86 protein-coding genes (1 of these 86 running past the window's edge) are annotated in these 105,445 nt (G+C 48.8%); 35 read left to right on the top strand and 51 right to left on the bottom strand.

The features are described from left to right. Nucleotides 1–406: 406 nt before the first annotated feature. The 4 genes from JXQ28_02855 to ggt all read left to right on the top strand — a co-directional run bounded on the left by JXQ28_02855 (nt 407) and on the right by ggt (nt 8,455). Nucleotides 407–2,836, top strand: coding sequence for a S8 family serine peptidase (locus JXQ28_02855; GenBank protein ID MBN2276666.1), 2,430 nt, complete (start codon nt 407–409; stop codon nt 2,834–2,836). A 376-nt stretch (nt 2,837–3,212) separates the two neighbouring features. Further along, nucleotides 3,213–4,160 carry a T9SS type A sorting domain-containing protein gene (locus JXQ28_02850; protein MBN2276665.1) on the top strand — a complete coding sequence of 316 codons (948 nt, stop codon included), beginning with the start codon at nt 3,213–3,215 and terminating at the stop codon, nt 4,158–4,160. 365 nt (nt 4,161–4,525) lie between these two features. Continuing rightward, nucleotides 4,526–6,712 carry a beta-galactosidase gene (locus tag JXQ28_02845; protein ID MBN2276664.1) on the top strand — a complete coding sequence of 729 codons (2,187 nt, stop codon included), beginning with the start codon at nt 4,526–4,528 and terminating at the stop codon, nt 6,710–6,712. 33 nt (nt 6,713–6,745) lie between these two features. Next, complete coding sequence (gene ggt / locus JXQ28_02840) at nt 6,746–8,455, top strand: gamma-glutamyltransferase (protein MBN2276663.1); 1,710 nt, start codon at nt 6,746–6,748, stop codon at nt 8,453–8,455. Nucleotides 8,456–8,470: 15 nt separating this feature from the next. Here the strand turns inward: ggt and JXQ28_02835 are convergent, their stop codons facing one another. After that, nucleotides 8,471–9,667: a polymer-forming cytoskeletal protein gene (locus tag JXQ28_02835; GenBank protein ID MBN2276662.1), complete on the bottom strand. Its 1,197-nt coding sequence runs from the start codon at nt 9,665–9,667 to the stop codon at nt 8,471–8,473. Between the two features lie 134 nt (nt 9,668–9,801). Between JXQ28_02835 and JXQ28_02830 the strand changes: the two genes are divergently transcribed. The 6 genes from JXQ28_02830 to JXQ28_02805 all read left to right on the top strand — a co-directional run bounded on the left by JXQ28_02830 (nt 9,802) and on the right by JXQ28_02805 (nt 18,017). Continuing rightward, nucleotides 9,802–11,553, top strand: coding sequence for a carbon starvation protein A (locus tag JXQ28_02830; protein ID MBN2276661.1), 1,752 nt, complete (start codon nt 9,802–9,804; stop codon nt 11,551–11,553). Between the two features lie 81 nt (nt 11,554–11,634). Next, a complete protein-coding gene (locus JXQ28_02825; GenBank protein MBN2276660.1) occupies nt 11,635–13,197 on the top strand; it encodes a sensor domain-containing diguanylate cyclase in 1,563 nt (520 codons plus the stop codon). Then, nucleotides 13,198–14,184: a hypothetical protein gene (locus JXQ28_02820; GenBank protein MBN2276659.1), complete on the top strand. Its 987-nt coding sequence runs from the start codon at nt 13,198–13,200 to the stop codon at nt 14,182–14,184. 2 nt (nt 14,185–14,186) lie between these two features. Then, nucleotides 14,187–15,374 (top strand): anhydro-N-acetylmuramic acid kinase, encoded by a 1,188-nt coding sequence (locus JXQ28_02815; protein ID MBN2276658.1) that lies wholly within the window; start codon nt 14,187–14,189, stop codon nt 15,372–15,374. Between the two features lie 6 nt (nt 15,375–15,380). Further along, the gene (locus JXQ28_02810) at nt 15,381–16,661 is read left to right on the top strand and encodes a SpoIID/LytB domain-containing protein (protein ID MBN2276657.1); all 1,281 of its coding nucleotides are present in this window, start codon (nt 15,381–15,383) and stop codon (nt 16,659–16,661) included. Between the two features lie 255 nt (nt 16,662–16,916). Then, nucleotides 16,917–18,017, top strand: coding sequence for a hypothetical protein (locus tag JXQ28_02805; protein ID MBN2276656.1), 1,101 nt, complete (start codon nt 16,917–16,919; stop codon nt 18,015–18,017). A gap of 73 nt (nt 18,018–18,090) precedes the next feature. On the opposite strand, the gene JXQ28_02800 is transcribed toward JXQ28_02805, so the two are convergent. Then, complete coding sequence (locus JXQ28_02800) at nt 18,091–19,311, bottom strand: glycosyltransferase family 4 protein (GenBank protein ID MBN2276655.1); 1,221 nt, start codon at nt 19,309–19,311, stop codon at nt 18,091–18,093. A 345-nt stretch (nt 19,312–19,656) separates the two neighbouring features. Continuing rightward, the gene (locus JXQ28_02795) at nt 19,657–21,051 is read right to left on the bottom strand and encodes an OmpA family protein (GenBank protein ID MBN2276654.1); all 1,395 of its coding nucleotides are present in this window, start codon (nt 21,049–21,051) and stop codon (nt 19,657–19,659) included. Between the two features lie 263 nt (nt 21,052–21,314). Here JXQ28_02795 and JXQ28_02790 point away from each other — a divergent pair, with 263 nt between their 5' ends. From JXQ28_02790 to JXQ28_02740, 11 genes are all read left to right on the top strand, one after another. Continuing rightward, nucleotides 21,315–22,025 carry an endonuclease V gene (locus JXQ28_02790; protein MBN2276653.1) on the top strand — a complete coding sequence of 237 codons (711 nt, stop codon included), beginning with the start codon at nt 21,315–21,317 and terminating at the stop codon, nt 22,023–22,025. A gap of 9 nt (nt 22,026–22,034) precedes the next feature. Then, a complete protein-coding gene (locus tag JXQ28_02785; protein MBN2276652.1) occupies nt 22,035–23,264 on the top strand; it encodes an amidohydrolase in 1,230 nt (409 codons plus the stop codon). 1 nt (nt 23,265) lies between these two features. Next, complete coding sequence (locus JXQ28_02780; protein MBN2276651.1) at nt 23,266–24,726, top strand: hypothetical protein; 1,461 nt, start codon at nt 23,266–23,268, stop codon at nt 24,724–24,726. An 88-nt stretch (nt 24,727–24,814) separates the two neighbouring features. Further along, a complete protein-coding gene (locus tag JXQ28_02775; GenBank protein MBN2276650.1) occupies nt 24,815–26,323 on the top strand; it encodes a VCBS repeat-containing protein in 1,509 nt (502 codons plus the stop codon). A gap of 214 nt (nt 26,324–26,537) precedes the next feature. Beyond that, nucleotides 26,538–27,455: a hypothetical protein gene (locus JXQ28_02770; GenBank protein ID MBN2276649.1), complete on the top strand. Its 918-nt coding sequence runs from the start codon at nt 26,538–26,540 to the stop codon at nt 27,453–27,455. Next, nucleotides 27,452–28,456 carry a tRNA (adenosine(37)-N6)-threonylcarbamoyltransferase complex transferase subunit TsaD gene (gene tsaD, locus JXQ28_02765; protein MBN2276648.1) on the top strand — a complete coding sequence of 335 codons (1,005 nt, stop codon included), beginning with the start codon at nt 27,452–27,454 and terminating at the stop codon, nt 28,454–28,456. Before JXQ28_02770 ends, tsaD begins: the two co-directional genes overlap by 4 nt. Before the next feature lie 100 nt (nt 28,457–28,556). Then, on the top strand, nt 28,557–29,531 hold the full coding sequence (gene gmd / locus JXQ28_02760) for a GDP-mannose 4,6-dehydratase (GenBank protein MBN2276647.1): 975 nt from the start codon (nt 28,557–28,559) through the stop codon (nt 29,529–29,531). Beyond that, a complete protein-coding gene (locus JXQ28_02755) occupies nt 29,531–30,499 on the top strand; it encodes a GDP-mannose 4,6-dehydratase (GenBank protein ID MBN2276646.1) in 969 nt (322 codons plus the stop codon). The genes gmd and JXQ28_02755 overlap by 1 nt, the downstream gene beginning before the upstream one ends. A 19-nt stretch (nt 30,500–30,518) precedes the next feature. Further along, nucleotides 30,519–31,826 (top strand): nucleotide sugar dehydrogenase, encoded by a 1,308-nt coding sequence (locus JXQ28_02750; protein MBN2276645.1) that lies wholly within the window; start codon nt 30,519–30,521, stop codon nt 31,824–31,826. A gap of 158 nt (nt 31,827–31,984) precedes the next feature. Beyond that, nucleotides 31,985–33,808 (top strand): HEAT repeat domain-containing protein, encoded by a 1,824-nt coding sequence (locus JXQ28_02745; protein ID MBN2276644.1) that lies wholly within the window; start codon nt 31,985–31,987, stop codon nt 33,806–33,808. Next, nucleotides 33,805–35,247 carry an HD domain-containing protein gene (locus tag JXQ28_02740; protein MBN2276643.1) on the top strand — a complete coding sequence of 481 codons (1,443 nt, stop codon included), beginning with the start codon at nt 33,805–33,807 and terminating at the stop codon, nt 35,245–35,247. The genes JXQ28_02745 and JXQ28_02740 overlap by 4 nt, the downstream gene beginning before the upstream one ends. Nucleotides 35,248–35,256: 9 nt before the next feature. Here JXQ28_02740 and JXQ28_02735 read toward each other — a convergent pair whose 3' ends face one another. From JXQ28_02735 to JXQ28_02655, 17 genes are all read right to left on the bottom strand, one after another. After that, nucleotides 35,257–35,841 (bottom strand): hypothetical protein, encoded by a 585-nt coding sequence (locus JXQ28_02735; protein ID MBN2276642.1) that lies wholly within the window; start codon nt 35,839–35,841, stop codon nt 35,257–35,259. A gap of 5 nt (nt 35,842–35,846) precedes the next feature. Further along, on the bottom strand, nt 35,847–36,773 hold the full coding sequence (locus tag JXQ28_02730; GenBank protein ID MBN2276641.1) for a hypothetical protein: 927 nt from the start codon (nt 36,771–36,773) through the stop codon (nt 35,847–35,849). A 47-nt stretch (nt 36,774–36,820) separates the two neighbouring features. Then, nucleotides 36,821–37,567 carry a hypothetical protein gene (locus JXQ28_02725; protein MBN2276640.1) on the bottom strand — a complete coding sequence of 249 codons (747 nt, stop codon included), beginning with the start codon at nt 37,565–37,567 and terminating at the stop codon, nt 36,821–36,823. A gap of 52 nt (nt 37,568–37,619) precedes the next feature. Further along, nucleotides 37,620–38,519, bottom strand: a complete 900-nt coding sequence (locus JXQ28_02720; GenBank protein ID MBN2276639.1) for a hypothetical protein — start codon at nt 38,517–38,519, stop codon at nt 37,620–37,622. A 6-nt stretch (nt 38,520–38,525) separates the two neighbouring features. Continuing rightward, nucleotides 38,526–40,211: a 4Fe-4S dicluster domain-containing protein gene (locus JXQ28_02715; protein ID MBN2276638.1), complete on the bottom strand. Its 1,686-nt coding sequence runs from the start codon at nt 40,209–40,211 to the stop codon at nt 38,526–38,528. Continuing rightward, nucleotides 40,211–41,164 (bottom strand): DUF362 domain-containing protein, encoded by a 954-nt coding sequence (locus JXQ28_02710; protein MBN2276637.1) that lies wholly within the window; start codon nt 41,162–41,164, stop codon nt 40,211–40,213. Before JXQ28_02710 ends, JXQ28_02715 begins: the two co-directional genes overlap by 1 nt. Nucleotides 41,165–41,189: 25 nt before the next feature. After that, nucleotides 41,190–42,062: a decaprenyl-phosphate phosphoribosyltransferase gene (locus tag JXQ28_02705; protein ID MBN2276636.1), complete on the bottom strand. Its 873-nt coding sequence runs from the start codon at nt 42,060–42,062 to the stop codon at nt 41,190–41,192. Between the two features lie 60 nt (nt 42,063–42,122). Then, nucleotides 42,123–42,758, bottom strand: a complete 636-nt coding sequence (locus tag JXQ28_02700; GenBank protein ID MBN2276635.1) for an EpsI family protein — start codon at nt 42,756–42,758, stop codon at nt 42,123–42,125. Further along, entirely contained in the window at nt 42,755–43,603 is an 849-nt protein-coding gene (gene xrt, locus JXQ28_02695; GenBank protein ID MBN2276634.1) for an exosortase, read from the bottom strand. Before xrt ends, JXQ28_02700 begins: the two co-directional genes overlap by 4 nt. Before the next feature lie 79 nt (nt 43,604–43,682). Then, entirely contained in the window at nt 43,683–44,450 is a 768-nt protein-coding gene (locus JXQ28_02690) for a hypothetical protein (protein ID MBN2276633.1), read from the bottom strand. Between the two features lie 114 nt (nt 44,451–44,564). After that, nucleotides 44,565–45,770, bottom strand: a complete 1,206-nt coding sequence (locus tag JXQ28_02685) for a 4Fe-4S binding protein (GenBank protein MBN2276632.1) — start codon at nt 45,768–45,770, stop codon at nt 44,565–44,567. Nucleotides 45,771–45,772: 2 nt separating this feature from the next. Next, nucleotides 45,773–46,582, bottom strand: a complete 810-nt coding sequence (locus JXQ28_02680) for an SDR family oxidoreductase (protein ID MBN2276631.1) — start codon at nt 46,580–46,582, stop codon at nt 45,773–45,775. A gap of 3 nt (nt 46,583–46,585) precedes the next feature. Continuing rightward, nucleotides 46,586–47,296 (bottom strand): DNA alkylation repair protein, encoded by a 711-nt coding sequence (locus tag JXQ28_02675; protein MBN2276630.1) that lies wholly within the window; start codon nt 47,294–47,296, stop codon nt 46,586–46,588. A 46-nt stretch (nt 47,297–47,342) separates the two neighbouring features. Further along, the gene (locus tag JXQ28_02670) at nt 47,343–47,669 is read right to left on the bottom strand and encodes a heavy metal-binding domain-containing protein (GenBank protein MBN2276629.1); all 327 of its coding nucleotides are present in this window, start codon (nt 47,667–47,669) and stop codon (nt 47,343–47,345) included. Between the two features lie 196 nt (nt 47,670–47,865). Beyond that, a complete protein-coding gene (locus tag JXQ28_02665; GenBank protein ID MBN2276628.1) occupies nt 47,866–48,084 on the bottom strand; it encodes a heavy-metal-associated domain-containing protein in 219 nt (72 codons plus the stop codon). A gap of 45 nt (nt 48,085–48,129) precedes the next feature. Further along, nucleotides 48,130–48,669, bottom strand: coding sequence for a redoxin domain-containing protein (locus JXQ28_02660; GenBank protein ID MBN2276627.1), 540 nt, complete (start codon nt 48,667–48,669; stop codon nt 48,130–48,132). Between the two features lie 160 nt (nt 48,670–48,829). Continuing rightward, complete coding sequence (locus JXQ28_02655) at nt 48,830–49,642, bottom strand: DMT family transporter (GenBank protein ID MBN2276626.1); 813 nt, start codon at nt 49,640–49,642, stop codon at nt 48,830–48,832. 197 nt (nt 49,643–49,839) lie between these two features. On the opposite strand from JXQ28_02655, the gene JXQ28_02650 reads away from it, so the two are divergent. Next, nucleotides 49,840–51,048: a hypothetical protein gene (locus tag JXQ28_02650; GenBank protein MBN2276625.1), complete on the top strand. Its 1,209-nt coding sequence runs from the start codon at nt 49,840–49,842 to the stop codon at nt 51,046–51,048. A gap of 268 nt (nt 51,049–51,316) precedes the next feature. Here JXQ28_02650 and JXQ28_02645 read toward each other — a convergent pair whose 3' ends face one another. From JXQ28_02645 to JXQ28_02610, 8 genes are all read right to left on the bottom strand, one after another. Then, the gene (locus JXQ28_02645; GenBank protein MBN2276624.1) at nt 51,317–51,733 is read right to left on the bottom strand and encodes a GNAT family N-acetyltransferase; all 417 of its coding nucleotides are present in this window, start codon (nt 51,731–51,733) and stop codon (nt 51,317–51,319) included. Between the two features lie 10 nt (nt 51,734–51,743). After that, complete coding sequence (locus JXQ28_02640; GenBank protein MBN2276623.1) at nt 51,744–52,283, bottom strand: hydrolase; 540 nt, start codon at nt 52,281–52,283, stop codon at nt 51,744–51,746. 102 nt (nt 52,284–52,385) lie between these two features. After that, nucleotides 52,386–52,958, bottom strand: a complete 573-nt coding sequence (locus tag JXQ28_02635) for a hypothetical protein (protein MBN2276622.1) — start codon at nt 52,956–52,958, stop codon at nt 52,386–52,388. Nucleotides 52,959–53,106: 148 nt separating this feature from the next. Further along, a complete protein-coding gene (locus JXQ28_02630) occupies nt 53,107–54,180 on the bottom strand; it encodes a bifunctional transcriptional activator/DNA repair protein Ada (GenBank protein ID MBN2276621.1) in 1,074 nt (357 codons plus the stop codon). Nucleotides 54,181–54,358: 178 nt separating this feature from the next. Beyond that, nucleotides 54,359–55,015, bottom strand: a complete 657-nt coding sequence (locus JXQ28_02625) for a cysteine hydrolase (GenBank protein MBN2276620.1) — start codon at nt 55,013–55,015, stop codon at nt 54,359–54,361. A gap of 148 nt (nt 55,016–55,163) precedes the next feature. Beyond that, nucleotides 55,164–55,319, bottom strand: a complete 156-nt coding sequence (locus JXQ28_02620; protein MBN2276619.1) for a hypothetical protein — start codon at nt 55,317–55,319, stop codon at nt 55,164–55,166. A 194-nt stretch (nt 55,320–55,513) separates the two neighbouring features. After that, complete coding sequence (locus JXQ28_02615) at nt 55,514–55,951, bottom strand: PilZ domain-containing protein (GenBank protein ID MBN2276618.1); 438 nt, start codon at nt 55,949–55,951, stop codon at nt 55,514–55,516. Nucleotides 55,952–56,186: 235 nt separating this feature from the next. Further along, nucleotides 56,187–56,681: a hypothetical protein gene (locus tag JXQ28_02610; GenBank protein MBN2276617.1), complete on the bottom strand. Its 495-nt coding sequence runs from the start codon at nt 56,679–56,681 to the stop codon at nt 56,187–56,189. Nucleotides 56,682–57,269: 588 nt separating this feature from the next. Here JXQ28_02610 and JXQ28_02605 point away from each other — a divergent pair. From JXQ28_02605 to JXQ28_02590, 4 genes are read left to right on the top strand one after another with little or no spacing between them, the layout of a single operon-like run. Continuing rightward, nucleotides 57,270–58,820 carry an acyl-CoA carboxylase subunit beta gene (locus tag JXQ28_02605; GenBank protein MBN2276616.1) on the top strand — a complete coding sequence of 517 codons (1,551 nt, stop codon included), beginning with the start codon at nt 57,270–57,272 and terminating at the stop codon, nt 58,818–58,820. 14 nt (nt 58,821–58,834) lie between these two features. Continuing rightward, nucleotides 58,835–59,182 carry an OadG family protein gene (locus tag JXQ28_02600; protein ID MBN2276615.1) on the top strand — a complete coding sequence of 116 codons (348 nt, stop codon included), beginning with the start codon at nt 58,835–58,837 and terminating at the stop codon, nt 59,180–59,182. Nucleotides 59,183–59,227: 45 nt separating this feature from the next. After that, nucleotides 59,228–59,620: a biotin/lipoyl-binding protein gene (locus JXQ28_02595; protein ID MBN2276614.1), complete on the top strand. Its 393-nt coding sequence runs from the start codon at nt 59,228–59,230 to the stop codon at nt 59,618–59,620. A 25-nt stretch (nt 59,621–59,645) separates the two neighbouring features. Then, nucleotides 59,646–60,788, top strand: coding sequence for a sodium ion-translocating decarboxylase subunit beta (locus JXQ28_02590; protein MBN2276613.1), 1,143 nt, complete (start codon nt 59,646–59,648; stop codon nt 60,786–60,788). A gap of 81 nt (nt 60,789–60,869) precedes the next feature. On the opposite strand, the gene JXQ28_02585 is transcribed toward JXQ28_02590, so the two are convergent. Then, nucleotides 60,870–62,372 (bottom strand): glucose-6-phosphate isomerase, encoded by a 1,503-nt coding sequence (locus JXQ28_02585; protein MBN2276612.1) that lies wholly within the window; start codon nt 62,370–62,372, stop codon nt 60,870–60,872. A gap of 183 nt (nt 62,373–62,555) precedes the next feature. Beyond that, the gene (locus JXQ28_02580) at nt 62,556–64,259 is read right to left on the bottom strand and encodes a T9SS type A sorting domain-containing protein (GenBank protein MBN2276611.1); all 1,704 of its coding nucleotides are present in this window, start codon (nt 64,257–64,259) and stop codon (nt 62,556–62,558) included. Nucleotides 64,260–64,578: 319 nt separating this feature from the next. Here JXQ28_02580 and JXQ28_02575 point away from each other — a divergent pair, with 319 nt between their 5' ends. Both JXQ28_02575 and JXQ28_02570 read left to right on the top strand, forming a co-directional pair. Next, nucleotides 64,579–66,228 (top strand): SpoIIE family protein phosphatase, encoded by a 1,650-nt coding sequence (locus JXQ28_02575; protein ID MBN2276610.1) that lies wholly within the window; start codon nt 64,579–64,581, stop codon nt 66,226–66,228. Continuing rightward, a complete protein-coding gene (locus JXQ28_02570; GenBank protein MBN2276609.1) occupies nt 66,228–69,209 on the top strand; it encodes a protein kinase in 2,982 nt (993 codons plus the stop codon). The genes JXQ28_02575 and JXQ28_02570 overlap by 1 nt, the downstream gene beginning before the upstream one ends. Before the next feature lie 5 nt (nt 69,210–69,214). Here JXQ28_02570 and pbpC read toward each other — a convergent pair whose 3' ends face one another. After that, entirely contained in the window at nt 69,215–71,557 is a 2,343-nt protein-coding gene (pbpC, locus tag JXQ28_02565) for a penicillin-binding protein 1C (protein MBN2276608.1), read from the bottom strand. A 6-nt stretch (nt 71,558–71,563) separates the two neighbouring features. After that, the gene (locus JXQ28_02560) at nt 71,564–77,050 is read right to left on the bottom strand and encodes an alpha-2-macroglobulin family protein (GenBank protein MBN2276607.1); all 5,487 of its coding nucleotides are present in this window, start codon (nt 77,048–77,050) and stop codon (nt 71,564–71,566) included. Nucleotides 77,051–77,475: 425 nt separating this feature from the next. Between JXQ28_02560 and JXQ28_02555 the strand changes: the two genes are divergently transcribed. Next, nucleotides 77,476–77,820 (top strand): hypothetical protein, encoded by a 345-nt coding sequence (locus JXQ28_02555; protein ID MBN2276606.1) that lies wholly within the window; start codon nt 77,476–77,478, stop codon nt 77,818–77,820. Nucleotides 77,821–77,853: 33 nt separating this feature from the next. On the opposite strand, the gene JXQ28_02550 is transcribed toward JXQ28_02555, so the two are convergent. The 9 genes from JXQ28_02550 to JXQ28_02510 form a co-directional block, all read right to left on the bottom strand. Further along, nucleotides 77,854–78,696 (bottom strand): GTP cyclohydrolase I FolE2, encoded by an 843-nt coding sequence (locus JXQ28_02550; GenBank protein MBN2276605.1) that lies wholly within the window; start codon nt 78,694–78,696, stop codon nt 77,854–77,856. Between the two features lie 14 nt (nt 78,697–78,710). Beyond that, a complete protein-coding gene (locus tag JXQ28_02545; GenBank protein MBN2276604.1) occupies nt 78,711–79,118 on the bottom strand; it encodes a 6-carboxytetrahydropterin synthase in 408 nt (135 codons plus the stop codon). 27 nt (nt 79,119–79,145) lie between these two features. Continuing rightward, on the bottom strand, nt 79,146–80,027 hold the full coding sequence (locus JXQ28_02540) for a CDP-alcohol phosphatidyltransferase family protein (protein MBN2276603.1): 882 nt from the start codon (nt 80,025–80,027) through the stop codon (nt 79,146–79,148). Continuing rightward, on the bottom strand, nt 80,024–80,752 hold the full coding sequence (locus tag JXQ28_02535) for an SDR family oxidoreductase (GenBank protein ID MBN2276602.1): 729 nt from the start codon (nt 80,750–80,752) through the stop codon (nt 80,024–80,026). Before JXQ28_02535 ends, JXQ28_02540 begins: the two co-directional genes overlap by 4 nt. 91 nt (nt 80,753–80,843) lie before the next feature. Then, nucleotides 80,844–81,224, bottom strand: coding sequence for a 4a-hydroxytetrahydrobiopterin dehydratase (locus tag JXQ28_02530; protein ID MBN2276601.1), 381 nt, complete (start codon nt 81,222–81,224; stop codon nt 80,844–80,846). A 174-nt stretch (nt 81,225–81,398) separates the two neighbouring features. Continuing rightward, nucleotides 81,399–82,106 (bottom strand): hypothetical protein, encoded by a 708-nt coding sequence (locus JXQ28_02525; protein MBN2276600.1) that lies wholly within the window; start codon nt 82,104–82,106, stop codon nt 81,399–81,401. After that, nucleotides 82,081–82,959, bottom strand: a complete 879-nt coding sequence (locus JXQ28_02520; protein MBN2276599.1) for a hypothetical protein — start codon at nt 82,957–82,959, stop codon at nt 82,081–82,083. The genes JXQ28_02525 and JXQ28_02520 overlap by 26 nt, the downstream gene beginning before the upstream one ends. Nucleotides 82,960–83,069: 110 nt before the next feature. Continuing rightward, the gene (locus JXQ28_02515; protein MBN2276598.1) at nt 83,070–84,584 is read right to left on the bottom strand and encodes a NapC/NirT family cytochrome c; all 1,515 of its coding nucleotides are present in this window, start codon (nt 84,582–84,584) and stop codon (nt 83,070–83,072) included. Further along, complete coding sequence (locus JXQ28_02510; GenBank protein MBN2276597.1) at nt 84,584–85,921, bottom strand: hydroxylamine oxidoreductase; 1,338 nt, start codon at nt 85,919–85,921, stop codon at nt 84,584–84,586. The genes JXQ28_02515 and JXQ28_02510 overlap by 1 nt, the downstream gene beginning before the upstream one ends. A gap of 189 nt (nt 85,922–86,110) precedes the next feature. Here JXQ28_02510 and JXQ28_02505 point away from each other — a divergent pair, with 189 nt between their 5' ends. Together JXQ28_02505 and JXQ28_02500 are read left to right on the top strand one after the other, a co-directional pair. Then, nucleotides 86,111–86,587, top strand: a complete 477-nt coding sequence (locus tag JXQ28_02505) for a small multi-drug export protein (protein MBN2276596.1) — start codon at nt 86,111–86,113, stop codon at nt 86,585–86,587. Nucleotides 86,588–86,829: 242 nt separating this feature from the next. Beyond that, nucleotides 86,830–88,899: a S9 family peptidase gene (locus JXQ28_02500; protein MBN2276595.1), complete on the top strand. Its 2,070-nt coding sequence runs from the start codon at nt 86,830–86,832 to the stop codon at nt 88,897–88,899. A 56-nt stretch (nt 88,900–88,955) separates the two neighbouring features. On the opposite strand, the gene JXQ28_02495 is transcribed toward JXQ28_02500, so the two are convergent. The 8 genes from JXQ28_02495 to aspA form a co-directional block, all read right to left on the bottom strand. Beyond that, nucleotides 88,956–90,263 carry an alanine racemase gene (locus JXQ28_02495; protein ID MBN2276594.1) on the bottom strand — a complete coding sequence of 436 codons (1,308 nt, stop codon included), beginning with the start codon at nt 90,261–90,263 and terminating at the stop codon, nt 88,956–88,958. Further along, complete coding sequence (locus tag JXQ28_02490; GenBank protein MBN2276593.1) at nt 90,242–91,552, bottom strand: ATP-grasp domain-containing protein; 1,311 nt, start codon at nt 91,550–91,552, stop codon at nt 90,242–90,244. The genes JXQ28_02495 and JXQ28_02490 overlap by 22 nt, the downstream gene beginning before the upstream one ends. Beyond that, nucleotides 91,545–92,546, bottom strand: a complete 1,002-nt coding sequence (locus JXQ28_02485; GenBank protein ID MBN2276592.1) for a GNAT family N-acetyltransferase — start codon at nt 92,544–92,546, stop codon at nt 91,545–91,547. Before JXQ28_02485 ends, JXQ28_02490 begins: the two co-directional genes overlap by 8 nt. Nucleotide 92,547: 1 nt before the next feature. Then, nucleotides 92,548–92,937 carry an S-adenosylmethionine decarboxylase gene (locus tag JXQ28_02480; protein MBN2276591.1) on the bottom strand — a complete coding sequence of 130 codons (390 nt, stop codon included), beginning with the start codon at nt 92,935–92,937 and terminating at the stop codon, nt 92,548–92,550. 65 nt (nt 92,938–93,002) lie between these two features. Next, complete coding sequence (locus JXQ28_02475) at nt 93,003–93,689, bottom strand: TetR/AcrR family transcriptional regulator (protein MBN2276590.1); 687 nt, start codon at nt 93,687–93,689, stop codon at nt 93,003–93,005. Nucleotides 93,690–93,901: 212 nt separating this feature from the next. Then, nucleotides 93,902–94,153 carry a hypothetical protein gene (locus JXQ28_02470; GenBank protein ID MBN2276589.1) on the bottom strand — a complete coding sequence of 84 codons (252 nt, stop codon included), beginning with the start codon at nt 94,151–94,153 and terminating at the stop codon, nt 93,902–93,904. A 123-nt stretch (nt 94,154–94,276) separates the two neighbouring features. Next, nucleotides 94,277–95,386, bottom strand: coding sequence for a chemotaxis-specific protein-glutamate methyltransferase CheB (gene cheB, locus JXQ28_02465; GenBank protein MBN2276588.1), 1,110 nt, complete (start codon nt 95,384–95,386; stop codon nt 94,277–94,279). An 88-nt stretch (nt 95,387–95,474) separates the two neighbouring features. After that, nucleotides 95,475–97,361, bottom strand: coding sequence for an aspartate ammonia-lyase (aspA, locus tag JXQ28_02460; protein MBN2276587.1), 1,887 nt, complete (start codon nt 97,359–97,361; stop codon nt 95,475–95,477). Nucleotides 97,362–97,633: 272 nt separating this feature from the next. Between aspA and JXQ28_02455 the strand changes: the two genes are divergently transcribed. Together JXQ28_02455 and JXQ28_02450 are read left to right on the top strand one after the other, a co-directional pair. Next, nucleotides 97,634–98,524, top strand: coding sequence for an ABC transporter ATP-binding protein (locus tag JXQ28_02455; protein ID MBN2276586.1), 891 nt, complete (start codon nt 97,634–97,636; stop codon nt 98,522–98,524). Further along, nucleotides 98,524–99,816 carry an ABC transporter permease gene (locus JXQ28_02450; GenBank protein ID MBN2276585.1) on the top strand — a complete coding sequence of 431 codons (1,293 nt, stop codon included), beginning with the start codon at nt 98,524–98,526 and terminating at the stop codon, nt 99,814–99,816. Before JXQ28_02455 ends, JXQ28_02450 begins: the two co-directional genes overlap by 1 nt. A gap of 61 nt (nt 99,817–99,877) precedes the next feature. Here the strand turns inward: JXQ28_02450 and JXQ28_02445 are convergent, their stop codons facing one another. Continuing rightward, nucleotides 99,878–100,864 carry an HD domain-containing protein gene (locus JXQ28_02445; protein MBN2276584.1) on the bottom strand — a complete coding sequence of 329 codons (987 nt, stop codon included), beginning with the start codon at nt 100,862–100,864 and terminating at the stop codon, nt 99,878–99,880. A gap of 188 nt (nt 100,865–101,052) precedes the next feature. Here JXQ28_02445 and JXQ28_02440 point away from each other — a divergent pair, with 188 nt between their 5' ends. Beyond that, nucleotides 101,053–102,450 (top strand): MBL fold metallo-hydrolase, encoded by a 1,398-nt coding sequence (locus tag JXQ28_02440; protein MBN2276583.1) that lies wholly within the window; start codon nt 101,053–101,055, stop codon nt 102,448–102,450. Between the two features lie 33 nt (nt 102,451–102,483). Here the strand turns inward: JXQ28_02440 and JXQ28_02435 are convergent, their stop codons facing one another. Continuing rightward, nucleotides 102,484–103,749 (bottom strand): DUF4388 domain-containing protein, encoded by a 1,266-nt coding sequence (locus tag JXQ28_02435; GenBank protein MBN2276582.1) that lies wholly within the window; start codon nt 103,747–103,749, stop codon nt 102,484–102,486. A gap of 327 nt (nt 103,750–104,076) precedes the next feature. Here JXQ28_02435 and JXQ28_02430 point away from each other — a divergent pair, with 327 nt between their 5' ends. After that, nucleotides 104,077–105,445: the 5' portion of a DegT/DnrJ/EryC1/StrS family aminotransferase gene (locus JXQ28_02430; GenBank protein ID MBN2276581.1), read on the top strand. Its footprint extends 44 nt past the window's final position; the window shows 1,369 of its 1,413 coding nt (coding positions 1–1,369); it begins with the start codon at nt 104,077–104,079; the stop codon falls past the right edge of the window.

Here is a 105,445-nt window from a genome sequence, read left to right as displayed (position 1 = left end):
CAACGGTAACAACGCTATCAACATTCTTGATGCGACGTACCTGATCAACTACCTGTACAAGAGTGGTCCGGCGCCGAAATGCGGCACAACGGGAACCTGATAGGTTTATAGCAGGTTATACATAGGGAGCCGTTTATAAAACGGCTCCCCCATAAAAGAGAGGAAAATACTTATCGCTGTTATGAGGGGGCAAAAAATCTCTATAAATGATAAAGATTGTTTGAATTGGCGTTAGTTTGTCCGATAAGGAAAGTAAGATATTCAACAATGAATTATGGGTGGAAGGGTCCAATAGTTGCCGGATAAAAAATCAATCTATCTATGGAAATTGGAAATAAACGATTCAATATAAATTATGAAAGAATTCATTTGGTGGCTTCTAATATAAGTGTTTTGTGGGGTGTTTATGCTTAAAAGCAGGCTTGTTATGTTCTTCGGTTTCCTGATTACCTGTGTGTTCATACTCGGCGTAATTCCTGGTAATGCCGTTTATTACGAGGGAAAAGGCCAGTCAAAACCGGTACTTATGCCGGGACGCCTGCAGGTCCAGTTTGAATCCGATGTCAATATCAATAAACTGGCGACTTCATTTGATCGGGTCAGTTTCGGGATCAGTACTCTGGATCAGGCTCTGGAGAAAATTGGCGCTCGCGAGGCCAATCAGATATTTCCATGGCGGCAGGGCGCCGATGCCATTGTCGGCGATAATGACATGTCAAAATTTTTTGAGGTAATTTTCTCTGAGGATCTGGATATAAATCAGGTCATGGAGGAACTGCTTCAAAATCCTTATGTCCGTTCCGTCGACCCGGTTTATGCCCTGCCTCTGGCAGGCATCCAGCCGGATGATCCGGAGTTTTACCGCCAGTGGGGTATCAAAAAAATCAATGATACCACCGCCTGGCTGTATGAGAAGGGTTCCGATACGGCCAAGATCGCTATTGTGGATAGCGGCGTTCGCTTTAAGCACCCCGATCTTGAAAGCCATATCTGGGTAAATCCGGGTGAGGACAATGACAACGATCTGGTTGTTTATGACGACAGCCCGGCCGATTCCAATGGTGTCGACGATGATCTGAATGGCCGGGTCGACGATCTGATCGGCTATGACTTCTTCTCAGGTTTCAGCGGCCTGACCTGCTGGGAGGGAGAAGACTGCAATACTCCGGATAACAATCCCGATGATTTTAATGGACACGGCACCCACTGCGCCGGGATTGCGGCGGCCATTACTAACAATGCCTATGGCGTGGCCGGCGTTGCCGGAGGATGGGGCGGCGGCCTGGGAGCCTATACCGGACCGCGAATCATGTGTCTGCGGGCCGGAGGTTCAGCCGTTGATCCCGATTTCGGTTATGAGGCCGGCTATATCAATACCGCCAATGCCGCTTCGGCCATCGACTATGCCGCCCGTATGGGCGCCGATGTTATCAATTGCAGTTTCGGTTTCCCGAGTTATTCGGATGCCACCTTTACCGCCGCTCTCCAGAAGGCCGACAGCGCCGGGGCGGTCGTCATTCATGCCGCCGGTAATGAGAACTCGACCACGGGAGATTATTACGATACTCACACCATCGGAGGGAAAAAACTGGTGGTTTCGGTGGCCTGGACCAATTCCGATGATCGCAAAAACTCATCGTCGAATTACGGCAACTGGATTGATGTCTGTGCGCCGGGAACCAATATCTATTCGACCTATTCCGATCATTATGTATCCACCCTGGCCTACGCCAGCGGCACCTCGATGTCCGCTCCGCATGTGGCCGGTTTGGTCGCCCTGATTCGCTCCCACGATCCCGAATACCCGCGCGATGACATCATCGACCTGATTAAAGATAACTGCGACTCCATGCCCAACGAACCGCTCTGGGTTACCGGTTTTCTCGGCTTCGGCCGAATCAATGCCTACAATTGTCTCGACAGCATGGCTACCGCCGCTTTCAGCGCCGGACCGACTCTGATAGGCGAAGAGGGATTGACGGTTGATTTTACCGATGAATCACCCTATTCGCCCACTTCCTGGCTCTGGGATTTCGGCGATGGTAGCCCGACTTCATCTTTGCAGAATCCCAGCCATACCTATGATGATTATGGATTTTATACTGCCAGCCTGACTGTCGAGGATCAATTCGGAACCAATACCGAGGTTTTGAAAAACCTGGTTATGATTACCGCCGACACCATCAAGTTCGGATCGGCTTTTTCATCGGCAACCATCGGCAATCAATTTGTTATTCCGGTTTATATGAGTAATAAATTCCAGGCCAAAAACATCTATCTGCCCTTCCGGGTCCGCGAATCCAATGGTAATATCCCCAGCTACCTGACTCTTGATTCCATCTCCTGGGTTGGACTGAGAACCGAGTATTTTGAGCAGATTAAAAAACAATACTGGGATCAAACCGGAAAACGTTTTGTCGTCACCCTGAGATCCAATCTGACCGGGGGCTCGGAATATCTGGCTCCGGATACCGGCCTGATTTTAAATCTTCATTTCCAGATTACCGGCTCGGTGCCGACCAATGCCTCGATTTTTATCGAGGATACGACCTTATCCAGCTACAATCTCGAAATTCAGTCGATTATTAATAATTATAAACCGGTGATGGTTCCCGGTCATATCGAAATTGCCATCTGCGATCGCGGCGATGCCAACTGGGATACGATGATTAATATTCTCGATGTCACTTTTCTGATAAACTACCTCTATAAAGGCGGTCTGCCGCCGGTGGCGACCTATTGCGGCGATGCCAACGGCTCGGGGAATATTAATATTCTCGATGCCACTTACCTGATTGCCTATCTCTATACCGGAGGTCCGCCGCCGCCCTTATGAGATTGACAAAAAAAGCAGACTTTGCGGCCGGTTTGAATTTACTCAAATCGGCCGTTTTTTTTGTTGACTCGGGATTGTTCAAATAGTATAATCATATTCTAAATATATGGGGCAGTTGTGCCCACGGATAAAGCAGGTTACCGGGGAGGTGAGAGAAAGGATTCAAAAACAAATATTCGGCACCGGTTACCTGGGTTGGAAAATGAGACAGGAAAATTCCGCAGGGAAGCCATTGGAAGATAATTAAATTGTATCCGAAAGCATCATTTCTTTAAAAAAATATTGATCTTATTCGTCATTTGTATTGTTATAATAAATAAGGTAGATTGACTAAAATCGGAAAATAAACTTTATAATTAAAGAATAGGAGTTATCAATGAAACGTAGTTGGTTAACGCTCTTAGTAACCTCACTGTTTGTCCTTGCTTCCGTGCCGGCCTTTGCGGATGCACACTATAAGTTTGTCATTCCGGATACAACTGATGACGGCTATTTACTGGCCGGAAGTGATATCTCGGTGGATGTCTATGGTCTTAACGATGCTGCAGATCCCATTATTACCACAAGCTGGGATTTTCGGTTTCGGGGAACCGGCGATTTGACTACGATTACATACAGAGGTGTGGGAGCTGTGGATTTGCAGGACGCGCGAACCCTGGATGATCTGGGTCTGAATATGATCGATCTTTACAATGATTGGGCTGGCACTACAATCTGGGCCTTAATCAATCAATTCTTCGGTGTTAGCGTGGATGGATCTCTACCGGACACAATTAATTATACTACTACGGGTCTCTCTGGATGGGCCACCAATGCCGAACCGGTTCACTACATTTCTTTCGCTCTTTCTCTACCGGCAAATGATACCGGAACCTTTTGCATAGATTCGGTAACGACTATTCCGGATGTGGATCCGCCGGGAAAATTCGACTGGCTGTTCGAAGTTAATGCTCATTTCAGGCTGGAAGAAACCGATCCGGTTAGCTACTGCTGGACAGTGGTCAAGCCGACCGATGTCAAGGAAGTTGAATCAAGCCTGCTCCCGACCGAATTCGAACTGGGCCAGAATTATCCCAACCCGTTTAACCCGAATACCAATATCCAGTTTGCCGTACCGAAAAAATCCCATGTGAATATTTCGATCTATAATATCCTCGGACAAAAAATCGCCGGTCTGGTTGACGATGAATACGCTCCGGGTTACTATGTCACCGATTGGAACGGTACTTCCGAAAATGGAACCGCGGTAGCCTCGGGTATCTATTTCTACAAAATCGAAGCCGATAATTTTAAAAGCACCAAGAAGCTGATGCTTCTACGCTAAAAAATTCGGATAAATATAACCCCCTGTCAACCGGCAGGGGGTTTTTTTATGTCATTGATATTCTGATTCATTCCCGGAACACTTTTAGTTATTTCCCGTGTTGGTGTAAGTTACTGTCTAATAATATCTTATTGATCGTAAAAGATTTTTTGTTGGACAACTCAGTCCCGGATAATTACACAATATAAATAACCTATTGAATAACTTTGTCTTATACGGTATTAATTTTATTTTTACGTATTGCCGACAGGAATCAGAGGAATTGAAAAGAAATCTTGTTGACTTGTTGCTCTATTTTACTTAAGATTCATACTGTGAAAGCATTGGGCTGTATTTCCGTAATTCTTTGAATAATAAGGTGTTATATGCTTGGAGTCGCTGACAACAAATTTACCATCGGAAAGGAAGTCTATTATCCGTTCTCGGTTGAGATGCATTATTTCCGCGTTAATAAGCGTTACTGGTCGATTTGTTTCGAAAGGATTAAAAAAGCCGGTTTCCGGATATTATCAACTTCTGTTCCATGGAATTTGCATCAGGACAATAACAAGGACATTGATTTCACCGGTTATAACGATTCCCGTAAAGACCTGGTTGTTTTTTTGGAATTAGTCCGTGAATTCGGCTTCAAGGTCATTCTTCGTCCCGGACCATGGATTAATGCCCAGTGGCCTAATGGCGGTTTTCCGCAGTTTTTATACAGCGATCTTAAAATCTTTGCCCGCGACTCCAGGGGGCAGGAACTGAAGCTCAAAAATGATGCCGGGGTTGAAGGTGGGTATTTGCCGAGCTATTTACACCCCCATTATCATCATTTTCTGAGGAATTATTTCAAAACCTTCATTGAGACCACCAAGAATTATATCCATCCTCGTGGCCCGATTTTCATGGTGGAACTGGATTATGAAACATCATTTGGCCGCTATCTGGATCCCGCCTCGGCCGATTATAATATCGATGTGGTGGCCAAATTTTACCCCGGTTTTCTGGCCTCCCGCTATGAAGACATAAAAAAGTTAAACCAGATCTACCGGATGAAGGCTGAGAATTTTGAGCAGGTTGAGCCGCCGCGAGAATTCAGCGAAATCGACATCCGCGACTTACCGCGCATATTCGACTGGTTCCGTTTCCGGGAATTCATGCTGAAATCATACTTATCTATTCTCGAAGATATCTTCAAGTCATACACGGTGGAACCGCTCTTTTTCCGGTCTTTGTATTTTCGACCGGGTGATTTTTTGCCGGCCTTTAATTTACGTTCACCCGACCGGGATCTGCTTCTGGGTGCCAATATTATGCCCGAGGGAACCTATTTTGATCTGGTTCAGAAAGGCCGTTACCTGCGCGGGGAGTATAATTTCGGCTGGGCCTCATCGTTTATTTCCGGGAAATCGGCAACCGAACAAGAACTGAGACTCACCAAACCGGCCTACCCGGACGGTTTGCGGCGGTTTTATATGGTGGCCGGTTTGATCGGCGGTCTCAATGGTTTCAACCATTACATGTTTGTCGATCGGGATCACTGGTATGGTGCTCCGCTGGCCAATGACGGTACCATTACCAACGGCTACGAAGTTATTCGCCGGTTTAACGGGGCAATAATGGATCTCAAGCTCAGTGAACTGGAACGATACTGCAAAATATGCATCATCGGTAACCGTCATTACCAGTGGATCCGGCTCCTGGATCGTCCCAAACAGTTTACCTATATCGAGTCGTTGCTCCGCGATTCCATCAGCGGTGTCTGTCGCGATTTGATGAAATTGAAACTGGACTATGATATCCGGGAGAGTCTTGATATTGACCAGTTGAAAAATTATAACCTGGTAATTATTCCCACTGCCGAATTCATGCCTGCGGCTCAGCAGGAAGCCATTGTCGAGCTTCTCAAGAAAGGCATCAATGTGGTTTTATGCGGCTTGATGCCGAAGTATGACGAGGAATTCCGGGACTGCCAGATTCTCAGCCGGCATTTGCGTATCAAAACTGCGCTCGGAGGCGGAATCGATCTGGTCAAGCTTTCCAAAAATTCCGCGAATCAGTTTACCACCGGATATTATGGGCATATTCTATCGACCGACAACAAGGTCAAGAAACTGGCCCGGATAAGCAAAAAAACCATTGGCGCCGCTTCATCGAAATACAAGGGAACCCTGTATCTCTTTACCTATAATCTCGGATCCAGCAGTGATCATAACAAAATGATCTTTCTGGAAGGCCTTCTGGCGGAATGCGGAATTGTCCCTTTCATGTATTGCTCCGATCCATCGGTCGATATGGCCGTTCTCAAGGCCGGCAAGAAGGCCATTCTATACCTGGTAACACCGCCCGCCGGTGAACTCTCATCCATGGCCGACACCTCCAGCCGGCAAGTCATAATCCGGATGGATTTGCGGAAGATCGGTATATCCTCGGCCAAATTGAAAATGACCGATTTGATGGTCGGCGAAGAGGGGCAGGCGACCGTGCTCACTTCGGACAATCTCCGGAAGGGTTTTGAAATAAACGTTGATTTCCCCGATGGCAAGATTTTCCTGATAGAAAAGAAATAATCCAATCACCCCAATTTCAGGGTATTTTCCGCCATGTACGAATATTTAAAAAAATCCATAGCTGTGGCCGGATTGATCTTTCTTCCGGCCTTATTGCTGTTCAATTGCGGTTCTGTCAAAGTTGAGACGCTCTACGAAAACGGGGGAGTGGCGTCTACCTCACCGATCGCCGCCGAAATCGGTCTGAAAATCCTTGAGGATGGGGGCAATGCCGTCGATGCGGCGGTGGCGGTCGGATTTGCTCTGGCTGTATGCTATCCCGAAGCCGGCAATATCGGCGGCGGCGGTTTTGCTCTGGTATATTCCGAGGATGATAAAACTGTCGAGGCCCTTGATTTTCGCGAGAAAGCCCCCTCGGCCGCCGGACGGGATATGTATCTTGACGATAGCGGCCTGGTGATACCCGGAAGTTCGTTGCTCGGGGCAAAAGCCGCCGGGGTTCCGGGGACGGTCGCCGGAATGTTTGAACTCTGGCGTCGCTATGGTACACGTGATTGGTATGAATTGCTTCAACCCGCTATCGTTCTGGCGGATACCGGATTCATAGTAAGCGATTATATTGCCCGCTCGATGGCCGAGCAAAAAGACTCGCTGGCCATTTTTCACGAAACCGGGATGATATTTCATCCGGACGGTCGTAAGCTGTTATCAGGCGACAGATTCATTCAAAAGGACCTGTCGGAGACTCTCGAACGAATTGCCCTCGATACATTAGACGGCTTTTATTCAGGCCGGACGGCCGAATTAATAGCCGCCTCCATGACCAAAAACGGCGGCCTGATCAGTCTTGAAGACCTGCAAAGTTATAATCCCGCCTGGAGGACCCCGATTCATTTTACTTTTGATTCACTGGATATTTATTCCATGCCGCCGCCATCCTCCGGCGGAGTCATCCTGGGCGAGATTCTGAAAATTCTGGAGCCGTTTGACCTGGCTCTCTATGGAGTCGGCTCGGCCGAATATATTCATCTGACCGCCGAAGCCTGCCGTCTGGCCTATGCCGATCGGGCAGTCCATTTGTGTGACCCCGAATTCACCGAAAACCCGATCACCGAATTACTTGATTCGGCTTATCTGGAATCACGGTGCAGGCTGATTGATCCTCATCTGGCCGGGAATTCCTCCAAGATCGGTTCCGGTTTACCTGAGAAGGCCGCCGAATCGGAATCGACCACCCATTACTGCATCGCCGACAGATTCGGCAATGTGGTCAGTTTGACCTACACGCTTAATACTTCCTTCGGCTCAAAGCTGGTAGTTGAAGGAGCGGGTTTTCTTTTAAACAATGAGATGGATGATTTTTCCATCAAACCGGGAGTAGCCAATGTCTATGGGCTGGTCGGGGGGCGAAGCAATGAAATAGCGCCCGGGAAACGCATGTTGTCGTCCATGACTCCTACCATCGTATTATACCGGGGAAAACCATGTTTGGCATTGGGGTCCCCGGGCGGTTCGAAAATAATAACCACCGTGGCTCAGGCCCTGATTGATTTTGACCGCTTCGGTATGAATCTGCAAGATATTGTCACCCAACCGCGTTTTCACCACCAGTGGCTTCCCGATACCCTGTTTCTGGAAACCGGGGGGTTCGATATCAATATCAAACAGGACCTCATTTCCCGCGGCCATATGATTTATGAAAGAAGCCGTTACGGCGATTTGCAGATAATCAGTATTAACAACGATAGGTTGATCACCGGAGCTTCCGATCCCCGGCATGAAGGCGTTTTCAGGGGTTATTGATTTATTTTAAGCCATTTAAACCTTTTGCGGTTTGTCGGAAGTGATCCCGGCCATGGCCACCCGGCATTTCCGGTTGAGAGATAGATGGCCCGCTACCGCGGCGCCGGTCCCTGCTATAAAAGTCAGAACATAGATAACAGTGCCGATCATCGGGATCTGGAAGACGATTGTCATCAGAAGCAGTCCGATTAATAATTCCCATCCCATCGCAATTTTCCGGCCTCTGGCCAGCAAACGAAAAACCAGCCGCCCAATCACAATGCTGACATAAATCTTGCCGACATAGAAGAGAAACACCCCCATCGCCATCAGGATGATTGCCAGCGGTATCCCGATTACCAGGACCATAAGTATTAGCGCCCCTACAGTAAATATCAGAAAAGCGAGAATACCGACAGCCAGCGAATACCAGAAACGCTTCTCGATGAATTCCGATGATTCGCGGGTATGATTATTGAACATGAGAATCAGCCCGAATCCGGTTATCAGTGCCATGAAAAATAATATAAACCGACTCAGTCTTGACAGAATATTCAGTCCATTTTCCGAATCCGGCTTGCGCTCTTTTTCTTCCCAGTAAATCTTTCCCTCAATAACGGCTTCCGGCGAGATATCGGCTTCAAGCGTTGATGTATAATCAAGATTTCCCTTTATAACTGCTGAAGAAAGAATGATTACATCCTGAGCCTCAATATGAACATCGCCCTCTATTACCCCGGATATTCTGACTGCATCGGCATTGATGTCGACATTTCCCTTAATATTGCCGTCGATTCGAATGTTTTCCCCGGCGAAATTAAGATCGCGCATAATAACGGCTTTATCCCCGATAATCAAATCCTTGCAGAAAGCCACGACATTGGATCCTGCCTGGCCTAAAATTTCACCCTCATAGGCAAACAACCGAACCGTTCTTTCGGTTTTACCTCCGATATAGGACCGGTAAGCAAACACATTGACATTTCCATTAATTTCACCGTCGGTATCGATTTCGTAGCAAAAAGCTGACAGGTCGCCGTTCACCACCCCGTAGATTTCGACGAAATCTCCGACGGAATAAGCATCATCGTCAATCATCTCGTTTTTTGAAACCAGATTGCCGCTGCTGGAAAGAAACCTGGAAGCCAACGTCAGGGAAGGAAGACCGACAAACAGAATTAAAAAAAGAAATATCGAACAGGCCCTGATATGCCTTTTTCTAAAGCTTTTCAAACCGGTTTTCATACTTAAAGATACGTTAAACCTAAGGCGATGTTCCATTATCCGAACTGCTGAAAAATGTTGCTAAATCTTATAATGATAATTATTATGTGTTATTATTGATAGCGATGCAATAAAAAACTGCCGTGAATATACTTACACTATTTCTTATTGCTCTTGTCTGTTTTATAATCGGTTATCGTTTCTATGCCCGTTTTATTGCCTCGCGGATGGGTGAGGATATTTCCCGCATTACTCCGGCCGTGGAAAAAAATGATGGCGTCGATTTCGTCCCAACCCGGACCCCGGTTCTTTTTGCCCATCACTATGCCACTATCGCCGGAGCGGGGCCGATTATCGGACCGACCATGGGAATTCTATATGGTATCGGACCGGTCTGGCTCTGGATCGTAATCGGCGGAATATTTTTCGGGGCGGTCCATGATTTTTCCGCCCTTTTTGCCTCAATTCGCGAAAAAGGCAGTTCAATGGCCGAAATTGCCCGTAAGGCACTGGGAGAAAAAGGCTTTGTTCTGTTTATCGCATTTACCGCCATCATGCTGATCCTGGTCACCTCCGCCTTTCTTTCACTAACCGCCATATCCCTGACGTCGGTCTGGCCAATTGACAAACTTGGTCTGGAATCCGGGCAAACACTTTTACATACCAGGGTTGTCGATGGTCATCAAATGGGCGTGATTGGCGGTATTGCATCGACATCCGTTATTATAATTACTTGTTTCTCTCCATTTCTGGGATTTTTGATTTTCAAAAAGTCCCTTAACACCTTGCTATCCTTTGTCCTGGCTATCTTTGTTTGCTTTATTTCAATCTATATTGGTTTTAAGATCCCGGTCAGTATGTCCGGTTTGACCTGGATGATTATACTTTCCATCTATGTCACCATCGCGTCCGGACTGCCGGTCTGGATGGTTTTGCAACCCCGCGATTTTATCAATGTCCAGATTCTTTATGCCGGTCTGGGAATAATTATGCTGTCGGTCATAATCGGAGGCTTGAGCGGCATCTCGACTGCCATGCCGATATTTAATCTGGCCCAGGGAAACCAACATATGGGCCCGGTCTGGCCGATGCTGATGATTATTATCGCCTGCGGGGCAATATCCGGCTTTCATGCCCTTGTGGCCGGGGGAACGTCGTCGAAACAACTGGCCCGGGAGGGCGACGCCAAAATGGTCGGATACGGCGGCATGATTCTGGAATCAGTCCTGGCCATCCTGGTTATCCTGACTATCGCTTCCTCCCTGAGTTCAACCGATTACCTTGCCATAACCTGGCCGATTGAGGGGAAAGGCAACCCGATTCTGGCCTACGCCCTCGGAGTTGGTCATTTGATGAATAATTCCCTGGGTGTCCCAACTGCCTATGGGTCTATTATCGGAATCCTTATGGTTGAAGGCTTTGTCGTTACCACGCTTGATTCCGCCGTCAGGCTTAATCGCTATATTTTCGAGGAAATGTGGCGACGGATGTTTAATCCCGTCCCGCCAATTCTTCGGCATTACTGGTTTAATTCCGGACTCGCCGTGGTCTTTATGTTTGTCCTGGCGGTATCCAACGGCTATCAACTAATCTGGCCGGTTTTCGGAGCCAGCAATCAGCTCCTCGCCGCCCTGACCCTGATTGCGGTTACGGTCTGGCTGAACATGGCCGGAAGGAAAAGCTGGTTTACGCTGATTCCCGCGGTTATTATGGTAGTAACTACCATCGCCGCCCTGATTTATTATCTCTTTGCCGAATATATTCCCGGTGTTAATGTTATTCTCATTATCACTGATATTGTTTTATTGATTCTTTCGTTCGGGGTTATTACCCAGTCAATTAAAAAGGTTCTCCGGCTTTCACACGATCGCAGAACCCCGGCCATTTCTTCATAATCTATTTGGCGGCAATAAATAAACCTGATAATCTGCCGATAATTCCAGAGAGCATCGGTAATAGGGCTCTTTATAAGAATTATGCGGATATTTCAGGACAAAGGGCGGACCATTCTCCCCAGCGTGGATTTTATTTTTCTAATTTCACGTCTTTTGACCATTTTTGGTTCGACCTGGTTTGTCATCAGTTCCGGACACAGTATCGAAGAATACACCTCGGTCAGCATCCTGGCTTTAGCCTATCTGATAACGCTCTATATTTTCTGGCGCCTGATTCGTCTTGGAAATCATGATATGCAAAAGCCTTATCTGGCTATTATGGTTTTTGAGATTGTCTTTATATCGATGATGATAAAAATTACCGGTGGGATACAATCCGATTTTTACCTTCTATACTACCTGACAGCCACCTTTACCGCTTACCTGATGACTATGCGGGCGACCCTGGTTTTGGCGGGGATTCTGTCAATTACATATCTGGTCGTGATCCAACGGGATATAACGATTGATAACGGTGTTGATCTATTCCTGAGAATTGGTTTAATCTGGTCTTTCCCGCTGGCCGTAGCATATGTTTCTGCCCATGTCCACCGCTCGGAGCAGCGTTTGCTCAAGCTGTTCGATACCTTGAACCAGAGGACCTCGGAACTCGAAAAATCACAGGCCAACCTGGAAATGATCTACGAAAACTCGAGAATTCTAGCCGGGATTCTTGATGTTGACGAAGTTATCGAAAATGTCATGAATATCACCGGTAAATTGCTGGCTTACCCGGCCAGCGGCTTGATCCTGATGGGTCATGGCGATAACCTGATATATCGAGGACGAAATATCAGTGGTCAGAATAATTTCCATCTTAAAGCCGTTGATGACCAGAAAGCCCAGCTGATCAATCGGGTGGCCAAACAGCCCGAACCACTGATAGTCATGAATATTGCCGGTCGCACCGATTATCCACCCTTGCGGATGAATACCTGTTCGGTAATGCTGGTTCCCATGGTGACGCACGGGAACATCAACGGGGTCCTGCTGGCGGAATCTCCACAGGAAGGTGCTTTCACCGAAAAAGATCTAAAAATCCTTTCGGTCGTCGCCCGGTCGGCCGGGATGGCTCTCGAAAATGCCACCCTCCATCGAAGGATGGAGGAACTGACTATTACCGATGAATTAACCGGTATCTATAACTATCGCTACTTCACCATGAAACTCAAAGAAGAACAGCGGCGAGCCTCGCGTTACGGATTGCCGCTCTCGATGATTATGCTGGACATTGACTGGTTTAAGAATTTTAATGATAATTACGGCCATGAAGTCGGCAATATCGTTCTGAAGGGTATTACCGGCGTCGTTAAAAAATGTATAAGAGATGTTGATGTGTTTGCCCGTTATGGTGGAGAGGAATTCGTAATTATATTGCCGCAGACGCCACAGGATGAGGTGGTAAAAATCGGGGAACGTATCCGGCAGCAGATTGAAACCACCGTTTTTGGGGGTGGAGATATTCCCGAACTGAAGGTTACGATCTCGGCCGGTGTCAGTTCGTTCCCGGAAAACGGCAAACCCAACGAGGAACTTCTGTCGCTGGTGGACCAGGCCCTGTATCGGGCCAAAGGCTCCGGCAAAAATACAGTGTGCGTGATTTAAATGATTGAACGGATCGGACAGCTTTTCATTACCGGTTTCGAAGGTATTACGCCCTCGGAAGAATTTCTGAAGAAACTCGCTTCGGAAAATATAGGCGGTATTATCCTTTTTGAAGAGCAGTGCAATCCTCATAAAAGCGCCGAAGAAAGTATCAAGAAAATCGCCTCGATTTCCAATGAAATACCGTTTGTAGCGGTTGATCAGGAAGGCGGTCGGGTTTGCCGCTTCCGGGGTGCTCCGGCTGAGTTCAAATCTCCGGCCGAATTCGGCCGCAAAAACGACCGCAGGCTCTACGAAGAGCAATTGAGCCGGTCGGTCTATTATATTCGATCCCTGGGTGTCAATCTCCTTCTGGCCCCGGTGGCCGATATCGGCCTGAAACAGGAAAACCAGTGTCTTAAAGGCCGCACTTTCGGCAAAACCCCGGCCCGGGTGATGCCATTTGTGGAATTGGCCGTAAGAATTATTCATAAAGCTGGACTCCTGACATGCCTGAAGCATTTCCCCGGTTTCGGCGCGGCGATCGATGATCCCCATAAGATGGTATCGCAAGCCGACTATGATCTCCAGATCTTTCTTAACCGGGAAGCCCTGCCCTTTAAGGCCGGGATCGACAGCGGGGCCGATATGGTTATGACGACTCATCTGCTTCTCCCCCGGCTGGATCATCGGATCGCGACCGAGTCCGAAATTATCTTGAATTTGCTCCTTCGGGAAAAATTGAATTTCGATGGAATTGCCATAACCGATGATTTGCTGATGGCGGGAGCTGACAGTATAGGAAACTTCGGCGAGCGAGCCCTGCGGGCCTTCAATGCCGGACATGATATTCTCCTTTTCGGCCGAAATCATCGGGCGGCCTTCGAAGCTGTGGCCTATTTCAAGGAGGAATACAAAAAAGGTAACATTGATGATGATCGGTTGAGTATCTCATTGGACAGGATATCCGGAATCAAGTCGAAACTGACCGCTTCCGTGATATTGTAATTATGCTGGATAAAGTATTCAGGAAGAAAAATCTGGTCGTCGTCGGTCTCAACGCCGGAACCTCGGCCGATGGTCTTGATCTGGCGGCCGCACGAATAAATTTTCAGTCTGTCCACCCGGGAATCAAATATATCACCGGGCAATCGGTATCTTACCCGACAGTTCTCCGCAGTATGGTCGATGATGCCATCAACAACCGTCTGAGGTCTCTTGATGAGTATATTTATCTCGATCGCCGTCTCGGTATCTTTTACGGTGAGCAGGCCTCTCGATTCTGCCGTAGCCTGATAAAATCCGGAATCAAACCGGATTTGCTCGGGTCCCACGGTCAGACCGTCCGGCATCTGCCGGGCCAGGTGAAAATCGGCCGCCGGATGGAAAGCGGGACCCTTCAGCCGGGTCACCCGGAATCGATTGCCGGGCGATGCGGGCTACCGGTGGTGGCTGATTTCCGGCAGGCAGATATCGCCGCCGGAGGCGAAGGGGCCCCGATTACATCTTATGCCATGTGGCTGTTATTCGGCAACAGCAGTCATCACCGCCTGATGCTCAATATCGGGGGGATTGCCAATTATTTCCTTTTCCCGGCCGGGGATAAAGCCGTGAAAATGATGGCGGCCGATTGCGGCCCAGGTAATTCGCTTCTTGATATTATCACCCGCAAGTTTTTCAACCGAATGTTCGATCAAGGCGGCCGGCTGGCGGCTCGCGGTGTCCCCTCGAGAAGACTGCTTCTGGCGTTGATGGCCGATAATTTTCTGAAAGGTAAATACGGACCCTCGACCGGACGGGAGCGGTTCGGTGAGCAGTTCGCCCGAAAAATTATCGGGATGGCCGCCGACCTGAAATTGAATAAACATGATATCCTGGCTACGACCACCGAATTGACCGCCGCGGCCATTGCCCGTACATTGAAGAAATTTCCGCGCAAATATGGTTTGAATGAATTTTACCTGTTCGGCGGCGGGATGAAAAATCCTTATCTGATTGAACGCTTGAAATTTTATTTCCCGGGGATCAGTTTTATTTCGGTTGACAGATTGGGTTTCAACCCGGATTATTTGGAGGCCGTTTGTTATGCGGTTATGGGTGGCCTGGCAGTAAAGGGAATTCCGTCCGGTTTGCCCCATATTACCGGGGCTCGAAAAACGTCCATGGCCGGACGCATTGTACAACCGACTCAAGGATAGGAGTCTATGAAGATTGAATCATCACCAGCCATAAACAAACTGATCCGGCCTTTTATCTATTCCGGGACCGTAATTTTATTGATAGTTATTGTCTGGGGATGTGCCGCGGTTCCCCAGCTTAAAGAGACTCCCGAAGCCACCTATGTCAGATTGCCGTTTGTCCGCATCCTCCTCAACGACAGCCGTCCGGAATTTACGATCTCGGGTAATCATGCCATTTCGCTGGAATGTATCCGCGACGACCGGAGTGTCGTTTATTATGCCTCGAAGCCGATTACTGTCAGCCAGGATAACGGTCTTATTACGATTTCAATGCGGACCGGGCGGATCGGCGACAGGTACAATGAAATCATCGTCACCCCGCGGGACAAGAACGGGCTTCTGGAATATGACCGTAAAAGTTACCGGGGGATGTTTAAGATCATGACCCGCGGTGTCAATCTGCAAATAGTCAATTATGTCCATATGGATGACTATCTCAAGGGTGTCGTCCCGCCGGAAATCGGTAATGTCGGCGAGGATGAATACGAGGCTATCAAGGCCCAGGCGGTGGCCGCCCGCACCTACTCCATGAGTCATCTGGCGCAATATCCCGATAAACCGTACGATATGAAATCGGATGTATCTGATCAGGTCTATAATGGGGTCGAGGTTGAAAAAGAGATTGTTTCCAAAGCTATCGATGATACCAGGGGATGTGTGATAAAGTACCGTGACAAATTGATAAACGCCTATTACCATTCCACCTGCGGCGGAAATACCGATGATATCGATGAAGTCTGGGATAAACCCTCCGAACCATACCTGCGCGCGGTGGCCGACAGCGGTTACTGCTCCTGGTCGAAATATTATCACTGGCGGGAATCCTATACCGCCAGGCAACTGCAGATGCGTATCGAGCATTACCTGTCCTCGGACCGCGGCCGCGAAATTCATATCGGGGATATTACCGATATGTATGTCAAAGGACGTACTGCCGGTGGACGAGTCGCGGAATTGACGGTCCAGGCCACCGACGGCAGTTATACTTTCGGGGCTGACCGTCTTCGCTGGGTGTTTCTCCGCTCCTCGAACCCGGAATTGATTCTGCAATCGGCTCGTTTTGAGATCGAGACCAAGCATGATGCCAACGGTCTTCTGACCCGGGCCGATTTTATCGGCGGCGGTTACGGTCATGGGGTGGGGATGTGTCAATGCGGCGCGATCGGAATGGCCCGCCAGGGCAAAAAATTCGACCAGATTCTGAAGTTTTACTACACCAGCGTGGATATCACCAAGATATACTGATCGCGACAAATTCCGGCCCGACAATAAAATACAGAATTCGGTGAATTTGTCATTGTATGAATTCCAGATTTCGCCTATATTGAAATACAAACTGCTTGGATAATCGAATCAGTTGGGAGGGGTCATTAAACCATCGTTTCAATTGTGACTGATGACTCTTAACTGCTTTCGGAGGTTCCGGCGCCGAACCGCCTGTAAAATTATTTACGGGGACGCCCCGTTGGCATCCCCTTTTCCATGAGTATGCATCCGCAAATGAAAGCCATTATCCTCAATTCCCGGCAAAGTTCACGACCCATCGGAACCGATCCGTGGATTCAATGCACCCGGCAGGCGGCCAACGAGGCCGCCTCACGCGGATATACCCTTCTCAATTCCGTCGGGATGAACAGCTGGGAAATCGGCCTCTCCCTATCCCTGGAATTAAGATTGCCAATAAGATTAATAGTCCCCCTTGACAAAAGCCGAGAGCCCGAAGAAATAAAGAAATATTATATAGAGCAATTCGACCTGAGCCGGTCAAATATCGAATGGTTGTTTCTTGAATCCAAAAGTCGCGGCGACCACAGGCAATTGTTCCCGCAGGAACGCGATCGGATAATAATTAATGAGGCCGATATTATCTATCCGGTTTCAATTCGCCCCGGCGGAAATCTGGAAGAACTTATCAATAAAGCTTCCGGAACGGGAAAGAAAATTGTCACCCGGTTTCAGGTTCCGTACGCCGACAAACATCACCCATGCAACTCCGGGCCGAATCTGAAACAACTCGATCCAACCATTGATACAAAACTGCCGGGATTTTTAATCCATTGGACCCGCGGCGTCACCGGTCCTTGGCCGGGCGAGCGATATATCGATTATTATCGCGCCATAACCGGCAGTAATCATCATTATCCTCGAAACGCTCTTGAGACATTACTTCGGATTCTTCGGGAACAAAGACTTCGGGCTTCTTCCCGTCATCAACGCGCCGGAATAGAGGCGGTTTCCTTTTCGTCACTTCCCCCGACCGCCGCCGCCGGTTTGATGAAATGGCGGGCCCGCTATTCCGAGATGACTTTTGAACCATACGGTCTTGCCTTCGACGGCAATTTTGCCGGGACAATCGGAATACGAAAGGTTTTTTATGGTTCCTCCGAGATGTGCCGCTATCTCGATAACAATGACAAACCCTATTATCAAAATATCGGGACTATTGGAAACTGGATGCCGGAGAAGGAATATCGGCATATCGGTGATATTGATCTGACCTGCCTTCCCCGCGACAGAATGGCTTTTATTGTCCGGAAGAAGGAAGAAATCGCGTCGGTAAAAAGCTTGTTCAATGGTCCGGTTTTAAATCTTGAGAAATAGTTGACGGACTGCCCGGTTTAAATGAAAAAATGATTTCTATAAATCGATTAAAAAAAATTGAACGGAATACAAATTAACGGGTATTGATATCTTCCAGTAATTTCAAATATCGGTCAGCCCACTTTTCACGGGAATAATACTTGCTGACGAATTCGTGGTACTTCTTTCCGATTCCCTCACCATCGATTTTTTGATCATGCAAGTCCCGGATGATTCCGGCCAGTTGTTCCGGATTGTTCGATGAGAATGTCAAAGCGCCTCCGGCCCGATTCAATAACTTGCTGGTTTCACCGTCCTGCAAACCGAAAGCAATCGGCCGCCCGGCCGCCATATATTCGAAAATCTTGCTTGGCAATGCGGCTTTGGCCACCGGGACATCTTTCAGGCATTCCACCAGGACATCACCGGCCTTGAGATAATACGGAATCTCCTCCAGCGGCTGTAAACCCACAAATGATATATTGGTCAGGTTGTACTGCCCTGCCAGCGTTTCCAATGACGCCCGTTTCTGACCGTCTCCGACAAATACGAAATGATAATGCTTATTGTCCGCAAGCAACCTAGCCGATTCCACTATTGACTCCAGTGGTCGCACCCATCCCAGCGTCCCGCTGAATAATATCAAATACTTGTTTTCCCAACCGTGCTTTTTTCTGATTCCGTTGGAATGACTGCTGATAAAATCGTTGCCGACCCCGGATTTAACTGTTGTCAATTTGCGCCTCGGGATACCTTCCTGATATATTATATCCTCAATTCCATGAGTGGCGCAGGCAATATGATCCGCGCGACGATAAATAAATCGCATCATTTTCCTGATGGCGTTGGTAAACGCCGATTTTTTCAGGTTGCCGAATTGCTCACCCGATTCCGGCTGAATATCACGAATCTCGAGAACATATTTCGCCCGTCGTATTCGGCTTAAGAGGTAGCCGATAACCGCCGATGTTACCGGGGGGGATGAGGCCAGGATCAGATCAAATTTGCCTCGAATGCGGAAACTGTTAATGAGGGTTGATATCAAAAATGTCACAAAACCCAGCATCCGTTTTTTGGGCTGAGCATTCGAAGCCGGCAGAACATAGGATCGGCAGATATCAATCCCGTTGATCATTTCCCGATGAAAGAATTTTCCACGATAACCGTCCGGCACAACCCCATCAGGATAATTGGGGATAGCTGTCAACACCGTAATTTCATGTCCATTATCCTTAAAATGGTTGGCAAATTCAAAAAGCCGCCTGACGGCGCCTTTTTCCGGTGGAAAATGTTGTGTGACAAGCAGTATTTTCATACTCAATCTGCGTAATTTAAACGGCTAATCTACTATTCCGAACCCGAAAACGCAATATAAAAAATAAGTGACGACTCAATCCTCAGGGTTAAAAAGGCCAAAAACAATCAAATCTGAACCAATTTCTCCTATTTGCCGTAATTAAACTACTGCCTTATTTTAATCGGACGCATATGCCTAGGGAATTAACAAAAAGATTTTGATAAGTCGGGGTTTATTAGGTGGAATTCCTTTTGTCAAATCACTCCCTGAATACGATAGCTCCTTATTATACGCATTATTCCATAAATCGATCGTATTATAATATCCTAATGATTTCAAAAAATCAATACCAGTCAGGATAAATTATCTAAAAAATACTAATTCGACCCGTCTGTTTTTCTGCCGGCCTTCACGGGTATCATTCGATGTAATAGAGTTTGTTTCACCCTTGCCATTCGCAATAAGGCGTTTTGTATCAATACCCTGCTCCACCAGGTAATCTCTGACCCGGTTGGCCCGCTTCTGAGAAAGCTGGCGATTGGCCTCATCCGTGCCGATATTGTCGGTATAACCGTTTATTTCGACCTTAATATCGGGAGCTCTTAAAAGCATCTTGACCACATCATCCAGGATGACTTTGGTTTCGCGATCGAATTCAAAAGAGCCGGAATAATACTTGATATTCAAAATCATAGGTTTTTCGAAAATCGTAAGATCGAGACATCCGGATTTATTCACCGGTAAACCCGGTTGAGATTGGGGACAATCATCCAGACCATCAAAAACGCCGTCATTGTCGCTGTCTACGGGACAACCATTGGCATCGATTTTCGCCCCGACGGGGTTATGGCGGCATTTATCTAGGAAATCAGGTATCCCATCGCAATCGGTATCGACCGGGCATCCCCGGGTGTCAATCATGCCCAGTGCCGCCGCCGGTGTCCCGAGGCAAATATCATCGGTATCGGGAATCCCGTCCTGATCGGAATCCATATTGGGATCGATCATTCTGGTCGGTCCGATTTCAGTCGGAATCGGCCGTTCGGTTTCTTCTTCCCAGCGCGGTGCAAGATATTGCGCTGTCGGTTCCGGTTTGCGTTGATCGATCGAACCTCCGAATTGATAGGCAATATATATTCCCGATTTCAAATTCCAGTGACCCAGTCCGTCTTTGACCGTTTGAGAAAATTCCCGACCGCCCCCGGTCAGGTAGTTAATATTCACATCCAGACCGAATTTCAGCCGGCTTTTAAAATCATATTCCAAACCAATCCTGGACGCCACGAAAACCTCATTGGCCGAGAAATTGATTTGTTCACCCCGCTCACCCTCGGTCTTAAGTAATTCTCCCGATACAGGATCAACCATTTCCCAGAAAGATAACCCCAGTCCCAGTCCGCCGCTAAGCCCGAAAGACCCTCTCGATGGGTAAATCCTGCGATAAAATATAAAAGCCAGATCATATCCTTTCCAGGCCCGAACCCGATTCTCGGCATCGGATCCAAACTGGAATTCGGATCGAGCGGTTGAATCACTGTAAATTTTAAAATAGGAAAAATCTATTCCCAGCCTCCAGCGGTTGGCGAGACCGGCGTCGAGTTTGATGACATAGTTGGGATCAAGAGCCTGCCAGGGACGGGAACCTCCATTGAGAGTTGCCAGTCCCCCGCCAAGCCCGATAGCATAGCGGCTTTGCCCGGTGACCGAAATCGGTACCAGCAAAATAATGATAGTCAGAAAAATGCCACCGGTTTTCATGGAATAAATTTCATAGCTTGAGACCGGTAATGCAATAAAAAAGATTATTAAAATATCGTCCGGATCATCATTAATTGACCCGAAACTTATCTGATAATAAAGTTTGACAAAGGCCGGGATTGTTATTATTAATACAGTGTTTCTGGTTTGCTGATAAAATCACCGTCTATAATATCAATAGCCAAAGAAAAATCTTTGGTCTGTGCATCTGTGTATTACGACCGGCGGTATTTCGATCGGCCGGGATATGTGAGGGTCCAGTTGTGAAGTTTCAACCGTTGCATGAGTGGCCATCAACCCCCGGCGAGGCCGTAAAAATCCAGCAGCAGTTCAAATCCTCAATTATTCTTGAAAACGTTCTTGATAAGATCGAGACCATCGCCGCAGTTGATACAGCCTACAATGTCGTTAATAATCGCCTTTATGCCGCGGTTGTGACACTTAAATACCCGGATTTGAATGATGTTGAGCGGGCGGTAGCGGAAATGGAAGCGCAATTTCCATATATCCCGGCCCTGCTGGCCTTCCGTGAAGGTCCCGTAATTCTTAAGGCGATTTCACGTCTCAAACGAAAACCCGATGTTATCATTTATGCCGGACATGGTATTGCCCATCCCCGTTCCTTTGGCATGGCTTCCCATATTGGATTATTTACCGACATCCCCTCCATCGGATGCGCCAGAAAAGTTCTTGTTGGTGAACATCGGATGCCCGGACGAGTCAAGGGCAGTTGTTCGCCTCTTTCTTTCCAGGATTCGACAGTCGGATTTGTTTATCGCACCAAGGGTGAGGTCAAGCCGATGATTATCTCACCGGGTCATAAATGTGACCTGAAAAACGCCCTGGAGATTGTGGTCAATTGTCTGTCCGATTTCCGGATGCCCGAACCCCTGCGCCAGGCCCACCTGTTTGCCAGCAAATTCAAGCAATCCTCAGCAAAGAAATTCCACCAGGGCGGCGTAGTATCCAATTAAAGGTATTGATTGACAGAATCTTTTTCCCGTCGTAAACTTCGTATAACCATGGAAATCACCGTCAAACATATAACGGGTATGGCCGAGGCCCTGCTTCCCTACCAGATTGAATTCCGTCGGCATCTGCATCGCCGCCCGGAATTATCCAACGAGGAATTTGCCACTACAACACTGATTAAAAAAGAGTTGGCCCGCCATAAAATCAAAATCCGGCCGTTACACATGAAAACCGGGGCTGTTGGTTTAATCAATCCCGGCCGGAAACCAGCGGTGGCGCTTCGAACCGATATTGACGCCCTGCCGATCTCGGAACGCACCCATTTGCCGTTTCGTTCTGAAATCGAAGGCCGTATGCATGCCTGCGGTCACGATATTCATATGGCCGTGGTTCTCGGGACAGCGGTCATACTTAATCGCCTCAGGGAACAGATACCGGGATGTGTCGAAATTTTGTTTCAACCGGCCGAGGAAGCTCCTCCCGGAGGAGCCGAACGCCTTATCAGAGAAGGGGTTCTGGATAAACCGAAAGTGGAGATAATATTCGGACTCCATGTTGATCCGACTTTGACCACCGGCCGGATAAGTCTGCGCGATGGCCCGACAATGGCGGCCGTAATCGATTTCGATCTGACCATTATCGGCGAAGGGGGCCACGCCGCCGTGCCCCATCGGGCGGTTGATGCCATTGCCGTGACTGCCGAGGTCATCGATTCGGTTCAGAAAATTATTTCCCGGGAAGTCAACCCTATGAAATCGGCTGTGATTACTTTCGGTAAGATAAAAGGCGGAACCACCCGTAATGTTATTGCCGACCGGGTTCAGTTAAGCGGTACCATCCGCACCCTTGATCCGGCGAATACCCGGCATGTTCCCCGTCTGCTGAAGCGAACTGTGTCGGGAATCTGCCGGGCCAGGGGAGCGCGTTTCCAGCTTGATTTCCTGACCGGGTACCCGGTTCTTGCCAATCATGCTTTGGTTAACCATATTCTGGAAAAAACTTATATTAAACTGCGTGGTAAGAAATATATCGAATTGACCCCGCCCACCATGGGTGGCGAGGATTTCTCCTTTTATCTTGAGAAAGTTCCCGGAGCCATGTTCCGGCTGGGCATTAAGAATAAAAAAATCGGAGCCGATAAACCCTGGCATTCCCCCGAATTTGTCGCCGATGAAAAAAGCATTTTTCACGGAACCGCGCTTTTAGCGCTGGCTGTCCTGGAGTATTTTAAGGGTACCTGATATGCGTGCTTTCCGTTGGTCGGTCATTCTTTTTTTTCTGGTTCTGGTCCCATCGGGAAATCAGGCCGATGAATTTATTCGTAATTTAATTGTCAACTACTCTGATTTCTCCTATGTATCATCAATCGCCGTCGGTTATGAATATGTGTATTTCGGAACCTCCAACGGAGTCATTCGTTACAACATTTCCTTTGACAAATGGGATGATCCTCTGACCGGTATCGAGGGATTGGGAAATCAGGTTATTCATGATATTCGGGCTTCGTTCGATGATGAGAATGTCTGGGTTAAAACCGATGCTGGTATTTACAAGTATATCGAGACTTTCCGAAGATGGGATCCCGATGATGAACTGCCGCAACCTGACGAACATAATATTCATCTTCTGCCGGACCCGCATTATTTCGCACCGTGGGGTTACAATTACATGCCCAACGGGGCCCTGGTCGATGATTATGGCCGGATTTATCAAATTACCGATATCGTCAAAGACAACTGGACCCATCTCTGGCTCGGAACCTGGGGACTGGGCCCCGCCCGGGCCGATGAAACCGGCCGCATGATAGAACTGCTTAACTATGGTCTGCTGGGGACAAATATGGCCGTCATCTGCAATGACGGAGGGCGACTGTGGATAGGTGGTCCCGCGGATGACTCCTATCGAAACGGCGTTACGATTTATGATTGGAACAATAACATCTTTCAATATATCGAACCGACACCCGATCTGATTAATACCGCAATCGATATCAATGATATTTCCGTCAACAGCCGGGAGGCTTTTGTGGCCACCGATAACGGTCTCTGGGTTATTGATAAAAACGAACTGACCATTGTGCGGCGGCTGACCAGGAGATCGGGACTTACCGATGACCGGGTCTTAAGCGTTCTGGCCACCGAAAATAATATTTACGCTGGAACGGAATACGGTCTGGGAATTATCGATATCAATGATGATTCAACGGCCCAGATGGTTCAAACCATCCTGCCGTCGCGGATTATCTATTGTCTGGAAAAAATGGACAACGATCTCTGGATCGGAACCGATCAGGGGGTTTTCAGAAAAGGGCTGACAACCGGCCGGGTCGAACGCCTGACCGCCCGGGAGGCCGTGCAGTTCGGGCGGATATTCGATATTAAAAACACTTCGAATAAAATCTGGATTTCCGGGGATGAATTGATATCGATCGAAAAAGGAAGTGCCGAGGTTGAGGTTTTCCCTGAAATGGAATCATACAGCGGCGTTTATTGTGTGGCGGTCCGTGACACCATTCTTGCTCTCGGGACCGGAAAGGGACTGGTTATCAATTTCGGCGGACGAAACCCGTATAACCGGCTGTTCACCATTGGCGATGGTTTGCTTTCCAATGATATTCGCGATCTGATATTCGACGGCGATTATCTCTGGCTGGCCTCGGATAGCGGTTTGACCCGGTTCTGGTATCTTAATCCCGCTCTGTAATTGACCTTAAATATTAGTTGAATAATAAGTTAATATTTTATATTTTTTTAAACACGATCATATATGGGTTGTGAGTCGGGATTGAAGAATGACGTTTAAGATCGGAAAACTTGAATCCACCTTGATTCTGAAAGTCTTACTGGTATGCCTGTTGCCAGGCAGTATCGTTTTGGGCGCGGATCAGGATTTTTTCGACATTTATACTCTTGAAATTGAGGGCGAAATACAAAATTATCTGACCGGGGATTTTAATGCCGATAATCTGATGGATATCGCCCTGATCTATTCACCTCTCAATGATCCCGGAACCCGATATATTGGGCTTTTTCTGCAAAAGAGACCGGCCGGATTTAATACCAATGCCGACTATTTGACCGCCATGGCTCCCGGGGTGGCCCAGCTGGATGTGGCCGATATGGATAATGATGGCCGGGATGAAATATTCCTTATGAATGGTGATGGCGTTTCAGTGGTCAGCTTTTCGGTCGAGAGTGGATTTTCCGGCCCCGTCAAAATTATCCGGCAAAACACCGTCTATTCAGTGCCAATTTTCCATGATATTATTGCCGACAGATTTATATTTGAACTTAACAGCGCTCCCGGATTGGAATTCATTCTGCCCGGTCCGCGGGGATATGTTATTTATGAACGGGGCGACAATGGTGAATATCAGGTTCTTACTCAGCTCTCCGTGCCGCTCTGCGGCACCACTCCCGTACGAACCATAAAAGAATTTACCAGTCACAGAAATTCCGACTGGAATATACAACTGGCCGAAATAAATGTTTTCGACGGGAATCTTGATAATCACCCGGACCTTTATTTCCTCTGGGATAGAAAGGTTTGCGTCTTTTTCCAGGATGCAACCGGCAATTTCAGCCAGACACCCGATGTCGAAAGGATTTTCTGTTCCGATGCCGACCGGGGCTATATTCAAAGCCGGATTATTGACTACAACCGCGATGGACGGCTGGATATTGCGGTTGCTTATGTCGGCGGAGGAATCACCAACACGGAATCCAGAATCCGTTTCTATGTGGCCGATCAGAAAGGTATTATCGAGACCAATTATCGCAAGGAAATTACTCTTTCGGATTCGCATTGTAATTTCCTTATCGGTGATTTTAACGGCGACGGGGTTTCCGAAATGGCCCTGGCGGCTATTGAACTCGGGGCGCTGGCGGCAACCAAGATGTTCCTGATGAAAAACGCGGACCTCCATCTGCTGGTTTTTCCTTTCGATTCCGGCCTTCCCCGGGATGAACCGGATCGAAGAATGAAATATGAATTCCGGTTCAATTTCGATGATCCCCAGCCTATTGTCGAGGTTTCATTGGATTGGTCGGATGATTACAATGGCGACAATTTGCATGATCTGGTCTTTTCCGATGGCAATGGGAACCTGAAATTCTACTGGGGCAGGGAAAAGGAATACCTTTCCAAAAAGCCGGATCTCGAAATATCACTGGATCATCCGCTGGAAATACATCCGATACATTTGAATAAAGGAACCATGTCCGATATCATCGTGGAACACAACCTCAGCGGTCGGCTGGATCGCCTGACAGTGCTGAAAAACAGAAATAATATAAATTAGCAAAGGGTCAAACTATGTCAGACTGGGAATTTCCGCTTTGTCTCAAATGCAATAAAGGGCGACTTCTGCCTCTCTCGGATTATGGGCGGGAAGGTGCGACTATCATGTACAAAGCTTGGGTCTGCTCCAACCCCGAATGCGGTTTTTCCATTCGCATCGATAACGGCGAAATAAGTTTTGGAAAACCTCTCGGGCCATCCAGCAAGTGATTTCCATGACCGGAATACTTGACAATCTCTGGGTTAAAATAGCCGCCGTAATCCTGGCGGTTCTGCTCTGGTTCCATGTGGCGACCGATAAAGTCTACCAGTATAGCCTGACCTTGCCGCTCGCCCAGGTTGATCTGACCGGCGATCTGGTCCTTCTCGAACCGCCGCCCGACTCGGTGCGAGTCGTCGTTTCGGCTACCGGAAAAACCCTGCTTCGGAGCGACTGGAAAAAAAGAGGCTTGAGACTCAGTATCAACCGCGGCCATGTCGGGATATTCAAAGTCGATCTGGCATTGTCCAATCTCGGTCTGGTCAAAGTCGACAAGGTCGAGCTGACCGATATTATCGAACCCCGCGAAATTTATGTCACCTGCGATACCCGGATGGAGAAAGAAATTCCGGTGCATTCCAGAGTGGTGGTTATGCCTGATGATGGATACGCGGTCAGCGAAAATGACTCGATTATCCCGGCCGCCGTTATGGTTTCGGGTCCCAAACGGTATGTGACCGATATTCAATTCATGGAAACCGAGAAGACTGTTCTGGAGGGGGTACGTAATGATTTCGCCAGGGGGGTGGCGGTTGTGAGTCCGGAGATGTATGGATTGAAAATCACCCCGGATTCAGTCACAGCCTATATCAATGTCCAACCGGTTCGCCGTCGGGATTTTAAAGATTTATCCATCAGGTTGATCAATTCCCCGCCTTTAAAAAATGTGGCCATCGAGCCTTCCACCATCAATATCCGGGTCAGCGGGATTTCCGAAGCCATTGACAGTCTCACCGATCGGCAGATTTCCATTATAGCGGATTATATTTTAAAAGGGCAGAATGATAAAATCCCCATCCAGGTGGTGGTGCCGCCATCGGTTTCCATTCTATATAAATCTTCCGATTCCGTAGATGTTATTGAAGAAAAATGATTACCCTGGGAATCGAGACCTCATGTGACGAAACCTCCGTGGCTGTCGTCCGGGATGCCGACACGGTTTTATCCAATGTTATTTTAAGCCAAATGATTCACAGCGGTTTTGGCGGAGTAGTTCCGGAACTGGCCAGCCGGGAACACCTTAAAGCTATCACCCCGGTTTACACCGAAGCGCTTGCCAAAGCCGGAATCGAACCGGGCCAATTTGACCTGGTCGCGGCCACCTATGGCCCCGGATTGGTCGGCGCCCTTCTGGTGGGACTTAATTTCGGCAAAGGACTGGCCTATGGTTTCAATAAACCCTTTGTGGCCGTCAATCATCTGGAAGGCCATATTGCGGCCAATTTTCTCTATCACCGCGATCTCCCTAAACGGCATATAACCCTGATCGTCTCCGGCGGGCATACCTCACTGGTTTTGGTGGATGGATTCGGAAAATACCGACTGCTGGGCCAGACCAAGGATGATGCGGTAGGCGAAGCCTATGATAAAGTCGCTAAACTGCTGGGTCTGGGATATCCCGGGGGAGCCGAAATAGATCGCTTTGGCCATATCGGAAACCGGAAATATTTCAAATTTCCTCGGGGCGTCATCCGGGAAGACAGCTATGATTTTTCCTACTCGGGCCTGAAAACGGCCGTGGCTCTCCATGTCAGGGACATGAGCCCGGATGAACTGGAACAAAAAAGAGCCGATATTGCCGCCTCGTTCCAGGAGGCGGCCGTGGAAGTGCTGGTGGTTAAAACCGTTCGGGCGGCCCGCGAATATGGTATTAAGGCGGTCACTCTCTCGGGAGGAGTGGCTTCCAACAGCCGCCTCAAGGAACTGATGGCGGCCCGGCTGGAAAAAATCAAAGCCCGCTTCTTCTGCCCGCCACCGGATTTATGTACTGATAATGCCGCCATGATTGCCGCCGCAGGCAATTTGCGCTACCTTCTCGGCGGAGCCTCGGATCTGACCGCCAACGCTGTGCCTTATCTGAAACTGGTGCCATAGACAACCTTTTCCCGATTTCAACGTCGATTCCTGAAACCATTTGCCCTCCGGTTTGTAAATCTCTATATTTGCCGATACTTAGTTAAAAACCAAGCCGGAGATAATAACTATGCGTGCACTCATAACCGGAATAACAGGGCAGGATGGCTCCTATCTGGCCGAATTACTTCTTGAAAAGGGATACGATGTCTATGGCATGGTTCGTCGGTCATCGACCGAACCGTTCTTGAGAATCGAGCATCTTCGCGACAAAATAACTCTTCTTCAGGGTGATCTGCTCGATCAATTGTCCCTGGTGCGGATTATCGAGGAAGCCAGACCGGATGAAATCTACAACCTGGCCGCTCAATCATTTGTCCCGACTTCCTGGTCCCAGCCTTTATTGACCGGTGAATTCGATGCTCTCGGAGTCACGCGTCTGCTTGAGGCCATCCGGCTGGTAGCCCCCCAGACGAGATTCTACCAGGCCTCATCTTCGGAGATGTTCGGAAAAGTAATTGAGGTGCCTCAGAATGAAAAGACTCCGTTCTATCCCCGGTCGCCGTATGGTGTGGCCAAGGTGTACGGTCACTGGATTACCGTCAATTACCGGGAAAGCTATAATATTCATGCCAGTTCCGGGATTCTCTTTAACCATGAATCGCCTCGCCGGGGATTGGAATTCGTGACGCGGAAAATTACCGATGGTGTCGCGCGGATAAAACTCGGTATGGCGGAAAAATTGGCGCTGGGGAATCTTGATGCCGAGCGTGACTGGGGCTTTGCCGGTGATTATGTCAAGGCCATGTGGCTTATGCTTCAGCAGGATAAACCGGATAATTTTGTTATTGCCACCGGTCGGACTCATTCAGTCAAACAGTTTGTCGAAACCGCTTTCGATTTTGTCGATCTCGATTGGCACGATTATGTTGTCACCGATCCGCGCTTCGTTCGCCCGGCCGAGGTGGAGCAACTCCTGGGTGATCCAACTCTGGCCCGTAAAAAACTCGGCTGGGAAACCAGGGTTGATTTTGAAGGATTGGTCAAAATGATGGTGGAGGCCGACCTCGAACGGCTCAAGTCCGGGAAAAAATAGTGGGCACGAAAAAAAAAGCGCTTATAACCGGTATTGCCGGCTTTGCCGGTTCATATCTCGCCGGACATCTTCTTGATAATGGCTATGATGTTTATGGAATTCTGGCTCCCGGCGAGAAAAAAGATAATATCCGGCCTTTTGAAGAAAGACTTCATCTGGAACGTTTCGATATTCTCAAACCAACCAGACTGGCCAAAATGATTAAGGCAACCACTCCGGACTATATCTTTCATCTGGCCGCCTTTTCATCGGTAGGCCGGTCTTTTGAAAATGAAAGATTATCCTATAATATCAATTTTTTCGGAACCCTGAACGTATTCGAAGCGGCTGTTTCCCTGAAATCGAGCCTGAAAAAACTCGTTTTTATCAGTTCGGCCGATATTTATGGGACATTCACTCCCAAAGGAAAAACCCTGACCGAAAAACAACCATATAACCCGCTGTCGCCCTATGGAATTTCCAAAGTCGCCGGAGAACTTCTGGCCCGTCACTATCACCGGAATAAAGCCATCCCGATAGTGATTATTCGGTCTTTCAACCACACCGGGCCGGGACAAACCGATACTTTTGTCGTCCCCTCGTTTTGCCGGCAGATTGCTCTGATCGAAAGGGGACGGGTTAAGTCGATTATGAGGGTCGGTGACCTGTCGGCCAGCCGCGATTTATCCGATGTCCGTGATATTGTCGCCGGATACAGGCTGGCCGCCATCAAAGGCAAACCGGGCGAAACATATCAGCTTTGTTCGGGGAACTCGGTCAGTATAAAAAGTGTTCTTGATAAGTTGCTGAAATTGTCGACTGCGGATATTAAGGTCCAAATAGATAAAAGCCGATTCAGAAAATCAGATATACCGATTTTGAAGGGGGATTGTTCTAAATCAAAAAGACAACTGGGCTGGAAGATGCATTACAGCCTCGATAAAACTCTTAACGATACTTTACTATACTGGAGAAATATAATCGGATAGCTCCCGAAAAGGTGATGCCATGGCAAACAATCTTATTAAGAAAATTAAGAGCAAAAAAGCTCGGATCGGGATTATCGGTCTGGGTTATGTCGGTCTTCCGCTGGCAGTCGAATTCGGTAACGCCGGTTTCGAGGTGATCGGTTTTGATATTTCGGAAAGAAAAGTCAAACTGATTAACTCCGGAAAATCCGATATCGATGATGTTCCCGATCAGGCCGTCGGTAAACTTGTCAAATCCGGCAAACTGAAAGCCACCGAAACCCCCGAACTGATAGAGCAGGTCGATACCATTTCGATCTGCGTACCGACTCCGCTCTCCAAAACCAAGGATCCGGATGTCAGCTATATCCTGGCGGCCGTGGACTGGGTCAGGAAATACATCCACAAGGACATGCTGATTATCCTGGAATCGACCACCTATCCCGGAACGACCGAAGATATGATTCTGCCGATTCTCGAGGAATCCGGACTGAAAGTCGGCAAGGATTTCTATCTGGCCTTTTCACCGGAAAGAGTCGATCCCGGCAATGCCGTTTACACTACCAAAAATACTCCGCGGGTGGTTGGAGGTATCACTCCGCAATGTACCAATATTGCCCGGATGTTCTACGAGCAGATCATCAACCTGGTGGTTCCGCTTTCATCCACCCGGGCCGCCGAAACGGTAAAACTTCTCGAAAATACTTTCCGCTCGGTCAATATCGGTCTGGTTAACGAGGTGGCTCTGATGTGCGATCGGCTGGGACTTAATGTTTGGGAAATTATTGATGCCGCGGCCAGCAAACCGTTCGGATTTATGCCGTTCTATCCCGGTCCCGGACTTGGCGGCCATTGTATCCCCATCGACCCTCATTACCTGTCATGGAAATTGAAAAGCCTGAACTACTATGCGCGGTTTATCGAACTGGCCGGGGATATCAATTCCCATATGCCCGAATACGTGGTCGATCGCATTCGGCGGATACTTAATAAACAGGGACGCTCGGTTAAAAATTCCAAAATTCTTATTCTCGGGGTTGCCTACAAGCGCGATATCATGGATACCCGCGAATCGCCGGCCCTCGATGTTATTAAACTTCTTGAAAAAGAAGAAGCGGAAATCTTTTACAACGATCCTTTTGTCCCGGAAATCAAGTGGAATGATTCGGTTCATCGGTCCTCCAAACTGACTGCGGCTTTACTCAATAAAACCGATCTGACTGTCATTCTGACCAATCATACTCAATATAACTATCAGATGATTGTCAAAAATTCAAAGCTGATTTTCGATACCCGTAACGCCACCAAAAAGGTGAAAACCGGGCGTCAGAAAATACACCTGTTGTAAAAACCTTATCAGGGGCCCCGCCGCCAATTGGTGTCGGGGCCTTATCATATTAACTATCAGGCAGTTAAGCTCAATTCTATATCCATCAGGGGTAAAACCGCCCCGTCCTTTGCCGATATAATGATTGAATCTTTCATTATATGGGGACAGACTTTTCGATGGATAATTCCAACTTCGTACCCGCCAGTGAAATCTCCCGGGTCCTTGCCGACCTGATGAAAACCATCAAGGCCGTTTCCGTATATCCCGAGAATAATCCCGTTCCGACAAAATTAAAAGAATCGTTTATCGAGCGATTCACCGAACTGATCCAGGACTCGAACGGACTCAAATTCACCATTCATCAGAATCAGATTTATCATAATGATCGATCGGTCTACGCCGATCGGGAGGACGAAGATGCTCTGGCCGGGTTGTTTTTCAATTCCGGCATCAATGAAATCTCTTTTGATGCCGCTTTTGATTATGAAAACGCCGGGTACTTCTTCCGGACGATAAAAAAATATGTCAATCGCGAGGAAGGCGCTCAGGATTTGAGCAGTCTGCTCTGGCAGGCGGCAATCGAGGGGTTCTCATACAGCACCGTCGAGGATATTGCCCTCAAGGAATACGATGGGAATTTCGCCGTCCAGGAAACCAACCTGGATGACAGCCACTTTATTAAACAATCGTCCGGGTCGGATTCGGATTCCGGCAAGGTTCAGTACGCCAGTATTTTCCTCAATGACAGCGACGAAGTTGCGGTGGCAACCGCTCCGCCTCCGCCGGGATTATCATCGGTGCCGGATGATCCGGCCGAGAAATATATGGGTTTGCAGGCGATGCCGGAGCGTTCCCCGCTGTCCATCCACGATACCGCCATGATTCTCAATAATACCTATATGCTGGAAGAGTCGGACCGCAATTTCATTAATCGTGTTCTTGATGAAGATGGTGATTTCGACATGTTCGACAGCACTATCGATTTGCTCCGTGAAATAATTTTCCATGAGCAGGAATATCCCGAATTCAATGAGACCGTGACAATCATGGAGAAAATTCAAACCGAGTTCCTTAAAGTCAGTCAGCTTGATTATGCCGGAATGATCCTTTCCAATCTTCAACACCTTTCAGGTCTTCTTGATGAAAGGAATAAGGTCTGGAAAGACCGGATCCAAAACGCTCTGGATACCGCCTGCGGCCACGAAAAGTTTTCTTATCTCAAGGATATTCTCAATGAAAACGCTTCTATCGGCCCCGATGCGCTGGGACGCTATCTGGATCATTTTGACTGGAAAGCAGTCTCGGCGGCAGTTGATCTGCTGGGAGAACTGGAACATCGCGATCATCGTTTCGCAGTGTGTGATTTTCTCTCTGAACAGGGCAAAGATCAGGTCGATCTGATCGCCAAAGGGATTTTTGACCGACGCTGGTTCGTGGTCCGCAATGCGGTCGATATCCTGGCCCGCATCGGCAACGATAAAGCCATTTCTTACCTTGAAAAAGCCCTGAATCATCAGGAGCCAAGGGTCAGACTGCAGATCATCCGAGGCTTGAATCGTCGTGAAAATGAAAAAAGTACCGGCCTTTTAATCAAGCTGGTCTGGGACCCCGATGCAATTGTCAGCCAGATGGCCTTCGAGTCCATTCTTAACCTGACCGGAACCCAGGGACTCAATGTCCTGACAACCATCATCAATGATGATCGCTTTGCCACTCTCAGCGAAAGACATCAGGAAAAATGTATCCTGATGCTGTCAAAATTGGGCGGTGAGCATACCGTCAACTACCTGGTATCGCTAATAAACGGGTGGGGCGCGGGACGAAGTCAGATCCGAGAATTTTACCAGCGGGTGGCATTCAATGCTCTGGCCCACAATCGCTCGGAAAAAGCCGAAAAAGCGCTGTTGAAATTGGCTCATTCCTGGCGCAAAAACTTGAGGAAAATGGCCACCGAGGCGCTTAAAAAACGGCGAGAAATAAAAACATTGGGTGAACAATGAGTGTCGCCAGAATTGAAAAAGAGCGGCTGGAGTTGGCTGGACGGGATGATATCGATTTTATCAATGCCTTCTTCATTCTGTTCCGAACGGCTCAGTATACCGAGGTGAACAATGCCACCTACCAGACCGCATCCTCGAAATTCTACGTAAATTTTCGCCGGCTTGTGGATGAACATGGCCGACTATCAGTCAAAGTGATTGAGGGACATGTGCTTATTCGCGACCGGCTGGTCAAGCTCGACAGCGAGGGGATGGTGCGCGCCCGCAATCTAATCGATATCTGGCGGCGTTTGGGAATCGGCGGAGTGGTATTCGATGATTCCCTGGATAATCGCCAGATTGATAAATTTGTCTATCTGATTCTCAACTCGGAAAAGGCCAGCCGGACCAGTGACGATGTTGCCCGGAGACTGGCCGATATGGAAATACAGGGAATTACCCTTCTCGGAGTCGAAGAAAAGAAATCCGAACCGCTTCTCGATGAGCAAAAACGGACCATGATGCGACGGGCGGCGCGGGTCACTTTTTTCCGGGCTATTTCGGTTGTGGAAGATGCCATGACCTGTGTCGCCAATGAAAAAAGCGTCAATATCAACAAGGCCCGTTATGTGGTGCATTCTTTGATAGATCAAATCTCCCAGGATGAATCGTCGCTAATCGAATTGACCAATATTCGGGATTTCGATGAATATACTTATGCCCACAGTGCCAATGTCTGCGTTTATTCCCTGACCATTGGGCTAAAAATCGGCCTGGATCGCCGTCAGTTGTCCGATCTCGGATTTGCCGCCCTTTTCCATGATATCGGTAAAATCCGCCTGCCCGAGGATTTAATCCGTAAACCCGATATCTATGATGAAAACGATTGGGTTCAGATGCAAAAACACCCCCATCTGGGCGCCAAAACCATCCTCAGAAACATGAAATTCGACATGAAAACCGCCCGCGCCGCCCGAGTCGCCTTCGAACACCATATCAACATGGATTTCACAGGTTATCCACAATTACAAGATAAAAAACAGGTCAATCTTTTCTCCCGAATTGTTTCCATTACCGACACTTTTGATGCCCTGAGATCGGGAAGGGTGTATATCAAAAAATCAGTCCCCCCGGATATTGTCCTCAAGAAGATGATGTATCAGATGACGGTAAAATTCGATGCTTTTCTACTCAAGCTGTTCGTCAATATTATCGGCATTTATCCGCCGGGTACTCTGGTTCTGCTGTCAACCGATGAATTGGCGGTGGTGTCGTCTACCAACAGCGCCGATCTGGCTCGCCCAATGGTTCGGATAATCGGCAATAAATCCGGTCCTCTGCCGAAATTCATTGATTGCGACCTGACCCTTGCAAAGAATGAACCGCGCCGGATTGTCCGGTTGATCGATCCCGAGCGGTATCATATCGACATCAAGAGTATTCTTCTTTCCGATCGCTGAATATAATTATCAAAAGTTATAAATGACTGTCAAAGCCAGATCCTGAAGGCCGACCGGTTTCAGATCAAACGATATATTTTTACTGATTTTGGGGAATCGCGCCAGATGGGCATCGACATAGGCATCAAACATCGAAAGAAAAATCAACGAACCCAGATACCAGGAAAAACGATTACGCTGATCTTTGGCATCCCGGAAAGCATTAAACAGGCGTAACTGCTCGGTTTCGTCGGTTTCCGCCTTGTACCTGTCCTCGAAATCCGACTTCTTTTTGGAATAATGAATAATAGTCCCGATCAAGGTCACCTCGAGACCGGCAATAACCCCCGCTTTGATATATTTATGATTGCCGAATTGCCCCCATCCCGGCACAAACATCGATTTGAAAAGAGCCCGGGTCGGATTTTGCGTAACCTTAAGAGTATCCCTTGGCTGATTGGCATAAAGGGGATTTTTCACCGAATGCCCGGAATTGACTGCCAGAGTATCATCGGTATTAATCGAATTTTCCGGAGGAGGCTGATCATCGGCCCGGACTGCTCCGGAGAGAATTATAACCAGGATTATCGTAATTGATGATAATTTCATCATCATCTTTTTTATTGTTTTTCAGCCGGAGCGAAAACGCGAATACGTTTCGGAACGATTTCGATACCCAATTCGCTGTCCTTTACCCGGATTATTTCGCCGTCGATATAAATTTTCTGATCTTCCGCGGGCGCAATAGAAATTCGTTCGCCCCTGAAAACCCTGATCTCATCGCCGTAGATATATTTTTTTTGGGCAATTTTCCGGACAAAATTGGACATGATCGCCTCGCCATCACCGTTATCGAAAGAAATTTCGGCCTTTCCATCATCCGTCAGGCAGGATGGCATCAAAGCCAGACCGACGGAGTACGACATCAGGTTAACATTCAACGTCCTCGGTGAAAATTCGAACTTAAAGGCATCGACTTTTATAGATAATTGTCTGACCGGTACCGCGGCGGCCGCCTTAATACCCAGTTTCGACCAGCCGATTCCGAATCGGGGAGTGCGCTTTTTATCAAGCAGTTCATACAATTCGGGAATTAATCCAAAAGCCAGCGATCCCAGAAAAAAATGTCTCCCCGCCAGGCCATAGTCTATCAATCTCGTATTCCCACCAAGGATAATTTCAATTGCCCGGTCGCGATCAGGCTCACCATATAAAGACCGGTAAATATTGTTATATCGCCCCAACGGGTATATGGCCAATCCCACCGTCCGTCGGATCATATTACGGGCGATAGCGTTGATCGTTCCGTCACCGCCGCAGGCTATAATGCCCGACGGTTTTTTGCTGAGCACCCGTTTAGTATAATAGGAAGCGTTTTTGGGGGAATCGGCTTCAGTTAAAAAATATCTTGCCCCACCCTTGGTTAGTCGATTAGTCAGGTAATCAATCTTTTCTTTGGAATAACCCGAGGAATTGGGATTGATGATAATATTGTAAACCGGCTGTTGCCGCGCCCGGGGGGGCTTGTTTCTATAATTTCTATACATACCGGAAAATAGCCTAATCGATGGCGAATTCAAACTGAAAAATGAGCCTATTCATAATTCTGAAGGATAAGTGTCATCAAAATTTCCTCGGACTCCGGATCCACCAACTCGATCCTGACCGGCAACCGGACCTGATCGGCCGTGTAATAGGAATATCCTTTCGTTCCCGGTACTGTATTGGAGACTTTATAGCAATCGAAAGTCCCCAATGGGGTGGTCACCTGTTGGCGACCGACAACGGAATCGATCACCTCGATTGGTGAAAATTGCTGATTACTGAGCTGAAGAAGATTAACAAAGGAATATTTAATTGTTTTTCCGACTTCAAAATCCATTGATCGCGCCATCAACTGGGAACCGGTGCTGGTAACACAGTCCGGTCCAAAGGCAATTTTGCCGACCTGCACAATGTCGGCATTAGCCGTGATATCGAGGCTGTCTCCCACGACTTTGGCCTTGATCACCAGAGAATCAGTTTTAAGTTTTTCCTTCATTATTTCTGGAAATTTGAAAGTGTTTTCAGAAGAAATCAGGCGGATATTCCGGCCGACATATTTTTCCAGGCTGGTAATTTTTACTTTCTGGCCCGGGATTTCCATGGTTTGTTTGACGGTGAAAACGCCATCGTTTCCTTTAGTAATCGAAACCCGGTTATAGTTGGTGGTTTCCGATGGTTTAAATGTCCGGATTTCGTACGTCATGCTTTCGGTTTTGCCGGTCGGCCATTTATCCAGAAAATCCGAAGCCTGAGCGGTGGAAATCATGATTGCCAGACAGAGCAGTCGATATATCATTTCAACTCCTTAACTTATACGGTTGCAAAATTATACACCTCAAATGGCCGTTCTAATCCATTGATTTAAGCCAGTACTGAAGTAAATTATTATAGATGCCGTCGTAATAAACCATCCCGACCAGCCGCCCTTTCTTGAGACCGATTATAATCCCACCGTAAAAACTATCATCATAAACGAACGACAACCCTTCATCGAAAAACAGCTCTTTTTCAGCCGGATTTTTTCTGCCGGCTTTATCGGCTGCCTCCGACCAGCTCATGTATTTTCCCCCGCTTTCATCATCGGTAATGAATAATGTCAGGCTGTCACCGGCAATTAAATAGTCCTGGGTATAAACCCGGGACAAGAACTTGCGTCCCAGGAACGAATCGGCATAGTATTTGTCAGTCAATAAAACCCGGTTTGAATCGGGAAAGGACGCGAACAACATCGGTTTTTGAATAGTCCCCGGCAGACTTCCATTCAGTTCCTCGGCCAGGTTGGTTAAGGCCAGACTGCTGGCGGTCGATTCATCGTTACCGGTCAGTCTGACAAAATATTCTCCCCTGACAAAATTTATCGCTCCCGGCGCCAGAAAACCCTCGACTCCGAGATTTATGGCCTGTACACCCGGCGATCGGAACATGGAATACAATCCATAGGCATCATCGGAGGTCTTGAACTGGTAAATATCGACCCCGATTTCGAGTCCATCACGGCCGTAGTAAGCTGTAGCTACCTGGATAAAATTATAGAGATGGTACAATTCCGCACCGCCGTCAATATATTCCCACAATCCCCGGCCGACATAGGTTTGTACCTCGGTAATGCGATGCATATTAATCGTCCCGAAATCTTCCGGCAGATATTCAACAAGATCACTCCCGGTATCGGATGATTTATTCCCGCACCTGAGACAGCCGAATAAAAGTATCAGAAATATTATTAAGGGGACCTTAAATCTGATCATAATTATTTATCCTTTCTGTTTCCCGGGATCGATCCCTTTGCGTTGCAATATAATCTGATTTTCAACCGAGCGCGATTCTCCAATCGAGGTTACATAGATGGCCGGTTGGTTGATTATCGGGCAGGCATACTCACATGCGCCGCATCCGGTACATCTATCCGGATCGACATAAGGCCGCTTAACCGGCACCACTTCATCCCGGCCATTGATTGTAACTTCATCCTCAAGATAAATCGCCTTGGGGGTTGTCGGGCACCACTCCTCGCAGACAATACATGGCGTCGTCATCCCCCACGGTAGACAGCGTCCTCGGTCGATGAAAGCTGTTCCCACCCGGACCGGCCGCGTTTTATCGTCCCCGACTTTTTCTTTAACTGTCAGTTCTGTAATAGCCCCGGTCGGACAAACTTGGCCGCACAGGGTGCAGGTCGGCTCGCAGTAACCTATTCGGGGGATCATGATCGGGGTCCAGATGCCCTCGGCGCCCGATTCCATGAAAGTAGGGTGCAGGGCGTTATTGGGACAGACTCTCATGCACTGCCCGCACCGGATACACCGGGACAGGAAATCCTTCTCCGGAATCGCCCCCGGCGGTCGGATAAGTCCCGGATTGGAGTTGACCTTATAAGCATCACCGGTCCGATATAGCGGCACCATCGCCAGTCCGGCGGCGACTGATACAGCCACCTTGCGCCGCGTGATATCAACCTTCTGCGTCGCCGCGGGACTTTTTTCAGTCTTTCCCAGACGCGGGAAAAATTTGAATTTCAGCGAATTGTTGGGACAGATCGCCTGGCAGTTAAGGCAGACCACACATTCGGATTGCCGCCATTTAGAATTGATATCAGGCCCGTCGGCTCCCTGGCAATGAAGCAGACAGAGATTGCACCCATCACAGCCTTTGTCATCTTTTTCCAGCCCGAATATAGCGTACCGCGAAAAAATCCCCAGCATGGCCCCCAGCGGACAAATTCCCCGGCACCAGAAACGAGTGAACACCCGGTTCATAACCAGAATGGCGATAAAGAACAGCCCGATTGTCAGGATGGCATGAAAATGCGCCGGTCGGAAAGTGAGCAAGATCGGAGATGCAAGATCATATATTAATTGGGCCAGATTTCCCAGCGGGCTGATCCCCCATGATTTAATCCATAACAGTAGACCATCGGCGACAGTGTGAATGGCCGGTAAAACCGCCGTCCCGATCGATCGAGCCATCAATGACAACGGATCTAAAAGGCCAAGTTGCAGACTGCCCAGCAGGGCCGCGGCTATGAAAAAGAAGAAGAGATAGTATTTTATCCTTTGATATTTCTTGTACCGGTTGGAATCGATCTTGCCTTTCCCCTTACGCCCCAGGCGCTCCGAGGGAATCTCTGATATCCAGTGATTAAGAGATCCCAGCGGGCAAACCCAGCCGCAAAATATCCGCCCCATGAAAATAGTCGGGATCAACACCACCAGCGACCAGAGCAGCCCCTTGAAAATCGTCCCATCAGCCAGCAAAATCCCCAGGGCCACCAGCGGATCAAGTTCCAGTGCGATCGAAACCGGGTAGGGGAGGGTGATTTCACCACTTTCAGACATTCCCAGGTTAACATCGAAATTGGTCTTTAAAATCAGCCAGAAAAATATCAGAAAAAAAACAATCTGGGATATACGGCGCAAATTCTGGGCGGTTTTAATAGTCATCACACTATTTCTTTATATCCGGCCCTGCGATAATCAAGTTGCCCCAATCCTGATTTTTGGGCCAGAACAATATGTCCGACATGTTCCGGTTTGAGACCGAGAAGTTCGCATCCCCGGGCGTCGGCCGCCACCTGGTCGGTGGAACAGATAACCGTATGTACCGTTTTAACATCACCCGGCGATCCACCTTGGGGTCCGCCCCGCATGAGAACATGAGTGGCATCAACCACCGTCAGGGTCGGACGGATAAAGGCCGCCAGATCGACAATGGATTGGTCTATTTTTTGATGAAGCTGGTTTCGCCGCCCCCCCAGGATACCATAAAGATTTTTCATGCCAATCGTACATGATGACAGAGAATGCTGTTTGACAATCGGCATATTGATAAAGCGGTCGGTCTCGACAAAGTACTTCAAGACCGGCCAGACTGTCAGAAGTTCACCCTTCAAATCGGTCATGATAAAATCCTCGGTTTGAGGAAGAATCACCCTGGCGCCGGCCTTTTCCGCCTGTTCCTTAATGCCGGATCGGATAAATGTCCGTCGGGCATCATTGCAGGGATTATCAGTTACAATCACTTCTGCCGCTCCGGCCGCAATACACAGCCGGACCATCTCGCCTACCAGATATGGATTGGTGTCGGCGGCCTGCTCGGGAGAACGATCCCAGGCTATATTGGGTTTAATCGTTACCCGTTCGCCGGGCTTTATAAACCGGCCGATCCAGCCAACCGCTTCGAGAGAATCATGCAATGCGGCGATATGGTCCTCGTTTCGGGCCAGAGCTATAACCGGCAGGGTCGAATCGGGAGGAATTTCAAACCCGGTTGTTTTGAAGATAATCTTGTCAGATCCGGCTATTTCTCGATTATGGAAATAAAACCCGGTAGCTACTGTGGCAACCACCAGAGCCGTAGCCTGTCCCGCCTTGATCAGAAATTCCCGCCGTTCCAAAATGAACCCCTTTGATATGCGGATTTTAGAAAATATACAGGATAAGAATGACCGATGCAAGCCAAAGAAGAACATCCACCAGAAGCGGCCAGTCGGTCAAAAGCAGATGGGTTGGCGAACCACCCTTGGCCTCCTTATGGACCAGATATAAATACCGAAAAACCCCGTAAATCACAAATGGTATGGTAACATAGAGATAATTCGTCCCCAGCTTGGTACTCACCTCAGTCGAAAGGGTATAGAATAGATAGGTAATAACCGTCGAAGCGGTAACCACTCCAATAAGCTGATCCAGCAGATATGGGGAATAACTTTCCAGAATTCTCCGATGTGAAACCGCTTCTTTTTCCAGCGAAATCAATTCATGCCGTCTTTTCCCGAAAGCCAGAAATAAAGCCAGGACGAAGGTTGTGATTAACAGCCAGCCCGATATTTTTACATCAATGGCCACCGCCCCAGCCACGGCTCTCAAAACAAATCCCCCGGCGATGGTCATAACGTCAAGGATAACAATGTCTTTAAGAAAAAAAGTATAAAGGACATTAAGTCCCAGATAACTTCCTGAGACAATTAAAAGGTTGGTGTTGATAATAAATGATATGGCTAATCCGCCTGCCGCCAGAATAATCGAGATTATCCAGGCCGTGGTTATAGACACCTCCCGGGCCGCCAGAGGCCGATTTTTTTTGAGTGGATGAAGCCGGTCTCGATCGCGATCTACAATATCGTTTAAGACATAAACTGCCGACGACATCAAGCAAAAACCGATCATGGCCCCGATCGCCAGAAATAACTGGTGGGTTCGGGCCGCTTCTCCGGCAAAAATCAACCCGGCCAGAACAACACCGTTTTTCAGCCATTGGTGCGGACGAAGAAGTCTGATCAATTTACGGGCCATCAGTATTAAAATTAGCTGGTTTTTATCGGATTTTCAAGTGAAAAGAACTGCCCCGGCATTTCAGAATGGTAAAGACTGCTCGATATAACCGTATGACTGTTGAAAGAACCTTAATCCCTTTTCGGTAGCGGTTTTTGTATCGATATTGGTGGCATCAATAGTGAGCCGAATAAGGGCAACATCGGTCGGCCGGATCATCATTGAATTGTCAAACAAAGCCGCCCTCAATCCACATTCACTTCTAATCATTCCCGACCGGGCTTCGTACCAGTACAGCATAACCATCCGATACTTATTAACCGATATAATCAACCGGTTAATTTTAAAAGTCCTGTTACCCGGCATAGTAATGGTATAGGCTTCACTACTGTCAATTCGCCAGCCGCCGCGGGGCAGTATATATTCCGCCGAATATATTTCCCCGGCCGATTCCTTCCCGGTGAAATAAGCCATGAAAAGCTGAAACCTCTGACCCTCCACAGTTACAAAATCCCTCAAGGTCGTCACATCGCCCTTGATAGCTTCACAAGCCATATCATCAATCTGTTGTTCCGCCCCGAAATATCCCGGCAATCGGTTGGGGATGACGGTGAATTCGGCCCGGCGGTCAGGAAGCTTTTTAATAAACCTCAGTCCGTTACCGATTATGCCGCCAACCATAATCAGCATGATCGAAATGAGTAATTTCCCCTTCATCGGAAAGCCCTCCGCAGGACAGCCCCGAAAATAAGCAGGATTAAAAATGTAACGGCAAAAAGGAGGGTATTCATGATCGAATGCAAAGGTTCATCGGCGGCTGTTAATCCATCCGATGTGTAGATCACAACCAAAACGATAGAAACCTGGATTATATAAGCTATCACTGCAGATGGAACAGTCAGGATGAAAATCAGCACCTTTCCGTAAGATCGGTTATGCGAGAGATAAGCATAGAGTGTTCCCATAGCCAATAGCGCCACCAGCGAGCGCATCCCGGAACAGGCCTCGCTGATATTCAGGGCCTGATGGGGTAGATTTATTATATCCCCCTGAAAAACAATCGGCATACCGATAAGATTAAGCATGGAAGTGGCCGCTTTGGCCACCGGAAGATATATTGGAGCGACTATTGATAAATATATCATTTCGGGAACAGGAATCATGAATAATAGAAAAACAACGGCAAACCAGGTTTTCTTGAATATTTCCGTTCCGAAATGGTACAAAATAATCCCGCAGATCATCATCACCAGAGAAAGAGCCATGGCGACAGCTTCCGAGGCGCCATTACCGAAGATAAAAAGTAACACGGCCAGAATTATGACAATTAGTCCGACACTACTCCCTGTCACCGGAAGCGCCCCGATTTCCTGTCGGTTTTTCCAGATCAGGTAGACTGCCACCGGTGCAACCAGAAAGCCATGAGAATAATTGGGGTTGTGGTACCAGGCGGATATCAGATCGATTAAAACCGGCAGATAAAAAAACGCCGTTGCCAATATCAGCAGGATAAAATATTTATCCTTTATGGCATTTTCGGTCTTATATGTGTTCTCCGCCATAACCGGCGATTAATATATGATTTTTTCTTATTGAATGGGAAGACAATTTTAGGACCATTTCCTCAGCAGGGAAATTATTTCATATCGTATGGCTCATCCAGACGTTGGGTTCGAGATATACTCCTCGGTCAAACTGGCAATCGATCTGTACCGGAACCAGTGCCCCGGAGATAAGATATTGCCCACTGTCGGGAAAACTCATGCCGGTCCATTTTTGCCAGTCGGCTACCGTGCCCTCGATCCGCATCGACTCCCGGCAAACTTTCAGAATTCTGGCTCCGAGCCGGACATGTACCCGCATCCACGGGTCGTATGGAAGATTATCATCGTTCTGCCATTCGATATACCGTTCCATCGGGATCAGGGGGAATTGCTCTTTATGATTTGGCCTGACCGGGGCCACCAGTTTCCTGAGATTATGAGCCCGGCCGATTGCAATCATGGTTTTAACCGTTTCACCGCTTAAGCTCCGACCGAGAAACTCCCCGGCAATGACAATCTGCAGGGCGCTCTGGATTGTCGCTGTTTTGCCCGATCTATAATCGATAAGACTCTGCGACAGCGCCCAGTCGAAGCCGCCGTCGGGCAATTCCTTTATCATTCGTTTCCATTCCAGCGGTACCGAATTACCGATAGCCAGAATCCTGTCGGAGCCTTCCTCGATCATGGCAAATTGATATTCAGGAAAAGCCTCATACATATTACTCCAGTTGTGAACTGCAATTTCATCATGCATCATGAACTCGGGCCAGGCCGGGGCGGTAATTTCCTTGGCAAGGGCAATTAAATCCCGGCATTCACGGGCATTGACCACCCGATATTTGATCGGTTTTTCGTGTGTCATCATACTTATTACGGGTTTTATCGCCGCCGGCTTATCAAAATTTGATCCCGGCCGGCTTTTTTGATCAGGTTCATATTATGAATGAATCCCGGCTTAGAATTACCAACGGATTCATAATCAACCTTCTTCAATCAATTTCCGGCCCACTTCTTTTTTCTCCCGGTCGGCAAACTTGCCCTCCGGGGGACGGGTCCGTTTTCCGGATCGCAACCCGATAGAATTGGTGGGACAGGTTTCGATACAGGTTCCGCAGGCAAAGCAATCCGGAATGACCTTCTCCCGCTTTAAAATCGCCTCCATTACCGTCGATGGGCAGGCTCGCGAGCAGGCTTCGCAGGCGATACAGCTATCGTAATCGACCCGGATTTTAAACAGGCTGATTTTTTCCACCAGCCAGCCGGTCAGCCCGAAAGGACAAAAAAGCGAACACCAGGGTCGGTAAATAAACAGCGCGGCGATTAAAATAGCCGCAATAAACAATCCGCCGGTCACTGCCAGTACTACCGGGTGGAAAATCCTGAAAGGATCCACCAGACTGATTATGTCATAGCCCCAGAGAAAAGCCACCACGGTAAAAACCGCAAAAAATATGATTCGAATGGTATTCAGCACCGCAAATGATGGTTTGTATTGCCTGAAAATCCCCCTTCGGTCCTTTTTAGAGCGGTTAATGCGAAACACCAGATCCTGTAAAACCCCGAACTGACATCCCCATGAACATATATATTTGTTGGCCAGAAAAACAAGAATAAGAAAAATAGTTAGGGCAATCATGCGGGGTGGGAAAATTACGCCGCTGGCGCCCAGCAGGACAATAGCATCCTTGATCGTCCCCATCGGGCTGGGATCCGACCCGAGAATGATACCGAATATTATTATCGCTGCGAGATAATACCATTTTCGGTTCATGTAGTTTATCCGGCCGCGCCGCATCAAAATGAATACCGTAATCAGGAAAGCGAACCAGAGAGCGAATTTGATCGGTATTTTCAACCAGTTTTTTGATTCGTATTCGCTACTGATAGCCCGGGCCTTTTCCACCCGTGAGATAATTTCACCGTGCGACAATCCCAGTTGTGCCGGCGATTTTTGAAGGTCCTGTTTTGATTCCAGGTTGAACGCTTTTTTAAGAATCTCATTCGATATATTATTGATATGGCCGAATTCGGCGAGGGTCATATCCTGAGTTATTGTCAACGAGGCCGTTTCTGGTAGAGTCTCCGGCTTTTCGCCCCATATCCCGGCCGAAAAAAACGACAGCCCGGCAGTTGAAATACAGAGCAATACGAAATACAGGAGTATTTTTGGTTTTTTGGATACCATGATTAAAGTCCCCGGGGTATTAAAATGTTATGTTGACGGCATTCGTTTTGAAAATTCTTATCCCGAATATCCGCAACCCGCCCGGATAACTCCGGCCAGTCCGACAGGCCGATCTCGAGAATCATCGGGGCAATGGTACCGGGCTGCAAAAGCCCTCCCGATTCATATAAACCAACGAACTTTTCTTTGGCTGGGAAATCATCGGGATCTGACTGGCGCAGGGTTTTCTGCATCCGGCTTTCGAAAGGACCGGGCGAAATCGCCGCAATCCGGATAGGGTCCCCGCCAAATTCCTGAGCCGCTATCCGGGTGAACATATCCACCGCCGCCTTCTGGGAACCATAGGTCGACCAGCCAATGTAGGGGCGGATTGCCGCCCCGCTGGAAATATTTATTATCGTACCGCCATTGGTCTGTCGGTTCATCCTGATCACCGCCTCACGGGTGGCAATATAGACTCCCAGGATATTGACACCTAATGAGTTGATAAATTCGCTATCCCGGATATTTTCGATCCGTCTGACAGGTTCCATGACTCCGGCGGCATTGAACAGCAGGTCAATATTATTCCACCTGTTTTCGATCATGGCAAAAGAACTCCGGATCGATTCCGGATTGGCCACGTCGGTAGTAACGGGAAATGCCTGACCATTACCGGCCTCGATTTTTTCGGCGATTTCCAGAAGGGCGTTTCTGTTTCTTGAAAGAAGAGCGACCCGCGCCGCCCGTTTCCCGGCCTCCAATGCCAGCGCCTGTCCCAGTGCACCTGACGCCCCGGTGATGACAATAACCTTGCCTGCCGCATCCGGCATAATTTACCAGTCCTTTTTCATTGCCTGCTGTTTTAAATTACGCGGCATTTTCTCGATAGCGTAACGGAGAGATGTTCGGGGCATATATTTTTTATTCTTCATGACATATGAAAATACTTCCCCCTGGAACGCCTTACATGATTCTTTGAGCATCCAGCCGTAACCCTTCTGCACCATATCATCCTGATCCTCAAGCAAAATATCTGCTGTCAGGAAGACATCCTCCAGTAAACAACCGTTTCGGACCGGAATTATCAATGCTACGGCCGATGCTCTTCGAACCCAGCGATTTTTCGAGCTTGTCCATTTTTTGATACGGACCGTCAACTCCGGGAAGCGTAATACCATGGGCCCAAGTATCCCTATGCCGATATGATCACAGGTTCCCCAATTATCGACATATTTTTTCAGCCACCTTTCAAAGCGGGCGAAATCCGAAACCGAATAGACTTCATGCAGTTTTCCGGCCCATTCGAAAGCAAAAAAACGGCGGTATCTCAAATCCGATTCCAGTATTTCATCGCATATCCCGAGGATATCATTTTTCGATTGATTTTTTATTTCCCCGAACAGCCGGTTTGAGGCTTTGCGAATAACGGCCGCCTTGAGTACATATCGATTGGTAAGAGCTTCTTTGCTGAACTGCTGGGCATCGATCATATTCTCCGGCCGTTCCAGTTTTTTTATTTCCTCGCGGATTTTTTTGATAATCATGCCATTTCTTCCTCCGCCATGATTCCCCGGCAATCATCCGGACAATTTACTCCTCAACCCGAACCGCGGTACCGCTGGCCGAAACCATCAGCATATTCCCGGAACCGCTTCCGATTGTTTCATAATCGAGATCCACGGCCAGAACGGCGTTGGCGCCCAGACTTCTGGCCTGTTCACTCATCTCCTGGATCGCGATATTCTTGGCTTTACGAAGCTCCTCCTCGTAGGCCGCCGAACGGCCACCGACAATATCCCGGATACTGGCGAATAAATCTTTGAATATATTGGCCCCCAGAATCGCCTCCCCCGAGACAATTCCAAAATACTGAACCGTTTTTTTACCGTCGATCGAAGGGGTTGTGGTGATAATCATATCTCCTCCAAAAATCTTATATGTTATTCATAACTACCGAAATTACCGGCCACCATAATAATATACCGAATCTTTAAAATTATTTTCTGGTCCGGTGTATATATATAAATAATTCCCCGATATTGCCAACCCTAAAATAAAAACCGCAATGACATGGAATCATTGCGGCCAATGAAATCAGAATGGGAGAGGTCGTTCAAACAGGCAGGACCGCCTTAAAGCCGGCCCTTTCCACGGCCCCGACCAGATCATCGGTTTCAGGCTTTTGATCTTTATAGTCTATCTCAGCCGTACCGGTAGCCTGATCGACCCTGACCGATACAACCCCGTTTATCTTTTCCAGCGCCATCCGGACACTGTTGGTGCAACCGCCGCAATGCATCCCGGAGACACTGATTTTTATGGTGTTATTCATAGCTATAACCGTTTTTGTCAGTTCATGGCTCGAAATAGTGTACATTTATCCGGCCCGGGATCGCAAAAACTGCATGAGGGCATTATAATCCTTATCATTTTCAAGCGAATATTCATAATCGATATAGGCGAACTTGCCATCCGGATCGACCACAAAAACCGATCTTTGAAACATGCCATAGTCATCAATATAAACACCCATCTTATTACCGTACTTCCGGGTATGATCGGCCAGCAGTTTGAAATTGAAATTGTTGTGTTTGGCCCATTCATACTGCGTGAAAACATAATCGCCCGAAATGGCCAGAATCTCGATATCCAGATCACGGAAATCGGCGAACTCGTCACGGAAAATACACATCTCTTTGGTACAACCCGGTGACCATGAAGCCGGGTAAAAGGCCAGCAAATACCAACGGCCTTTCAGATCATTGGTATTTATTCCCTTCATATTGATAGTATCTTTAGTGGCGTAAGGAAGATCAAACATAGGCACCGCATCGCCCACCTTGAATTTTTCTTCGGCCCTGAGTCCCAGCGGCAAGACGATTATAATGGCCAGAATAATAAAAAAGCTCTTTCGCATTTATTCTCCTTCGATTGGCTTTGGTATCGTTTAAAACAAAAAACCACCGAACCTGTTCCCGGCCCGGATTATTTCGTTGACCAAAGTTATTCCCGACAATTTGATAAAAAGCAGATGACGAATTTGATATGGAATTACTGCTTTCAGAAGTAATGGATGGTCATGCTTTCCGTCGGAATCTTTGTGACATGACCACCCCGAAAATAATCAACACAAACCCGGCATAACCCAGAGCACTGATGGTTTCATCAAACAGAGATAGCCCGATAATTATGGCATAAACCGTTCCCAGATAATTGAAAATAGAAATATTCGAGGCGGTCTCGGCTTGGTACGCCATGGTCATATAGACCTGGGCGGCCGTGGTGGCCAGACCGATAGCCAGAAGGATCAGCCATTCATACGAAACCGGCATCACCCAGTGGAACAGGCAATAGACCCCGACCACCGGTACCGTCACCAGCGGAAAATAGAAAACCACCACCAGTGGATGATCGAAATCTTTCAATTTCCTCACAAAATTATAGGCGAATCCGGCAAAAAGAGCCGCTACGATTCCGATCACCAGATCCCAAACCGTCACCCTCGGGTCAAAACCTTTCACCATAATCACCCCGGCGAAGGCCAGTATAAAAAACAGCCATTGAATCGGCCGCGCCGGTTCGCGAAGAAAATAAGCCGCGATAATAATCGTAAAAAGCGGCGAGAGGTACTGGATGGTTACGGCCGAGGCCAGTGGCATATGTTGCAGGGTGTAAAAATAGCAGATCAAGGCAATCGTCCCGGTCAATCCGCGCAGCAAAAGATATTTTTTATTATTGCCCCAGGGATTAAGTTTTTTCCCGATAATCATGAAGTAGCCGACCACCAGGGTGATCAGGGCGCGAAACAGCACGATCTCATGGGCGGGGATTCGGTCCAGATATTTTACCCCGATATTCATGATGGCAAAAAAGATGGTGGAGAGCAGGATATACTTGACACCGGGTCTGAGGGAGAGGTTTTTCAATTTATATCGACACTCCGAATTTCCATACTATAACGATAGAAAAAGGTAATAATATAAAAATATTGGACATTCATTTAAAAGCAATTTGGAAAACCTCCCGTTTTGACTTATTTTCACTCCAACCCGGGATTTTTATCCCAGGGATACCAGCGGAGGATAATATGAATAAATGGAAATACCTGTCAGCCTTTATTATTATAATCATCTCGATTTTATTCTTGAACTCATGTGCCTCTATAAAATCAATCCGGCGGGATGACCGGTGGTTCACATGGGAACGCCATTTCGGCGGCGCCGATGAGGATGCCGGCAAATCGGCGGTTCAGCTTTCCGATGGAAGCTATGTTATTGCCGGGGTGACACGCTCTTTCAAAGCCGTTGACAACGATATCTATCTCCTTGGAGTCGACCCGGCCGGGGAACTTATCTGGCAAAGAAATTATGGCGGGGGCGGATCCGATGATGCCGCCAAAATAATCATCAGCCGCGACCATAATCTGGTGGTAGTCGGCTCCAGTTCCTCGACTCCCGATGGCCAGAGTGATATTTACCTGTTTAAAGTCAATCGGGAGGGGGAATTGATCTGGGACCGGATGCTGGGCGGCCATGATTACGAGGACGGCAGCGATGTTATCGAATTACCCGATGGCGGCCTGGCGGTAATTGGCACGACCAGATCATATGGCGCCGGAAATACCGATATTTATCTGGCCCGTTTGAATAAGGATGGCGAAATTCTCTGGGAGAAAACCTTCGGAGGAGCGGACCTTGACCATGGTTCAGCTCTGACCCTCATTCCCGGCGGCGATTTTCTGATTCTGGGCTGGTCAAAATCGTTCGGAAACCAGCGCGAGGATTTCTATCTGGCCAGGGTCAACCATTCCGGCAGTCTGGTATGGCAAAAAACATTCGGTGGCCCGGGGATTGACTATGCCATGAGTCTGACAACTACCCACGGCAACGGTTGCGTCTTTACCGGTCGAACCACCTCGGAGAAAACCGAGGCCCAGGTTATCAGCCTGTATAATATTGATTCGCTGGGGAATGTTCTCTGGAATAAAACCTATGATGATCTTGGCGATGGCGGCGGCAATGCCGTGATCAGGTCCAGCGACAGCAGTTGTATTTTGACCGGCTGGTATAATTCCAAAAAAGCCCGGGGGGAAATTCCTCTGATCAATGTCGGTTCCGGGGGAGTCTCTATCTGGGGGCGTTCCTATGGTGGAGTCGGCGAGGATACCGGTTGGGACATTATTCCAACTCGTGATGGCGGCCATTTTATTGTCGGTCGGACCACTTCGTTCAGCAACGGCCCCGGCGATGTTTTCCTTATCAAAACCGATGAACAGGGACTGATTGGAAATCAATAAAAAAACCTGATGGCATACACAAACGCCATCAGGCCGGTAAAACTGTTGGGATTTACTTAGCGCAAACCCAACTATATGGTCGAGTAAGCGGCTAAGTAGCAGCCACCTCACATTTGTCTGACTTCAAATAGACCACCTCCTTTCCTGTGTACATATAATAACGTCCGATTTTTAATTTTATGCAAGAAAAAAATTACCTGTAGAACCGCCCCCAACAAGCCACTGCGGCTGTTTTCGTACCGATTCACCGGACCCATATAGGCCAATATCAGGCTTCACCCGATTGCCGGTCGAAATTGCGAATCATCATGGCCCGGTGCGGTTTTAGCCCGTGTTTCCGGTAAAAATCCACTAGCGACTCATCGCAAACCAGATCAATCATATATAACCGGTTCAGTTTCTCCACCATCCGCTGGACCAATTCGCCCCCTATCCCGCATTTCTGGTATTCCGGCAGGACCTCCAGAAGCGGTAGATAGGCGCACAAGATTCCATCGCCAACAGCGTTGATAAATCCGACCACCTGCTCGGTGTTTTCATCGACAGCCAGTACCACCGCATAGCTGTTTTTCAGTATTTCGAGATGTTTCTCCGGGGTGGGCGGTTTGGGCCATCCGACAAAAAAACCTTGAAGCATTTCCGGTTCAATATTTTCTGGATTGTCTGTATATCTAATATTATGCATTGTCGTTATTTTATTTAACGATTTGCACCATCTGCTTGAATTTATCCCCCTCGGCCGTGTCGAATATCTCAAACAGGGCCATTTCGACACTGGTCATAAGGCCGCCGCGCTCTTTGATGACTTCGATTCCCAACTGCTTGTTTTCAGGAACCCTTGAAGCGACGGCATCGGTGACCAGATAGACTTTGTAACCATCATGCAGGAGATCAAGAGCCGTGCGGTAGATGCAGATATGGGTTTCCATGCCGACCAGAAGGACCTGTTTGCATTTGAGTTGTTTTAACTGATCGACAAAATCCGGATTGCCACAGCAACTGAAAGATTTTTTTATCAGCGGTTTCTTATCTCTCAGGACTTCTTTGATTTCCGGGATAGTCTCACCCAGCTTGTCGGGAAGTTGTTCATTCCAGAGGATCGGAATCTCCAGCGCTCTGGCGCCATTAATCATCCTGATTACATTTTGATAGAAAACTTCCCTGTTGTGCATCAGGGTTGCCAGTTTCCCCTGAATATCGACCACCACCAGGACCGCTTTGTCGGCTTTGAGCATGATATTCTCCCGTGTTTTATAATACACTACTGGTTAATAAAACGAACGTTGAATTATAAGGTTCCCGGCTCTGGATCGCAAGCAGGATCGGGTTGGACGAGGCTAATCGTCGGACGAGGGAAACTTCGCGGCGACTTGAGGGATTTTTATTGGGATACCGGCCGTTTCGTACGATGGTTCACCTTGCAATTCATTACCGAGTATAGCTATAGCGCAACTATCCAGTGCGGCCCGGATTTGTTCTTTCTCGATGGTTTGCGCCCAGATAGTATGTTTGGCCTTCAGACCATCATCGAATTTCCCGAAATAAATCGTTTCAAGTTGTTCCTGAATCTGTTTTTCCTGTTTCTGCCAGTTCACATGAACGGTCAGAATATATTTGCCCCGTGAATTCGGATTGAGTGATTCCAGAAATGAAACCAGGTATTCGTTATCGTCGGTATAGAGACGGAAATTTACACGCAGGCGCATCCCCGATTCCATTTGCTGTTCCTCGGGCTTGGCCGGAAAGGTCTTGATACAATCGGCCCATGAAGCCGCGCCAGGGTAATTGGGAAATGGAATCTGCTCCAACCATTCGACAAGGTCCTTTTTGACCTCCTCGACATCCATCAGTTTCATTTCCTGGCGGAGTTTTTTGGCCAGAGCTTCCTGGACTTTTTTATCCAACGGCATAACCGCTCCACTTTATAAGTCGGGGCGAAACAGATTCCCCCCCATAATCTTATATCGGCCCTATCCGATTTTTATTCAGGTCCTCCGAGGTTTATAGATTTTAATCCGTTGTCTCGCTGGTTTCATGGAAAAAGAATAACGGGAAGGTTCAGATATTATGGTTTTCTTGCTGTTTCAAAGCCGCCTTTTCCAGATCAAGCAGATATCTCTTCCGCCATAACCCGCCTCCATAGCCGGTCAATTGCCCGTCGCTTCCGATAACGCGGTGGCAGGGAATTAATATCGCGATCCGGTTATCACCGTTGGTCCGGGCGACCGCCCGGATCGCCTCAGGACGGCCGAGAAGCCCGGCCTGCTCCCGATAAGATCGGGTTGTCCCGTAGGGAATCGTTTGCAAAACCTCCCACACTTTTCTTTGGAATTCGGTTCCGGGAATCACCAGGGGTATCTCGAAATTCCTTCGTCGGCCTTCGAAATATTCCTTCAATTGCAAATCCAGTTTATCAAAAAGGGGCGATGGCCCGGGGATAATTTCAGCATCAAGAGCCCTGCGCAGTCGTTTAAACTGGGTTTCGATCATCCGCCGATCGGCAAATTCCAGCAGGCAGATCCCCTTATCAACCACCCCGGCAATCATCGGTCCCAGCGGAGTCAGGATCCGGGTTACGGAGATGATCTGTTTATTCTTGCTGTTGGCCGGAGAGCGACCGAAAGTCTTTTTGAAATAATTGGTGAAACCGCTCAACGATTCATAACCGGAATTAAAAGCCGCCTCAATTACCTTATCGCCCTGTTTGATACGGCCCAAAGCCAACCCGATGCGAAGACTTCTAAGATAGGCCTGGAAGGTCATATCATGATGTTTCTTAAACCAACGCCGAACCCGGTTCGGTTCCAGACCGCGCCCGATAAGATCCGAATCTTTAAGTCTGATCGAGGGATCGCTGTCGATTTCTTTCAATAATGGGACCAGCCAGTCGGGGATTCGGTCTTTATATCCCAGCGGATGACACAATTTGCAGGGCCGGTAACCACGCTGAAGTGCTTCTTTCGGGGTTCGGAAAAATTCGACATTTTCAATTTTCGGTTTCCGGGCATTGCAGGTCGGACGGCAGAATATTCCGGTCGATTTAACTCCGACCACAAAAATACCGTCATAGGTGCTGTCTTTCTCCACCAGAGCTTTGTAAAGAACCTTATTGTCAGGCAGGGTTTGGTTCATGTCGCTTTTCCTCATGAGTCGGGCCGACCTATACGAAAGGAATGCCCAACCGGTTTATTATAATCATTCACGCGACAAGTTAAAAACAGCGAAAGAATCTGTCAGCCGGAAATTTGACAGGTAATTGTCTTTCTAAAAAAATTATTGTTTCCCGGCATAATCTCATTGCCATCATCCATCACCGCCCGATCTGCCGAACCAGATTGGGCGTGTTTGTAATAACGGCGAAACCGAATGCCAGGTTAAGCAGGCTGGCCGTATGCATCTCCTCGGTGACAGTCCCGGTTGCATCGACCGGGAAAAAGACCCGGTAGTCCCGGTAATAGGCCCCGCGGGCGGTGGATTCGCAACACATATTGGTCATTATTCCGGTAATGATAATATCCTTTATTTTCAGACCGCGTAAAACGGTTTCCAGGCCGGTGTTGTAAAAGGCGTCGTAACGGTGTTTGATAATTACTCTCTCTCCCGGGCAGGGAGCCAGGTCATCATGGATTTCGCTTTCCGGCGTTCCCGCAATACACATATCATCCCACCACCATTTCATGATACCGGCATCGATTCCCTTGGCATCGTGCACATGGCGGGTATAAATAATTGGCCGCCGGATTTGGCGGAAAAGCGTTATAAGTCTTTGAACATTGGGAATAATCGGCAAGCCGCCGCAGGTGAACGATGATGAAGTCGGGTCTAGGAAAAATTTCTGCATATCGATTACTATCAGGACAGCCCTGGATCGGTTCGGTTTCAGATTATCCCGGTTATATGGTTTGACCTGTTTGAGCCAGATTTTAGCTCGGGAAGATAAATTTCTGGAATTTACATATGATGTCATGTCCGCCTCATAACTTTTAACAAATGCGAGTTTTAGCGAATCAGATGAAAAACCAGATTAATCAATTAAAGGCATCATGACAATATTTATGTTATTTTTGGGAGAGTGAGAGGCACATTTGCCATATCTCATCGGGCCGTAACCGATATCAATTTTCATGCCATCCGGAAGCATGGCTGATTATTTTATTGACCGATGCCGATTGCTCAATGCCCTTAATACTGATCAAGCCAAGGTTATGGGATAACGCCGCTGAGGCTTGCAGTAACAAAAAGACTAATACCACAACAACTGTTTTAAACATATCCCTCTCCACCGATTAGAATTAAAAAGGTAGTAAATATTCCAGGCTATATAAAAAATATGCTGGCCGGTCGGTTTCATCAAAAAATTTCTCCGGCACGGAATTACTGCCAAGGATAATAGATTTTTAAATAATAGAAAATGTTAATTCCGGGTTCCGGAATAACTCTGATTACCGGAACCCGGAAAAGATTCTTACCAGACATTGACAGCCATGATCTTATGCAGGAGTCGGCCTTTCCGGCGGACCGGCGCCGAATGAGGATTGAATTTCTCAACCCGGTCGATCATCCAGGAACGGACCAGTTCCCGGACAATTTCGGCATCGGCATTGGTCGGGTAACGAAGTTTGAACCCGGCGTTGAACCAGCTGGTTTCCTCGTTTTTCCTGCACCAGCGGCACTCAGCATCGAAAAACACCTCTCTTTTGCCGTTGATTTTTTTCTCGAGTGGCATCCGGCAATAGTACATCCGGTAAACCGTTATGGGGATTTCGGTCATGATTTTCATACCCCTGGCCGACATGTCGAGAATCTGCCCGAGAGGCAGTTCGGTCTGCAGATCATAGACCAGCAACGCCTGCGAGGCACTGCGCCTGATGGTTTGTTGTTTTTCTTCGTCAGCAACTATCATTTCTGCCCCTTATCGAAAATCGTTTTACAATCGCCAGTCGGTAAATCGGACGCCATAAGGACAATCTGTAAATTTTTTTTTATTTTCCGATAAGTTGTTGAAAATCAGGACGGAAATAATCCGCCTGTGCGAATTTTTAACAATCGATAAAAAAGGGGATTCGCCTGATTTCAGGCACATCCCCGTAACCTAATATTTCCCGCCCGGTTGGCTGTTGCCGCAGACAGCTCTGTGATTATCTGCCGCCGAATAGAATACCCGCCATAATCCGGAAATCAGGAACATCGCCAATGCCGAACCGGCCCTCAAGATTGTAAAACGCCGATTGACCCATCGGGAATTTTATTCCTGCCGTAGCCGTCAATCCGATTTCCAGATCAGAGTCTCCACCCTTGTAATCCCAGAATAATAACGTTGGCCCCAGGGCTACATAGAAAGCGGTGTTTGATTTAGGCGGTTTCAAAATTGTCAGGCGGATATCGCCATTCAGAGTAAAAGTGGTGATATCATCGCCGAATCCAAGATCGAAACTGGGCGCCATCCGGGCCGATTCTACAACCGGGCCGAGTTCGGCCTGGAAACCGATTACGAATTGATCGGGATTGACGCTGTAACCAAGCCGCGGGCCAAAACTCTTGGGCGGAGCGCCATCATTGTCACCGGCATAGACCGGCAACGCCGTCAATATCGCGAGACAGAACAAGGTTGATAACAATATTAATCTTTTCATGGTTTTTCCTCTCCGGTAAAATACTTGCCTAAGTTTTCCGTTACAGATTTCCTTCCTGTTTAATTGATTATTTCCTATAATTAATTTTAGATGGAATTACTATGCCGGAATTAACATATTTTATATGTTTTAACAAAGGTCCCGGTATTATTTTCCCATCATTGATTATCTCGATAGGAAAAATAAATAAAAAAATGTTTGGTGACAAGGGTATTAGAGATAATCTCCGCCAAAAGACAAGCATGGTTATGGAAATAATACCGAATAATACCATGAAATTATTTCCAATCATCATGATAGTCAGGTTTGGTTTATTTTTTACGCTAAATCACGACGTCTTCGGATACCCCCCTCATACCAATAGTTGTTGTCAGCCAATCGATTATAGAATCAGGAGAACACTCTTCAGATTTGTGATCAGGCTCTGTGGGCCTGATTGAATAAAACGCCGAAATAACAGGGGGGAAAACTGGACCAAGAAAACTATAAAATTTGGGGCTTAATCGAAAGTAACCCTTGATTTTTTAAAAGAACAGGCTAAAATGCCGGGGACATAAACGTTAACTTTTTGAATTTTGGTATGTTAAGATGGGTGAATCAAAAATAGAGCAACTCAGAAAACGGCGAGCCAGATTGATGCAGGGAGGCGGTCCCGAACGGATCGAAAAACAGCATGAACTGGGTAAGCTGACTGCCCGGGAGCGGCTGGAACTTCTTTTCGAGGAAGGAACCTTCCGGGAATCACTTTTGCATGTCAAACATCGCTGTACGCATTTTGATATGGCCGATAAAGAATTCCCCGGTGAAGGTGTCGTGACGGGTCATGGTATTGTCGATGGACGTCCGGTGTACGCCGCCAGCCAGGATTTCACAGTGGCCGGTGGCTCGGTCGGCGAAGCAACGGGCAGAAAAATCCATGAGGCTATGGATGCCGCTCTGAAAACCGGCGATCCTTTTGTCATGATTAACGACAGCGGCGGAGCGCGGATTCAGGAAGGGGTCGATTCGCTTTCGGGCTACGGCCATATTTTCTACCGCAATGTGCTTCTCTCCGGTGTTGTTCCCCAGATCAGTATCATTGCCGGACCGTGCGCCGGGGGAGCGGCGTACTCCCCCGCCCTGACCGATTTTATTATCCAGGTGCGCCATGAGGGCCAGCTGTATATCACCGGGCCGCTGGTGATCAAACAGGTGACCGGCGAGGATATTACCGCCGAGCAACTGGGCGGAGTGGAAAGCCATGCGCATTATTCCGGGGTGGTACATTTTATCGCCGAGAACGATGAGGACGCGATCAACATCACCCGGAGGCTGTTATCCTTTCTGCCGAGCAATAATACCGAGGATCCCCCGTTTGTCCCCGAACTGCATGATACTGAACTGGCTCCCGACGAGGAGCTGAACGATATTGTCCCCGATGATCCTTCGGAACCGTACGATATGCACGAAGTCATCAAACGAATTGTGGATAATGGCGATTTTATGGAGGTCCAGGAACATTATGCCCCCAATATTATTGTCGGGTTTGGCCGGTTAACTGGGTACACCATCGGAGTAATCGCCAACCAGCCGATGCATAAAGCCGGAGTGCTGGATATCGACTCCTCGGACAAGGCCTCGCGCTTTATCCGTTTTTGCAACGCTTTCAATATTCCGGTCGTCACTTTTGTCGATGTTCCGGGTTTCATGCCGGGTGTCCAGCAGGAGTACGGCGGTATTATCCGTCACGGCGCCAAGATGCTTTTTGCCTATGCCGCCGCCACGGTTCCCAAATTGACCTTGGTCGTCCGCAAGGCGTACGGCGGAGCCTTCCTGGCCATGTGTTCCAAGAGTATGGGAGCCGATACCCTGGTGGCTTGGCCCTCGGCCGAGATTGCCGTGATGGGCGCCGAGGGGGCGGTGAACGTTCTCTACCGGAAGGAAATCGGCGGTTCCAAAAATCCCGAAGAAGAGCGACGGAAACTGCTGGATGAGTACAAAAATACTTTCGCCAATCCATATTTCGCGGCCTCGCGGGGTCTCGTCGATGAAATCCTGGAACCGGCCGAGACGCGCCCGTATCTGGCCGCCACCCTCGAGGTTCTCAAAGCCAAACGGGAACTGCGGCCTCAAAAAAAACACGGCTTGATTCCGCTGTAAGGGCAGGTGATGTGATGTTTTCGGAAGTAATGGGATTCAGTCTTAAATTCGCCGTCATCGGCATTACCATTGTCTTTGTCTCGCTGGCATTGATAGCGGTGGCGATTTCGTTAATCAGGCGACTCGATGATCGCTGGCAAAAAGGCGAAGAAAAAAGCAAACGGGATGCCGTCTCGAAACCCCAGAATATCGACACCATAACGCTGGTTCTGATAAGCGCCGCGGTTGGGACCATGTTCCAGGGGCGTTATCATATCAGAAGCGTGAGAAGATTGATGCCGTACGGCGGGGCGAAAAGCCCCTGGTCAGTGCAGGGGCGGGCGATCCTGCACGGTTCGCATGTCGTTCCCAAAAAGAGATAATGATAAATCAATGAAAATTATGATAAATAAGTAAGGATATATAAAATGAAACTCAAGATAACAGTCCATGGTGTTGCGTACGAGGTCGATGTCGAGGTCCTTGACGCCGGTGAAGGATTCCCGGCGGCCGCGGCTCCCAGGCCGAAAGCCCAGAAACCTTCGGCCAATTCGGCATCACCGGCTCCGGCGGCTCCGATCCCGTCAGCTTCAACTCCGACCGGCAATGGCGGTGCGGTTACCTCGCCCATCGCTGGAACCATAATCGAAATCAAGTGCAAACCCGGCGATAATGTTACCAACGGGCAGATTTTGCTGATTATTGAGGCCATGAAGATGAAAACATCGATTGCCGCCCCGACTGCCGGTAAGGTTAAGGCTGTTCCCATTGCGGTCGGTGATACGGTTCGCGAAGGTCAGACCCTGGTCGATCTGGAATAGCGGGCTTTAAAACCGGGAGCAACTGATGGATATAATAATCGAATTTTTAAAAACCGGCGCCTTTGCCAATTTTACCTGGGGCAATTTCTGCATGCTGGCTGTCGGCTGCATTTTTATCTACCTGGGTGTGGCCAAAGACTATGAGCCGTTGCTTTTGGTGCCGATCGGATTCGGGATGCTGGTTGGAAATATCCCGCTGGCGTCCGGGCTCGGGATCGGTATTTATGAGGATGGTTCCGGCGGAGGGCAGGCCAGTGTTATGTCGATTCTCTATAAAGGCGTAACCCAGGGCTGGTATCCGCCCCTGATCTTTCTCGGAATTGGGGCCATGACCGATTTTTCGTGCATGCTTTCCAGCCCGAGACTGATTCTTCTCGGGGCCGCCGCCCAGACTGGTATTTTTATCACTTTTATCGGCGCTATTATGCTCGGTTTCAGCTATACCGATGCCGCCTCGATCGGAATTATCGGCGGTGCCGATGGCCCGACAGCGATCTTTCTTTCATCGAAAATGGCCCCGCAACTGTTGGGTGCTATTGCCGTTTCGGCTTATTCGTATATGGCGCTGGTGCCGGTCATACAACCACCGATTATCAAATTGCTGACAACGAAGAAAGAGCGCCTGATCAGAATGAAACCAAACCGGCCGGTCAGCAAAAAACTCCGGATTATCTTTCCGATCCTCGCTTTTCTTATCACCGGCTTTATCGCTCCAGGGTCGATTAATCTGCTCGGTTTTCTCTTTTTCGGCAACCTGCTGAAAGAAAGCATGGTGACCGAACGTCTGGCGGCCACCGCCCGGACCGCTTTTATCGATATTATAACGATTCTGCTCGGCCTGACCGTGGGAGCCTCGACCGATGCCAGCCGGTTTCTGACGCCCGATTCGATCAAGATTTTCGGGTTAGGGGCCGGTTCGTTCTGTATTGCCACCGCGGCCGGAGTCGCCTTTGCCAAGTTGATGAACCTGTTTATGAAAAATAAAATCAATCCTATTATCGGCGCCGCCGGAGTTTCCGCAGTTCCCGACTCGGCCCGGGTGTGCCAGATGGTGGGAGCCAAGGAAGATCCAAGTAATTTCCTGATTATGCATGCCATGGCGCCCAATGTTGCCGGTGTGATCGGCTCGGCAGTAGCCGCCGGAATTCTGCTGGCGACTTTCAAATAAATCTACAAAAACCGATAAAACAAAAAACGGCGGGCTTAATATCCCGCCGTTTTTCTGTTATATTGTATTAGACACAATGACTCAAATTATAAATTCATCCATATTACCGATAGACTCGCGGATGCTCTGACCGCTTTTTTCATTCCCCGGTTTTCCCGCCAGCGCAAACATCGCCTTCTTGTATGCTTCGACTCCCGGCTGGATGAATGGATTATGCCCCGCCAGGTAACCCGACAGCGCCACCGAACGTTCCATCAGGTAATAAAACTGGCCGATATTGAACGCATTGCGGCGGGAGATGGTTAGAGTCATATTGGGTACCCCGCCGGTAAAATGAGCATAGGCCGGTCCATCAATAACCAGTCCGTTGATAAAATTCATATCCCGCCTGTTATCCGGCAGGTAGTTAAGACCATCGAGATTGTCGGGGTCCGATGGAATGGCGACGGTATTATCACTTTCTAACAGCCTGAGAAATGTCTCGATAATATTGCGTTCCCCATCCTGCACCATCTGTCCGTTGGCATGCAGTTTTTCAGAATACATCGAAGGTGAAACCCACAGGCCATATCCCCGATGTCCCTCGCTTTCGGGGAAAAGTTGCTCCATCCAGCGCGTCAACTGATAAATCGCGGCCGAATTGGTCGCCACCACTTCGATTTTTTTACCCTTTTGATGAGCCAGATGGCGAATCGCGGCATGAACCAGAGCCGGATTGGTCCAGAAATCATCATGGTCGGTCAGATATTTCATATTCCTGAAACCGGCCACGAATTCATAGATATTAATTCCGGCCATAGCCAACCCCACCAGACCGACATCGGTTAAAACCGAAAACCGTCCGCCGATGTTGTCAGGCACGATAAAGGATTTGTAATCCTTTTGCCCGGTGAGTTTTCGAAGCGCCCCCTTATTGGCATCGGTGGTGGCAATGATATACTCCGATGCTCTGTCGCCCGCGTTTTTTTCCAGGTATTCGCGAAGAATCCGAAAGGCAATGGCCGTTTCGGTAGTGGTGCCGGATTTGGAGATAACATTGATACCGATTCGTTTACCGGCTATCATGTCGAATGTGTCGCGGAAAAAGTCCGGATCGGTGTTCTGTCCCAGGAAATATACCTCCGGAGCGCCGCCGCGCTGTTCCCGGGTGAGTTGATTGAAATAAGTGTGCGTCAGGGACTTGATAGTGGCCTCGATGCCGAGATACGAGCCGCCGATTCCGAGCGATACGAAAACATCGACCTTACCCGAAAGCTCCTTGACCGCCGCGGCGATTTCATCGAGATGAGCTGTCGTAATTTCATCGGGAAGCGATTGCCAGCCGAGCATGGAGATATCGCCATCCCGGCAGTCACCTCCGCCCGCCTTTAACATTTGGTGTTTCTTGACCACCTCCGTAGCCATGCGGTCGAGTTCTTCATGCGTGATGAATGAATGGTTATTAACGGGATTGAGGATATAAGAAATATCCAGCTTGATGGTATTGTCTCTGATATAGGAATCATCCGGATGAAATAGATTTTTATCCGGCCGGGTTCGTTTCTGTCGGGTGATGGTTCTATTTTCCGAAAACATATCCGCCATAGGATGCCTCATATCTGGTTATTTGGTAATGCCTTCAATATTGGTCACCGTTAAAAGGTATGATTCGTCGGGAGGCGTGGCAAGTTTTTTCCGCCAGTTGTGAATGGAATCGGATCCGATCAATTACAATAAAAAACCGGGCCGTATTTACAGCCCGGTTTAAAGAGTATTCCCGAAAAGCGATTATTTAAGGAGAATCATTTTCCGGGTTTCAATATAATCTCCGGCGATAAGCTGGTAGAAATAGATTCCGGTGGCCACACCCCGGCCGCTGGCATCGCGACCATCCCATATAACCGTGTAATTCCCGGCCGCCTTAACCTCATCGACCAAGTTTCGGATATTCTGACCAAGGATATTGAACACCGAAATTTCCACTTTTGACCTGTTTTCCAGCGAATAGCTGATCGTCGTGGCGGCGTTGAAGGGATTGGGATGGTTCTGCCCCAAGCCGCAATGATTCGGAACCGGATTTTGGTTATCGTCGGCATCAAGCACCAAAATCGTTCCGGTCCGAACCCGAATAGCGATATCATCGCCATAACTGACCCCCATATCAGTCCAGGAGCCATTACTGCCGTTGGAACTCAAGAAGGTCGTCCCGGTTTCATTGGTACCGTCCTGATCGGCCACAATGGGGTAGTTGAAACTGCTGTTGGTGATTTTGACGGCTACATAGAAGTCGTTACCAGATGTGATTTCGAAAATCGAATCAAGAGCCACTGAATGGTAACCGGCATAATCGTAGCTGACATTCAGCTTCTGGGTGAGAAGATCACTCAGGGTCCGTGTCCCGGGATTGTAGGAATCATATACATAAATATCGATGTCGGTGGTGATATCGGTCGTCCAGAATTCCACCCGGGCCAGATCGAAATCGGCCGCAGGCTGGAATTTACACATACCCCAGCCGGTAGTACTGCCATATCCCCAGTAATTGGAGAAGCCGGCTTCATCATAGTAGAGGATTTCCCCGGTTTCATCATATTCCTGCCAGTCACTGCAGAATGACGAATATTGACCGATCCCGGCCGAACCGTAGGCAATTTTAAAATACCCGCCCTCGGTTCCATAACCGCAGGTTCCACCCCAGCCCGTTCCCCAGCTGTTTTTGACAATCCAGCCGCCGGTTCCTCCCGCATGAGTCAGGGTATCGTCCCAGCCGACGATTAAAACGGCATGGTTGGTGGCTTCGGTTCCATCATAATACAAGGTGTATGAGCCATCGTAAACATTATAGTCACTACCCCAGGCGTCGCCGTTACCGGCGTAGAGAGTGGTATAAACCGGGCCGTAGTTGTAAATGATATCCTTTAATGTTGCTGTGGAAGCGGCCGTTCCGGCGCAAATTATATTCCAATCAAGTAATGTGGCAACATATTCGCAACCGGTATTACAGGAAACATCGGAGGCCGAATAAGGATCGCATGATTCCAGCACCGTACCTTTCTGGGAGTAAAGACAGGCCATATCATAAAAATTCCCGCCGTCACAACTGCGATCGTAGAAATTGCATTCCTTGGCGTTATTTTCCGAAAGATCATAGGCGACCGTGTCATCAATATAAATTCGGGATTCAACATTGGCAATTGAGGCGAAAGCATAACAGGAACCGCAGGAGCCCTGGTTTTTGACCGGGGTTACCCGACCCTGTTCACGCCAGTCCCAGCGCTCCGGGACCGGTCCTTCCGCGATTTTGCCGACCGCATACTGGCCGGTCAGATGCGAAAGATTTACCCGCGGCGGTCGATAGCCGGTCCGTGGCGGAAGTTCCTGGTTGTTTTCCGGTAAAAGTGGTCCCGGTTGGGGTTCCTGGGCGACCGCATTCAGGGCCAGACCCGCCAGAAGGATCAAATTCGTAATGATTATCAATAACTTTGAACTCATAAAAATTCCCCTGTTTTGACGAATTATGGTTTTTCTCAATGTCTTATAACCTATGTCGTCATAGGGAATTGAATAATTAGGGGACTCGACGAATATGGAATTCAGAACGTATTAATTATTGTCCGGATGCTCAATTTCTGGGCATTTTTTAAGTACGCGAAATCCCGGCCGTCGGCGAAAGGATAAATGTTTTGTTGCGTAAATCGCGTTTACGGCTATATTCTCTTCAATAATATTGACGGGTTGGCTATAAACGACAAGAAATTACGATCATTAAAAACCGGCAAATTGTTAATTATCAACTCCGTCAGGATTGGCTATGTATAAATTGGTCGGAACCGATGGCAGCCGTTTTTATTCCTGGCTTCTGGATCCGGGGCGGTATATTATCGGTCGCAAAGAATCGAATCCATTCTGTATTCCGCATAAAACCGTTTCACGGAAACATGCCGAATTGACTGTCGAAAACAACGGTCAGTCTTTTTTCCTCGAAGATCTTGGAAGCCGCAACGGAACTGCAGTCAACGGCAAGCAAATTCATAATCGTGTCCGGCTGAAAAGTGAGGACAGAATTCTGTTCGGACAAACGGAATTTCGTCTGGCGCCTGTCGATGAAACCGAAAACGTGGCGGTGGCACCCTCTAAAGCACAACTTACGGCCGATAATATCCAGAATTCGGTTTTTATGTCCATTGATGAGGTCCTCAAACCCCTTCCCGAAAAGATTACCGATAATCCCCAGGTCCTGTCAACCCTGTTCGAAATGGCCAAAACATTGGTGATGTCCGAACCGAGGGAAATCATGCTGGAGCGGTCACTCAAACTGGTGTCGAATGTGATCCCGGCCCAGCGGTATGCGGTGCTGTTTGTTTCCGGGGATGATGGCGAGATATATACGGCGGCAACCCTTCTTCCAGATGGCAAAGACCCCGGAACTTTCCGGCTGTCGCGGACTATTGTCAATGAAATCATGAATAATAAGACGTCGATTTTAATGAACGATTCGACCGAGGATCCTCGCTTTGCGGGACAGAAATCGATTATCATGTCGCAGATCAAATCGGCTATCGCCGTGCCGCTGTTCGATGAAGATCGGGTTTTGGGCATCCTGTACGCTGACACCTCCAATCCCATGCATGAATATAATAACGATTACGTCCGGGTGATGGCCACCTTCGGGAATATTATCGGCTCGCGCCTTCTCAACTACGAACTTCTGACCAAACGTCAGGAAAAGGAAATTCTTGACGCCGAATTGCGGCGGGCTTCCTTGATCCAGAAAAAGCTCCTTAAAATAGATATTCCCGAATTAGCCGGTTATCAGTTACATGCTTTTCAGGAACCGTCCCTGTCGGTGGCGGGTGACTTGTACGATATCAAATTCCTTCCCGATGGGCATTTGCTGTTTATGGTGGCCGATGTTTCCGGGAAAGGCATGGGGGCGGCCCTGTTGATGTCGAACATTCTGGCTTCATTTCGTATTCTGTATGAAACGGATAATTTCGACCTGGCCCGGGCTGTCAAAAGCGTCTCGCTTCAGGTCTTTCGGCATAGTGACGCCGGAGATTTCGCCACTCTGTTCATCGGCCTGCTTGATCCGAAAAAACATGAACTGAGATATGTCAATGCCGGACACAATCCGCCCCTTCTGGTTCGAGCGGGAGGTAGTATCGAACATCTGCAACCGGGCGGAGTTATGATCGGGGCCTTTGATTTCGTGGAATGGACCGTGAGCGAGGCGAAACTCTCGCCGGGCGATTTGATTTTTATTTTCACCGATGGTGTTACCGAGGCTCAGAGGGATGATGAGCAGTACGGCGATGAGCGGATGGAAACTATCGTGAGTTGTAAGCGGGAAAAACAACCCGAGGAGATTGTCGATTGCCTGATGGACGAGATAAATAAATTTATGGGCGAGGCGCCCCAATCGGATGATATAACCATCCTGACATTGAAAAGGACACAATAATGACGCTTGAGAACGGACAGAACCTGGCGCATTTTAAAATTCTGCGTAAGCTGGGTGAAGGCGGCATGGGTGAGGTTTACCTGGCCGAGGATCAAAAACTCAACCGGAAAGTGGCCATTAAAATTCTGCAGGCCGAATTCTTTGATAACCCGGAGCGAAAACAGCGCTTTATCCGCGAAGCCAAAACCGCCGCCAAAATCTCGCATCCCAATGTGACGGCCATCTACGATCTGGATACCGCGGTCAATGAAAAAACCGGCCAGGAAATTTCTTATATCGTCATGGAGTATATCAGCGGCGAAAGCTTAAGCACTGTTTTAAAGGAAAAAACGCTGAACCTTTCCGAGCTGTTGCGTATCGCCGGAAAAATCGCGGCCGGTTTGGCCGCGGCCCATAAACTCAATATTGTCCACCGCGATATCAAGACGGACAATATCAAAATTGATGATGACGGCGAACCGCGCATTCTGGATTTCGGGTTAGCCAAACCTCTTGATCTGACGACCGAATCCGGCGATCCTCAGGCAACCGATACTATCTCGAAAGAATTGACCCAGGAGGGTAAAATTCTCGGGACCGTGTCATACATGTCGCCGGAACAGGCCCGGGGACAGGCGATCGATTCCCGGTCGGATATTTTTTCCTTCGGTATTCTGCTGTATCGCATGTTCAGCGGTGAATATCCCTTTGACGGATCGGATCGGGTTTCAATTCTGGCCAAAACGCTCGAGGCCCGCCATACCCCGGTGCGGCAGAAAAACGAAAATCTTCCGGCCGAGCTGGAAAGGATTATCGACAAGTGTCTTCAGAAAGATCCCAACGATCGTTACCAGGATACCCGCGATCTGGTGGTCGACCTGAGGACCCTCCGAAAACAGTTCGACAGCGGTGTGTCGGATTCTATCTCCGGTATCTCCGAAGCAATTTCGATTCCGGTTAAACCTACTCGCCTATGGCGTTATCTGGGAATTGTGGCGGCTTTTCTGATGGTGGCGGCGGTTTTAATCTATATGTTGCGGGGTCAATCGGGACCGAAACAGCAGTTGCAAGCCAAAGCCAATGCCTTGGCCATACTCGGTTTCGAAAACAAAACCGGTGACAGCGATCTCGACTGGCTTCAATCGGGATTGCCGGAAATCCTGATGACCGATCTGGCCCAGAATGGTTCCATAAACCTGATCAGCCGTAACAGAGTCCTGGATTGCCTCGATGATAATGATCGTTCGCAACCCGGCCTGCCTGATCACCAGGCTTGTATGAAAGCCGCTCGGTCGATCGGCGCTACCCGGGTGCTGTCGGGATCGTTTATCCGGATGGGAGAGCAGATTAGAATTGATGCCCGGGTGGAAGATGTCGAGTCGGGTAAAATCCTGATCGGCGAAAAAGCGGTCGGCGATAGTCCATTGATCCTGGTTGACAGCCTGACCCGCAAAATTGCCCAGGCTCTCAATCTCAAAGAGATTCTGGCCAATGATCGAGGAGTAGCCGAACTGACATCGTCGTCATCGGAAGCCTACAAAGAATATATCCTGGGTATGGATCAATTCAGCAACCTGTCATTCGATGAGGCCAATAAGCATTTCGAGAAGGCCATTGAAATAGATTCGACTTTCGCCCTGCCCTATATGCGTATCGGCATGACCTATGCCATGCAGGGCCGGGGACAAAAGGGAGTACCTTACTTCACGTCCGCCCGGAGGTTCGAACATAAACTGCCGGTTAAAGATAAAAGCCTTCTCGATATTTACTGCGATATCTGGCTGAATGCCGATTTCGACAAGGCTGTCAGTAAGATGCAGTCTTTCGTGGCCAATTATCCCCATGATAAGGAGGCCCGAGCGGTTTATGCCCTTCTTCTTTATTCCCTGGTTCGAGATCCCCAGGCCTCAATAGCCCAGCTTGATACGGTGATAATGCTCGATCCGCATTTCTTTCTGGCTTATTCCTGGTATGTGGAAGTCTATGCCAAAATGGGCGATTATGATCAGGCAATTGAATATGCCCGGAAAATGAAGGAATACTACCCGGAATCGGTGGAAGCATCCAATACCCTGGCCGATCTTTATTTTGCTCAATTCCGGCTAGATGAGGCATCCTTTGAATATCAGGCCATTCTCGACAAATATCCCGAAAATAAAACCGCCATTAGGGCAATGATGAATATCGCCATCCTTGGAAAAGAGTTCGGAGAGGCGGAAAAATATGTCGAGATGCTTAAAGAATATTTCGCCGATGATCCCTACCAGATGATTGAATATTACAACAGGAAAGCAAATCTGTGTACCTGGGCGGGCCGCTTCGGGGATGGTCTGGATATGATATTGAAAGGCTGCGATTACGCCATGCAAATCGGCGACAGTACCCGGATTTTCAATCAGAAATTCGCCATGTCGGGATATTTCGAAATGCTCGGTCAGGTCGATAGTGCCCTGTACTACGGTAAACTGGCATCGTACTATGCCTCGCAGTTCCAGACCCTGAGTTATCCGATTCAGGTGGTCAGCATCAGCCGCAAGGATTCCGCCAATGCCAGGAGTCTTTTCCGTGACGCGGTGACCAATTTCAAGGCCCGCACCCCGAAGGAGATCTGGACCCTGGTGGATCGTCTTGAGATTATTTTCAACGGCTATATTGATGCGGATACGGCGGCTCTGATCAGAGGCTATCATTCTATCGTGGATGATCCCGATTATCGTTCCACAGGGGATCTGCAGATACTCGGTCGTCTTGAGGTCCTGACCGGGAAATATCGTGAGGGAATAGAAACCCTGTCTCCGGTAATTTCGGGTAAGGATGAAACAGCCAATGGCTTTGTCTATCTTATGGCCAGGTACTATCTGGGAGTTGCCTGTGAGGCTCTCGGTGATAACAAACAGGCCGCCGAGCACTACTCCGAGATTATGAAATACTGGAGTCGGCCTCAGATCGAAATGCGGGAAATCAACGATGCCCGAAAACGACTGGATCGACTGACCGGTTGACCCGGCTATTTAATTTCGAACGTTACGCGGCTGGAACGTCCGAACTCATCGATACAAAGCAACCGGTGTCTCCCTGGTTCCGGGGTATAGAATAACTCCGAACCGGATGCGGTGGTGGCGTAAAGCTGATCATCGAGAAACCAGTGGATGCGACCACTGGCCAGCGCCGCCGAGGCTCTGAAGACTATTTTCTGGTACTCCCCTGGTGCCTCCGGACGCATGACATAAACCCCCTTATCCTCCGGCGACAATACTACCGGGTTCTCATCGGCAACCAATCCCCGGCAGGCTGAATTGTGTTCGGGGAGAGGTTGCGTCAATCCTTGGGCCAGCAACCAGCGTGACATCCGGGCCGGCCAGATTTCGGCCACAACCGTATCGATCCGCGAAGCTGTGTGCCGGCAGGAGCGACAGAGGAGATAACCGTGATCATGATCGACCAGAAGGCGTTTATGGATATCGCATACCGCCGGCGAGGAAACCTGTTTGATATGCAGTGCCTCTTTGGATTCGGGGCAGTCCGGTCCGGCGGGCATACCACTGACCGTGCAAACCCGGCGAACTCCGATACCGGGCGGACGGTCGAACCATTTCAGGGGCGTCCCGCGGGTGACCTCCTTGAATATCGCCAGCATCAGGGGAACTGAGGTCTCGGCGCCGACCAGGTACGGGGAACCCTCACCGGAGAAATTGCCCGTCCAGACCCCCACGGTGTACTGCGGATTATAACCGACCGCCCAGGCATCCCTGCGGCCGTACGATGTTCCTGTCTTCCAGGCTATAGTCGGGCAATCGACCGTGAATTCCCATGATGTCACCAGATCCGGACGCTGAAGATTGGTTAATATATCGGTCACCAGGTACGAGGCCTCCTCGGACAGAATTATCCGTTTCACCGTGGTTTCCTGCCCGGTCATTTCTTTCACCGGAATGTACTCGCCTTCCCGCCCCAGGGTGGCATAAAGGTTGGTTAGCTCCAGCAGAGTTACCTCGCCTGCACCAAGCACCAGCGGCAAACCGTATTCATAGTATTTATTATCAAGGGAACGGAGACCGCCATCCTTAAGCAATTGGTAGAATTTCTCCAGTCCGACCCGCGAGGCGACGTTGACCGCCGGGACATTGAAGGAATTGATCAGGGCCTCATCGACCGCCACGATTCCGTGGTACTGCTCATCATAATTTTCCGGGGAGTAACCGGAGTAACTGACCGGAATATCCTCGATCCGGCTCGAGGGGCTTATCAGTCCCGATTCGAATCCCAGGGCATAGACGAACGGTTTAAGGGCCGAGCCGGGCGAACGGCGGGCCATCGCCCCGTTAATCTGGCCGCCGTGACGGCGGTCGTTGAAATCCGGTGATCCGACCAAAGCCAGTATTCCGCCGGTTTGATTGTCGAGAACCACGATCGAAAGATTGTGGATATTTTTTTCGATCAGGGTCCGGTGGTAATCCGTGGCCAGTTTCTCACAGACCACCTGGGTATTGAAATCGATCGTGGTACGATGCACCGGCGTGTCGGGATACCGGCTGATAATATCCTGGGCAAAATGGGGGGCGATAAAAGACCGTGTGGTCCTTTGTTCGGGGATGTCCTCGGCCAGGGCATGTTTGTATTCCATGGAGTCGATCACACCTCGGACCGTAAGTATCTCAAGTAATTGATTCCGACGGTGACGGCATGAGGCTGGATTAAGATCGGGCCGGAAAAGATTGGGCGATGAGGGTATTGCCGTCAGGATGGCGGCCTCCGAGAGCGTCAGTTGGTCGGCATTCTTACCGAAGTAGAAAAATGAGGCCGCCCCGACACCCTCAATATTCCCGCCGTACGGAACCAGATTGAAATATATCTCCAGCAATTCGTTTTTGGAATAGTGCATTTCAAGCTGAATCGCCCGGAACAGCTCTATCAATTTGGCCGTGATAGTTCGTGGACGGGATTCCATCATACGGGCAATCTGCATGGTGATGGTCGAACCGCCCCGGACCACCCGCCCGGCCCGGAGATTATCGACCGCCGCCGTGATCAATGAAACCGGATTGAAACCGGGGTGATACCAGTACCAACGATCCTCACAGGCTATTACAGTACGAACCAGTTTCGGAGATATCTCCTCGAGCCTGACCGGCTTGCGCCAGAACCGGTCGCGCGAGGAAAAACTGCACAGCAGATGACCGTCACGACTGTAAACAAAATGTGATGAGGCGCGGACTAGCCGGTTGGTCGGAAGCGGGCAGATAACCCGGTCGAGCATAATTACCGTCGCAGCCAGGATTATCACTCCCAGGGCAATCCGGGATACCCTTCGGTATCCCGGAAAAATCGCTATTACTTTCCGTACAGTCATGTTGCTCTATGGTTCTTTTCTTTCGATAATATTCAGGATACCCGATGAGGCCGATCCGGCGATAACCGGGTTGTACATGCACTCGGCGGCTACCGGTGGAATTTTGAACTCTCCGATGGCGATGGCCCTCAGGCTGTAATAGATGTCAAGCGGTCGTTTTGGCCAGAGATGCGCAAAAATCAGCAAGCGGTCATCGCGTATGTCCTGATAATCTATTTTAAGATCGCTTCGGGGAATCCAGTTCATACGTGGAGTGGTTATAAGTCTTGGATTTTCAATCTCCAATCCGGCCGGAAGGAGGTCGTTGATAACCACATTGTCCAGATCGCGATCGACCGCCTCGACCCGAATATGAGCAATCACCTGTGTCCCGATCTCAACCGCCTTCAAGTCGAGCGGAGTCCCGTCGGCTCCCAGATATTCTCTGTTCACTGTGATTCCCCGGGTAAACTCATCAGGAGCATTGGATACCGGTACCCCGCTGGCCTGCCAGTAGTAAAAACAGGTCCCGGCCCCGGAAATATCGATATTGACCGCTTTTCCGCCCGGATCCTTCCGTTCCAGTTTAAAGTCATCGGTTCCGAAGGAGTAACTCGAATCGCCTGCAATTTCAAGGGTTCCTGTGAAATTACTTTCTTCCCGTCCCCGTAAATATTTCCCCAGGGCCATCAGGGCATATGCCGTTTCCTGAGTGGTATACCATCGTCCCAGCCGGGCCTTTTCGATCAGGTCTTTGGCCAGGACGGCGCAGGAGGGATTCTCCGGATCGATAGTGTTCAGGACCTCAAGTAAAATAGCGGTACTGCGGACACCGGAACAAAAATTGCCCCCCGTTTCTGGTTCATAATTTTCCGGTTGGATATTGGTTGGGAGCAGACTGGCAGCTGTCTCGCGATCATCGGCCAGGGCCAGCACCCCGGCCAGCTGGAACCGCGAATCGACCGTCAGATCCTGGGTCGGAAGTCCTCTGACATAATTGACCGCCTTTTTGTCGATTTCTCCGGCCTGAGCAAGAACATAAGCGGCGTAAATGCGGCAGGGGATACCGATCTCATCGCCCGGAAATCTCTGCCCGCGGGTATATATTTTTAAATTACTGATCAATTTCCGGCGGATTTTCGGATCGACATAAAAACCGGCTTTATCAGCCTCGAGAATAAAATGAGAAGCATAGATCGAGGCCCAGTGATTGACCGGACCATCGCCCGGCCAGAAAGAAAACAACCCGTCGGGGCGCATCATTCCTTTCAGTTTGATTAAACCTTCCCGGATAAAATAATCCGGGCCGCCGGTGCTGAATACTTCCGGTTGAACAAATCGGGCCAGATCATTAAAATAGAGCAGAGGAAATAATCCTGAGGTAGTCTGTTCCAGACAGCCATAGGGGTATTGCACCAGGTAATTGATATTGCGGGTAAACTGCGCCGCGGCCAGAGACGAGGTGTGAATGCTGTACTGCCCGGTTTCCGCAATCCATTCATCCGGCAAAACAAAACTGGCCGTCATCTCCTGATTAATGGCTCCCGAACCGAAGCGGGTGACAAGCGGCTGAGTCGGTCGATTGGCCAGTTCGAAATTGATCTCGGAGTGTTCCAGTCCATCGGCGGCATGAACCCGGCACTTGATAAGACCCGGAGTCAGTCCGGCTTTCAACCGGAAAACCACCCGACCCTCGCTGTTGCTGCTCAAGCTGACATTCTGCACGGCCGGTGATATAATCCCGATCGGTCCCTGGCAGTCCAGTTGCACCGAGATATCCGCCGTCCATCCGGAATTATTGAACAGGGTTATCAGGCCATCGAATTCATCATTGGGACTGATAAACCGGGGAAAACTTTCTTGCAGGACAATATTGTCCCGGACAATTATTTCATCAGTGACCGAACCGTACAGGTTTTCCCTTACAGCCAAAGCCATAATGACCAGCTTGCCGTTAAATTCCGGAATCCCAAAATTAACCACCGCGCGGCCGGATTCATCGGTTTCCACAATTCCCGACCAGAGCGCCACTGGTTTGACCCGACGGGCGGTAATCGGATTGAGATGCCGCTTACGGGCGGCCTCGAAAAGGTCGACTCCTCCCGATGGACTGAGATGACTGGCGGCCCGTTCGATCTCGGGATAAATAAAGGAATAGATATCGTACGGCCTGAGGGACAGCTTCCGTTTGCCATAAAAAAACTCCAGCGGATCGGGCGTACGGTAATCAGTCAACTGCAGTATCCCGGCATCCACCGCCGCTACCGTCACTTTAGTCCTGCCCGGTCTGGCAACCTGCAATTCAATCTTAAGATCATTTCTGGGTTTGATCACTTCGGGAGCGGTAATAGAAACCTTTAACCCCATTTCAGTCATATCCAGCATGATTGGTGCCACCCCGAATGCCCGGGACGGTGACATTGGATCGATCTCGCCCGCCTTCTTTATAACCGTCGCGGTAATATAGGCATTGGGAAAGAAATCCTTTCTAACCGGGATATTTATCTCCGCAGTATTCTCCGCCATATCATAGGTGATAAACTCAATTACCCGGTCTTTTTCGATCGTAACCAGAAGCTTTCCTCCGAACGGCGACCTGATCTGCACAATAGCATTGTCCCCGGGAGGGTACGATTTCCGGTCCAGGTCGATCTCGATCCGATCCGGTTTATCCATCGACCACGGTGCATATCCCCACCCGGAAGCATAAAATAAGACCGCCGCCTTGTGTCCGCCCTTGCAGTCGACCGCCTCGATCAGGTAACTGCCATTCTGCGGCGGAACGAACCAGGCCGATAGTCCCGAATCGGGCAGAGCCTGACGGAGCGAATCCTGGATAATCAATTTTCTTTCGGAAATATAGCGGTAACGGCCGTTGTCGTCTTTTCGGAGAATGGAATTGTACACCACCCGGTAGAAATTAATATCAGTCTCGGCCAGCGAGGTTGCCGTTCCGTCAGAATTAATTATGGCCAGGCTAAACCGGCAGGAATCCCCGGGTTTAACAAAACTCTCAAAATCCTTCCTGATACCGAGATATCTCGGGTAAGGATGAATCGTAATATCGGTATAGGCGCTAACCGCTCGTCCGCCCTGCTCGGAAACCGTGGCGGAAATCAACCCTTTCAGTGCCGAGCCGGGCCGATAACCTTCCGGGATAGAGGATTTGAAAGTATAATAACCGCTATCGTCCAGATGATTTTCAGGCAGATCGATCTCGACTCGCGAGAATTCGACATTGTAATCGTCAAAGGTATAATCCTCATAACCGGCCGGAGCAAACGGTTGGGCTTCGATAGTAATGTGGGCCGAAACATTATGTCCCGCCGCCGCCGGCCCGAAAAGAAATTTGCCGGTTACGTCAATCGGCACGGTGCGACCTGCCTGGTATTCCTTCTCCGGCGTTGTCACCGTCGTTTTTATCCGATCAGGCATGAATTCCTCGACCTGAAACGATGTCCGGCCGATTTCCATATCTTCGCCGATACGGGCCACCGCCCGGTAAACACCGGTCCGCGCAAAATCAGGTATTTCCAGATCGACCGCCGTCATAGATGAACCGCCGGTACTCACCCGGAAACTCTGGAAATCCCTTCCTCCCGGTTCGGTGATATTGATGAAATAAGGGAATTCATCGGGCACTGTACCGCCGACGCCCCGCACCAGTGAAACAATATGAGCCGTGTCGCCTGGCCGATAGACACCCCGATCAAGATAGATAAATGACTCATATCCGGAGACCAATTCCGGCCGGCCTCGCACATCGAAATCGCTGGTCGGTAACAGACAATCATCGAACTTCAGGAAGCATAAATCACCATTGTAAGTGACAATTATCAAATAGGGATCATAACCCTCGATTTTTTCGGCGATGTCGTTGAAAACAACCAGCCCCCGTGAATCGGTCTGACCGGTCAGAAGAACCTGGTTATTCCGACTCATCAGGGTAACCGAGGCTTTGGCCAGGGGGGCGGTTTCCGAGAGAGAATTGGCCCAAACCATCAGATAATTGTCCGACTGCCGGGCCATAAGGCCGATATCGGTTTTCATCACCAGACGGCTGTCCTGTCTCCAGCGGTTGCTTTTTATACGGGCCGATACCTTGAAAATACCGCGAACCGTATCCGGAATTATCCCACCGATATCAATCGTGGTCCTGATGGGCTGATTTAGCTCACCTTCCAGGGTTTTATCTATTGAAAAGAAGTTTTTGCCCAGAATACTCAGGTTGGCACGATTATAATATCCACCGGAAAAACCATACCCCGATGAAAGAGCATACAGAATATTATTGACAAAGACCTGTTCCACCTCGACCAGTAGCGTATCGACATTGATGGTTTCGACCTCCAGCAATCCGGCCCCCTGACGGGGCAGATACATGCCCGGCGAGGTAAACTCGATCGATGGCGGCAGATCCGGGATAGTTATGATTGAGGAAAATTTAGTTTCCAAAAATGACCCGGATATTGATGGTAATCCCTCGGACAGGGTAACAGTGTAAGTCCGGCCGGGCTCGAAATCCCCGCTAAGTTGCATCCAGTTGCGATTGGCCCGGGCGGTGAAATCAAATTCGGGGGATACCGAAATAAAACTCCGTACCGTCTCATCATTGATCCCATCAGACAGAAAAATCTGAATACCGCCTTTCTTTCCCTCGATCAAAGGTCGGGCGCTTTTCACGATAAGACGTTTCTTGGATTCGAGATATAGAGATTGCCGGTATTCGGTTTCGAGCCCCTGTCCGCAGGTGAAACATGGCAATCCACTGGCGATAGTCAGGATATATTCCTGCCGCCTATCCGTTACTTCGAGCTCTTCGGTTTCAATGGTAACATTGGCGGCATACGTCCGGCGGGCCTCCTCAACTTCGGTCTCAGTCATATCCATGCTGTAATCGCTGATGGTGAAGGCGAGATGGTTTTTCGACGATCCTTCACCGCCATCGATACCCAATTTCATCTTCAACTGTTCAAGATCGACCCGGTAATTAAACCATAGATTAATGCCCAGCCGAACACGGCCGGGAATATCCGGAGCGTACAGGGGATGATAATCCATGGAGATTATGGTAAGGGGCCCGGTGACCAGCCGGAAGGTTCGTTTCTCATTGATTCTGTTGCCATTGTAATAGGTTTTTTTTGATTTGACCCGGATTTTATACTCGCTGGCCGGATTCAGTTCATTATCCGGGTAAAAACGGAGAATATCCTGCTCGATCCAGCGGGCCACCCCCGAAACCGGCGGATCGAACTCCAGCGGCGGATCGAGCACCGGCTGATCAAGACTGTCTTTGGGAACCATGTCCCGGCTGAATTTGACCGTTATATTGGTGGCCGGATCGATTTCGCCCTGGGGCTCGAAACGGGCCACCGACACATTCAGGTCGGGACCGCTCTGAGTTCCCTCAGCCAGTAAATCAACCGCAATAACCATCCCGATGATGGATAGTATCAGAGCCGCTCCCACATAGAGCGTGCGGTGATCAAACCTAAATTGAAACAATTGTATCATTACCCCCTCCCAGAAGTAGATATGTTTGAAAAAAATGAGTGCCCTGCATCTGTTATACCAGAAGATATTTTTTCGGTTCGAAATATTTTGCTTAAGATATACCACTCCCGGAATATTTTCAACATGATAAAATTCCAATCTTTTTTATGGATACAAATAACTTTATCACTTGACATCAATTGAATTTTTATTATTTTGCACTATCGGTCCAGTGCCGATCAGCAATCAGAATCAATGTTGATCAGAAATTCTAATATTAATGAAATTTATTTCGTTGATGCATGGTCCGATTGAAACCATCCGACTTATATGTGTAAGGCCTGAAATTATCCGTCTATATTGATAAGGAGCATATTATAAAAGGAAAAGCCGTCAGGAAAGATCAAAAGGGGTGCAACCTGTTATTGGTTCAGAATGAAATTCCGATGCGGAATGCGACCAGGAGTATGCTCGACCGTCTTGAAATCGGATGCACTGCTGTTACCAGCCGGGATGAAGCCGTAACGGTTTACCATGAGTCGATCAGGGAGGCACGCCGGTTCGATGCCGTCATGATCGACCTGGATACGTTCGGGGATAACGAAGCTGAAGAGCTGATCCGCGGTTTGTGCCGAATCGATCCTTTTGCCATGGTGATTATTTCCAGCCAGACCACCCGAAATCCGCTGATGGTGGATTATCGAAATATCAACATCCATAAAAGGATTCTGAAGCCCTATACCGTTGAATCACTGGGATCGGTAATTCGAGAACTGTTGCCGAATAATTGACCGGTAATTACCAGACAGGTCTTTTTTGTAAGATCATTCGAAGCCGGCGGATATTTCTGCCGGATTTTCGACTGCGGCCAAAGACCTGTCCTCGCGCTCGGCTTTCAGGTTACGCTCGATCAGGGCATAGGCATTGTGATTGTGAATCGATTCGATATTGTCGGACTCGACCGTGAACCAGTCGATCCGATTATCGCCCGCCACCCGCTGGGTAATTCCCCGCACCACATCTTCAACAAACCGCGGGTTTTCATAGGCATGTTCGGTGACATATTTCTCGTCTTTTCGTTTCAGCAGTGAATAAATTTCGCACGAGGCTTCGTTCTCCACTATCCGTATCAATTCCTCGAGCCAGACCAGCCGGTTGGTACGGACCGAAAGAGTCACGATCGACCGCTGGTTATGAGCCCCATAATTGGATATCTCCTTGGAACACGGGCAGAGGGTGGTAATGGGAACCCTGACTGTCAGCACCAGGTCGATTTTTTCATCACCGTTACTCGAGGCCGAGATAGTACACAAATAATCGATCAAACCGCGTGACCCCGTGACCGGAGCCTCTTTTTCGATAAAATAGGGAAATGTCAATTCCAGATGGGCTTTAAGGGCATTCAGCTTTTTGCGGGCGGTCACCAGGATGGCTCCCAGATGAGTGATATCAAGCGATTGGCGGTGCTCGTTGAGGATTTCCACAAAACGGCTCATGTGGGTTCCCTTGAAATGGTGCGGGAGATCAACATAAAAATTGACATCCGCCACCGTCGCCTGCTTGACCCGGTTAGGATCCCTGACAACGACCGGTAACCGCAGATTTTTTATTCCGACTTTATCGATACTTATTCTCCGGTGATCCGGTAAATTTTGAATATCTTTCATCAATGTCCCCCTTGCTAACGGGTAACTTCAATATAATTGTTTTCCGATTCCCGAAGAGTGATCCGGTGGAGTTTACCGCCGCCCAGTTTCCGATCGAGAATTTCCCAGATCCGGTTGGCGAAATTCTCGGTGGTGGGAATCAATCCCGCCATGAAATCGACATCGCTGTTCAAGTTTTTATGATCGACCCGGGCGACTATCTCCTCCTCGATCACCCGTTTCAAATCCTTCAGGTTGATGACCATACCCGTTTCCCGGTCGATCTCACCGATAACGGTGACCTCAAGGGTATAATTATGTCCATGACCGTTGGGATTGGAGCAGGGGCCGAAAATCTCCCGGTTTTTCCCATCGCTGTATGACGGGTTGTACAAACGGTGTCCGGCGCAAAAAACCACTCTTCTGGTGATAGTTGTTTTCATAAAATTCACCTTTCGACATAATCCCGATCACTCGCCCCCGGCCGGCAAACCGACCCGGGTGCGGTAATACCTTTTACGAAGATATAACAGGAAAATAAGGTAAAGGTTCATGGGAATACCGATAAAAATCAATCCCAGCCACGGTTTCTGAAAAACGGAAAAAAGAATGATCACGAAAATATGCGTTCCAAAACAGAGCGCCGACTGCATAACCATCAGGGAACGCCGCCCGAACCGTTCCATATTATCATTCAACGGACTGCCGCGAAACATCTTTCCGTCGACCGATGCCACCAGGCGGTCCTGCCAGCCATAAACGATCAAATAGAACAGGCGCAATCCGGCCAGAAATGCCCGGGCGGAACGGTTATTGCTGAAACGGTCCAGATCGTCGCGGGATCGTTCATCGCGTCTCGACGAAAGCGTCTTGATACCGAATGTATCCAGATAAGCCAGCTGGTAATAATTGAAAAAAGAACATTGAATGAAGGTCGATAATACGGCCAGAATACCCCACGCCAGATATGCAGTCGAGATATTTTCCATCGCTCTCAGGGCAATTGCTCCTATGACCAGCGTCAGAGTAACAAAATCGCCGAGAGAGTCCAAATACCGCCCGATCAAATGGCCCCGACCGGTCAGGCGGGCCAGAGCCCCGTCGCAGGCATCAAAAACATCCTTGAAATGAAGAGCCACCGCCGCCAGAATAAAATATCCCGAATAAAACAATCCGGCCGAAACAAGGCCGCTTAAAATCGACATCAGGGTGACTATTTCGTGCGGGATTTTCAGATGATACAGCAGACGAATAACATGGCGAAAATAGAGAATCCAGAGAATGGAAATATTGAAATACCTTTTATCAGGCGGCAGTTTTTCCGATTTCTCCAGGTCCGCCATGACCATCAAACCCCGTCGGGCATCCTTGGCAGCATAATATTCTGCCCGGTCAGACGGTGAGAATCATCCCCGGCCAGGTACAGTATTTTCTCGGCCACCTGCTCCGGAGTCAGATCAGCAGTTACTCCGGGAGGAACGGCGCGACGAAACATATCGGTATCGACTCCCGAAAGTGTAAGCTGGTTGACCCGGATATTTTTTTCTTTATTCTCCAGCGCGAGAATTTCAGTCAGTCCCCAGAGCCCGTACTTACTTATATTGTAAGCTCCGAAGCCCGGAAATTTTTCGGTTCCGAAACATCCCGAATAGGACGAGATATTGACAATCGTCCCACCCGACTCGGGATCCATAAGGGGGATAATTTTCTGCGCCAGGTAAAAAGGAGCCACCAGGTTGGTTTCCAGCATCAGTCGAAACTTATCAACCGGGTATTCCCGCATCAAACCGGCCTCGAACCGGGCGGCGTTGTTGATTAAAATATCAACCCGATTGAAGCGAGAGCGAACCTGATCGATAAAACTGTCAATCCGATCCAGCTCCGCCAGATCGAAAACCTCATGATAAACATTTCTTCCCAACGAGCGGCATTGCCCGGCGATGGATTCCAGTTCGGAGTCAGTTCGGGAGACTAAAATCAAATCGGCGCCTTGACCGGCAAAAAGTGGCGCCGTGGCCCGGCCGATCCCGCGGCCGGCCCCGGTGATGAGAGCGGTTTTATTTTCAAGTTTTTTCATGACGAATATCACCGGCCCGATACAACCGGCCCATATTTTCTCCGAAGATCATCATCCTGTTATCTGAATATATTGCCCCGGCCCCGCAATTTCAAGACTTTTCCCCATCATACCATCGGGAGTCGAATATTTCATTTATTCTGGATGCAATGATGAAGTCATTTTTATGCAGACCGGAAATGGCATGGGTCCAGATGGTGAATTCAACCAGGCTGTAATGCACGCAGAAATCGGGATGATGTCCCTCGGTTTCGGCGATCTCTTCGACATCTCTCAAAAAGGCCATGACCAAGCGGAAGTTCCTGAACCTGAATGATTTTTGAAGAGCCTTGATTTGATGTCCGTCTTTCTCCATAGGTTGAACTTCCCACCCGGTCACCTGTGGCAGGAGTTCGTTGATTTCCGCATCGTTCAGGGGTGCGGCGCCTTCCTCGCACGGGATACATTTAATTTTATTGAGTTGCTCGACCATATATTATCCTTTCCAAAATTCATTCCAATTGGATTCAATAAAACTACGAAAAGAGAAGCTGCATGATTAAGATTTATAATCAGGGGAGTATGACAGGGAAATCCGGGAATTCGTAATTTATAATTTAATGTAAAAGATAGAAAAATACCTGCCGACTGGTAATGGCAATTGGTTTTATTTTAGACCGGATTGTTTCCTGTAACGGCGCCATTCCCCATAAGTCGGGGTGGTATAATAGCGGGCTTTTGTTTCGTCCTGAGGTTCCCGCTGGATCGATTCAATACCCTCGGAACGTACCCGCCCGATAAATTCAGCGATCACCAAAACCGCCTCCTGGATAATCTTACATCGTAACTCGCCGGGATTTTCGACGGTTGCCTCCGTTTTCTGCCTGATAATAATATCGCCGGCGTCAAGTCTGGAGACCATGTAGTGCAGAGTCCACCCGGCGTTTTTATAATCGCGGTTATAAAGCGCCCAGAATTCGGATTTAACCCCGCGATATTCCGGCAATAATCCCGTATGTAAGTTCAAAAAACCATTTTTCTGCCGCTTGAGAGTCTTGGGTGTAATATATGAAGTCCCGAAACCGATCAGAAGATCTTCCGGATCGAGCTGATGGCGGTTAATATTTTCTACCTCGATATGCTCCGGCAGAATCATATCCGGCAGATTTCGGGCGCCCTCGCGGGCGAACCAGAGGTTGAGCCAGTATTGAAAAACGAAATTAAGGGGGCCGACTTTCCTGAGTTTATTGACATAGAATTTATTCGATGGCCGCCCGGTTTCGATAATGATCTGATCGGGTGCGGCCAGTCGGGCGATTTCCGATGCAAAATACCGCCCGTAAATGGAATTATTGGTGACCAGGATTATTTTCATCGAAAAGGATTCCCGCCAGTTGCCGGATATTGACAAATTCGATTTCCCGGTTGTTCCGGTCCGCCATGATCTTTATATATTCGATATTTTTCTTTAAATTATCAAAACTGTACAATTTCCTTCGCCAGTCGCGAAGAGCCGAGATGATTTCATCAATATGGAAATAATTTACAAAGAATTGAGCGTGGCTGTTTTTGAAAAAATCCCGCACCAGCATTTTAAACAGCAGGGGAGTAGTACAGGTGGTCAACATCACCCGTTCGGTTCCGAACCGATGCGCCAGTAGGCGGCTTTTAAAAGTGTAAGCCGGGATCATTTTAACCCCGTGCCAGATATATGGTTCGTATGAAACATTGCCCCAGTCGTACATATCGGTCCCCCGGCGACCGTCGAATTTCATCTTTGGCAAAGGGCTGTAATCCACCCTTACCCCGGCCTCATATAGTCTCCTGATAGAAAACTCGTTCTGGAAAGTCCAGCCCATATGAACCAGGTCGGGATGATTTAGGGCCTCGGAGCCAAGCCGGATATTTTCGACAATGTTAGTTTCCGAGATATCCTGGCGATTGTGATTGTCGTAGTAATGCAGATGCCAGGCCCAGGCCGAACCATGCCGAAGAACTGTCTCCCAGATCTCCCGGTACTGCTGATAACAATAATGGGCCGAACCGTGATAATCGCGGACTTCGCTGTCGGCCCGGATATTGAATGTCCATTTGATATCAGGCAGGTCAAACAGCTTCGGGATATTTTCGATTCCCCGGAAGGTCATCTTTTCGGGGTAGGTGTCGCGGTCCGGGTCGCAATCGATCCCGATCGCCACATAGAGTTTATTTTTTTGCGTTACCGGCATCTTTAAAACGTTGCCACAATCTGTTTCATGTTTATAAACGCCACCAAGATAGCAAAATGCAGACAGAAGTCAAGAAATGTCCCTTGGTGATAAGACCTCAAAGCGACGGACTATTTTTCAGTCGTGAACCTCAGATAGGAATTGAAAAACTCATCTCTTAAGTATTTATGCATCTCGAAATTACGATCGGACGTATCCGCCGGTATCAAATAATAAAACGGGTTGGATTCATTATTGGCCAGAACCGAATGGCACAGGGCGCAATCAAAAGATATGGTTCGGCCGCTATCGTCACGGAGTTCGTCGTTGTGACATCGAAAACAACCCCCATTACCGCGATGGCCGATGTTATTTGCGTAGCTGCCCCATTTGATATTCATCCGCTCATGAATATTGCGTCTGTAAATCTCTCTTAAAACAATAATATTGGTGTCCAGAGATACCCGCCCCGATCCATATTTCTGTGGATACGCTCTGGAATAGAATCCTTCAAGATGATCCGCAATTCCTCTCAAGGCGGCCTTCTGGGTTGCATAATTACGCGTTATGGCCGTCAGCGCCTCGCGTTTAAAATACGGCCATGAAACATTAAACAATCCCAGTCTCATGCGGTCATCAAGGGCCTTTTCGGGATCTTCATAAATATGGGTTGCGCGGTTGTGACAATCGACACAATCCAGGGTCCGAATATTGCCATAACTGACCGGGGCATCTTTGAGGTTATCGTTGAAATACCGGTGATATGAACCATCGGGCCGAAGGACTCCAACCCAGATCATATCCTTCCGTTTATCATCGACCGAGGCATAGTGAACCTCGTTTGTTTCCGAAGTATGCCAGTGGATGCCGGCTTTTTTGTTTTTCAAGCCGGCATCGACTTTTAAAGCCAAAGTGGTGTAGCACGGGGTGGAATTTTCATCATGATCATATTTAAAAATTGTCTTCAGGCGGTTGCCGTAAAATTTATCCGGCCAATGGCATTTCTCACAGGTTTCCCGGGCCGGGCGAAGATTATGCACCGGCGTCGGAATGGGTCGTTCATAAAGATTGAAAGTAACCGAAATCATCTGCCAGACACCGTTTAATTTGGCATCTATGGCCGCTCCGATCCCCTCACCGACATGGCACTCGACACATCGCACTCGGGCATGAGGCGAATCCTGATAGGTGACCCACTCCGGATTCATGACACTATGGCAGGCCGTACCGCAGAAATTCGGCCGGTCCATAAAATGCAACATCTGAACACTGGCTCCGCCCATAAAAAGAATATTTATCAGGGTCAAAATGGCAATGGTGCGGAATACTCCTGATCCCGCCATTCCGGCCTGATTGGCCTCAGGGTCGAATCGTTCCGATAAAAGTTCGCGGGTCCTTCTGCCGGTTTTCTTTCTGTAAATGCGCCATCCAACAGGAATCAACAGCAGACCAATAATAAATAACGCCGGGAAAAGCAGGTAGGTTATCAGTCCGACATAAGCATTGGTTAACAGACCGACCATCCGGGCCGCCTCGAGCAGAATGAAAATGATAAACGCTGAGGTGGTCAAAATCACTCCGGCTCTTCCGCACCAGTTGACCGTCAGTCCCCGGATGAAATGAGTGAATTTATCAATAATTGTCATTACCTGTTTTCTGGGGTAAAAAACCTCTCGTAAGTTTTCTGTAATTCGCCGGATCGTATTTTGTCCTTGAGAATCGATGTGTTTTCATATAGCCAGCGATGCATCGGATCGTTTAATAACCTTTCAATAAAGGCATTGACTTCCGGGTCGTTATAAAGTTTGGCCTCCGGCAAAAACTTGAAATAGAAATGTTGTGCCACCTCATACATCCCATGCCACCAGGTGTAATCCGGTCCCATCATGGCCGCCCCATGCCTGGTCCGGCGTCCTTCATGATGCCATAACTCCCAGTAAGTCCATTCGATCTTATTGCCGAACTCAGCTGGATTCTCCAGTAGTTTGTTTTTCCTGATAAGGGCCATGATTTCCCCGGCCGGTTGGCCGAATTTCTCATCGTATAAATTAACCAGAGCATCAAACTGGTAAAAATGACCATCGATAAAGACCCGGGTATGGCAGGCGGTGCAGACGTCTTTCATATTCTTCCGTTTCACCTGCCAGTTTTCCTTATGCTTTGATACCGGCGGCCTCAGGGTCCAGGCTAATCTCTGCCCGACATCATGGGAAACACTTTGGCTGCGGGTGGCGGAGATATGGCAGGTGGCGCAGGTATTGGCCTCGAAATAATCTTCGCCGACAACCCAGCGGGCACTTGCGAGATTCATGTCCTCAATATGCGTGTAATATGCATTACCATGCTTGGATTCCTCGTATACTTCCTTCTGTGGATGATCCGGCCCGAGATGGCATTTGGAGCAGGCTTCCGGCTGACGCGCCTGGGCTTTGGAAAAAGTATGCCTCGTATGGCAAGCGTTACAGGCTCCTTTGGAACCATCGGGGTTCAGCCGCCCGATTCCGGAATTGGGCCAGTTTTTAGGCGACAGGCGATTGGGTGAATTCCGGTCAATCACGACTTTGGCGCCGTGACAGCTTTCACAACCGGCAATGGCCACCGGCTGCCCCCCGGCCACATGAGCCATATAGGCATCCTGGGAATCAAGGATCAAACCTGCTGTGGCATGGTAGGAATTGTCAACCTCCTCGGTTTCTTTCGGATGACATTTCCCGCAGTCTTTTGGAGTCACCAGAGTGGCAATCAACGCCCCCTCGTGCATAAATGCGTCGCTTTCACCATCAGCGGCTCCGTGGCAGTCCAGACAGGCCACCTTGTGAAAAGCATGGGCCGAATTGTACCATTGATTGTAAAGACCCGGCGATAACTCTTTATGACAGGTCAGACATTTCCCGGCGATATTGGAATCCACCGTTCCCGCCGCCGCCTGAAAAGCCAATGGTATTAAAAATACCACCAGTATTATCGGATAATTTCTATTCATGAATGACCTCCCCGAATCCCGGATTATCTTGTTTGAATTTCTCCCGTATAGTAGTTTAATATACCGTCTATTTATATCGCAACAGTAAAACTCACAAATAATTTTTGCCCTGTCTTTTGAACGAGCTAATGCGTATATTGGCCTAATTGATTTAATAAGAATTGATAAAGGAAATCTTCCGCGGAGATAATGAAGTTGAATATATATATTCATGCCATCATTCTTTCCCTTTTGCCGATCTCGGAACTCCGCGGCGGCATTCCCTATGCCGTCGCCAACGATATTGATCTGGTGACATCTTTCGTAATTTGCGTCCTTGCCAATATACTCGTGATTCCGATTACTTACCTTTTCCTCGAAACCCTGCATAAATTGCTTTACCGGATTCATATCTATCAGGTCGTTTTCGATAAATATATCGATCGGACCCGGCGCAAGGCCGAGCGGAATATGGAAAAATACGGTTACTGGGGAATCATGCTCTTTGTGGCTGTTCCGTTGCCGATTACCGGCGCCTATACCGGAACCATCGCGGCCTGGCTGCTGAAACTCCAGAAAAGAAAATCCCTGCTGTATTTATCGCTCGGGGTGGTCATTGCCGGTATTATTGTCAGCCTGGTAACGATAAGCGGCATGGAAATTTTCAATATTTTCCTGAAACGATAGTCTCCCCGGCCATTCGAAATCTCCCACTTTTTTGGGAACAAATCCCCATCCATCTCGTTTATATTCGCGTAACATGAATGATGCCAAAATATTACACGGATCAGCCCGATTCTCGATGGGAATTCCAATTAATCCGTTTCAAACGGCTGTCTGGCAAGTAATTTATATATCAATATGTGGGGTATAACTATATGAACAAAGTTATTGCAAAAATGATGCCGATAATTTTGATTATTGGAATTATGACAACCATCAATAGCTACACATCCTCACCGGCCCCGCCGGTTGCCAAAAAAGTAACCCATACTGTGACCGTTCTTGGGCATGAAAGATCCGATGATTATTTCTGGATGAGGGATCGGGAAAATCCCGAAGTGACGGCCTATCTGGAGGCGGAAAACGCCTACACCGACCAAATCCTAAAACATACCGAGAACCTTCAGGATAAAATATACAATGAAATTCTCGGGCGAATCAAGGAAATCGACCTGTCGGTTCCAATCAAGCTTGATGATTATTATTATTACTCCCGTACCGAAGAGGGCAAAGAGTACCGTATTTACTGCCGCAAGAAAGGCTCACTTGAGGCGGTCGAGGAAATCTTGCTCGATCTCAACCAACTGGCCGAAGGCAAGGAATTTCTGGCGTTGGGAGTTTATCGGGTAAGTCCCGATCATAAACTATTGGCTTATGCCATCGATGATGTCGGGAGCGAGCGGTACAACCTTCATATAAAAAATCTCGAAACCAGTCAGATTCTCCCGGATTATATCGAGGATATCGCCGCCAATCTGGAATGGGCCAATGACAACCGGACTTTCTTCTACACTGTCCATGATGACACCTGGCGGCCTTATAGACTTCTGCGTCATTCCCTCGGCGAGGATCCGGGCAAAGACCGAATCATTTATGAAGAACCTGACGATGGTTTCTGGCTGGGGATATCGAAATCGAAAAGCCGCAAATACCTCTTTCTCAGTTTCGGTAATAAGACCACTTCGGAGCATCGTTTTCTCGATGCCGATAATCCCCGCGGTAATTTCCGGGTGATTCATCCCCGCCAGCAGGACATGAAATACAATGTCGATCACCACGGCGACAAATTTTATATCATGACCAATGAAAACGCCAAAAATTATAAGCTGATGGTGACCCCGGTCAACCGCCCGGCCAAGAAAAACTGGAAAGAAATAATTTCCCACGATGATTCGGTTAAAATTGATGATTTTGAGCTGTTCAAAGATTACATGGTAGTCTATCTTCGGGAAAACGGTTTACAAAAAATCATGATTACCGGGTTCAACGATCATTCGGAATACACCATTGATTTCCCCGAACCCGCCTATTCGATCATCGCTCACTCTAATCCCGATTTTAACGGGCATATGCTTCGCTTTACTTATGAGTCGCTGGTGACCCCGGAATCGGTTTACGATTATGATCTGGCCACCCGGAAGCGTGAACTCAAAAAACAAACCGAGATTCCCAGCGGATATAATCCCGATGAGTACCAATCAGAGAGAATCTTCGCCCCGGCCTCCGATGGCCGGATGATTCCGATTTCTCTGGTATATAAAAAAGGAATTACCCTTGACGGCCGGAACCCACTCTACCTCTATGGCTATGGTGCCTATGGCGCCAATATGGATCCCTGGTTCTCGGTCAGCCGCATGAGTCTTCTGGATCGCGGGTTTGTCTTTGCTATTGCCCATATTCGGGGCGGGGGCGAGATGGGCCGCTACTGGTACGATGAGGGCAAGCTGTTCAACAAGAAAAACACCTTCACCGATTTTATCGCCTGCGCCGAGTATCTGATTAAAAATAAATACACTTCACGCGAGAAACTGGTTATTGCCGGGGGAAGCGCCGGAGGGATGCTGGTCGGGGCGGTGGTCAATATGAAACCGGAGTTGTTTCGGGCGGCGGTGGCCCAGGTGCCTTTTGTCGATGTTATCAATACCATGCTTGACGAAACCATTCCCCTGACGGTACTGGAATACGAGGAGTGGGGCAATCCCGGCGAAAAAGATTACTACGATTACATGAGCACCTATTCACCTTATGATAATGTCGAGGCGAAGGCCTATCCGAATATGTTGGTTCTGGCCGGCTTGAACGATACCCGGGTGCAGTACTGGGAACCGGCCAAATGGGTCGCGAAACTGCGAGCCATGAAAACCGACAACAACCGCCTGCTCCTGAAAACCAATATGGGTGCCGGCCACGGCGGTGTTTCCGGGCGGTACGAACGAATCAGGGAAACCGCTCTGGAGTACGCCTTTATCCTGGATATCCTGGGAATTAAAGACTGATTATCGGAAATATAATAATTCGTAGACCGTCGGATGCCACGCCATTCGGCGGTTTTTTATTGCTCGATAATAACCGTATCTGGAATCGGTTTGATAAATTTCTGCCGCAGGCTGTAAGTGTATGCACCTTGGGTCGGGATCAGTAAAATGTCGCCGGGATGGATATCGGAACCGAAATAAGAATAGCCCCAGACATCATGCGGGGTACACAGGGAACCGAGGACATAGCAAGGGTGTTCGTTTAATTCCGGCCGGGAGAGGTTGATAACCGGGAAGTAATCAATTTCATAACGTTCCCACCCGATTATATTCATCCCGCCATCGGTAATGACCATATCATCCGCCTTGCGATCCACCACCTGGAGCAAAATATGCATGGCATCGTTGCAGATCCAGCGCCCCGGCTCGGTGTAGATGGAACATTTCAACGATGGATAAATATGTTCCTCAATAGCGGCGGCAAGTCTTTCCGCAAAAACCCCAATCGGATTACCCGACAGGCGGTAATGATTCATATCCGGTTTCGAATTCGGGAATAAAATATCGGCCAATCGTCCCTCGGGCGTCCCGGCCGCCTGCAACCATTCACCCTGCGGCGGCCAATAACCGCCGCCGATATCGATAAACTCGATCTGTTCCCGGTAATTCTCAGGAAGAGCCTTCAATTCCTGCCCCAGCCTCTCGATGAATTTGACCTGCCCGGACGGATCAAGATTCCAGCTGGTATGAAACTGCAACCCCGCCAGTCTGACATGATGGCATTTTTCCGCCAGTTCGAAAAGCACTTCCAGCTTGGAAAGGGGAATACCGAATTTCCGCCAGAAACCGCGCTCGTCGGTGGTCAACCGGATACCGGCCCGTATTTCCCGCTCGCTTTCGGCCGTGATCTTCTCCAGCCGATTTAATTCCCCGAAACTATCCATCAGAACCGTAACTTTTTTATAATTAGCAACTCCCAACTTCAACTCTGCCTCGGTTTTGCCCGGCCCGCTGAACAAGATTCTGGCGGCTCCGGCCTCGAGAGCCAGTTTAAGTTCCTGCCCGCTGGAAACATCCAGACCCAGGCCGGCCCTGACCAGAATATTTGCTATCGATGGGTGGTTATTGCTTTTAACGGCATAATAAACCTGCAGGTCGGACAGTTTCCCGCCCATTATTTTTCTGAAATGCTCGGCTCTTTCCAAGAGAATTTTTTTCTCGATAACATAAAGCGGAGAGCCCTGCTCGCGAAAGGCTTTCAAAAAGACTTCGCGGCGATCGAGATAGGTTTTGACAAAGGCTTTGAGTTCTTCGGGATCGAAATGCGGTGTTCGGTTCCGGGCCAACTCCTCCGCCCGGACGGCTATACTGCCTGGGTCGACCATACCCGGGGCTCCAGGGTGACTTTGAGTCGGCCCGACAGGATCAGGCACTCGTTGACAAGATTATCCCAGCTTCGCGGCCGGAAAATAACATGACCCAGAATGCGGGAATCATAATCTTCGGGTGGCAATACCACTCGATGTCCTTTTCCCCATTTAAGATAACAACGTACCACCCGGCGGTCGAGGTGCAAGGCTTGGCTGTCGATTTTTCCGACCGTTCCGGCCTTCTCGGCAAACAACCGGACGCCCACCAGATGTTTCCATTCGGCCGGTTCGGGAATCCGGAGTTTTTTTCTTTCGGAAAAGTCCAGTGCCGCCCCGAGTATATCCCATCCGCAACTTTTCAAAATCAAATCAGGCAGGCAATCACCTCCAGGGCGCGGCGTCAATTCTAATATATAGATCTTGCCATCTTTGATTATAAAATCGACCATGCACATGGCTCTCTCGAGGCCAAGCCCCCTGGCGGCCTTGAGAAGCTGAAGGTGGAGCTTTTCCGTATTTAATCCCTCGGGCAATACCGCCGGGAGAATATAAGCCAGAATAGTTCCGTCCGGTTGCCCCGGATGAGGTATTTTCTCGGCGATACGGATTATATCCAGATGATCCCCGTCGATAACAAAATCACTGCTGTATTCAACGCCGGGAATAAACTCCTCAACAGCCATCACTCGCCGGACGTTTAAAACCGAGCCATCCTCGGCCCGGCCTTCACCGTACATCCGGAGATTATGATGCTCGCTCAATTTCTTCTGGGCCGTTTCAAAAGCCCGTTCGCAATCCACCGGCTGGCGGCAGATAAAAACAAGTTCGCTGCCACTCCCGGTCAACGGTTTAAGAACCACCGGGGCTTTTATTTTTTTCATGAACTGGACGGCCTCGGAGGCGCTTTTAACCAGTTCTACCCGGGGACAGGTCACTCCGGCTTTCTGCCAGACCTGCTTGGAGACATACTTGTTACGGCTGAGGTCGATGGCCTTGGTCGAGGGATAAGGTAGTTTCAATTCCCGGGCCACATACGAAGCCAAGGCCATCGATTCACAATCAAAAGAAACGATTCCGGTGATATGCAGACTAAAACGAGTCAGATGATTCTTCAGATCGGAAATAACACGCTCGAATACAGTCAGGTCAGTCAGCAGTTCAGTGGCCGGGTCCGGCGGCGGTTCCTTCGATTTGCCCCGCTCGCCGGTATCGGTAACAAACAGCGCCCGTCCGGGGTACAGCCGGTCAATAATTTCGATATAATCAATTGTGGTGCCGACCACCAGAACCCGTTTTTCAGACACCCGCGGCCCTCCTCAGACCTTCGTAATCATGCCCGTATGCCGCTTTGGCGACAGCCGCAACCGGTTCCATCTGACCCATCCCGGCCGGAACGTTGGACAACATATACAACGGCCTCGGCGACAGGTGGAAAAGACTCTTCCATGAGAAATTACCGCACAGGAAATCGGCCCGGTCGAATTGCTGTTCGCACGAATAATGCATATGGTGCAAATTGATCAGTTTGGCCACCCCGGGGAAAGCGGCATTGGTGCCGCCGGCCAGCAGGGTATAGATGCCTCTGTAAATACTGCCCATATCGACCGCCGCGATCTGATCTTCGATTATCACGGTGGTCAGACGAAGCCATCCCTTATCATTTAAAAAGTGCATCAGGCTTCGGAAACTCTCGCGGAAACGACTGTCATAAAAGTATGAATCGCTTCCGAATCGGCCTACATTAAGATCGATCAGATGATCAAAATCGGTCAGATCGTTATAACGATATCTGACCCCCCGACCTTCCAGAGCAGCCACTTCCTTCTTGATGCGTTTGACCGATTTGTGTGAAAACTGCTCGAAATAGTTATCCATATTATAACCGAAAACCGGCGGATCGAAGAGGTAGCCGATTTCATCGACTATTCTCTGGACCTTGGGCGCCGGTTCCGAGGGCAGCAGGTAGCGCAGGTGATACCGCGAACCGACCTGCTGCAGCATGGCATTGAGGACCCTGGAGTCACGGGCAATGACCCGGTTCTGCTCCAGCCACGTCTTTCCCTCCCAGGCTTCGCCGGGAAAGTAGCCGTACGATTGATGCTCCTCGATCCAGCTCAACGGTAATAAACCGACCGGGCCGGATTTGTCCTCGGCTACGACAAAGTGCAGGGGACGCTGGAAGTGCCGGTGAAAACAGGCCCGAACTTCCCAGAGGTCGGACAGATACGTGTCCGGCATCAACTGCCGCCAGACCGCCTGACATTCTTCAAAATCAGTAACAGTGCGCAGTCGGATCATGTTAGTACCTCAAATTGATATTGGATATACACCGGCTGCCGCCGAAAAACCTGACAGCGAACTCCTTCACCTTATCCGGATCATACGACTTGCAACTGAAAACATCCAGATAAGTGGTGTTGGTCAGGTTGGCAAAATGAGCCGAAATCAGCGAGGTTTCAATCAACTGGACCATCGAATAACCGGCCACTTTTTCATCCTCGCCGAAATGAACCACCTGCGTCTCCCCGAATCTTTTCATCTCGATCAGGTCGCAAAGCTCGATCACGAATTGCTTTATCTTCCGGGCATCACGAATTATCTCGGGATTGCAGTCATAAATATCGAAACTGCAGGCCATGCCCCAGACGGACTGTTCCACCGCCTGTTCAACAATGGATTGTGATTTCATTTTTTGCCTTTCGAAAAGGTTAAAATGTAATAGTAACTACCTCTCGTATGGGCTTTCACTATCGATCACCAGACCACACGATCGGTATCATCCAATGAGGCCGAAGGCAACGCTTCCTTGATAAACCGGGCCAAACCGGCCACCAGCGCACCCCGGAGTGAACGGAGAGTTTCGTCGACATCCTCGTCCGATGGAGTAATCACCGCAAATGAATAATAACCGGAAACGAACCCGGCCACGGCACAGCCAATCCGTCGCAGAACCTGCCTGGACAGACGATGCTTGACTGCGGAATCGACGAGATCCTCGATGGTCTCCAGATAGCCGATAAACGGAGTCTCGATGCCCGAGTATCCTTCCTGCAGATGGAGATCCGCACGGCTCTGGAAATAAAGAACGTAATCCTCCCAGCGATTACTGAAAAACTCTATATGAACACCGATAATTTTATCGAGAAGCTGCGACAAATCGGTGATGCCGCCACACTTCTTCTCCATTTCGGCGGTCAGTTCCCCCATGACTTCACTGATCAATTCGCGGATAAGCTTTTCCTTGCTCTTGAAATGATTATAAAAAGTCCCCTTACCGACATCAGCCTGCTCGGTGATTTCATCAATTCGGGTCAGATCGAATCCTTTCTCGACAAATACCTTCCTGGCCGCCTGAAGTAATTTCTGGCGCGTGGCACTGGTCCGTCGATTCTGGCGTGATCTTCTTTTCTTTCTGGTCGTGGAGACCGCTATCTCTCCCAAAATGACTCCTCAGTCATAACTGACTCCGTGTTCATATTTGACTATATCGTCACTTATAACCTTTTTGTCAAGTATAAAGTTCAAATTTTTTTAATTTTTTTTAAGATTTTTAGACGCCAGCAGAATTTTTATATTATGGGATAGTTGTTGCAGGATAATAACTTACAATTTTTTATAAATTTAATGCCAAAACGATGTGATTTAAAATGATCTTATGGAATATTTTCCACCAGAAGAATATCTTCGCGGGCGAAAAAATAGGGCAATGGCTGGTCGATTCCGCGCGTTTGCGTGCAGACCAAAAAGACAGTCGATTCGAAAATAGCCAGAACCATTTCAGGCGGAGCTCCCGGCTCAAGATTTTTTGCAATTTTGCCTATCTCTATGTCCATCGGGGGGATATGGTGATTGGCCGGATTCACGGAGATTCTTTTAATCAATTTTGGGCGTATTTTAATCCCCATTGAATTTCCCAATTGCAATCGCAACTGGTCTGTCTCTTCTCTGGTAAGCATTTAATACCGATAAAATATCATGATTCTTTAAAGATGGCAAGAAATACCTGTAAGTGGTTCTTTTAATTGATCTTATGACGATTTGACAGCCTGCTTGGTCACCTGTGCTACCACCCCGGCCGCCATCTGTTCGATTGTCAGCGAAAGATCGGACAATCCCGCCTCCTCAATTGCCGCCGGCATTCCATATACCACACAACTGGATTTACTCTGGGTAATACAGAAACAATTGCCATTATTTTTCATAGCCCGCACGCCTTTAAATCCATCCGAACCCATTCCTGTCAAAACCACGGCCAGAATATTACCGCAAAAAGAATCCGCCAGAGAAAAATATAGAACATCCACCGCCGGTTTACATCCATTGACTTCGGGACCATCATCCAGAACCGCCCGGTAAATACCAGGCGAATTGCCCTTAATCTTAAGATGTCTGCCCCCGGGAGCCAGATAAACATATCCGGAACGAAGTTGTTCTCCGTGCTGAGCCTCTTTGACAATCAGCTTTGATTTGGCATCGAGATTCATGCTCAGCATGGTAGTAAATCCGGTGGGCATGTGCTGGACAATAACAACCGGTATCGGGAAATCGGCTGGAAGTTCGGCAATGAATCGATAAAGCGCTTCCGGTCCCCCCAGCGAACAGCCGATGGCCAGAATATCGTAATACTCCGGCAGCTTGGCGCGGTCTGCCTTGGACCGGGGCTGAACCGATTCACGCGTCTGATGCCATTGTGAGGAAGCCTGGCAGACTCTGGCCGTGGAACTGGTAACATGATACAGATTGATAACCGGCCCGAAATATTTACGAAAGTATTTGACATCGTTTTCGATGCTGTTACGCTCCGGTTTCCGAACAAAATAGAGAGCTCCCAGATCGAGCGCTTTGACCGAACTCCGTCCGCTGGTCCGCAATTTTCTTGAAACAAGGATAATATCAAGGTTGGGATGGATTTTTTTTAAATTTTCGATCAGTTCTTTGGTCGCCGATCCGGCCAATTCGAAATCCAGAACAACCAGATCGGGCCGAAGCCGATTGACCCGGTCGGCCGCCGTTACCGAATTGACCGCCTCCCCGACAATCTCCACTCCCGACATTCCCCCCAGAGCTTTTCGGAAAATATCACGGTAGTGCAGGCTCTGATCTATAATCAAAACCCGGATAACGACTTCATTGTCCACAGAATATGCCCCTTTTATAACGCTGGTTTGTCTCCTATTATAATCGGCCGTCAGAAGACACTTTTGGAGTAAAAATATCCAAATTTATTCAATCGGCTGAATTATCCGGGGAAATTATTCGGGCTCCAATCATATTTTCCGGGGCCAAAAGACGGTCCAGTTCACCTTTAGAAAGAAGATTTTTTTCGACCACCAGCTCATAAACCCCGCGATTGGTTTCGAGCGCCTCCCGGGCCAGTTCGGTACAAATTTCGTAGCCAAGGGTCGGGACCAGGGCGGTAACCAGACCGATACTGCTTTCGACCATGGCCCGGCAGTGTTTCTCATTGGCGGTAATGCCATCGACACAGCGGTGTTTAAGAGTCGCCATCCCGTTTTTCAGCATTTCTATGGATTCAAAAATAGACTGGGCAATAACCGGTTCCATCACATTTAATTCCAGTTGCCCGGCCTCAGCCGCCAGGGTAACCGTCAAATCGTTACCGATCACCTTAAAGGTAATCTGGTTGACCACTTCGGGAATAACCGGATTGACCTTGCCGGGCATAATCGATGATCCTGGTTGCATAGGCGGAAGATTGATTTCGTTGATTCCCGCCCGGGGGCCGGAAGAAAGCAGGCGCAGGTCATTGGAGATTTTAGAGAGTTTTACGGCCAGGCGTTTGGTGGCCGAAGAATACATCACAAAAGCACCGGTATCCTGAGTCGCCTCGACCAGATTGGGAGCCAGGATAACTTCAAGGCCGGTAATACCCCGAAGATGCTTGATTGCTTTCTCGCTGTATTCCGGTTCGGCATTGATCCCGGTTCCAATGGCAGTGCCGCCCAGATTAACCTCCAGAAATAAATCGGCATTCTCCTCCAGACGCTGGATTTCTTCCTCAAGCGTGGCGGCATAAGCCGCAAAAGTCTGCCCCAGAGTCATCGGAACGGCATCCTGCAACTGAGTTCGGCCCATTTTCAAAATCGCCGCAAATTGTACAGCCTTATTTTTGAAGGAATTGATTAACTCCCGAAGAACTTCTATCAATTTGTTGTTGCTGTTAATCAGGGCGATATGTAAAGCCGTTGGGTAGGCATCGTTGGTCGACTGTGACAGGTTGACATGGTTATTAGGATGACAGTATTTATATTCACCTTTTTCATAGCCGAGAATTTCCAGAGCCCGGTTGGCAATAACTTCGTTGGCATTCATATTGGTCGATGTCCCGGCGCCACCCTGAATTAAATCAACCACGAAATGAGGATGATAACGGCCATTGATTATTTCCTGGCAGGCTTGGATAATGGCTTCAGCCACCGGCTTCGACAACAGCCCCAGTTCCAGATTGGCCTTGGCCGCAGCCATCTTGACCATGGCCAGAGCCTGGACCAGGGCCGGAAACTGGGCCAATGATATCCCGCTGATATTGAAATTTTCCAGAGCCCTGAGAGTCTGAATACCATAATAGAATTCAAAAGGGACCTCACGATCCCCCAGGAGATCATGTTCCCGGCGGGTGCGGCCGGATATGTATTGCGCCCCGGCGTTAACTACCCGGGTGCTGGTTTGACGCATCCGGCGCGAAATCACTCGGGCCACCCGGGAAAGAATTTTCACCCCCACCGATGGATTCTGCTTACATATGGTCGTAAATTTTCCCCGGGAAAAAGCCAACACGGTCGATTTGATCATGGCCCGGGCGGAGGTCGAATGCGGATAATCATCCATCAAGGCTCCCTCTCCCAGAAAATCATACTTGCTGAAAATCGAGAGCCGTTTCTCCTCTCCGAAGGGTGTCTTCTTAAACAACTCGATCTCACCGGTGTAAATGATAAAAAGTCGTTTCCGGGGCGTATTCTCCTCGAATATCAACGCCCCAGACTCGAAAAACAACTCCTCGGCCGCCATGGAAACCAGGCCGCGCTCATTATCATCGAGATCCTTGAATAACTCTATTTCTTTAATAAAATCATTTACGATTTTCGCATCCATTTAATATAACCTCATCCAAAAACGCCCCCGGATTATTTATTTTACTGCCGGAAAATAAACAACTCTCCCCGACCGGGCAAATGATTTGAAAGAAATTATTCAATTTATTCCGCCCGGCGTAACCTCCCGACGGATAATTCGTAATTAAAATATGGCTGACTTCAATATGAATAAGCGCTTTATTGTGAATATTAACACCATTCTTATAGCAATTTTACATGTACATTATATGAAAAAGAAATTGCCCATAAAACCTTAACCGAAAATATGAAATGATCAGAGCCGAAAACCTCACAAAAAAATATGGCTCAACCGTGGCGGTGGGCGGGGTTTCCTTTGATATTAAAAAGGGCGAAACCTACGGTCTGCTGGGGCCCAACGGAGCCGGAAAAACAACCACCATCAATATGCTGGTTGGTTTTCTTAAACCCGATCAGGGCAAAATCGGAATCAACGGTAATGATGATCCAACCCGGTCCGAGGTTCGGATGGAAATCGGCCATGCCCCGCAGGATCTGGCCATCTATGAAGAACTGACGGCCGAAGAAAATCTGAGTTATTTCGGGAAATTGTACGGGTTATTCGGGGCGCGCCTGAAAGAGCGGGTAACCTGGTCCCTGGAATTCGCCGTCCTTACCGATCACCGCTGTCAGTTTACCAAAACTTTTTCCGGCGGGATGAAACGGCGCTTGAACATGGCCTGCGCCTTGGTGCATGATCCGGCGATCCTGCTTCTTGACGAACCGACCGTGGGAGTCGATCCGCAATCACGCAACCTGATTTTCGATTCTATTGAAGAACTAAAGAAGACCGGCCGGACTATTGTCTATACTACCCATTACATGGAGGAAGCCCAGCGGCTGTGCGACCGGGTCGCTATTATCGACCGGGGGAAAATTATGGCCGAGGATTCTGTGACCGGGTTGATTGAGGAATATGGCGGGCTCTCCGTTATCGAAGGCGAACTGGAGAGTCCCCCGGAAAACCGAAGCCTCCTGCCGGGACACCTCGACGGGGTTTCCTGGCGGATGGAAACCGATCGGCCGATGAAGCAGTTTGCCGAGTTGGCCGAAGCCGGGATTAAATTCAGCCGGGTTAATATTGTTAGTGCCGATCTGGAAACGGTTTTTTTGAATCTGACGGGAAGGAGGTTGCGAGACTGATGCGGAGTATACTGGTGATGGCGCTGACTGATTTAAAAATCCTCTCCCGAGATAAATTGGCTTTCTTCTGGGTGATCGGATTTCCATTCCTGATGGCCATTTTTTTCGGATCTATATTTTCCAGCGCCGGGAGCGGCGTATCGCAAATGAAGATTGCGGCTGTCGATCAGGATAGAACCGAGTTTTCATCGCATTTCATCAGGAAACTCATGCAATCTGAAGCCTGCACAGTCACCGAGATGCCGCGTGATTCGGCATTCGATCTGGTCCGCCAGGGGAAAATGAGTGCCTATATTGTCCTCCGCCCGGGTTTTACCGATCATTCCTTTTTCGGAGCCGGGGATTCAATTTATATCGAGCTGGGTATTGATCCCGCCCGCCGGGCTGAGGCCGGCTACCTGCAAGGGCTTCTGATGCAGTCCCTGTTTTTGATGTACCACGATATGCTCTCCGACCCGAAACAGATGATGTCGCGGATCAGTAAAGGCAAAAGCTTTTTCGATACCGTCAGCAGTATGGATTCCGGTAACCGGAAACTCTGGGGCAATTTGATGACCAGCCTGTCCCAATTCTATGGTAACATCGATACGGCCGAAGACATAAGGCTTTCCCCGGGCACCACCGGAGCGAATTCATCATCGGATATGATGATGAGAATCGATAGGGTGAGTGTCACGACCGACCGCCATGGCCCGCGATCATCCTTCGAAGTGGTTTTCCCGTCCTCGGTCCTCTGGGGAGTCCTGGCCTGTGCCGCCACTTTCGCCACCTCGGTGGTCCGGGAGCGGGAACGGGGCACCTATCTGCGTCTCCGGTTGGCCCCGATCGGTCATTGGCATATTCTGGCCGGAAAGGGTCTGGCCTGTTTTCTGGCCAGTTCCTCTGTCAGTATTATTATCCTGGCCGTCGGTCACATAGTCTTTGGCGTCAGGATTTCCAGTTATCCCATGTTGTTGCTTGCAGTGGTGTCGGCCGCTCTCTGTTTCGTGGGCATCATGATGTTTCTGAGTATTATCGGCCGGACCGAGCAATCGGTGTCGAGCGCCGGATGGTCGATCATGCTGGTTATGGCCATGCTTGGCGGCGGCATGTTACCTCTTATTTTCATGCCCTCCTGGATGCAAAAGATAAGTAGTATCAGCCCCATCAAATGGTCCATTCTGGCTATTGAGGGAGCGGTCTGGCGCAATTTTTCCTTTTCCGAAATGATGTTTCCGGTCGGGATTCTGCTGGGAATAGGGATTGTCACTTTCCTGATCGGCGTGAAATTATTCGCCCGGTTCGACAATTGAAGATAATTGATGCTGTCTTTTAAATCTGCCGTTAGATATATGGTGGATTTGCGGATCGGGATTAAAGATCGGCAAACTCGGTCGGTCCCATCAACCGTGTGAATTCCTCCAGAAGCTTCCGATCGAAAGCGCCAACGTCGGCAAACATAGATTTGAGCGCCGGATAGGCCGCGACGGCCGAACGATAAACCCGCTCGGTTGTCATGGCATCGAAAACATCGGCGATAGCCACTATCTTGCCATACATATGAATATCTTCCGCACCTATTCCCTTGGGGTAACCGGTTTGGTTGATGCGCTCATGATGCTGGATGATTGGGAAATACGATTCGTCAGGAATCATATCGGTTTCCAGGATAATATCCACTCCCCATTGAGGATGGTGTTTGATAATCTGCATCTCGGGCGAGGTTAATGGACCACGCTTGTTGAGAATGGTATCGGATATTTTGGTCTTTCCGACATCATGAAGAAGCGCTCCGGTTCCCAGAACCTGAAGATCGTCGAAATCGTTGATACCGGCATGCCGCGCCAGTGCCAGGGAAAAGGTGCAGACATTGAGAGAGTGCGTATAAGTATAATAATCGAACGACATTACCCGGAGTAAATTATAAAAGGCCGTCTGGCCCTGGAGAATAAAGGCCACCGTGGCCGCTACCATGTCCTGACTTCGCTTGATATTCTCGCCCAGGGTTGGATTATTAAGAACATCCCGGACCAGAAGCTGGGCGCTGTCATATACAATCCCGGCTTTGGTCTTATCATCGATGCTGCCATCAGCGATAATCTCCCGGATATTGGCCTCGACATAATGCTGATAATCCTTTTTTTCTCCCATCGAGACATAGAGGCGATTGATGTTGTTGTCCAGCAGTACCTTGCGGTTTTTTTCACCGAACGGCAGATGAGCCGCCCGATACAGCACATATTCTACACCCTTTTTAATATATAGGTCGAAGTTGAGAATCGTATCGATTCTTAGCGAGTCAAGATATATGATCAGAAATTGATCAGTCTGAACTTGCGAGTGAACAACCATTGATTCCATTTGAATATGTCCGTTATTCTTATCGGTTATTTGAATAATAAATTGATGGCATAAATTACGAAAAATCGCAAACTATTCTGTCCGCCATTAGTGAGTTTGCTTTTTTTCTATTAATTTAAGCCATTTATGCTTATATATATGTCAGTAACTTTAATAAAAGGAACTCCCGCCCGGGCGATGATTGAATTATGGCAAGTATCACTTTTTACGGCGCTGCCGGGACTGTCACCGGTTCCCGCTATCTGCTGGCGATAAAAGACAAGAAATTTCTGATAGATTGCGGCTTATTCCAGGGTTCCAAAGAAAACCGTCTGCGCAACTGGGAGCCGTTCCCGGTTCCACCATCGGCATTGGATGCCGTTATTCTGACCCATGCCCATATTGACCACACCGGATATTTCCCGCGCCTTTGTCGTGATGGATTCGAGGGACCGGTATATTGCACTCACTCCACGGCTGAACTTTGTGATATCCTCCTGAAGGATACGGCTCATTTACAGGAAGAAGATGCCCAGTGGGCCAATAAACGAGGTTATACAAAACATCTTCCGGCCCTGCCGCTGTTCACCGTTCAGGATGCCGAGAATTCGATGAAGTATTTCAAACCGGTTCATTACGGGGATGATATCGATCTGGGGGACGGTTTGCGGCTTAAATTCCGTGATGCCGGTCATATTCTCGGCTCCTCGATGGTCGATATCAAGCAGAACGGAAAAAATGGGGGCAAAAAAATTGTCTTCAGCGGCGATCTGGGACGCCCCGCCCGCGCTATCCTGCGCGATCCCACCCAGATTTATAATATCGATTATCTCCTTCTGGAATCAACCTATGGCAACCGGCTTCATGATGATGATTCGTTTTACGAGGATTTTATCCGGATTGTTAAAGAAAGCATCAAGCGGGGAGGGGTGCTGGTAATTCCTTCCTTTGCTATTGGGCGGACCCAATCTCTGTTATTTGTTATTCGGGAGTTGGAGGAGCGCGGATTGATTCCGGTTCTGCCGATTTATGTCGATTCACCGATGGCGCTGGCGGCCACCACGGTTTATGAAAGGCAAATTGCCAGTATGAATCTGAGTACCAGGGTCATGACCATTCTGGGGAAGAAAATTTTCCACCCTCAAAATTTGCATCTATGCGAATCACGGCGCAAATCGAAAGAAATCAATGATCAGGCCGGCCGGGCCATAATTATTTCCGCCAGCGGCATGGTTACCGGGGGCCGGATTCTGCACCATCTCGAACAACGTCTGCCGATCAAAGAAAACACCATTCTGTTTATCGGCTACCAGGCCGAAGGAACCCGTGGAAGAGCCATTCTTGAGGGGAACGAAACGGTGAAAATTCATGGTCAACAGGTTCCTGTCAGGGCCCATATCGAAAATATCACCGGATTTTCCGGCCATGCCGATTATAACGAAACCCAGGCCTGGTTGATGGGTTTTAACCGCCCTCCCAAACGGACTTTTATTGTTCATGGGGAGCCCGAGGCTTCTCAATCTCTGGCGGATAAAATCAGAAAACGGTACGAATGGGATGTGCTGATTCCTAAATTCAAGGAAACCCATCTGCTTGATTTTGATTAACAACTCGAGATGACAGTCCGGGCCCGGTAAAAATCAGAGCCAATCGGCCACATCGCAATTTTCTGTTCGATTTCGTTCGTCGAGTAACCGGCACCCCTCGAGCAGAATGGTCTCGATCGGCAGATCATTGTTGGCAGGTGGTAATTGATCGGGTTTGATCGGATCGATGCTCCAGACGCCGTTGGTCCAGGGAATACACATATAGACTGCCTCAGCGCCGCTTTTATCATCGCATTCGGCATATATAAGCCGCCCGTTATCAATGAAAATGGTCAACTGTTGACCGTGACCGGTAATATTGATCCGGGTGGTTTTGTTGGTGTGACCCATCATCTGGAGCAGGTCGATGACGTTCATATCGTGCAGTGAGCCGTGGGTCCCGATATCGCGGATAATTCTCAACCGCTGATTAAGTATATTTTCATGTAAATCACGGATACGGCTGAGTTTGATCAAGAGTGATTCATGACAACTGCCCATCGGCAGGACGTCCTCAAGCCCTTCTTTCAGAAGCGGTATCAGTTTTCCGACCAGGCCGTTTTCCACCACCAGGAAGAATGGCAATTCATCGAAATCGAATCCCCGTGAGGCCACATCATCGATAACCGTCTCAACCTGTTCGACCCGCCCGGTAAGACACATCACCACTGCCTGTGGCCGATAACGGAAAAGAGCATCGACAAAAAGATCGATCGAATCGGTCGACCGGATATCGAATCCTTCCTCCCGGAAGGCATACTCCATCTGGGAAATGTCTTCATACCCGCTGTTCAAAATTAAAAGCCGGTACCGGCCGAGATAACTCTCGGTTGACGCATTTGTCTCACCTTCCTGCTCGACATTTTCGGCTATATCATCATTATGATAAGTGATATTCCGGTAATGCTTGATCAAAGCACATTGCAGGGTGAAACCCAGGGCCAGGCGGAGTTCAATATTTTTGCCATGGGTCAGATCGCTTAATTCGGTGGCCAGATTTCCGCAGAGAGGATTCTGGCAGGCCACCTTCAGGCGGTTGGTCACCGGATCGTAATCATAGGGTAAAACCAGTTTTTCCAGGACGGTGGCGGCGGGAATCATATTCAAGACTGCCTCCGGAATTGCCATTCTTGAAACCACCACCCCCTCGCACCCGAACTGCCGGGCCAGAATACTGACCAAATCAACTTCGCTGACATATCCGAAACGGTAAAGATGCGTCTCCAACCGGCCTCCGAACCGGCGCTGGTAATCCAGAGCCTCATCGACCTGTTCGCCGGTTGCCAGTCCTTCTGTTAACAGGATTTCGTCAAGACGCATTGGTGTCCTCCCGGTTGAGACAGATTCCACGGCGGTTATAATATGATCCCGGAATAATTCCTGGGCATATCGGACCGGACAGAGAATCACGGCGATCAAATAACTGATGCCCTGTCAGGATATTCTATATCCAAAACCTCTTTTATGTTAAGTATATTCGGCGGATTTATTAAGATATGAAGGTTTCGGATCGAAATTTCAGGCATATCCCAATCCCGGCCTGGAAAGACAGGCTGTCCGGGTATGATGGCCGTTGACCGGTTTTATTTGATTATCTATATTGATTATCACAGATGGATATCCACCGAGTTTATTGAGGTCGAAAAGATGGAACTGGATGAATTCGAAAAACAGGCCCACGAAATGGTGGACTGGATGGTTGCCTACCTGAGAAATATCCGGCAGTATCCGGTTAAAGCACAGGTTGCACCAGGGGAAATAATCAGCCGCCTTCCCGAACATCCGCCCGAGACGGCTGAACCTTTCGAGAAAATATTCGATGATTTCAAAAAGATTATCATGCCGGGTATGACTCACTGGCAACACCCCTCGTTTTTCGCCTATTTCCCGGCTAACAGCAGTCCCCCCTCGCTTTTGGCCGAAATGCTGATCTCCACCTTGGGTGCCCAGTGTATGGTTTGGCAGACCTCGCCGGCCGCCGCGGAACTCGAGGAACGAGTCATGCAGTGGCTGGCCGGGATGATTGGCCTGCCCGATAGTTTTACCGGGGTGATCCAGGATACCGCCTCGACCGCCACTCTCTGTTCCCTCTTGACAGCCCGGGAAATTAAATCGGATTTCGATATCAACCGCCGGGGTTTCGGTCATAACCGTTACACGGTTTATTGCTCCGCCGAAACCCATTCCTCAATTGAAAAGGGAGTCAAAATCGCCGGTCTGGGTCAGGAAAATCTGCGCCAGATCCCCGTCGATAAGGCCTTCGCCATGAGGCCGGATTTACTCGAAGGAGCCGTACGAAAGGATATTGAGGCCGGCATGATACCATTGTGCGCCGTGGCCACTATCGGGACCACCGGATCGACCGCCATTGATCCTCTGCGCCAAATCGGCGAAATATGCCGCAAATATAATCTCTGGCTTCATGTCGATGCCGCCCATGCCGGGACAGCTTTACTGCTTCCTGAGATGCGCCGGATGATTGATGGTGTCGAAATGGCCGACACTTTTGTCTTTAACCCTCATAAGTGGATGTTTACCAATTTCGATTGCTCGGCTTATTTCGTCAAAGATGTCGGAGCGCTGGTCCGAACCTTTGAAATCATGCCGGAGTACCTCAAAACCCGCGAGGATGAACGCGTCAATAACTACCGCGACTGGGGAATTCAGCTTGGACGAAGATTCCGGGCTCTCAAACTCTGGTTCGTAATCCGCACCTACGGGGTGGAAGGATTGAAAAGTATGGTTAAAAACCATATCGCTCTGGCTCAGGAACTGGCCAGAAGGATAGAAAAAACCGACAATTTTGAACTGCTGGCGCCGGTCCCGCTCAATGTGATCTGTTTTCGATATAAACCGGCCTCACTTAGAGATCCTGATCAAATTGACCGCCTCAATGAACAGCTTCTGGAAAACCTCAATCGAACCGGGGAAATCTATATCACTCATACCCGACTCAACGGTCTCTTCACTCTTCGTCTGGTGGCCGGGCAAACCCGGCTGGAACGCTATGATCTCG

The sequence above is a fragment of the Candidatus Zixiibacteriota bacterium genome, assembly GCA_016933955.1.
Taxonomy (GTDB): domain Bacteria; phylum Zixibacteria; class MSB-5A5; order GN15; family PGXB01; genus JAFGTT01.
The sequence above is the reverse complement of the archived record's forward strand: the minus strand, read 5'-3'. Positions and strand labels throughout refer to the sequence as shown.

Excerpts from the sequence above, each read along its gene's own strand:
- JXQ28_02675 (MBN2276630.1), bottom strand. The coding sequence starts at position 47,296 with ATGATTATCAAAAAAATCCGCGAGGAAATAAAAAAACTGGAACGGCCG.
- JXQ28_02600 (MBN2276615.1), top strand. The coding sequence starts at position 58,835 with ATGTTTTCGGAAGTAATGGGATTCAGTCTTAAATTCGCCGTCATCGGC.
- JXQ28_02450 (MBN2276585.1), top strand. The coding sequence starts at position 98,524 with ATGCGGAGTATACTGGTGATGGCGCTGACTGATTTAAAAATCCTCTCC.
- JXQ28_02730 (MBN2276641.1), bottom strand. The coding sequence starts at position 36,773 with ATGTATAGAAATTATAGAAACAAGCCCCCCCGGGCGCGGCAACAGCCG.
- JXQ28_02645 (MBN2276624.1), bottom strand. The coding sequence starts at position 51,733 with ATGCATAATATTAGATATACAGACAATCCAGAAAATATTGAACCGGAA.
- aspA (MBN2276587.1), bottom strand. The coding sequence starts at position 97,361 with ATGGATGCGAAAATCGTAAATGATTTTATTAAAGAAATAGAGTTATTC.
- JXQ28_02845 (MBN2276664.1), top strand. The coding sequence starts at position 4,526 with ATGCTTGGAGTCGCTGACAACAAATTTACCATCGGAAAGGAAGTCTAT.
- JXQ28_02670 (MBN2276629.1), bottom strand. The coding sequence starts at position 47,669 with ATGATTATCACCACAACCCCTTCGATCGACGGTAAAAAAACGGTTCAG.
- JXQ28_02495 (MBN2276594.1), bottom strand. The coding sequence starts at position 90,263 with ATGGTCGACCCAGGCAGTATAGCCGTCCGGGCGGAGGAGTTGGCCCGG.
- tsaD (MBN2276648.1), top strand. The coding sequence starts at position 27,452 with ATGATTACCCTGGGAATCGAGACCTCATGTGACGAAACCTCCGTGGCT.
- JXQ28_02665 (MBN2276628.1), bottom strand. The coding sequence starts at position 48,084 with ATGAATAACACCATAAAAATCAGTGTCTCCGGGATGCATTGCGGCGGT.
- JXQ28_02515 (MBN2276598.1), bottom strand. The coding sequence starts at position 84,584 with ATGACAATTATTGATAAATTCACTCATTTCATCCGGGGACTGACGGTC.
- ggt (MBN2276663.1), top strand. The coding sequence starts at position 6,746 with ATGTACGAATATTTAAAAAAATCCATAGCTGTGGCCGGATTGATCTTT.
- xrt (MBN2276634.1), bottom strand. The coding sequence starts at position 43,603 with ATGGCGGAGAACACATATAAGACCGAAAATGCCATAAAGGATAAATAT.
- JXQ28_02855 (MBN2276666.1), top strand. The coding sequence starts at position 407 with ATGCTTAAAAGCAGGCTTGTTATGTTCTTCGGTTTCCTGATTACCTGT.
- JXQ28_02435 (MBN2276582.1), bottom strand. The coding sequence starts at position 103,749 with ATGCGTCTTGACGAAATCCTGTTAACAGAAGGACTGGCAACCGGCGAA.
- JXQ28_02545 (MBN2276604.1), bottom strand. The coding sequence starts at position 79,118 with ATGAAAACAACTATCACCAGAAGAGTGGTTTTTTGCGCCGGACACCGT.
- JXQ28_02715 (MBN2276638.1), bottom strand. The coding sequence starts at position 40,211 with ATGACTATTAAAACCGCCCAGAATTTGCGCCGTATATCCCAGATTGTT.
- JXQ28_02780 (MBN2276651.1), top strand. The coding sequence starts at position 23,266 with ATGCGTGCTTTCCGTTGGTCGGTCATTCTTTTTTTTCTGGTTCTGGTC.
- JXQ28_02595 (MBN2276614.1), top strand. The coding sequence starts at position 59,228 with ATGAAACTCAAGATAACAGTCCATGGTGTTGCGTACGAGGTCGATGTC.
- JXQ28_02590 (MBN2276613.1), top strand. The coding sequence starts at position 59,646 with ATGGATATAATAATCGAATTTTTAAAAACCGGCGCCTTTGCCAATTTT.
- JXQ28_02740 (MBN2276643.1), top strand. The coding sequence starts at position 33,805 with ATGAGTGTCGCCAGAATTGAAAAAGAGCGGCTGGAGTTGGCTGGACGG.
- JXQ28_02660 (MBN2276627.1), bottom strand. The coding sequence starts at position 48,669 with ATGCGAAAGAGCTTTTTTATTATTCTGGCCATTATAATCGTCTTGCCG.
- JXQ28_02470 (MBN2276589.1), bottom strand. The coding sequence starts at position 94,153 with ATGGGGATTAAAATACGCCCAAAATTGATTAAAAGAATCTCCGTGAAT.
- JXQ28_02575 (MBN2276610.1), top strand. The coding sequence starts at position 64,579 with ATGTATAAATTGGTCGGAACCGATGGCAGCCGTTTTTATTCCTGGCTT.
- JXQ28_02585 (MBN2276612.1), bottom strand. The coding sequence starts at position 62,372 with ATGGCGGATATGTTTTCGGAAAATAGAACCATCACCCGACAGAAACGA.
- JXQ28_02810 (MBN2276657.1), top strand. The coding sequence starts at position 15,381 with ATGAAGATTGAATCATCACCAGCCATAAACAAACTGATCCGGCCTTTT.
- pbpC (MBN2276608.1), bottom strand. The coding sequence starts at position 71,557 with ATGACTGTACGGAAAGTAATAGCGATTTTTCCGGGATACCGAAGGGTA.
- JXQ28_02610 (MBN2276617.1), bottom strand. The coding sequence starts at position 56,681 with ATGAAAAGATTAATATTGTTATCAACCTTGTTCTGTCTCGCGATATTG.
- JXQ28_02535 (MBN2276602.1), bottom strand. The coding sequence starts at position 80,752 with ATGAAAAAACTTGAAAATAAAACCGCTCTCATCACCGGGGCCGGCCGC.
- JXQ28_02570 (MBN2276609.1), top strand. The coding sequence starts at position 66,228 with ATGACGCTTGAGAACGGACAGAACCTGGCGCATTTTAAAATTCTGCGT.
- JXQ28_02530 (MBN2276601.1), bottom strand. The coding sequence starts at position 81,224 with ATGGTCGAGCAACTCAATAAAATTAAATGTATCCCGTGCGAGGAAGGC.
- JXQ28_02580 (MBN2276611.1), bottom strand. The coding sequence starts at position 64,259 with ATGAGTTCAAAGTTATTGATAATCATTACGAATTTGATCCTTCTGGCG.
- JXQ28_02750 (MBN2276645.1), top strand. The coding sequence starts at position 30,519 with ATGGCAAACAATCTTATTAAGAAAATTAAGAGCAAAAAAGCTCGGATC.
- JXQ28_02800 (MBN2276655.1), bottom strand. The coding sequence starts at position 19,311 with ATGAAAATACTGCTTGTCACACAACATTTTCCACCGGAAAAAGGCGCC.
- JXQ28_02635 (MBN2276622.1), bottom strand. The coding sequence starts at position 52,958 with ATGCCGTTGGATAAAAAAGTCCAGGAAGCTCTGGCCAAAAAACTCCGC.
- JXQ28_02685 (MBN2276632.1), bottom strand. The coding sequence starts at position 45,770 with ATGGTATCCAAAAAACCAAAAATACTCCTGTATTTCGTATTGCTCTGT.
- JXQ28_02820 (MBN2276659.1), top strand. The coding sequence starts at position 13,198 with ATGATTGAACGGATCGGACAGCTTTTCATTACCGGTTTCGAAGGTATT.
- JXQ28_02795 (MBN2276654.1), bottom strand. The coding sequence starts at position 21,051 with ATGAAAACCGGTGGCATTTTTCTGACTATCATTATTTTGCTGGTACCG.
- JXQ28_02745 (MBN2276644.1), top strand. The coding sequence starts at position 31,985 with ATGGATAATTCCAACTTCGTACCCGCCAGTGAAATCTCCCGGGTCCTT.
- JXQ28_02630 (MBN2276621.1), bottom strand. The coding sequence starts at position 54,180 with ATGAACCAAACCCTGCCTGACAATAAGGTTCTTTACAAAGCTCTGGTG.
- JXQ28_02700 (MBN2276635.1), bottom strand. The coding sequence starts at position 42,758 with ATGAAGGGGAAATTACTCATTTCGATCATGCTGATTATGGTTGGCGGC.
- JXQ28_02850 (MBN2276665.1), top strand. The coding sequence starts at position 3,213 with ATGAAACGTAGTTGGTTAACGCTCTTAGTAACCTCACTGTTTGTCCTT.
- JXQ28_02485 (MBN2276592.1), bottom strand. The coding sequence starts at position 92,546 with ATGATCCGACTGCGCACTGTTACTGATTTTGAAGAATGTCAGGCGGTC.
- JXQ28_02735 (MBN2276642.1), bottom strand. The coding sequence starts at position 35,841 with ATGATGATGAAATTATCATCAATTACGATAATCCTGGTTATAATTCTC.
- JXQ28_02525 (MBN2276600.1), bottom strand. The coding sequence starts at position 82,106 with ATGAAAATAATCCTGGTCACCAATAATTCCATTTACGGGCGGTATTTT.
- JXQ28_02550 (MBN2276605.1), bottom strand. The coding sequence starts at position 78,696 with ATGAAAGATATTCAAAATTTACCGGATCACCGGAGAATAAGTATCGAT.
- JXQ28_02805 (MBN2276656.1), top strand. The coding sequence starts at position 16,917 with ATGAAAGCCATTATCCTCAATTCCCGGCAAAGTTCACGACCCATCGGA.
- JXQ28_02480 (MBN2276591.1), bottom strand. The coding sequence starts at position 92,937 with ATGAAATCACAATCCATTGTTGAACAGGCGGTGGAACAGTCCGTCTGG.
- JXQ28_02620 (MBN2276619.1), bottom strand. The coding sequence starts at position 55,319 with ATGTTTAAAACAGTTGTTGTGGTATTAGTCTTTTTGTTACTGCAAGCC.
- JXQ28_02815 (MBN2276658.1), top strand. The coding sequence starts at position 14,187 with ATGCTGGATAAAGTATTCAGGAAGAAAAATCTGGTCGTCGTCGGTCTC.
- JXQ28_02555 (MBN2276606.1), top strand. The coding sequence starts at position 77,476 with ATGCGGAATGCGACCAGGAGTATGCTCGACCGTCTTGAAATCGGATGC.
- JXQ28_02510 (MBN2276597.1), bottom strand. The coding sequence starts at position 85,921 with ATGAATAGAAATTATCCGATAATACTGGTGGTATTTTTAATACCATTG.
- JXQ28_02720 (MBN2276639.1), bottom strand. The coding sequence starts at position 38,519 with ATGATCAGATTTAAGGTCCCCTTAATAATATTTCTGATACTTTTATTC.
- JXQ28_02605 (MBN2276616.1), top strand. The coding sequence starts at position 57,270 with ATGGGTGAATCAAAAATAGAGCAACTCAGAAAACGGCGAGCCAGATTG.
- JXQ28_02615 (MBN2276618.1), bottom strand. The coding sequence starts at position 55,951 with ATGATAGTTGCTGACGAAGAAAAACAACAAACCATCAGGCGCAGTGCC.
- JXQ28_02825 (MBN2276660.1), top strand. The coding sequence starts at position 11,635 with ATGCGGATATTTCAGGACAAAGGGCGGACCATTCTCCCCAGCGTGGAT.
- JXQ28_02625 (MBN2276620.1), bottom strand. The coding sequence starts at position 55,015 with ATGACATCATATGTAAATTCCAGAAATTTATCTTCCCGAGCTAAAATC.
- JXQ28_02505 (MBN2276596.1), top strand. The coding sequence starts at position 86,111 with ATGAAGTTGAATATATATATTCATGCCATCATTCTTTCCCTTTTGCCG.
- JXQ28_02560 (MBN2276607.1), bottom strand. The coding sequence starts at position 77,050 with ATGATACAATTGTTTCAATTTAGGTTTGATCACCGCACGCTCTATGTG.
- JXQ28_02520 (MBN2276599.1), bottom strand. The coding sequence starts at position 82,959 with ATGCCGGTAACGCAAAAAAATAAACTCTATGTGGCGATCGGGATCGAT.
- JXQ28_02650 (MBN2276625.1), top strand. The coding sequence starts at position 49,840 with ATGAATAAATGGAAATACCTGTCAGCCTTTATTATTATAATCATCTCG.
- JXQ28_02680 (MBN2276631.1), bottom strand. The coding sequence starts at position 46,582 with ATGCCGGATGCGGCAGGCAAGGTTATTGTCATCACCGGGGCGTCAGGT.
- JXQ28_02455 (MBN2276586.1), top strand. The coding sequence starts at position 97,634 with ATGATCAGAGCCGAAAACCTCACAAAAAAATATGGCTCAACCGTGGCG.
- JXQ28_02775 (MBN2276650.1), top strand. The coding sequence starts at position 24,815 with ATGACGTTTAAGATCGGAAAACTTGAATCCACCTTGATTCTGAAAGTC.
- JXQ28_02445 (MBN2276584.1), bottom strand. The coding sequence starts at position 100,864 with ATGGAATCAATGGTTGTTCACTCGCAAGTTCAGACTGATCAATTTCTG.
- JXQ28_02690 (MBN2276633.1), bottom strand. The coding sequence starts at position 44,450 with ATGATGACACACGAAAAACCGATCAAATATCGGGTGGTCAATGCCCGT.
- JXQ28_02640 (MBN2276623.1), bottom strand. The coding sequence starts at position 52,283 with ATGCTCAAAGCCGACAAAGCGGTCCTGGTGGTGGTCGATATTCAGGGG.
- JXQ28_02705 (MBN2276636.1), bottom strand. The coding sequence starts at position 42,062 with ATGGCCCGTAAATTGATCAGACTTCTTCGTCCGCACCAATGGCTGAAA.
- JXQ28_02770 (MBN2276649.1), top strand. The coding sequence starts at position 26,538 with ATGACCGGAATACTTGACAATCTCTGGGTTAAAATAGCCGCCGTAATC.
- JXQ28_02500 (MBN2276595.1), top strand. The coding sequence starts at position 86,830 with ATGACAACCATCAATAGCTACACATCCTCACCGGCCCCGCCGGTTGCC.
- JXQ28_02440 (MBN2276583.1), top strand. The coding sequence starts at position 101,053 with ATGGCAAGTATCACTTTTTACGGCGCTGCCGGGACTGTCACCGGTTCC.
- JXQ28_02725 (MBN2276640.1), bottom strand. The coding sequence starts at position 37,567 with ATGATATATCGACTGCTCTGTCTGGCAATCATGATTTCCACCGCTCAG.